This is a genomic window from Coprothermobacter proteolyticus DSM 5265 (assembly GCF_000020945.1).
Lineage (GTDB): Bacteria > Coprothermobacterota > Coprothermobacteria > Coprothermobacterales > Coprothermobacteraceae > Coprothermobacter > Coprothermobacter proteolyticus.
The window spans coordinates 568,576-682,127 of the sequence record NC_011295.1; the positions used below are offsets into that span (position 1 = coordinate 568,576).

122 protein-coding genes and 7 tRNA genes (2 of these 129 only partly in view) are annotated in these 113,552 nt (G+C 44.9%); 121 read left to right on the forward strand and 8 right to left on the reverse strand.

Annotated features, from left to right (window positions below; genetic code table 11):
* From leuS to COPRO5265_RS02970, 20 genes are all read left to right on the forward strand, one after another.
* Positions 1 to 337, forward strand: partial view of a leucine--tRNA ligase gene (gene leuS / locus COPRO5265_RS02875; protein WP_012543639.1) — the final stretch only. 2,180 nt of this gene lie to the left of the window's left edge; 337 of the gene's 2,517 nt are visible here — the last part of the coding sequence; the start codon falls outside the window, past its left edge; it ends in the stop codon at positions 335 to 337.
* 29 nt (positions 338 to 366) lie between these two features.
* Positions 367 to 1,008: a helix-hairpin-helix domain-containing protein gene (locus COPRO5265_RS02880; RefSeq protein ID WP_041736049.1), complete on the forward strand. Its 642-nt coding sequence runs from the start codon at positions 367 to 369 to the stop codon at positions 1,006 to 1,008.
* 5 nt (positions 1,009 to 1,013) lie between these two features.
* Positions 1,014 to 2,768, forward strand: a complete 1,755-nt coding sequence (locus tag COPRO5265_RS02885; protein ID WP_012544617.1) for a ComEC/Rec2 family competence protein — start codon at positions 1,014 to 1,016, stop codon at positions 2,766 to 2,768.
* A 99-nt stretch (positions 2,769 to 2,867) separates the two neighbouring features.
* Complete coding sequence (locus tag COPRO5265_RS02890; RefSeq protein WP_012544552.1) at positions 2,868 to 4,331, forward strand: LCP family protein; 1,464 nt, start codon at positions 2,868 to 2,870, stop codon at positions 4,329 to 4,331.
* 55 nt (positions 4,332 to 4,386) lie between these two features.
* The gene (locus tag COPRO5265_RS02895; protein ID WP_012544008.1) at positions 4,387 to 4,833 is read left to right on the forward strand and encodes a hypothetical protein; all 447 of its coding nucleotides are present in this window, start codon (positions 4,387 to 4,389) and stop codon (positions 4,831 to 4,833) included.
* Entirely contained in the window at positions 4,818 to 6,731 is a 1,914-nt protein-coding gene (gene gyrB / locus COPRO5265_RS02900; protein WP_012543945.1) for a DNA topoisomerase (ATP-hydrolyzing) subunit B, read from the forward strand. The genes COPRO5265_RS02895 and gyrB overlap by 16 nt, the downstream gene beginning before the upstream one ends.
* A 14-nt stretch (positions 6,732 to 6,745) precedes the next feature.
* Positions 6,746 to 9,022: a DNA gyrase/topoisomerase IV subunit A gene (locus tag COPRO5265_RS02905; RefSeq protein WP_012544627.1), complete on the forward strand. Its 2,277-nt coding sequence runs from the start codon at positions 6,746 to 6,748 to the stop codon at positions 9,020 to 9,022.
* 19 nt (positions 9,023 to 9,041) lie between these two features.
* A complete protein-coding gene (locus tag COPRO5265_RS02910) occupies positions 9,042 to 9,425 on the forward strand; it encodes an archease (RefSeq protein WP_012543707.1) in 384 nt (127 codons plus the stop codon).
* A gap of 42 nt (positions 9,426 to 9,467) precedes the next feature.
* A complete protein-coding gene (locus COPRO5265_RS02915) occupies positions 9,468 to 10,901 on the forward strand; it encodes an RtcB family protein (protein ID WP_012544432.1) in 1,434 nt (477 codons plus the stop codon).
* On the forward strand, positions 10,898 to 11,314 hold the full coding sequence (gene tsaE / locus COPRO5265_RS02920) for a tRNA (adenosine(37)-N6)-threonylcarbamoyltransferase complex ATPase subunit type 1 TsaE (RefSeq protein WP_012543618.1): 417 nt from the start codon (positions 10,898 to 10,900) through the stop codon (positions 11,312 to 11,314). The genes COPRO5265_RS02915 and tsaE overlap by 4 nt, the downstream gene beginning before the upstream one ends.
* Positions 11,287 to 11,844 carry a glycoprotease family gene (locus tag COPRO5265_RS02925; RefSeq protein ID WP_012544264.1) on the forward strand — a complete coding sequence of 186 codons (558 nt, stop codon included), beginning with the start codon at positions 11,287 to 11,289 and terminating at the stop codon, positions 11,842 to 11,844. The genes tsaE and COPRO5265_RS02925 overlap by 28 nt, the downstream gene beginning before the upstream one ends.
* Positions 11,835 to 12,308 (forward strand): ribosomal protein S18-alanine N-acetyltransferase, encoded by a 474-nt coding sequence (gene rimI / locus COPRO5265_RS02930; RefSeq protein ID WP_012543717.1) that lies wholly within the window; start codon positions 11,835 to 11,837, stop codon positions 12,306 to 12,308. Before COPRO5265_RS02925 ends, rimI begins: the two co-directional genes overlap by 10 nt.
* Before the next feature lie 15 nt (positions 12,309 to 12,323).
* On the forward strand, positions 12,324 to 13,274 hold the full coding sequence (tsaD, locus tag COPRO5265_RS02935; RefSeq protein ID WP_012544378.1) for a tRNA (adenosine(37)-N6)-threonylcarbamoyltransferase complex transferase subunit TsaD: 951 nt from the start codon (positions 12,324 to 12,326) through the stop codon (positions 13,272 to 13,274).
* A gap of 70 nt (positions 13,275 to 13,344) precedes the next feature.
* The gene (gene groES / locus COPRO5265_RS02940; protein WP_012543612.1) at positions 13,345 to 13,641 is read left to right on the forward strand and encodes a co-chaperone GroES; all 297 of its coding nucleotides are present in this window, start codon (positions 13,345 to 13,347) and stop codon (positions 13,639 to 13,641) included.
* A 17-nt stretch (positions 13,642 to 13,658) separates the two neighbouring features.
* Complete coding sequence (gene groL / locus COPRO5265_RS02945; RefSeq protein ID WP_012544191.1) at positions 13,659 to 15,272, forward strand: chaperonin GroEL; 1,614 nt, start codon at positions 13,659 to 13,661, stop codon at positions 15,270 to 15,272.
* 147 nt (positions 15,273 to 15,419) lie between these two features.
* Positions 15,420 to 16,382, forward strand: a complete 963-nt coding sequence (locus COPRO5265_RS02950; RefSeq protein ID WP_012544811.1) for an ABC transporter permease — start codon at positions 15,420 to 15,422, stop codon at positions 16,380 to 16,382.
* Between the two features lie 13 nt (positions 16,383 to 16,395).
* A complete protein-coding gene (locus COPRO5265_RS02955; protein ID WP_012544136.1) occupies positions 16,396 to 17,682 on the forward strand; it encodes an ABC transporter permease in 1,287 nt (428 codons plus the stop codon).
* A gap of 10 nt (positions 17,683 to 17,692) precedes the next feature.
* Positions 17,693 to 18,712 (forward strand): ABC transporter ATP-binding protein, encoded by a 1,020-nt coding sequence (locus tag COPRO5265_RS02960; RefSeq protein WP_012544624.1) that lies wholly within the window; start codon positions 17,693 to 17,695, stop codon positions 18,710 to 18,712.
* Positions 18,705 to 19,676: an ABC transporter ATP-binding protein gene (locus COPRO5265_RS02965; protein WP_012543938.1), complete on the forward strand. Its 972-nt coding sequence runs from the start codon at positions 18,705 to 18,707 to the stop codon at positions 19,674 to 19,676. The genes COPRO5265_RS02960 and COPRO5265_RS02965 overlap by 8 nt, the downstream gene beginning before the upstream one ends.
* 167 nt (positions 19,677 to 19,843) lie before the next feature.
* Positions 19,844 to 20,368, forward strand: coding sequence for a hypothetical protein (locus COPRO5265_RS02970; protein WP_143708093.1), 525 nt, complete (start codon positions 19,844 to 19,846; stop codon positions 20,366 to 20,368).
* Here the strand turns inward: COPRO5265_RS02970 and lipA are convergent.
* Positions 20,329 to 21,204 (reverse strand): lipoyl synthase, encoded by an 876-nt coding sequence (gene lipA / locus COPRO5265_RS02975; RefSeq protein ID WP_012544345.1) that lies wholly within the window; start codon positions 21,202 to 21,204, stop codon positions 20,329 to 20,331. The two genes, COPRO5265_RS02970 and lipA, sit on opposite strands and share 40 nt — an antisense overlap.
* Positions 21,205 to 21,256: 52 nt before the next feature.
* On the opposite strand from lipA, the gene COPRO5265_RS02980 reads away from it, so the two are divergent.
* The 24 genes from COPRO5265_RS02980 to COPRO5265_RS03095 all read left to right on the forward strand — a co-directional run bounded on the left by COPRO5265_RS02980 (position 21,257) and on the right by COPRO5265_RS03095 (position 39,948).
* Entirely contained in the window at positions 21,257 to 21,838 is a 582-nt protein-coding gene (locus COPRO5265_RS02980; RefSeq protein ID WP_012544588.1) for a ComF family protein, read from the forward strand.
* Positions 21,839 to 21,858: 20 nt separating this feature from the next.
* Positions 21,859 to 21,950 (forward strand) — tRNA-Ser (locus tag COPRO5265_RS02985).
* 223 nt (positions 21,951 to 22,173) lie between these two features.
* Positions 22,174 to 22,248 (forward strand) — tRNA-Val (locus tag COPRO5265_RS02990).
* Positions 22,249 to 22,255: 7 nt separating this feature from the next.
* A tRNA-Gly gene (locus COPRO5265_RS02995) sits at positions 22,256 to 22,330 on the forward strand.
* Positions 22,331 to 22,364: 34 nt separating this feature from the next.
* Positions 22,365 to 22,439, forward strand: a tRNA-Thr gene (locus tag COPRO5265_RS03000).
* A 155-nt stretch (positions 22,440 to 22,594) separates the two neighbouring features.
* Complete coding sequence (gene argS, locus COPRO5265_RS03005; protein WP_012543983.1) at positions 22,595 to 24,175, forward strand: arginine--tRNA ligase; 1,581 nt, start codon at positions 22,595 to 22,597, stop codon at positions 24,173 to 24,175.
* A 4-nt stretch (positions 24,176 to 24,179) separates the two neighbouring features.
* Positions 24,180 to 25,793, forward strand: a complete 1,614-nt coding sequence (locus COPRO5265_RS03010) for a CTP synthase (protein ID WP_012544547.1) — start codon at positions 24,180 to 24,182, stop codon at positions 25,791 to 25,793.
* Between the two features lie 9 nt (positions 25,794 to 25,802).
* Positions 25,803 to 25,877, forward strand: a tRNA-Pro gene (locus COPRO5265_RS03015).
* Between the two features lie 25 nt (positions 25,878 to 25,902).
* Positions 25,903 to 27,144 (forward strand): aspartate aminotransferase family protein, encoded by a 1,242-nt coding sequence (locus tag COPRO5265_RS03020; protein ID WP_012544885.1) that lies wholly within the window; start codon positions 25,903 to 25,905, stop codon positions 27,142 to 27,144.
* A 6-nt stretch (positions 27,145 to 27,150) separates the two neighbouring features.
* Entirely contained in the window at positions 27,151 to 27,588 is a 438-nt protein-coding gene (locus tag COPRO5265_RS03025) for a type II toxin-antitoxin system RatA family toxin (RefSeq protein WP_012543998.1), read from the forward strand.
* Between the two features lies 1 nt (position 27,589).
* On the forward strand, positions 27,590 to 28,969 hold the full coding sequence (locus COPRO5265_RS03030) for an NAD(P)/FAD-dependent oxidoreductase (RefSeq protein ID WP_012543959.1): 1,380 nt from the start codon (positions 27,590 to 27,592) through the stop codon (positions 28,967 to 28,969).
* Complete coding sequence (locus COPRO5265_RS03035; protein ID WP_012544600.1) at positions 28,960 to 30,180, forward strand: adenylosuccinate synthase; 1,221 nt, start codon at positions 28,960 to 28,962, stop codon at positions 30,178 to 30,180. The genes COPRO5265_RS03030 and COPRO5265_RS03035 overlap by 10 nt, the downstream gene beginning before the upstream one ends.
* A gap of 18 nt (positions 30,181 to 30,198) precedes the next feature.
* Positions 30,199 to 30,275, forward strand: a tRNA-Pro gene (locus tag COPRO5265_RS03040).
* Between the two features lie 24 nt (positions 30,276 to 30,299).
* Positions 30,300 to 31,757, forward strand: coding sequence for an aminotransferase class I/II-fold pyridoxal phosphate-dependent enzyme (locus tag COPRO5265_RS03045; protein ID WP_012543982.1), 1,458 nt, complete (start codon positions 30,300 to 30,302; stop codon positions 31,755 to 31,757).
* Positions 31,758 to 31,857: 100 nt separating this feature from the next.
* Entirely contained in the window at positions 31,858 to 32,169 is a 312-nt protein-coding gene (locus COPRO5265_RS03050; protein WP_012543689.1) for a hypothetical protein, read from the forward strand.
* 6 nt (positions 32,170 to 32,175) lie between these two features.
* A complete protein-coding gene (locus COPRO5265_RS03055; protein WP_143708094.1) occupies positions 32,176 to 34,023 on the forward strand; it encodes a V-type ATP synthase subunit I in 1,848 nt (615 codons plus the stop codon).
* Complete coding sequence (locus COPRO5265_RS03060) at positions 34,020 to 34,484, forward strand: V-type ATP synthase subunit K (RefSeq protein WP_012544230.1); 465 nt, start codon at positions 34,020 to 34,022, stop codon at positions 34,482 to 34,484. Before COPRO5265_RS03055 ends, COPRO5265_RS03060 begins: the two co-directional genes overlap by 4 nt.
* On the forward strand, positions 34,484 to 35,029 hold the full coding sequence (locus tag COPRO5265_RS03065; protein WP_012544026.1) for a hypothetical protein: 546 nt from the start codon (positions 34,484 to 34,486) through the stop codon (positions 35,027 to 35,029). Before COPRO5265_RS03060 ends, COPRO5265_RS03065 begins: the two co-directional genes overlap by 1 nt.
* Complete coding sequence (locus tag COPRO5265_RS03070) at positions 35,026 to 35,544, forward strand: hypothetical protein (protein WP_012544675.1); 519 nt, start codon at positions 35,026 to 35,028, stop codon at positions 35,542 to 35,544. The genes COPRO5265_RS03065 and COPRO5265_RS03070 overlap by 4 nt, the downstream gene beginning before the upstream one ends.
* 18 nt (positions 35,545 to 35,562) lie before the next feature.
* Positions 35,563 to 35,850 carry a hypothetical protein gene (locus COPRO5265_RS03075; protein WP_012544096.1) on the forward strand — a complete coding sequence of 96 codons (288 nt, stop codon included), beginning with the start codon at positions 35,563 to 35,565 and terminating at the stop codon, positions 35,848 to 35,850.
* Between the two features lie 13 nt (positions 35,851 to 35,863).
* Entirely contained in the window at positions 35,864 to 37,633 is a 1,770-nt protein-coding gene (locus tag COPRO5265_RS03080; protein WP_012543906.1) for a V-type ATP synthase subunit A, read from the forward strand.
* The gene (locus COPRO5265_RS03085) at positions 37,626 to 39,002 is read left to right on the forward strand and encodes a V-type ATP synthase subunit B (protein ID WP_012544568.1); all 1,377 of its coding nucleotides are present in this window, start codon (positions 37,626 to 37,628) and stop codon (positions 39,000 to 39,002) included. Before COPRO5265_RS03080 ends, COPRO5265_RS03085 begins: the two co-directional genes overlap by 8 nt.
* Positions 39,002 to 39,634: a V-type ATP synthase subunit D gene (locus tag COPRO5265_RS03090; protein ID WP_012544458.1), complete on the forward strand. Its 633-nt coding sequence runs from the start codon at positions 39,002 to 39,004 to the stop codon at positions 39,632 to 39,634. The genes COPRO5265_RS03085 and COPRO5265_RS03090 overlap by 1 nt, the downstream gene beginning before the upstream one ends.
* Positions 39,634 to 39,948 carry a hypothetical protein gene (locus COPRO5265_RS03095; RefSeq protein WP_012544729.1) on the forward strand — a complete coding sequence of 105 codons (315 nt, stop codon included), beginning with the start codon at positions 39,634 to 39,636 and terminating at the stop codon, positions 39,946 to 39,948. Before COPRO5265_RS03090 ends, COPRO5265_RS03095 begins: the two co-directional genes overlap by 1 nt.
* A gap of 110 nt (positions 39,949 to 40,058) precedes the next feature.
* On the opposite strand, the gene COPRO5265_RS03100 is transcribed toward COPRO5265_RS03095, so the two are convergent.
* Positions 40,059 to 41,036 (reverse strand): 6-phosphofructokinase, encoded by a 978-nt coding sequence (locus COPRO5265_RS03100; protein ID WP_012544272.1) that lies wholly within the window; start codon positions 41,034 to 41,036, stop codon positions 40,059 to 40,061.
* 120 nt (positions 41,037 to 41,156) lie between these two features.
* On the opposite strand from COPRO5265_RS03100, the gene mraZ reads away from it, so the two are divergent.
* From mraZ to serS, 19 genes are all read left to right on the forward strand, one after another.
* The gene (mraZ, locus tag COPRO5265_RS03105) at positions 41,157 to 41,594 is read left to right on the forward strand and encodes a division/cell wall cluster transcriptional repressor MraZ (protein ID WP_012543781.1); all 438 of its coding nucleotides are present in this window, start codon (positions 41,157 to 41,159) and stop codon (positions 41,592 to 41,594) included.
* A complete protein-coding gene (gene rsmH / locus COPRO5265_RS03110) occupies positions 41,591 to 42,490 on the forward strand; it encodes a 16S rRNA (cytosine(1402)-N(4))-methyltransferase RsmH (RefSeq protein WP_012544475.1) in 900 nt (299 codons plus the stop codon). Before mraZ ends, rsmH begins: the two co-directional genes overlap by 4 nt.
* On the forward strand, positions 42,480 to 42,818 hold the full coding sequence (locus tag COPRO5265_RS03115) for a hypothetical protein (RefSeq protein ID WP_012543975.1): 339 nt from the start codon (positions 42,480 to 42,482) through the stop codon (positions 42,816 to 42,818). The genes rsmH and COPRO5265_RS03115 overlap by 11 nt, the downstream gene beginning before the upstream one ends.
* Positions 42,819 to 42,820: 2 nt before the next feature.
* Positions 42,821 to 44,143, forward strand: a complete 1,323-nt coding sequence (locus COPRO5265_RS03120) for a glutamate ligase domain-containing protein (protein ID WP_012544614.1) — start codon at positions 42,821 to 42,823, stop codon at positions 44,141 to 44,143.
* Positions 44,133 to 44,987, forward strand: coding sequence for an MraY family glycosyltransferase (locus tag COPRO5265_RS03125; RefSeq protein WP_012544708.1), 855 nt, complete (start codon positions 44,133 to 44,135; stop codon positions 44,985 to 44,987). Before COPRO5265_RS03120 ends, COPRO5265_RS03125 begins: the two co-directional genes overlap by 11 nt.
* A complete protein-coding gene (murD, locus tag COPRO5265_RS03130) occupies positions 44,981 to 46,306 on the forward strand; it encodes a UDP-N-acetylmuramoyl-L-alanine--D-glutamate ligase (protein ID WP_012543887.1) in 1,326 nt (441 codons plus the stop codon). Before COPRO5265_RS03125 ends, murD begins: the two co-directional genes overlap by 7 nt.
* A complete protein-coding gene (locus COPRO5265_RS03135; protein WP_012544340.1) occupies positions 46,303 to 47,331 on the forward strand; it encodes an FtsW/RodA/SpoVE family cell cycle protein in 1,029 nt (342 codons plus the stop codon). The genes murD and COPRO5265_RS03135 overlap by 4 nt, the downstream gene beginning before the upstream one ends.
* Before the next feature lies 1 nt (position 47,332).
* Complete coding sequence (locus COPRO5265_RS03140) at positions 47,333 to 48,217, forward strand: UDP-N-acetylglucosamine--N-acetylmuramyl-(pentapeptide) pyrophosphoryl-undecaprenol N-acetylglucosamine transferase (RefSeq protein ID WP_012544071.1); 885 nt, start codon at positions 47,333 to 47,335, stop codon at positions 48,215 to 48,217.
* Positions 48,214 to 49,128 (forward strand): D-alanine--D-alanine ligase family protein, encoded by a 915-nt coding sequence (locus tag COPRO5265_RS03145; RefSeq protein ID WP_012544524.1) that lies wholly within the window; start codon positions 48,214 to 48,216, stop codon positions 49,126 to 49,128. Before COPRO5265_RS03140 ends, COPRO5265_RS03145 begins: the two co-directional genes overlap by 4 nt.
* On the forward strand, positions 49,118 to 49,711 hold the full coding sequence (locus COPRO5265_RS03150) for a hypothetical protein (protein ID WP_012543512.1): 594 nt from the start codon (positions 49,118 to 49,120) through the stop codon (positions 49,709 to 49,711). The genes COPRO5265_RS03145 and COPRO5265_RS03150 overlap by 11 nt, the downstream gene beginning before the upstream one ends.
* Complete coding sequence (locus COPRO5265_RS03155) at positions 49,708 to 50,397, forward strand: DUF881 domain-containing protein (protein ID WP_012544359.1); 690 nt, start codon at positions 49,708 to 49,710, stop codon at positions 50,395 to 50,397. The genes COPRO5265_RS03150 and COPRO5265_RS03155 overlap by 4 nt, the downstream gene beginning before the upstream one ends.
* Positions 50,387 to 51,031 (forward strand): DUF881 domain-containing protein, encoded by a 645-nt coding sequence (locus COPRO5265_RS03160; protein ID WP_012543562.1) that lies wholly within the window; start codon positions 50,387 to 50,389, stop codon positions 51,029 to 51,031. Before COPRO5265_RS03155 ends, COPRO5265_RS03160 begins: the two co-directional genes overlap by 11 nt.
* The gene (locus tag COPRO5265_RS03165; protein ID WP_012543833.1) at positions 50,988 to 51,395 is read left to right on the forward strand and encodes a small basic family protein; all 408 of its coding nucleotides are present in this window, start codon (positions 50,988 to 50,990) and stop codon (positions 51,393 to 51,395) included. The genes COPRO5265_RS03160 and COPRO5265_RS03165 overlap by 44 nt, the downstream gene beginning before the upstream one ends.
* Positions 51,395 to 52,453 (forward strand): cell division protein FtsZ, encoded by a 1,059-nt coding sequence (gene ftsZ / locus COPRO5265_RS03170; protein ID WP_012543731.1) that lies wholly within the window; start codon positions 51,395 to 51,397, stop codon positions 52,451 to 52,453. The genes COPRO5265_RS03165 and ftsZ overlap by 1 nt, the downstream gene beginning before the upstream one ends.
* On the forward strand, positions 52,450 to 53,790 hold the full coding sequence (locus tag COPRO5265_RS03175; protein WP_012543784.1) for a B12-binding domain-containing radical SAM protein: 1,341 nt from the start codon (positions 52,450 to 52,452) through the stop codon (positions 53,788 to 53,790). Before ftsZ ends, COPRO5265_RS03175 begins: the two co-directional genes overlap by 4 nt.
* A gap of 132 nt (positions 53,791 to 53,922) precedes the next feature.
* Complete coding sequence (gene ileS / locus COPRO5265_RS03180) at positions 53,923 to 56,643, forward strand: isoleucine--tRNA ligase (protein WP_012544464.1); 2,721 nt, start codon at positions 53,923 to 53,925, stop codon at positions 56,641 to 56,643.
* Positions 56,610 to 56,996, forward strand: coding sequence for a signal peptidase II (locus COPRO5265_RS03185; RefSeq protein WP_012543450.1), 387 nt, complete (start codon positions 56,610 to 56,612; stop codon positions 56,994 to 56,996). The genes ileS and COPRO5265_RS03185 overlap by 34 nt, the downstream gene beginning before the upstream one ends.
* Positions 56,960 to 57,907: an RluA family pseudouridine synthase gene (locus COPRO5265_RS03190; protein WP_012544445.1), complete on the forward strand. Its 948-nt coding sequence runs from the start codon at positions 56,960 to 56,962 to the stop codon at positions 57,905 to 57,907. Before COPRO5265_RS03185 ends, COPRO5265_RS03190 begins: the two co-directional genes overlap by 37 nt.
* The gene (gene serS, locus COPRO5265_RS03195; RefSeq protein WP_012544326.1) at positions 57,882 to 59,138 is read left to right on the forward strand and encodes a serine--tRNA ligase; all 1,257 of its coding nucleotides are present in this window, start codon (positions 57,882 to 57,884) and stop codon (positions 59,136 to 59,138) included. Before COPRO5265_RS03190 ends, serS begins: the two co-directional genes overlap by 26 nt.
* 21 nt (positions 59,139 to 59,159) lie before the next feature.
* Here the strand turns inward: serS and COPRO5265_RS03200 are convergent, their stop codons facing one another.
* Positions 59,160 to 60,623, reverse strand: a complete 1,464-nt coding sequence (locus COPRO5265_RS03200) for a penicillin-binding transpeptidase domain-containing protein (protein WP_236608242.1) — start codon at positions 60,621 to 60,623, stop codon at positions 59,160 to 59,162.
* A gap of 50 nt (positions 60,624 to 60,673) precedes the next feature.
* Between COPRO5265_RS03200 and COPRO5265_RS03205 the strand changes: the two genes are divergently transcribed.
* Positions 60,674 to 61,609 (forward strand): 1-phosphofructokinase family hexose kinase, encoded by a 936-nt coding sequence (locus tag COPRO5265_RS03205; RefSeq protein ID WP_012544898.1) that lies wholly within the window; start codon positions 60,674 to 60,676, stop codon positions 61,607 to 61,609.
* Between the two features lie 38 nt (positions 61,610 to 61,647).
* On the opposite strand, the gene COPRO5265_RS03210 is transcribed toward COPRO5265_RS03205, so the two are convergent.
* Positions 61,648 to 62,682 (reverse strand): bis-aminopropyl spermidine synthase family protein, encoded by a 1,035-nt coding sequence (locus COPRO5265_RS03210; protein ID WP_012543473.1) that lies wholly within the window; start codon positions 62,680 to 62,682, stop codon positions 61,648 to 61,650.
* A 99-nt stretch (positions 62,683 to 62,781) separates the two neighbouring features.
* Here COPRO5265_RS03210 and COPRO5265_RS03215 point away from each other — a divergent pair, with 99 nt between their 5' ends.
* The 45 genes from COPRO5265_RS03215 (at position 62,782) to mscL (ending at position 101,870) form a co-directional block, all read left to right on the forward strand.
* On the forward strand, positions 62,782 to 63,111 hold the full coding sequence (locus COPRO5265_RS03215) for a holo-ACP synthase (protein ID WP_236608243.1): 330 nt from the start codon (positions 62,782 to 62,784) through the stop codon (positions 63,109 to 63,111).
* A gap of 1 nt (position 63,112) precedes the next feature.
* Complete coding sequence (locus tag COPRO5265_RS03220; protein WP_143708095.1) at positions 63,113 to 64,489, forward strand: NAD(P)H-hydrate epimerase; 1,377 nt, start codon at positions 63,113 to 63,115, stop codon at positions 64,487 to 64,489.
* The gene (gene dnaG, locus COPRO5265_RS03225; RefSeq protein WP_012544423.1) at positions 64,479 to 66,188 is read left to right on the forward strand and encodes a DNA primase; all 1,710 of its coding nucleotides are present in this window, start codon (positions 64,479 to 64,481) and stop codon (positions 66,186 to 66,188) included. Before COPRO5265_RS03220 ends, dnaG begins: the two co-directional genes overlap by 11 nt.
* Before the next feature lie 80 nt (positions 66,189 to 66,268).
* Positions 66,269 to 67,351 carry a sigma-70 family RNA polymerase sigma factor gene (locus COPRO5265_RS03230; RefSeq protein ID WP_012543716.1) on the forward strand — a complete coding sequence of 361 codons (1,083 nt, stop codon included), beginning with the start codon at positions 66,269 to 66,271 and terminating at the stop codon, positions 67,349 to 67,351.
* Positions 67,351 to 69,306 (forward strand): excinuclease ABC subunit UvrB, encoded by a 1,956-nt coding sequence (gene uvrB / locus COPRO5265_RS03235; RefSeq protein ID WP_012543725.1) that lies wholly within the window; start codon positions 67,351 to 67,353, stop codon positions 69,304 to 69,306. The genes COPRO5265_RS03230 and uvrB overlap by 1 nt, the downstream gene beginning before the upstream one ends.
* A 129-nt stretch (positions 69,307 to 69,435) precedes the next feature.
* Positions 69,436 to 69,735 carry a hypothetical protein gene (locus tag COPRO5265_RS03240; protein WP_012544638.1) on the forward strand — a complete coding sequence of 100 codons (300 nt, stop codon included), beginning with the start codon at positions 69,436 to 69,438 and terminating at the stop codon, positions 69,733 to 69,735.
* A 1-nt stretch (position 69,736) separates the two neighbouring features.
* Positions 69,737 to 71,041 (forward strand): signal recognition particle protein, encoded by a 1,305-nt coding sequence (locus COPRO5265_RS03245; protein WP_012544172.1) that lies wholly within the window; start codon positions 69,737 to 69,739, stop codon positions 71,039 to 71,041.
* A 15-nt stretch (positions 71,042 to 71,056) separates the two neighbouring features.
* A complete protein-coding gene (gene rpsP / locus COPRO5265_RS03250; RefSeq protein ID WP_012543895.1) occupies positions 71,057 to 71,302 on the forward strand; it encodes a 30S ribosomal protein S16 in 246 nt (81 codons plus the stop codon).
* 14 nt (positions 71,303 to 71,316) lie between these two features.
* Complete coding sequence (locus COPRO5265_RS03255) at positions 71,317 to 71,721, forward strand: YlqD family protein (protein WP_012544687.1); 405 nt, start codon at positions 71,317 to 71,319, stop codon at positions 71,719 to 71,721.
* Positions 71,714 to 72,196: a ribosome maturation factor RimM gene (locus COPRO5265_RS03260; RefSeq protein WP_012543667.1), complete on the forward strand. Its 483-nt coding sequence runs from the start codon at positions 71,714 to 71,716 to the stop codon at positions 72,194 to 72,196. The genes COPRO5265_RS03255 and COPRO5265_RS03260 overlap by 8 nt, the downstream gene beginning before the upstream one ends.
* Positions 72,193 to 72,963 (forward strand): tRNA (guanosine(37)-N1)-methyltransferase TrmD, encoded by a 771-nt coding sequence (gene trmD / locus COPRO5265_RS03265; protein ID WP_012544436.1) that lies wholly within the window; start codon positions 72,193 to 72,195, stop codon positions 72,961 to 72,963. Before COPRO5265_RS03260 ends, trmD begins: the two co-directional genes overlap by 4 nt.
* The gene (locus tag COPRO5265_RS03270; protein ID WP_012544457.1) at positions 72,947 to 73,525 is read left to right on the forward strand and encodes an RNA methyltransferase; all 579 of its coding nucleotides are present in this window, start codon (positions 72,947 to 72,949) and stop codon (positions 73,523 to 73,525) included. Before trmD ends, COPRO5265_RS03270 begins: the two co-directional genes overlap by 17 nt.
* Positions 73,526 to 73,542: 17 nt before the next feature.
* Complete coding sequence (gene rplS / locus COPRO5265_RS03275) at positions 73,543 to 73,899, forward strand: 50S ribosomal protein L19 (RefSeq protein ID WP_012544556.1); 357 nt, start codon at positions 73,543 to 73,545, stop codon at positions 73,897 to 73,899.
* Positions 73,900 to 73,901: 2 nt separating this feature from the next.
* Entirely contained in the window at positions 73,902 to 74,429 is a 528-nt protein-coding gene (gene lepB, locus COPRO5265_RS03280) for a signal peptidase I (RefSeq protein WP_012543580.1), read from the forward strand.
* Positions 74,429 to 75,037, forward strand: a complete 609-nt coding sequence (locus tag COPRO5265_RS03285; RefSeq protein WP_012544384.1) for a ribonuclease HII — start codon at positions 74,429 to 74,431, stop codon at positions 75,035 to 75,037. Before lepB ends, COPRO5265_RS03285 begins: the two co-directional genes overlap by 1 nt.
* Entirely contained in the window at positions 75,018 to 75,365 is a 348-nt protein-coding gene (locus COPRO5265_RS03290) for a YraN family protein (RefSeq protein WP_012544123.1), read from the forward strand. Before COPRO5265_RS03285 ends, COPRO5265_RS03290 begins: the two co-directional genes overlap by 20 nt.
* Positions 75,325 to 76,764, forward strand: a complete 1,440-nt coding sequence (locus tag COPRO5265_RS03295; RefSeq protein WP_041735652.1) for a YifB family Mg chelatase-like AAA ATPase — start codon at positions 75,325 to 75,327, stop codon at positions 76,762 to 76,764. Before COPRO5265_RS03290 ends, COPRO5265_RS03295 begins: the two co-directional genes overlap by 41 nt.
* Entirely contained in the window at positions 76,761 to 77,534 is a 774-nt protein-coding gene (locus tag COPRO5265_RS03300; RefSeq protein ID WP_012544810.1) for a DNA-processing protein DprA, read from the forward strand. The genes COPRO5265_RS03295 and COPRO5265_RS03300 overlap by 4 nt, the downstream gene beginning before the upstream one ends.
* Positions 77,535 to 77,617: 83 nt before the next feature.
* Complete coding sequence (gene trmFO, locus COPRO5265_RS03305; RefSeq protein ID WP_012544137.1) at positions 77,618 to 78,916, forward strand: methylenetetrahydrofolate--tRNA-(uracil(54)-C(5))-methyltransferase (FADH(2)-oxidizing) TrmFO; 1,299 nt, start codon at positions 77,618 to 77,620, stop codon at positions 78,914 to 78,916.
* A complete protein-coding gene (locus COPRO5265_RS03310) occupies positions 78,885 to 79,745 on the forward strand; it encodes a tyrosine-type recombinase/integrase (protein ID WP_012543721.1) in 861 nt (286 codons plus the stop codon). Before trmFO ends, COPRO5265_RS03310 begins: the two co-directional genes overlap by 32 nt.
* A complete protein-coding gene (locus COPRO5265_RS03315; protein ID WP_012543965.1) occupies positions 79,742 to 80,998 on the forward strand; it encodes an amidohydrolase family protein in 1,257 nt (418 codons plus the stop codon). Before COPRO5265_RS03310 ends, COPRO5265_RS03315 begins: the two co-directional genes overlap by 4 nt.
* A complete protein-coding gene (locus COPRO5265_RS03320; RefSeq protein WP_012543744.1) occupies positions 80,995 to 81,744 on the forward strand; it encodes an MTAP family purine nucleoside phosphorylase in 750 nt (249 codons plus the stop codon). The genes COPRO5265_RS03315 and COPRO5265_RS03320 overlap by 4 nt, the downstream gene beginning before the upstream one ends.
* A gap of 21 nt (positions 81,745 to 81,765) precedes the next feature.
* Entirely contained in the window at positions 81,766 to 82,227 is a 462-nt protein-coding gene (gene rpiB, locus COPRO5265_RS03325; protein WP_012544546.1) for a ribose 5-phosphate isomerase B, read from the forward strand.
* Positions 82,228 to 83,475, forward strand: a complete 1,248-nt coding sequence (locus COPRO5265_RS03330) for a serine hydroxymethyltransferase (protein ID WP_012544404.1) — start codon at positions 82,228 to 82,230, stop codon at positions 83,473 to 83,475.
* Positions 83,476 to 84,093, forward strand: coding sequence for a uracil phosphoribosyltransferase (gene upp / locus COPRO5265_RS03335; RefSeq protein WP_012543769.1), 618 nt, complete (start codon positions 83,476 to 83,478; stop codon positions 84,091 to 84,093).
* The gene (locus tag COPRO5265_RS03340) at positions 84,062 to 85,033 is read left to right on the forward strand and encodes an MraY family glycosyltransferase (RefSeq protein WP_012544117.1); all 972 of its coding nucleotides are present in this window, start codon (positions 84,062 to 84,064) and stop codon (positions 85,031 to 85,033) included. The genes upp and COPRO5265_RS03340 overlap by 32 nt, the downstream gene beginning before the upstream one ends.
* Positions 85,021 to 86,151 carry a non-hydrolyzing UDP-N-acetylglucosamine 2-epimerase gene (wecB, locus tag COPRO5265_RS03345; RefSeq protein ID WP_012543553.1) on the forward strand — a complete coding sequence of 377 codons (1,131 nt, stop codon included), beginning with the start codon at positions 85,021 to 85,023 and terminating at the stop codon, positions 86,149 to 86,151. Before COPRO5265_RS03340 ends, wecB begins: the two co-directional genes overlap by 13 nt.
* Positions 86,152 to 86,156: 5 nt before the next feature.
* Positions 86,157 to 87,434: a UDP-N-acetylglucosamine 1-carboxyvinyltransferase gene (gene murA, locus COPRO5265_RS03350; RefSeq protein ID WP_012544788.1), complete on the forward strand. Its 1,278-nt coding sequence runs from the start codon at positions 86,157 to 86,159 to the stop codon at positions 87,432 to 87,434.
* Positions 87,409 to 87,738 carry a hypothetical protein gene (locus COPRO5265_RS03355; RefSeq protein ID WP_012543879.1) on the forward strand — a complete coding sequence of 110 codons (330 nt, stop codon included), beginning with the start codon at positions 87,409 to 87,411 and terminating at the stop codon, positions 87,736 to 87,738. The genes murA and COPRO5265_RS03355 overlap by 26 nt, the downstream gene beginning before the upstream one ends.
* The gene (csaB, locus tag COPRO5265_RS03360; protein ID WP_012543463.1) at positions 87,735 to 88,727 is read left to right on the forward strand and encodes a polysaccharide pyruvyl transferase CsaB; all 993 of its coding nucleotides are present in this window, start codon (positions 87,735 to 87,737) and stop codon (positions 88,725 to 88,727) included. Before COPRO5265_RS03355 ends, csaB begins: the two co-directional genes overlap by 4 nt.
* Complete coding sequence (locus tag COPRO5265_RS03365) at positions 88,724 to 89,836, forward strand: 5'-3' exonuclease (RefSeq protein WP_012544116.1); 1,113 nt, start codon at positions 88,724 to 88,726, stop codon at positions 89,834 to 89,836. The genes csaB and COPRO5265_RS03365 overlap by 4 nt, the downstream gene beginning before the upstream one ends.
* Positions 89,837 to 89,841: 5 nt before the next feature.
* Positions 89,842 to 90,396, forward strand: a complete 555-nt coding sequence (locus COPRO5265_RS03370) for a dephospho-CoA kinase (protein ID WP_012543967.1) — start codon at positions 89,842 to 89,844, stop codon at positions 90,394 to 90,396.
* The gene (locus COPRO5265_RS07360) at positions 90,365 to 90,868 is read left to right on the forward strand and encodes a methylated-DNA--[protein]-cysteine S-methyltransferase (protein ID WP_012544626.1); all 504 of its coding nucleotides are present in this window, start codon (positions 90,365 to 90,367) and stop codon (positions 90,866 to 90,868) included. The genes COPRO5265_RS03370 and COPRO5265_RS07360 overlap by 32 nt, the downstream gene beginning before the upstream one ends.
* Complete coding sequence (rapZ, locus tag COPRO5265_RS03380; protein ID WP_012543981.1) at positions 90,825 to 91,694, forward strand: RNase adapter RapZ; 870 nt, start codon at positions 90,825 to 90,827, stop codon at positions 91,692 to 91,694. Before COPRO5265_RS07360 ends, rapZ begins: the two co-directional genes overlap by 44 nt.
* Complete coding sequence (whiA, locus tag COPRO5265_RS03385; RefSeq protein ID WP_083760221.1) at positions 91,684 to 92,514, forward strand: DNA-binding protein WhiA; 831 nt, start codon at positions 91,684 to 91,686, stop codon at positions 92,512 to 92,514. Before rapZ ends, whiA begins: the two co-directional genes overlap by 11 nt.
* A complete protein-coding gene (locus tag COPRO5265_RS03390; RefSeq protein WP_107763609.1) occupies positions 92,507 to 93,505 on the forward strand; it encodes an RNA polymerase factor sigma-54 in 999 nt (332 codons plus the stop codon). The genes whiA and COPRO5265_RS03390 overlap by 8 nt, the downstream gene beginning before the upstream one ends.
* Before the next feature lie 76 nt (positions 93,506 to 93,581).
* Positions 93,582 to 94,592: a type I glyceraldehyde-3-phosphate dehydrogenase gene (gene gap / locus COPRO5265_RS03395; RefSeq protein WP_012544352.1), complete on the forward strand. Its 1,011-nt coding sequence runs from the start codon at positions 93,582 to 93,584 to the stop codon at positions 94,590 to 94,592.
* 1 nt (position 94,593) lies between these two features.
* Positions 94,594 to 95,775, forward strand: a complete 1,182-nt coding sequence (locus tag COPRO5265_RS03400) for a phosphoglycerate kinase (RefSeq protein WP_012543521.1) — start codon at positions 94,594 to 94,596, stop codon at positions 95,773 to 95,775.
* Positions 95,776 to 95,780: 5 nt separating this feature from the next.
* Positions 95,781 to 96,500: a triose-phosphate isomerase gene (tpiA, locus tag COPRO5265_RS03405; RefSeq protein WP_012544357.1), complete on the forward strand. Its 720-nt coding sequence runs from the start codon at positions 95,781 to 95,783 to the stop codon at positions 96,498 to 96,500.
* A gap of 18 nt (positions 96,501 to 96,518) precedes the next feature.
* A complete protein-coding gene (secG, locus tag COPRO5265_RS03410) occupies positions 96,519 to 96,737 on the forward strand; it encodes a preprotein translocase subunit SecG (protein ID WP_012543662.1) in 219 nt (72 codons plus the stop codon).
* A 105-nt stretch (positions 96,738 to 96,842) separates the two neighbouring features.
* Positions 96,843 to 97,106: a 30S ribosomal protein S15 gene (gene rpsO / locus COPRO5265_RS03415; protein ID WP_041735658.1), complete on the forward strand. Its 264-nt coding sequence runs from the start codon at positions 96,843 to 96,845 to the stop codon at positions 97,104 to 97,106.
* A 1-nt stretch (position 97,107) separates the two neighbouring features.
* Positions 97,108 to 99,201, forward strand: coding sequence for a polyribonucleotide nucleotidyltransferase (locus tag COPRO5265_RS03420; protein ID WP_012544163.1), 2,094 nt, complete (start codon positions 97,108 to 97,110; stop codon positions 99,199 to 99,201).
* A 12-nt stretch (positions 99,202 to 99,213) separates the two neighbouring features.
* Positions 99,214 to 99,774 carry a uracil-DNA glycosylase gene (locus tag COPRO5265_RS03425; protein WP_012544802.1) on the forward strand — a complete coding sequence of 187 codons (561 nt, stop codon included), beginning with the start codon at positions 99,214 to 99,216 and terminating at the stop codon, positions 99,772 to 99,774.
* Positions 99,775 to 99,776: 2 nt separating this feature from the next.
* Positions 99,777 to 101,426: a ribonuclease J gene (locus tag COPRO5265_RS03430; protein WP_012543605.1), complete on the forward strand. Its 1,650-nt coding sequence runs from the start codon at positions 99,777 to 99,779 to the stop codon at positions 101,424 to 101,426.
* Positions 101,427 to 101,486: 60 nt separating this feature from the next.
* Positions 101,487 to 101,870: a large conductance mechanosensitive channel protein MscL gene (gene mscL, locus COPRO5265_RS03435; protein WP_012544263.1), complete on the forward strand. Its 384-nt coding sequence runs from the start codon at positions 101,487 to 101,489 to the stop codon at positions 101,868 to 101,870.
* Between the two features lie 26 nt (positions 101,871 to 101,896).
* On the opposite strand, the gene COPRO5265_RS03440 is transcribed toward mscL, so the two are convergent.
* The gene (locus COPRO5265_RS03440) at positions 101,897 to 102,244 is read right to left on the reverse strand and encodes a cupin domain-containing protein (protein ID WP_012543756.1); all 348 of its coding nucleotides are present in this window, start codon (positions 102,242 to 102,244) and stop codon (positions 101,897 to 101,899) included.
* 154 nt (positions 102,245 to 102,398) lie between these two features.
* On the opposite strand from COPRO5265_RS03440, the gene rpsB reads away from it, so the two are divergent.
* Genes rpsB through COPRO5265_RS03490 form a run of 10 tightly spaced genes read left to right on the forward strand, consistent with a single transcriptional unit; the run spans position 102,399 to position 111,343 of the window.
* Positions 102,399 to 103,205, forward strand: coding sequence for a 30S ribosomal protein S2 (rpsB, locus tag COPRO5265_RS03445; protein WP_012544104.1), 807 nt, complete (start codon positions 102,399 to 102,401; stop codon positions 103,203 to 103,205).
* 1 nt (position 103,206) lies between these two features.
* Complete coding sequence (gene tsf / locus COPRO5265_RS03450) at positions 103,207 to 103,800, forward strand: translation elongation factor Ts (protein ID WP_012544594.1); 594 nt, start codon at positions 103,207 to 103,209, stop codon at positions 103,798 to 103,800.
* 29 nt (positions 103,801 to 103,829) lie between these two features.
* Positions 103,830 to 104,537 carry a uridine monophosphate kinase gene (locus COPRO5265_RS03455; protein ID WP_234397832.1) on the forward strand — a complete coding sequence of 236 codons (708 nt, stop codon included), beginning with the start codon at positions 103,830 to 103,832 and terminating at the stop codon, positions 104,535 to 104,537.
* Positions 104,534 to 105,094, forward strand: a complete 561-nt coding sequence (gene frr / locus COPRO5265_RS03460) for a ribosome recycling factor (RefSeq protein ID WP_012544421.1) — start codon at positions 104,534 to 104,536, stop codon at positions 105,092 to 105,094. Before COPRO5265_RS03455 ends, frr begins: the two co-directional genes overlap by 4 nt.
* A 6-nt stretch (positions 105,095 to 105,100) precedes the next feature.
* Entirely contained in the window at positions 105,101 to 105,874 is a 774-nt protein-coding gene (locus COPRO5265_RS03465; protein ID WP_041735660.1) for a phosphatidate cytidylyltransferase, read from the forward strand.
* Positions 105,865 to 106,950, forward strand: coding sequence for a 1-deoxy-D-xylulose-5-phosphate reductoisomerase (locus tag COPRO5265_RS03470; protein ID WP_012544281.1), 1,086 nt, complete (start codon positions 105,865 to 105,867; stop codon positions 106,948 to 106,950). The genes COPRO5265_RS03465 and COPRO5265_RS03470 overlap by 10 nt, the downstream gene beginning before the upstream one ends.
* Positions 106,947 to 107,957 carry a M50 family metallopeptidase gene (locus COPRO5265_RS03475; protein WP_012543984.1) on the forward strand — a complete coding sequence of 337 codons (1,011 nt, stop codon included), beginning with the start codon at positions 106,947 to 106,949 and terminating at the stop codon, positions 107,955 to 107,957. Before COPRO5265_RS03470 ends, COPRO5265_RS03475 begins: the two co-directional genes overlap by 4 nt.
* Before the next feature lie 4 nt (positions 107,958 to 107,961).
* Positions 107,962 to 109,035, forward strand: coding sequence for a flavodoxin-dependent (E)-4-hydroxy-3-methylbut-2-enyl-diphosphate synthase (ispG, locus tag COPRO5265_RS03480; protein WP_012544587.1), 1,074 nt, complete (start codon positions 107,962 to 107,964; stop codon positions 109,033 to 109,035).
* Complete coding sequence (locus COPRO5265_RS03485; RefSeq protein WP_012544161.1) at positions 109,032 to 110,708, forward strand: proline--tRNA ligase; 1,677 nt, start codon at positions 109,032 to 109,034, stop codon at positions 110,706 to 110,708. Before ispG ends, COPRO5265_RS03485 begins: the two co-directional genes overlap by 4 nt.
* A complete protein-coding gene (locus COPRO5265_RS03490) occupies positions 110,705 to 111,343 on the forward strand; it encodes a glycosyltransferase family 2 protein (protein ID WP_012544798.1) in 639 nt (212 codons plus the stop codon). Before COPRO5265_RS03485 ends, COPRO5265_RS03490 begins: the two co-directional genes overlap by 4 nt.
* 59 nt (positions 111,344 to 111,402) lie before the next feature.
* Here COPRO5265_RS03490 and COPRO5265_RS03495 read toward each other — a convergent pair whose 3' ends face one another.
* Both COPRO5265_RS03495 and COPRO5265_RS03500 read right to left on the reverse strand, forming a co-directional pair.
* Positions 111,403 to 111,666: a stage V sporulation protein S gene (locus COPRO5265_RS03495; protein WP_012544244.1), complete on the reverse strand. Its 264-nt coding sequence runs from the start codon at positions 111,664 to 111,666 to the stop codon at positions 111,403 to 111,405.
* A gap of 62 nt (positions 111,667 to 111,728) precedes the next feature.
* Entirely contained in the window at positions 111,729 to 112,190 is a 462-nt protein-coding gene (locus COPRO5265_RS03500) for a hypothetical protein (protein WP_012543477.1), read from the reverse strand.
* A 44-nt stretch (positions 112,191 to 112,234) separates the two neighbouring features.
* On the opposite strand from COPRO5265_RS03500, the gene COPRO5265_RS07365 reads away from it, so the two are divergent.
* Positions 112,235 to 112,819 (forward strand): hypothetical protein, encoded by a 585-nt coding sequence (locus COPRO5265_RS07365; RefSeq protein ID WP_012544322.1) that lies wholly within the window; start codon positions 112,235 to 112,237, stop codon positions 112,817 to 112,819.
* Positions 112,820 to 112,852: 33 nt separating this feature from the next.
* On the opposite strand, the gene lexA is transcribed toward COPRO5265_RS07365, so the two are convergent.
* Positions 112,853 to 113,431, reverse strand: a complete 579-nt coding sequence (gene lexA / locus COPRO5265_RS03510; RefSeq protein ID WP_041735663.1) for a transcriptional repressor LexA — start codon at positions 113,429 to 113,431, stop codon at positions 112,853 to 112,855.
* A 74-nt stretch (positions 113,432 to 113,505) separates the two neighbouring features.
* On the opposite strand from lexA, the gene COPRO5265_RS03515 reads away from it, so the two are divergent.
* Positions 113,506 to 113,552 (forward strand) — tRNA-Leu (locus tag COPRO5265_RS03515); it runs 39 nt beyond the window's last position.

The following is a 113,552-nucleotide window of genomic DNA, read 5'->3' on the forward strand; positions in this document are numbered from 1 at the left end:
TATGAAGACGCTGCTTGAAACCTTTGCGAAGGTACTAGCGCCCTTTGTGCCGTTCTTGGCAGAAGAACTTTGGGCAATGCTGGGTAACGCGCCTTCGGTTCACGAACAATCTTGGCCCCAGTGGGACGAAAGTATGCTTCAGGAAAACACTGTGGAAGTTGCAGTGCAAATAAACGGGAAATTTAGGGGCACAGTGGTGGTTCGCAACGGAGCCAGCGAAGAGGAAGTAAGGGAAGCAGTTATGAGTAGTGGCAATTTTTCTAAGTACTTGTCCAAGGAAGGCGGTTACAAGAAGTGTTTCTACGTTCCGAACAAAATAATAAATTTCATAGTTTAGCAGGTGGATGGAAGAAGGCTGCCACATGGTTGGCAGCCTTCTTTTTAGTTGGGGCAATTTGCTTCGAAATGGGATATCGCTTTGGTGTGTCTAGTTTGCTTAGTTCAAAAGATGCTCAGGCCAGTGTTTCACCATCTGTGGAGACCTCTTCAGCGGCTGCTAATAGCACTTCTACCGCGCTGGAACCTGAGCTGGTCAGTGTTTACATTGTTGGTGCTGTGGACCGACCAGGGGTTTACACTGCTAAGCCAACCCAACGTATAGGGGACGTTATAAGCATGGCGGGTGTAAAAGGTGATGCAGACCTTACAAGACTGAATTTAGCTAGTCATGTTGCTGATGAGATGATGGTTTATGTACCTACTAAGGCGGAGCAGCAGAATGTAGATGGGAGTCAAGGGATACCTTCAAGCACGGCACAAAATTCTGGGGGAGTAGTCATCGGCAGCAGCGAATCTGCGGGGAGTTCTAAAAGTTCCCTGATTAACATAAACACGGCTGATGAGAAACAATTGGATGCACTTCCTGGCATTGGGCCTACGTTGGCGGCTCGCATTGTTGAATACAGGCAAGCCAATGGGCCATTTAAGAGTATTGAAGAAGTGAAAAATGTTTCTGGAATCGGCGAAAAGCGGTTTGCTGACATAAAGGACTTAATTACGGTTCGTTAATAAGGATGATTCTTACCGCCCTTGCAGTGGTTTTTGCCCTGTGGTTTTATCCCTGGGGAGCAGTTCTGTTCGTCCCGTTATTTGTTTTCTTAAAGAAGAAACGCTGGATAGCCATTGTTGGTGTTGTGGTAGTACTGCTTGCATACACAAGCATTTATAGATCCGTAAGCATGGATGGACAGGTTTTCAAAGGCACTGTGGTGGTGGACTCTGATGGTAAAGGGTACTACAGGGGCTTAGTGCCCGTTTGTTCGAGCGATGTTGGTGTGCTTAGCGGTACGTTCCAAATGAATTGGCACAAATACCACTGCGCTGTTCCCGTGAAGGTGAATACTTTAGAGACGCCTTTGTTTCGTGTCAGATCAGCAATGGAAAACAGGTTGGGTAGTCTACAATCGGGTTCATTACTAAATGCACTAGTTTTGGGCAACCCGCTACCTTTGAGAATTCAAGAGCAAGCTATAAAGACAGGTATTTTGCATGTCTTTGCCATATCAGGCCTGCAGACAACTTTACTTATGGGTTACGTTTACAGGTGGAGCAAGAACAAGATTGCAACAATGTTGCTTGGCCTCGTTTTAATCATCTTTTACGGTTTTTCTGCCTCGGTGCTGCGTAGTGTACTCATGTACGGGGTAATGCTGTCCATACCAAAGGGCAGAAAACTTGGATTAGGTGGAGTTGCCGCCGCGGGTTTGGCAGCATCTTGCTTAGATCCGCTATTTTTCACCCGAACGGCATCTTTATTGTCTTTACTGGGTGCAGCTGCCGTGGTTTACTGGGGCGATTCCAAATGGTCAAGCGTGAAAATCAGCTTGACGTTACTACCGGCGAGCCTGCTTTTCTTTCATTCTATTTCTCTGCTAGGTGCTTTTTTTACTGTGCTACTTGTACCAGTGTTCACGTTGTTGTACGCACTTGGCATTTTGTATGTGATTATGCCACTAAGACTACTAAGTTACTTAGTTGACATGGTGGGCATGGCTATTCTGTCGCTACATGAACTGGTGGAACTGTTGCCTGCGTGGGTGTTGCTTAATTTTGGTTCTAGAGAGGTTCTTGTCATCCTTGTTGGTGTTGTCTTAACTGCATTGCTAAGACGTTGGTGGTTGCCGGTGCTCACATGCATAGCATTACTGCTACTCCCTGCTCAAAGCCGTGTCATTTTCCTGGACGTCGGCCAGGGTTCAGCTACCTTGGTACAAAAAGGTTCTTACGGGCTACTTATAGATACCTCGGACAGGGCTGTGGTTTTGCGTGATGTGAGGTGGTATGGCATTAGGCACCTGGGACTCATAATCAGCCATGACGATAAAGACCACAATGGAATGCAGGAACAAGTTATGCTTTCTTTTCACCCCAAGATTATGGACCCATACAAGGGTGATATGATCAGTTTCGGGCCCATAAGAGCTGAAACTGTATGGCCACCACCTGCAATGGTGGGCACTGATAACGAACTGAGTAAAGTGATTTACTTACCAGAGTTTAATGGGCTCATAACAGGGGATGTGCCGGCAGCTTATTTGCCTAATGGTGACTATAGTTTCTTTACTGTGCCTCATCATGGAGCTAAACTTACAGAGCTGAGTTTGACTTCTTCGGTGGCGGTAATTTCTGTGGGTAAGAATGCTTATGGCCACCCAAATAAGGACACACTGAAAGTGCTCGAAAGTAAACATATGAAGGTGTACCGAACAGACTACTGTGGTGACATAATCTATGAACAGGGCAGGGTTTCTTGCCCGTCCAACCGATAACTGTGGCTGCTTGGTTTGTGCCGGATGTTTTCGCCTTGAAAGTCTGGTTTTCGCTGTAGTGATGCTGTTTTTTGAGCATTTTAGTGGTATAATTTAAATATGAAAATGAGCGTGAATGTGAAAAAGGTTCTCATTGCAATCGGTTTCTTACTTATATTTTTGGTGTCTTTCGTAGGTGGTGTTTTTGCTCAGAAGGTGATCATGCCTCAAGGAGAAGGTGTTAATTTGGCCGATCTCGTTTCAAGCGCTGCTGAACGGTTTTCCAGCATAACTGGTTCAAAAGGAGACCAAGTATGGCTGATAGCTGGTTTGGATACGGTGGGAGAAATGAAGGGTGCAGGTTCTGTGGGGCACAACGACACGCTGATTTTGGCGTTTATCCGTGGGAGTACTATTAATCTGCTTTACATACCTAGAGACTCCTTGGTCGCCATACCAGACAAAGGTGTGACAAAGGTGGGGCATACCTTTCTCTATGGTGGTGTGAGGAAACTTGCTGAAACCATTAAGCAAAACTTTGGCGTGGCTGTAGATCATTACGTGGTAGTTAATTTCAGTACGGTGATTGAAATGGTTGACCTTATGGGAGGTCTTAAGGTGGATGTGCCTCAAAGGTATTGCTATCAAGGCGTAGGAGTACCTAGATACACATGCATTGACAAGGGTACTCATACACTTAATGGTACAGAATTCTTGGTTTATTGGCGAATCAGGGATTATGGGAGGACACATGTCTCAGATTTAACAAGGATACAAAGGCAGATCGATTTACTCTTGGGAACCGATTTGAAAGATCAAGTAATATCAAAGCTTTCTCCTAGTTTTGTATCAAGTGCAGTGGATGTGTGGAGCAAGTACGTGCTTTCTGATGTTAGCTTGATGGAGATAGCTAGTTTGGCAAACAAGTGGAAGGATGCCCACATCGAAGCTGATGTGCTAAGCGGAGATTCTTTTATTAGTCGTGTGTTTGACTTGGGTGTTCCTGTTTCAGTGTATCAGTGGGATGCGGATTGGCTTAAGAGCTGGTATATAGAGAAATTCGGTCCTATGGGGCAAACGTTAGCTAACGGAGTCAATCCGCCTAAGCTGAGTGTTCCACGGCCCACCGATTCCAGCTCAAGCAAGGAAACGTCTGGCAACAAAAATAGCACCAGCGGAGGCAAAACGTCCACAGCCAGTAATAGTGGAAGCAACAGTAGTGGCTCCACAGGTGGCACGGCCACGCAATCACCAACGCCATCGTCAACGACAACGACAACAACAACGACAAGTACGACTACTCAGAATTCTTCACAGAGCAATGCAACCACGAATGTGAATGATACAGCTACACAAAGTGTGCCAGAGTTACCACCTGAGGTGGAGAACAATACTACTGTGGCAACAGGGGCTGTGAATGGCGAAATTCCAGGCCCCGTGATTACGCCAACTACTGCAACCCCTCCGGAAGAAAACTATAACGATTCCTGGGAGGGAAGTGGTTATGATTCAAAGAATAATGAGAATGAAACATTGACAGTGACCAACGCATACACTGAAACACCAACTGAGGGTGGACACTAGCATGATTTTTTCGCAGCTGTGAGGTAAGGTGTTTTTGGTGGTGTCAAAGTCTTCCATGAAAAGAGCTTTTGACCTGCTAGGCGGGAACGAGAAGCTTTTTTGGTTTTTGGAAGTTTCAAGAAAGTGGGATTCACTAGATACTTGGCTTAAGGATTTAGTGTTTCCTTCTGCCTTGCAAGGGACAGTGGTTGTTATGGATTACTACAGTCCTGTGGGTAGAATGAAGCTGCTTTACAACAAGGATGATGTATTAACAGAACTGAAGAGGTTCTTGCCTTTTGCAGAGGATGTAAAGGTTGGAAAGGCAAGAAAAAAGGAGAGTTTTTCACACCTAAGTGAAAAGCTTTCACGAAGTAAGAAAATTGAGAAACAGATCTTAGAGCTATCTGATGTGGACGCAGACGGCGTGTGCACGGATGGCATTAAAGATAAAGAGTTAGCCGAACTATTTGGTAAGTTTGTAAAGGTTAGGAGGGCATGGCAGGAATGGAAAAAAGCTTGAAAACGAAAAACTACGGTGCTGAACAGATCAAAGTTTTAGGCGATCTTGAGGGCGTTAGAAAACGCCCTGCCATGTACATAGGAAGTACGGACAAGAATGGTTTGCACCATCTCATTTGGGAGATTGTAGACAATGCCATCGACGAAGCCATGGCGGGCTTCTGCGATCACATAAAAGTTGTGCTTTACAAAGATGGTTCAGTGTTAGTTGAAGACAACGGCCGTGGTATACCGGTGGAGATTCATCCTCAGGAAGGCCGTCCTACCGTAGAAGTGGTGTTAACAAAGTTGCACGCTGGTGGTAAGTTCGGTGGTCAGGCTTACAAAGCTAGCGGCGGTTTGCATGGCGTGGGTTTGTCCGTGGTAAATGCTCTTAGTGAATGGCTTGAAATAACTGTAAAAAGAGATGGAACGGTATATTGGCAACGTTACGAGTTCGGTAAACCTGTAACAGAGGTTAAAGAAATTGGTCAGTACGATGATACTGAAAGCTCAGCCACCATAGTTCAGTTCAAGCCTGACAAATCCATCTTTGCTGATACGCGTTTTGACTACGAAGTTATAAGGCAGCGTTTAAGAGAGCTTGCTTTCCTAAACAGTGAGGTTACCATTGAGCTGCAAAGGGAAGGCAGTGAGCCAGAATTCTTCCACTTTGAATCAGGCTTGGCTGGCTTACTCGAAGAGGTTGCTAACAGTTCAGAAAAAATCATTGATGTGCTTCGTTTTTCAGGCGCACAGCAAGATGTCCAAGTTGAGGTTGCTTTTACTTACGTGGACGATTTTGATGAGAACATTGTGTCTTTTGTGAACTCCGTTAGAACGGTAGATGGAGGAACTCACGTTCAGGGCTTAAGATCGGCAATATCTAAAACGCTGGCTGAAGTGGGTAGGAGAAAAGGGTTGCTCAAGGATAACAATGTCTCCAGTGACGACTTTCGTCAGGGATTAAGAGCAGTGGTGGCAGTTAGGGTACCAGAGCCTGAGTTTGAAGGTCAAACCAAAGGTAAACTGGGCTCCAAATATGTAAGGAACATTGTAGAGGATGTAGTATCCAAGGCTTTTGAAAGTTATTTGGAGACGCAAAACGATGTTACAAAGACCTTGATTCAGAGGGCCTTAGCTTCTGCTGAAATGCGCGAAACCTTCAAACGCACTCGAGAAATGATGAAGAACAGACTCAGAGTGGAATCTACGGTACTGCCAGGAAAGCTGTCAGATTGTTCCAGTCGTGATGTGGAAAAACGTGAACTTCTCATCGTAGAGGGAGAAAGCGCTGGTGGATCAGCGAAGCAAGGCCGTGATAGGACTATTCAAGCAGTACTACCGCTCAGAGGAAAAATACTGAACGTTGAGAAAGCTAGCTGGAAGCGTGTTTTGGATAATGAAGAGATTCAGGCGCTTATAGCTGCTATTGGCACTGGCGTGGGTGAGCATTTTAACTTTGCAAAACTACGTTACGGAAAAATTATTATCATGACTGATGCTGACGTGGACGGTGCTCACATTAGAACGTTGCTTCTCACGTTCTTCTTTAGAATGATGCGTCCTTTGGTGGAAGAGGGACACATCTACATTGCTCAGCCGCCTCTGTACAAGATTGAAAGGAAGAAGAGCAAGGACATTATCTACCTGTATTCTGATGAAGACTTGCAGGCTTTCTTAAGAGAGCATGAGGGCGAGAATTTTGAGATACAGCGTTACAAGGGGTTAGGTGAAATGAACGCTGAGCAGTTGTGGGAAACCACTCTTAACCCCGAAACGCGTAATTTGTACATGGTGACTGTGGAAGACGCTGAAAAAGCAGACGAGCTGTTTTCGGTGCTAATGGGAGAAAAGGTTCAACCCAGAAAAGAGTTCATATTTGCTAATGCGAACTTAGTTAAGAACTTGGATGTGTGAGGTGTTATTGAGTTATGGCAGGTATTCATGAAAGGGAAATTACTGAAGAACTAAAACAGTCTTATATTGATTACGCCATGAGCGTCATCGTAGGAAGAGCTCTTCCTGACGTTCGTGATGGCTTGAAGCCGGTGCAAAGGCGAATCATTTACTCCATGTCGGAGACGGGAAGTACTTACAATAATCCATACAAAAAATCTGCTCGTATTGTGGGTGACGTGCTTGGTAAGTACCATCCACATGGTGACGCTTCTGTTTACGACGCACTGGTGCGTATGGCACAGGACTTTGTTATGCGTTATCCACTGGTGGACGGTCATGGAAACTTTGGATCCATGGACGGAGACCCGCCAGCAGCTATGCGTTACACTGAGGTGAGGTTAACACGACTTTCAGAGTATCTTGTGCAGGATTTAGATAAGGACACGGTAAACTGGGTTCCAAACTTCGATGGCAGTTTAAAGGAGCCCGAAGTTCTTCCCGCTGTGTTTCCTCAGCTCTTGGTTAATGGTTCCAGTGGTATTGCCGTAGGCGTATCGACGTACATCCCACCTCACAACTTGGGTGAAATCATCGATGCCACGTTGCACTTCCTTCACAATCCGGAAGCAACATCTAGGCAACTTATGAGGTTTGTTAAAGGTCCGGATTTTCCAACTGGCGGTCAGATTATTAACCCTCAAGATCTTGTAAAGGTGTATGAAGAAGGGAAGGGCGTAATTCGCGTACGTGGCCGAGCTAAGTTGGAAGAGGGACACGGGCAAAAACGCAGATTAGTTATTTATGAAATACCTTACATGGTCAACAAAGCAGAGCTGGTGTCTCAAATTGCCCAGCTCATTCGAGATAGAAAATTATCTGGTGTTGACGAGGTCAGAGACGAAAGTAACAGGCAGGGCGTCAGAGTGGTATTGGAGCTCAAGAAAGGCGCCAGTTTCCACCACATTCTGAACCAACTGTATGAACAGACCGCTTTGGAAAACAGCTTTGCGATTAACATGGTTGCACTAAAAGACGGGGCTCCTGTTCAACTAACCTTGCGTGATTACATCGCCTCATTCGTGGATTTTAGGAAAGAAACCATTTTAAGAAGAACACGTTATTTGCTGGATAAAGCTTCGAAGCGCCGCGAAGTTGTAGAGGGTATTCTTAAGGCGCTGGATAACATTGATTTGGTTATTGAAATTATCCGGAATGCAGAAACTACAGATCAGGCAAAGAGACGCCTCATGTCACAGATAGGCCTAACAGAGGTGCAAGCAGAGGCTGTGTTGGAGATAAAGCTTAGATCGTTGGTACACATGGAGAAGGAAAAAGTTGAACAAGAGCTGGAATCTCTTCTGAAAGCCATTGCTGAATACACTGAGATACTAAACAGTGAAACCAAGCTACTGGAAGTCATCGCTGAGGAGCTTAAACATGTGAAAAAACTGTTTGCTGATCAAAGAAGAACGCTAATTGGATTCTCGGATCAGCAAACAGAGACGGTACAAGCTGCCGAGGAAACATTCTTCATTGAACTGTTGGAGTACGGCATTATCAGAAGGTCAAAAACGCAGACAAACTTGGTGGACTTTATTGAGGTGCAGGGAAGTGACCCCGTTATGTTCCTGACGAACTTTGGAAAGATATTCTGCATATCTGCTTACGAAATTCCTGAAAGTCAACGTGGTGTGGCTTTGAACGCTCTATTTCCTATGGGGAATGATGAAAAAGTGCTGCTATTAGGGACTCAAAACCAGGAGCTTATTGCCATCAGTGAAAAAGGAAAAGGAAAACGTTTCAGATTGGACGTGGAAAAGATCCCATCTCGAGGTGGCTATTACTTCCTGCTTGACCCAGGTGACATGGTATCAGTCATAGTTCCTGTAACTAGCAAAGAACTTGTTGTTATTAGTGCTCAGGGCAAGGCATTGCGTTTGGATGTGGAGAGTATTCCAGAACGTGGGCTTCGTACAGGCGGAGTTAAGGTTATGAGAACTTACGAAGGGGACCGAGTAGTGGGGGCGACATGCTTAAAACAGAAATACATCGTTACTATGACAGAAAACGCATATGCTAAGCGAACGGACATAGATGAAATACCCAAGAGAAATAGAGGCGCTGCAGGTGTTTTCATACATAAAGCTAATGAAACTACTGGCCCAGTAATAGGGGTTTCTTGTAACGAGAATATGCTTTACCGCTCAGGCAGAGAATGGCTTCCCTTAAGCATGAGTGACATACCGGTTTGTTCCAAGGCTTCCATGGGGAAGAAGGTTCTAAGAACCTTAATCAATCGGTTGGTTTGAGGAAGGCTGTGATTTTTGTATGTCGTACAGGTTTTTGGATCATACTGCAGATTTGGGCGTTGAGGTAAGTGGAGAATCTACTGAGGAGCTCTTTCAATCCTGTTTGGATGCTTTGAGAGAGTGGAGTTTCCATGAAGTTGGTTCTTCTGAAGTTAAACATAATGTAGAACTTTCTGCAGACACGGAAACGGAGCTTTGGTTCAAGTTTTTGAACGAAGTGGTGTTCTACATGGATAAGAACGAAGCTCCATTGACGTTAAGCTTAAGGGAGTACCATTTGGGTTGCAATTGCTATTTAAGAGCAGAGTTAACGATGGCTGAGCAAAGTAAGAGAAAGCAGGCTGTGAAGGCTTTTACATTGCACAATTTTGGGTTTACGGCACAAATGATTTTTGACGTGTGATGAGGATGGGTGATCGGTAACCAAAGAAAGGAGGTGGTCAATATGTGGAAGCAAGTAGATAAGTTCGTGTACGAGATTCCTTTGGGGGCAAAGGAAGGTATGCGAGTACCGGGGCGTGTTTTTGCTTCCGAAACCATATTCAAACAAGCCGAGGCAGATAAGGCGTTGGAGCAGGTAGTGAACGTAGCCACTCTGCCTGGTATACTTAGATACTCTCTTGCCATGCCTGATATTCACTGGGGTTATGGTTTCCCCATTGGAGGTGTGGCGGCTTTTGATGTAGATCATGGTGTGATTACTCCTGGAGGTATTGGTTTTGACATAAACTGCGGTGTCAGACTGCTAGTTACACCACTAACAGAGGAGCAAGTTCGACCTAAACTGGGCGCGCTCCTGGATGTTCTGTACAAAGAAGTCCCCAGTGGGGTAGGGTCTGAAGGCTTCATAAAACTTTCGGTAAGAGAACTGGATAAGGTCTTGGAAATGGGTGCAAAATGGGCAGTAGAACAGGGATATGGAACGTTTGAGGATTTGGAGAGGCTCGAGTCGCAAGGGCAGTTAAAGGGCGCCGATGCGAGCAAGGTGTCCAAGAGAGCTAAAGAACGTGGTCTGGAACAGTTGGGAACATTGGGTTCAGGAAATCACTTCTTGGAAGTTCAGAAGGTAGATGAGATCTTCGATGAAGCTGTTGCTAAGCAAATGGGGCTTTCTTTGGGCCAGGTGACCATAATGCTTCACACGGGTTCTCGAGGATTAGGACACCAAGTAGCCACAGATTACATCGATGTCATGCTCAAAGCTTCAAAGAAGTACGGCATTAAACTTGTTGATAAGCAGCTGGCTGCGGCTCCCTTTAAGAGTGAAGAAGGTCAGGATTACTGGGCAGCGATGCAGTGCGCAGCGAATTTTGCTTGGGCTAACCGCCAAGTGATTACTGACTACATAAGAAAAGCCTTTGCTAAGGTATTTGGCAACGAAATAAAAGACAAGATTACTGTCATTTACGATGTGGCTCATAACATTGCAAAGTTGGAAAAACACATGGTTGATGGCATGGAAAGAGAAGTAGTAGTTCACAGAAAGGGAGCAACTCGGTCGTTCCCTGCGCATCACCCGGAGTTGCCTTCCATTTATGAAAACACTGGTCAACCTGTGATTATCCCTGGTAGTATGGGTTCAAGCTCCTTCTTGCTCGTTGGACTGCCAGGCAGCATGGAACAATCATGGGGTTCCACGTGCCATGGAGCGGGCAGAGTTATGAGTAGGAAAGAAGCCATAAGGAAAGGCAATTATGGAACGCTTATGGACAGTTTGGGTGAAAAAGGCATATTGGTAAGGAGCGCAGAACGGGAAACACTCTTAGAAGAAGCTCCTGAAGCCTATAAAGACGTAGATGAAGTGGTGCATGTGGTAGAAGAATTGGGCTTAAACAGGAAAGTAGCAAGGATGAGACCTATGGGGGTTGTTAAAGGTTGATCAAAGCTTGTACACCTGAGGAAACAGTTGAAGCTGGAAGTACGTTTGCTAATAATCTGAAGAAGGGTGATCTGGTGCTTCTTTTTGGCGTACTGGGAGCAGGCAAAACAACGTTTATTCGTGGTGTGGCTCGCCTTCTTGCTCCGGGTGCAAAGGTTTCCTCGCCGTCTTTTAACTTGCTCAAGATTTACAACATGCCCGATGGCGGACACTTGTATCACTTGGACTTTTACAGGGTATCTAGCACTAAAGAACTGTGGGACATACGTATAGAAGAGTTCTTGGAAGATGGTCTTGTGGTGGTGGAATGGCCTGGCCGTTTTCCCGATTTACTGTCCCTGCCACATTGGAAGGTGATCTTCAAGGTTTTGGAGGATGACTGCAGGTGCATAACATTCACAAAGTGCTCGTAATACAGACTGCGTTTCCTAATGAGGTAGCTGGCATTTACGAGCCTGAGAAGAGATTTCCTTTTAAATGGTTTTTTTTGCAGGGTAAGACTTTGGAAGCCTTGTGCGACATAGAAATTCCAGAAGATCTTGATGCTGTAGCGGTGGCTGTAGGACCTGGACGCTTCACCTCCACCCGGGTTGGTGTGGGCTTCGCACTGGGCTTAGGTATGTCAAGAGAACTGCCTCTAATCCCTTTGAACGTATTCGATCTCATCGATAGCGAAGGCGCTGAAGGTTGGTATTTGATTATGTCTCGAAAAGATGAGTACTATGGAAGCTACCGGGCAAATTTCCGAGAAGTGAAACGCGAGATATTTAGTGACATACCCAAAACAGATGTGGCAAGGGTTCTGGATCAAGATCATCCACTCACCTTTGCGGATTTAGAACAATTCTTGCAGAAACGTGGGCTACCCGACGGTACCAGCTGGGAGACGCTCAAGGTAGAGTACATGAAAGAAGTGGCAGAGGAGTACAAACTGTGGAAATAATAGAATTTGAAATTACAGAAGCCACAGAAGAGGACTTGGATGCCATTTACGATGTGGACAAGAAAGCTTTTAGCTACCCGATGAGCCGCAGTAGCATCGAAAGGGACCTACGCGATAGAAGGCTTTCCAAATACTTTGTTGCCCGCCTTCTTCCCTTTAATGAGGTAGTGGGCTACATTGGCCTTTGGTGTATTTTTCCGGAAGCGCACATCGTTTCCATTGCTGTGGACCCAGACTACCAGGGCAAAGGTATTGGAAATAAACTACTACAGCAAGCTTTAGCATGGCTTGTAAATAGCGGATTTAAACACGTTTTTTTAGAAGTACGCGTTGACAACGAAGTAGCCATAAACCTGTATGACAAACACGGTTTTGAAAAAGTTAGCGTGAGAAAGAACTACTACCAAGATGGATCCGATGCTTTTGTTATGGTTAAAGACCTTACTAAAAAAGAAGAGCAATGAGGAGTATAAAGATTGATGGGATATAGAATCTTAGCCATAGAAACCAGCTGTGATGAGACTGCCGTGGCTTGTCTCAATGGAGATAAGGTTGTGCAAAGTAAGGTGTTTTCGCAGATTGACTTACATGAGGCTTTTGGCGGTGTTCTCCCAGAGGCTGCGGCTCGGCGTCATCTGGAGGTACTCCCGGTTTTGTTAAAGGACGTTGCTAAACCAGATTTAATTGCCGTTACTGCTGGACCTGGATTGTTGCCTGCTTTGCTCACGGGTGTTAGTGTGGCACTAGGATTATCCAGAGGATGGCAAGTACCCGTCATGGGTATAAACCACGTAGTAGCTCATGTTGCGGCAGCGGCACTGGAGCGAAGAATTGAGCTACCCGTTTTGGGATTGGTGGTTTCTGGAGGCCATACTTCCTTTTATCTAATTGAGAAATGGTCTGATCCAAAGGTGCTGGGCTGGACTTATGACGATGCTGCTGGAGAGTGTTTGGACAAAGTTGGCAGGGCACTAGGCATGAAGTATCCTGCAGGTGCAGAAATTGATAACCTGGCTCTAACGATAAAAGAGCGAGTCACCATGCCGCTACCACTTAAAAATGAGGATTCTTTTAATTTCTCGTTTTCCGGACTTAAGACAGCTGCTCTGAAATACAAGGGGAAGATTTCTAATGAAGTATTGGCTGCCTCTCTCATGGAAGCAGTGGTCAACCACTTGTTAGATCGCATAGAAAAGGTACTCAAGAAGTATCCTTATCCACTTGTGGTGGGTGGAGGAGTGTCTGCCTCCAAGTTTCTTCGTCAAAGGATGCACGAACATTTTGGCGAACGTGTTATATTCCCCAGCGCGCAGCTGAGTACAGACAATGCCGATATGGTGGCTGTGTATGCGGCACTGCTTCTACAAGAAGGCATTGTGCCAGGTTCTTGTGTGACACCTGATCCAAACATGGAACAAGGATGGTGTTGAATAACTCCCCTTACCTAATGGTATATTATCAGTTAGCAAGTTCTTAACTAAATTGCTAGGAGGTGTCCTTATGGAGATTAAACCTTTGGGCGACAGAGTGCTTCTGAAACCAATGGAGGAAGAGGAAAAAACAAAGTCCGGTATTGTGATTCCTGACACTGCGAAGGAGAAACCACAAAAAGGAAAAGTCTTGGCAGTGGGCACTGGAAGAACTCTGGACAATGGAACTAGGGTACCCTTAGAGGTTCAGGTTGGTGACATTGTTGTGTTCTCCAAGTACGCTGGTACCGAAGTAAAGGTTGATGGTGAAGAATATCTCATTGTCTCTGAGAGAGATATTTTAGCCGTAGTCGGCCACGAAAACTAAGGAGGGGTGATTGAATCATGGCAGCGAAGTTGATTGCATTCGATGAAGAGGCAAGGAGTAAGTTACTTACTGGAGTATTGAAACTTTCCAAGGCTGTAAAGGCTACCTTAGGCCCAAAGGGCAGATATGTGGTATTGGAAAGGAAGTTTGGTTCACCGCTTATTACCAATGATGGTGTGACCATTGCAAAAGAAATAGATTTGGAAGATCCATATGAGAATTTGGGTGCTCAGTTGGCTAAGGAGGTTGCTTCAAAGACCAATGACGTAGCAGGTGACGGAACAACTACCGCTACTGTTTTGGCGGAAGCCATGGTCAGGGAAGGCATGAAGAACGTTACAGCTGGTGCTAACCCCATTGCTCTGAGAAGGGGAATTGAGAAAGCTGTAGAGGCAGTAACTGAGGAAATTAAGAAGCTATCCAGACCGGTAAGTGGAAAGCGTGACATTACTGAAGTTGCCACCATTTCTGCCAAGGACCAACAAATTGGCAGCATCATCGCTGAAGCCATGGAAAAGGTCGGCAAAGATGGTGTTGTCACAGTCGAAGAAGGCAAATCCTTGGGGATGGAGCTTGAATTTGTTGAAGGTATGCAGTTTGACCGCGGTTATGTGTCTCCCTATTTTGTAACTGACCCTGAGCGCATGGAAACTGTTTTGGAGGATCCTCTGATTGTAATTACCGATAAGAAGATTAGCAATGTACAGGAGTTCCTGCCGCTGTTGGAGAAGATTGTGCAGTATGGAAGGTCCTTCCTACTCATTGCTGACGATGTTGAAGGAGAAGCTCTAGCCACCTTAGTTGTTAATAAACTCAGGGGAACCTTTAACTGCGTAGCTGTAAAGGCACCCGGGTTTGGTGACAGGCGTAAAGAAATGCTTCAAGATATTGCCATCGTAACTGGAGGGCAGGTCATAAGCGAGGAACTGGGTGTCAGCTTCGAGAGTGTGACGCCTGACATGTTCGGACATGCCCGCAGCGTAAAAGTAGATAAAGAGAGCACTACCATTGTGGGCGGAAAAGGCAGCAGTGAAGAAATTGAAAAGCGTATTGCTCAAATCAGGAAGCAGCTGGAGACCACTGAATCCGAATATGAGAAAGAAAAACTGCAGGAACGCTTAGCTAAGTTGGCTGGTGGCGTTGCGGTGATAAAGGTTGGAGCTGCTACTGAAACAGAGATGAAGGAAAAGAAACACAGAGTGGAAGATGCTGTTTCAGCTACCAAAGCTGCCATGGAAGAAGGTATCGTGGCTGGTGGTGGTGTAACCCTCGTGAAGGCTTCCACTGTACTTGACAAGCTTCCACTAGAAAATGACGAACTCATCGGCGCTACCATTGTGAAAAAGGCTCTTATGGAACCTGCTCGGGTCATAGCTGAGAATGCTGGCTTTGCCGGAGAAGTGGTAGTCGAGGAATTAAAGAAGAGAGAATACCCCGTTGGATTCGACGCCGTAAAGGGCGAATACGTTGACATGTTTGAAGCGGGAATCATTGACCCCACAAAGGTCACTCGTTCGGCTTTGCAGAATGCAGCATCCATTGCTGCCATGGTATTGACCACAGAAGCGCTGGTCGTGGAGAAACCGGAACAAGAAAAGGCACAGCCTGGAATGCCACCTGAAGAATATTAATTCTGGACATTAAATTACCCTAAGTCAATAGTTAAACTGTTTTGAAGAAGGGGGCCTCTCAAAGAGAGAGAGGTCCCCTTCGCTGTTTTAAGGTTGTTGCTGTATAATTTATAGAAAATAGTCCCAAGGGAAGGGAGTGTAAGTTAGATGAATTACCTGATCAGGAGAATCTTGCAGTTGATCCCGACGTTCATCATCGCCACAATGATTGCTTTCATACTGTTCTCATTGGTTGGCGACCCATTTGAAGGCATGCGTCAGGATCCTAGATTGGCTTCACAAGTGGAAAGACTGAGAAAGATCTATGGCTATGATAAAGATCCCTTAACACGTTATGTCCTTTGGTTGTACAACTTCTTCACGGGTGAATGGGGTTACTCTATCATGGCAAAAAGGTCGGTGTTCAGTGTAGTCACTGAGCGAATTCCCGTCTCCTTAGCACTGGGCATTGGACAAACGGTGCTTGCTACATTGTTTGGACTACTGCTTGGCATCTACTCTGCTTTGCACTTGTACTCGACAGCAGACTATGTGGCAACAGCGTTAGTATTCTTTGGTATGTCCATGCCATCATTTTTCTTTGGTGTGGTTGCCTTGTTCTTCTTTGTAATAACTTGGCCGCTCTTTAATGTTGGTTTGATGACGCCAGGCTTTCACCCAGAGGCAGCAACCTTATTCGAGAAAACCATTGAGTATGGTAGGCACCTCATGCTTCCTCTAATGTTGCTTGTTATCTTGGGAATGGGAGGATTCGTACGTTACGCTCGCTCTTCCATGCTTGAGGTTCTTAACATGGATTACATTAGAACTGCTAGGGCAAAAGGTTTGCCTGAGTCAGTTGTAGTGAGGAAGCACGCACTCAGAAATGCCTTAATACCCATTGTTACACTTCTTGCACTATCATTGCCTGGTATTCTTGGATCTGCACCAATCACTGAAACCATATTCAGTATTAATGGTCTAGGAAAACTGTACATAGACGCCTTGGGTGCCAACGACCAAATGACATTAATGGCTAACCTCGTGTTAACTATTTCGCTTGTCATAGTAGGCAACCTTCTGGCGGACATACTGTACTCGGTGGTTGATCCCCGAGTCCGCTTAGGATGAGGAGGGAGTAACGATGGCCGATAAGGATCAAGAAAAGAAAGTCAATAACAATACAAATAACAGCGCGACGAACAATGATTACGAGGTAGCACAAGAGAGTTATTCTTTCTGGGGTGCGGTGTGGCGTAGATTCAGGCGCCACAAACTTGCCATTGTGGGGTTGTGGATACTGGTCTTCGTGTTCATCTTTTCCTTTATTGGACCGGTATTCTATACACTGGATCCATCTGAAAACATTTTTGAAGAAGATGTGGCTAACTTCTACATGTATAAGATAAATCAAGCAATTAAGCAAGATCCAGGGCTCAAAGAGTACCTTGGCACCATGCTAACGGATTTTGAACAGACACTGGCAAGAGCAAATGACCTTAAAGCAAAGGCTGCAGCGGGGGACTATCAAGCTTTGAGTGAGCTCTCTTGGAGTAGGAGTGACTTGGCTTCTGCAGGCATGCAGATAATTAGCATGGTAGCTAGCTACACTGACAGTAACGGAAATCAACCTTTCGCGTCCTATATGGATCTGACAAGATATCTGAGCCCACCTGGATTGCCTGTGGGAGCACCTGGGCATCCTCTTGGCACGGATGACCAAGGAAGAGATCTTTTGGCCAGGATCATGTTCGGTGGTAAGGTTTCGTTTGCTATTGGTATTGCATCGGCATTGATAGCGGTCATACTTGGTAGCTTAGTTGGTTTGGTTGCTGGATATGTTGGGGGCATCGTTGATTCGCTGCTCATGAGATTTGTGGATATCATGCTCTCCATACCGACCATGCCACTGCTGCTAGCGTTATCACCGCTTCTTAGGCGTTGGACAAAGAGTTTAACAGAAGGAATGGGATTAGGTGTATTTGGTTCCATTCTACCGATGGTACTTGTGCTCGCTCTGTTTGGCTGGATGGGCCTCTCCAGATTAGTTCGTGGCCAAGTTCTTTCACTCAAGGAGCAGCAGTTCATTGAAGCAGCACAGGCTATTGGCGTTCCCACAAGCAGGGTCTTGAGTAAACACTTATTCCCTAATGTCATTGCTCCCGTGGTTGTTGCTGCATCACTTGCAGTTGCTGGTAACATTTTGTCAGAAGCTAGTTTGTCCTTCTTGGGCTTTGGTATTCAACCACCTGCCACGTCATGGGGACAAATACTAAACGTTGCGGTTAACTTCATAAACAGTCCACAGCAAATTGTGCGCTACTGGAACATGATATTTATCCCGGGTGCATTGCTGTTCTTCACTGTGCTTTCCTTTAACTTTGCAGGCGATGGGTTAAGGGACGCAGTGGACCCCAGAATGAAGCTGTGAGGTGACATTGATGGAAAAGGGTAATATTTTAGAGATAAAGAATCTTCAGGTTACGTTTTACACTGAGGACGGCATCGTACGTGCTCTACAAGGGGTTTCTTACGAAGTGCCTGATAACGAGACTTTGGGGGTCGTGGGGGAGTCCGGTTGTGGGAAATCTGTTACAGCACTGACTGTGATGCGTCTGCTTCCCAAGCCACAAGCTCGTGTAGAAGGTGGCGAAATCTGGTTCAAGGATAAGGAGACTGGACAAGAGATAAACATTCTCGAACAATCTGAAGAACACATGCGGCATATACGTGGTAACAAGATTTCAATGATCTTCCAGGAACCAATGACCGCGTTGAATCCAGTTTACACAGTGGGAGATCAGATCATGGAAGCTATTATGGTACACAATCCAGATATAAGCAAGAAAGAGGCTCGAGAACGCGCCATTGAAATGCTCAAAGTGGTTGGTATACCAGCTCCTGAAAAGAGGGTGGATGACTATCCACACCAAATGTCGGGTGGTATGAGGCAGAGGGTTATGATAGCCATGGCTCTTTCCACTAATCCTGAAATACTCATTGCAGACGAGCCGACAACAGCACTAGACGTTACCATCCAAGCTCAGATTTTGGACCTAATGAATAGACTGCAGGAACAGTTTGGCATGAGCATTATTTTAATTACCCACAACCTGGGCGTGGTAGCTCAGAATGCTGATAGAATTGCTGTGATGTACTTGGGCCGCATAGTGGAAAAGGCAGCAGTTAGAGATATTTTCCACAATCCGAAACATCCTTACACCGAAGGATTGTTGGCCTCGGTTCCTCGTTTGGATAAGGGTGGACTAAAGGAACATCTGCCAGGTATTACGGGTAACCTTCCTTCACCTTATAACCCACCGCCTGGATGTAAGTTCCATCCCAGATGTCCCTATGCGTTTGATAGATGCAGAGTTGAGGAACCACCTGAAGTGGAAGTGAGCCCAGGGCACATCGTTTGCTGCTGGCTCCACACGAAGGAGGAGACAAACCATGAGTAATAATGACATCCTGCTTGAAGTTCATGATCTGGTTAAGTGGTTCCCCATAAGGAGAGGACTGTTTGGTACTGTCCAGGGATACGTTAAGGCTGTGGACGGAGTGAGTTTTAATATTAGGGCACACGAAACACTGGGTTTGGTAGGAGAAACAGGAAGTGGAAAAACAACCATTGGGCGCCTCGTGTTAAGGCTTATACCTCAGACCCGAGGGAAGGTTATTTTTGATGGCGTTGACATAACGGCTTTGGATTACAAGTCGTTTAGGCCCATGAAGAAAGACATGCAGATTATTTTCCAGGACCCTTATTCTTCTTTGAACCCGAGGATGACTATTGGAGAAATCATAGCAGAACCTCTCATCGTACACACGAATATGACAACTCAAGAGAGAGAGAAGAGGGTCTACGAACTCCTTGAGCTTGTTACACTGAGGCCTGAACATGCCAGAAGATATCCTCACGAGTTTAGTGGTGGACAGCGTCAGCGCATCGGTATTGCTCGCGCACTGGCACTGAACCCCAGATTCATTGTCGCCGACGAACCCATAAGTGCACTGGACGTTTCCATTCAAGCACAGATTACAAACTTGTTGATCGATTTGCAGAAAGAACTAGGGCTTTCCTTCTTGTTTATTGCTCACGACTTATCTGTAATTAAGCACATGTGCGACTCAGTGCTTGTTCTTTACTTGGGTAAAGTGATGGAATACGGTAGTAATGCAGACGTTTTCCAGCATTCGCGTCATCCATACACTCAGGCTTTGCTATCTGCGGTTCCTGTTCCCGATCCTGATTACAAACGAGAGCGTATCCTATTGCAGGGAGAAATTCCTTCTCCAATTGATCCACCACCAGGGTGCGTGTTCCACACCCGTTGTCCCTATGCAACGGAAAAGTGCAGAACCGATAAGCCCGAGCTACGCGAGGTCGAGCCCGGGCATATGGTCGCCTGCCACTATGCCTAACTGATAAGGAGTTTTAAGAGGCACGTTCCTGAACGCTGAAAAATGGGGACGTGCCTTTTTGTTTTGGTACGGAGTGTTATTTCATTGGCTTGCGTAGTTACATATATATATGGTCATGAAGAAAGGCAAGGGGTTAAAATGCAAAGTAAGGGAAGTGATTCGATACTGTGATAGTGAACTTCATTGATTATTCCACGGCTTTATGGCCTGCCTTCGGCTGCACAGGGATCGTGCTTAACAATGATTTTCCATGGTGCAGACAGCTAACCTTTGGGCACGAAGTATTAAGTTTGCGGCGTGCAATGAACTTTATTAGAAAGAATGCTGATGCTGTGGGTGGCATAGTGCTGCTGGGGCAGGGAGAAGAGGTTGAACCGCTAACTTCCTTGGCTCGTGACCTTGTAAAGCCTATCCGCTGGGTTCTAGATAGCACTTCTCCATGTTCAGAAATGGCTCTCGGTTTTAACAATGTTCTATTGATGTTCTCTGGAGAGTTGAATCCGGAATGGGAGCCCTTTAGTGGCAGGATAACCTTGGGCATTTGGAAAAGAGAGCATCTGGAAAAGGGGTTGGAAATTGCTTCTCAGCTTCAGCTACCGATGGAAACACCATTTGAAGTAAAAGGGACTAACTACCCCCGTGTGACTACGTTTCAGTGGTTGTGGGGTTCACTTAGCTGTGAGAAATACTGATCAGCAAGGTAAGACGATCTTACCATGGGGCCAGACACTACGGCTGGTATACCAAGGGATTGACCTATTTCTGAAAGCTGTTTAAACTCTTCTGGGGTATAGTACTTGTGTACGGGCCAATGCTTCTTTGATGGCTGCAAGTATTGACCAATAGTGACAATGTCTACACCAGTGTTAAGTAGTTCTTCCAGCATATTCACTATGTCTTCCATGGATTCGCCCACACCAACCATGAAACCTGTTTTTGTTAGAAAGCCTTTACTTTTGAAGTATTTGAGCATGCTCAGTGAAACATCAAGATCTCCAGCGGGTCTGAGTTTTGGGAACAAAGGTCTTACCACTTCAACGTTATGAGCAAAGACATCTAACTGAGGTGTTATGAACGCCTTCCAATGCTCTTCATTTTTCTTGAAGTCAGGCACCAGCGCCTCTACTTTCGTATTTGGGTTAACCTTTTTAACCTCTTCAACCACTTGGCGGAAAAAGGCGCTCCCACCGTCCTCTAGATCGTCTCTGGTTACACTGGTCAACACAACGTATTTTAACCTGAGTCTTTTCACTGCTTCTGCGACACGCTGCGGTTCAGTTTCGTCTACTGGCATTGGCTTACCTGACTGTACATTGCAGTACAGACAGTGTCTTGTGCAAATACTTCCCATGATTAGGAAGGTAGCCGTTCCATGGTTGAAACAAGTGCCAATATTGGGGCAGCGGCCTTCCACACAGATAGTATTTAGGCTCAATCCTTCAAGAGCCTGGCGCACACCTTTTGCGGTTTCACTGTCCTTTAGATTAGTTTTTATCCAAGCTGGTTTTCTTATCTGTTCATAGTCCATAAAGTCATTCTACCACTTGACTATGGTCATATTGAAGCTGTATAGTTAAAAGATGTTTCCTGTGTTTTCATGGTATGCTGACTATGTCGATGAAGTCAGTAAGCCCTGGGTGATCCCTGACCCAGATCCACGGGAGGTCACTTTTGGTAAATACACCGTTCATTATGCGTACTCTTATTACGGCCAAGTAAAATCTTTGGTGAAGCAGTGGAAGTTTCAGGGTGATCATGCTTTGGGTTTTAGGCTCGGCGAACTCATGGGGATTACCTACAATCATCTACTCTGCGGCAAGGTAGTCTCCTACGTTCCCCGTTACGGAGAAAGCTATCCCTATTTTGGCAATCACTTGTTTTCTTTTTTGGCAGGCCTTCAGAAGACTGGGAACTGCGCTGTAGTACCTGCTTACGTAAAAACACGGGCAACCATGCCTCAAAAGACGCTGTCGCGGTCAGCGCGTATGGTAAACTTGCATGACGCATTTGTACCTACAGGAACATGCGCTGACATAGTGGTGGATGATGTTATGACTACGGGGGCTACGAGTCGAGTTTTGTATAAGTGCTCGCCGTTTAAAGTATGGCTGGTGCTGGCTCGAGTGGAGCTGGATTTGTCTTCAGATTTTCGTAAGGCATGATATACTTAGTTAGGAAAAGCGGAGAGGTGGCCGAGTGGCCGAAGGCACCCGCCTGCTAAGCGGGGGTACGATGTGAGTCGTACCGAGGGTTCGAATCCCTCCCTCTCCGCCATTTTTTTGTTTTCTATGCAAACTCTTGAAATTCCCACTTCTTCACCAAGGCTACGTACTGTGGAGTATTCTAGTATAGGATGGCGTTGTACTTTGGTGCCGTAAGCACTCATAGATCAGCCATGTTGTATAATTCATAAGTAGGTCATGTGAATGATCGTGGTGTTTTATCATCACGATCTTGACAAGGCTCATACCGCTGGGCTAAAATAGTAGAGGCTAACGGGCGGTTAGCTCAGTGGTAGAGCGCTTGTTTCACACACAAGAGGTCAGAGGTTCGAATCCTCTACCGCCCACCAAGAAAGTGCGGGAGTAGCTCAGTGGTAGAGCATCTGCTTGCCATGCAGAGGGTCGCGGGTTCGAATCCCGTCTCCCGCTCCATTGTTTTTGTTCCCCAGTTGCACAGGGTGGATAGGCCGGCGTAGCTCAACGGCAGAGCAGCTGATTCGTAATCAGCAGGTTCCCAGTTCAAGTCTGGGCGCCGGCTCCATTTTCTTCTTTTTAACAAAAAAGCTTTTAAGGATGTGCAGGTTTTCCTCATTTTTCAAAGCTCGATTCATGAGTATGTTCATGAGTATGTGTTTTTCTTTTGCGTTTGCCTTTTTGTATATAATTGATTTGTTGTGGTAGGAGTGTGATGCTTACGTGACAGATGTTATCAGAACGGCTATTACTGAGAGTACTCAAAAAGTCTTTGGTTTGTCTACGGAAGACATGCCTGCACTGGATATACAATTTACGCCTGACATTACCATGGGTGATTATGCTGTGCCCATAGGTTTCGTGCTGGCAAAGAAGCTAAGAACTGCTCCTGAGAAAATTGCACAGACTATTGCGGAAAACCTCCAGGGTCCATTTCGGGCTGAAGCAGTTAAAGGCTATGTAAACGTGACCATGGACGATGATTGGTGGTTGGATCGCCTTTCGCAGGGATTCATTTCCTATCCACAGTATTCGGGTAAAGTGCTGGTGGAGTATGTTTCCGCAAACCCCACTGGTCCTATTCACATTGGACATGGCAGAGGAGCAGTAGTCGGTTCAGTACTTGCAAATTTGCTTGACCGAGTATATGACTTTGCTGACTCTGAATTCTACGTAAACGACGCTGGTGAGCAAATAAGAAAGTTCTGCAAAAGTGTGGAAATCAGGATAAGAGAGCTAAAGGGCGAAGATGTGGAACTGCCAGAAGATGCATACCATGGTGACTACGTTGTGGATATTGCAAAAAGCATTTTGGACCGTTACAACTGGGATGCATTGAGTGAGGACGAACAGTGGAATGTGCTGTGGAATGATGCTGTGGACATGATGCGTAAGTGGCACAAGGAAACCTTGGAAAAGTTGGGTGTAACCATGAAGGTGTGGACCAGTGAAAGGCTCATAAGACAGGAAGGATGGCCAGAAAGGGTCATTCAGTTGCTGCAGGACAAAGGCTACGCTTACGAACAAGATGGAGCCTTGTGGTTCAAGTCCACCATCTTTGGTGATGACAAAGACAGAGTGCTTGTGAAGAGTAATGGGGAGTACACCTACTACTTGGTGGACATTGCCTATCACATGGAAAAAATCCACCGGGGCTACAATGTACTCATAAACGTTTGGGGAGCCGATCACATAGGACACGTGCCACGCATGAACGCTGCTCTTACTGCTTTGGGGTTTCCTGATTGTTTAACGGTAGTACTGGTTCAGACGGTGAGGTTCTGGAGACAAGGCGTAGCTGTGGCTATGTCGAAGCGTAAGGGCGAGTTTCTTACTCTGGATGAACTCATAGATGAGATAGGGAAAGATGCAGCTCGAATCATGTTTATTACCAGATCAGTGGATGCCACTATTGACTTTGATATTGAGGTGGCCAAACAGAAAGCCATGGATAATCCAGTGTACTACATTCAATACGCTTATGTTCGTGCTAAAAACATATTGACGCGAACTGAGGAACGGCAATTCGGTAGCTCGGTTGGTTTTGACCCTCACGAAAGAACACTGCTTAGGCTTCTAAATGCTTTTCAAGAACGCATGGTTTTAGCAGTGAGAAAACTTGATCCATTTGTCATAGAAAGCTATGCTTGGGAATTGTCAGATGCTTTTCATAAGTTTTACCAGTTTGATAGAGTAATAGGCTCGGAATATGAGAATGCACGTTGGAAGCTGGTGGAACGATTCACGGAGGTCATGGAGGAATTGTTTACCTTGTTGGGTATTGAGAAGTTGGAGAGGATGTAAAGTGATGACAAACACGAAGTTTGTTTTTGTTACAGGTGGAGTTTTGAGTTCTGTGGGAAAGGGTATAGCTGCTGCGTCCATGGGCATGTTGTTTAAGGCGCGCGGCTACAAAGTCACGGCCATAAAAATGGATCCTTACTTGAATGTGGATGCTGGGACCATGAGCCCTTATCAGCACGGTGAAGTTTTCGTGACTGAGGACGGAGCGGAGACCGATTTGGATCTGGGACACTATGAACGATTTCTGGACGAGAATCTGTCTGGCAAGAACAACATTACATCGGGCAAAATTTACTCGCAGGTAATTACCAAGGAGCGGAAAGGCGATTACCTTGGTTCTACGGTGCAGGTTATCCCGCATGTCACTGATGCCATAAAAGAGAGTATCCTTTATGGTGCTCAGGGTGCTGATTTAGCTGTGGTGGAGATTGGAGGAACGGTGGGCGACATTGAAAGCTTACCTTTCTTGGAAGCAGTGCGTCAGTTAAGGAGAGAGCTTGGGCCAAATGGAAGCGTGGTTGTCCATGTAACATATGTTCCCATTCTGGAGACCACGCATGAAGCTAAAACAAAACCTACACAGCATAGCGTGAAAGAGCTAAGATCAATTGGTCTTCAGCCTGATGCCATTGTTCTAAGGTCTCATACCCCGTTAGAGAAGCATGTCCTGGAGAAAACCTCGCTGTTTTGCGACGTACCCCTTGAAGGCGTGATAAACAGCTATGATGTGGAATCAGTGTACGACGTACCTTTACTCCTTGAGCAAGAAAAACTAATTAGTGTGTTAGAAGAAAGGCTGTTCGGTACTACAACAGAGGCGGATTTGAAAAAGTGGAAGGAAATGTTGTCTAGGCAATCTGAAAGGACACTAAAAGTGGCACTTGTAGGGAAGTATGTGGTACTTCCTGATGCTTACTTATCGGTTATAGAGGCAATAAGGCATGCTGCTATGAAACTGGGAGTAGCGGCTCACGTATCTCTGATGTCTTCAGACGAACTGGAGAAATGTGATGATGAGCAATTAAGCGAAAAACTCAGCAACATGGATGCTCTTGTAGTTCCTGGAGGGTTTGGGGCTAGGGGCATTGAAGGCATGGTTAAGGTGCTGCGGTACGCTAGGGAGAACAAGATGCCCACTTTGGGTCTGTGCTTGGGAATGCAGGTCATGTCAATTGAGTTTGCTCGCAACGTTTTGGGGCTAAAGGATGCTAACAGCACTGAATTTGATCCAAATACTACATATCCTGTAATCAGTTTGCTTCCTGAACAGATGCAAGTAAGAGATTTGGGAGGAAGTATGAGGCTCGGAGCTTACCCATGTACATTGGTTGAAGGGACACGAGTTCACGCCCTTTACAACAAACCGGTGGTATTTGAAAGACACAGGCATCGGTTCGAATTCAACAATGAATTTAGAGAAGCATTTGAAAATAACGGTTTCCAGGTTTCAGGTCTGTATGAACCGAAAGATTTGGTAGAAGTTCTGGAGCTGAAAGATCATCCGTTTTATGTGGGGGTACAGTACCACCCCGAGTTTAAATCCAGACCCATGGTACCTCATCCACTCTTCTTGGGTTTACTAAGCGAAGCCGTGGCGAAGGCTTCGCCTGTGCTATAATAACAGCTGCGGGGCGTAGCGCAGTGGTAGCGCACTCGTTTGGGGTGCGAGTGGTCGGCGGTTCGAGTCCGCCCGCCCCGACCATTTGTTTTTTGGAGGTGGCTTCACCTTGAATCCGGACGAAATTCTCCAGAAATATCACGATCACATAAATCCTGGGTTAGCTGACTTATTGCAGCTGGGTGGTTTAGCTGCTGTGGATGACAAAGCTGAGGGTGCCTATGTTTGGGATGCTGACGGAAATAAGTACTTAGATGCGGTAGGTGGATACGGTGTTTTTGGTTTAGGGCATAGACCCCCCAAAGTCATCGAAAAAGTCAAAGAAACACTAGATAAAATGCCACTGGCTTCGAAAATATTCATTAACAGCTGCGAAGCTGAGCTTGGGGAAAAGCTTTCTGAGGCAACAGGCTACCAGTACTTTATGTTTCTTAATTCGGGTTCTGAGGCTGTCGAGACAGCCTTGAAACTGGCTAGGTTGACGACGGGTAAAACAAACTTTATTGGGATGACTAATGCTTACCACGGTGTAACGTTCGGTGCCCTTTCTGTTTCTGGAAGAGATGTTTACAAAGAACCTTTTAAACCTTTGCTTCCCGGAGTAAAAATCGTTCCTTTTGGCGATGCAGAGGCTTTAGCAAATGCTTTGGACGATACAGTGGCTGCTGTTATCGTTGAACCGATACAGGGTGAAGGTGGGGTGAATGTGCCTCCACCTGGTTACCTTAAGAAGGTAAGGCAACTCTGTGACGAGGCAGGCTGCTTCCTTATCTTAGATGAGATTCAAACAGGCATGGGTAGAACAGGTAAGTTGTTGGCTGAAGAATGGGAAGATGTAAAGGCTGATATTGTCTGCTTAGGTAAGGCATTGGGTGGTGGAGTTGTGCCCATTGGTGCAGTAGGCGCTACGGAGACAGCATGGCAGGGCTTTATTGACAATCCGCTCATTCATGAGAGCACTTTTGGGGGAAATCCTCTTGCTACCAGTGCGGGCATAGCAGCCGTGGATGAAATAGTTGGTAAACAAATTTGGAATAACGCGCATAGCACGGGAGATAAGTTGCTTTCCGCTCTACGGAGCGAAGCTGAGAAATACCCGCATCTTATAAAGGAAGTACGTGGACGTGGACTACTCATCGGTGTGGAAATGATGGAGGAAGGTTACGGACTGCCCATGATGGGTTTTATGCTGGAAGAAAAGACTTTGGTAGCTTACACCTTGAATAATCCAAGGGTTATTCGCATAGAGCCACCTCTTATCATTGGTGACGAAGAAATTCAGTGGCTTGTGAATGCTTTTCAGAAAGCTTTGGCCAAACTCGACAAACTGGCCAAGGATTTGGAGGTGTAAATAGACATGTTAGTGGAGGAAGAGATAATCATAAATGCTCCTGCTGACAAGGTTTACCAGATTGTGAAGGATATGGGACGCTATCCTGAATTCATACCTTCTCTAAAAGAAGTAACAGTTTTGGAAAATGGACCAGGTTATACGGTGACTAAATGGGTATCAAAAGTGCAGTCATTTACGCTGCAATGGACTGAACGTGACACGTTTTTCGACGAAGAGAGAAGAGTGGAATACAAATTAGTGGAAGGAGCCATGAAAAAGTTTGAAGGGAAATGGATTGTAGAACCTCAAACGGATGGTACGACTAAAGTGCATCTGGATGTGGATTTTGAGCTCGCTATGCCAGCCTTGAGAGATTTCTTAGGACCCATGGCAAAGAAGATTATGCGAGATTCTTTGAAGTCCTTATTGCAAGGGATAAAAGCAGAAAGCGAAAGAGTGTGAAATGAGCAAGGTAGTAATCATTGGGGCTGGCCCTGCTGGTATTTTTTGTGGACTTCGCCTTTCGGAAGTACTTAGCGGTGAAGACATAACTATTATTGAAAAGGGTAAACCCATTGATAAACGTCACTGCCCACTACTTCTTAACGGCAAGTGCGTAAGCTGTGAGCCATGTTCCATGATAAGTGGTTGGGGCGGTGCAGGTGCTTACAGTGATGGGAAGCTGAATATTACAGGCGAAATTGGCGGTTTCCTTAATGAAATTTTGGGAGAACGACGTTTTGGAAGCTTTGTTCCAGAAGTACTTAAGTACTTTTACGACCACGGTGCTCCAAAAGATCTTGATAATGTGGCTGAGAGGCCTGAGGTAGATGATTGGCGTAAAAGAGCTCGCCTTCTGGGAATGAAGCTTATCACTTTCCCAATTATTCATTTGGGTACCGATAAGACTAAAGAAGTACTTGCAAACATGTATGACACTCTGCGGAACCGGGGCGTGAATATTATCTTTGACACTGAAGTGGAAGACATACTCACCGAAGACAAAAAGGTTGTCGGTGTGAGAACCAGTAGCGGCGACTTTCTTAAAGCTGATTACGTGGTGGTAGCTGTTGGAAGGAGCGGAGCTGATGATTTGACACGCTGGGTGAATGGATTGGGCCTGCATTTCGGCACTAACCCAGTGGACTTGGGAGTACGGGTGGAGGTTCCTGCCGAGGTGCTTTTGCCCATGACAGACGTACTTTATGAGGTGAAACTGGAATACTACTCCAAGGCTTTTGAAGATAAAGTAAGGACGTTTTGCATGAATCCGGGTGGTGAAGTGGTTAAGGAACATCTGGATGACGTCATTACTGTTAATGGGCATTCCTATAAAGAGAAGTTCCTACCAAATACGAATTTCGCTGTATTGGTCAGCACCTATTTCACAGAGCCTTTCAAAGATCCAGTTGCTTACGGAAAACACGTGGCGAAGCTGGCTAACTTACTAAGTGACGGCATCATCGTGCAGCGTTTTGGCGACCTAGTAAATGGTCATCGCTCCACACCTGAACGTATTAAACGTAGTATTGTTAAACCGTCACTGGAGGATTCTATTCCTGGTGATCTAAACGCTGTACTTCCCAGAAGACACTTAGAAAGCATCATCGAGTTCTTACAGGTTCTCGACCAGTTTGCTCCAGGTGTTGGTAGCCGAGATACGCTGTTATATGGTGTGGAAGTAAAGTTTTACTCCATGAGGCCTGAGATTTCCAACGTGCTAGAATCAGAGATTTCTAACCTTTTCATGGCAGGTGACGGCGCGGGAATAACCAGAGGATTATTCCAAGCTGCCATGGCAGGCCTAGTAGTTGCTGATACGATAAAGGAGAGATGCATGTGAGTGCGGACTTAGTTTGTGGACTTCAGTGGGGAGATGAAGGAAAAGGAAAAGCTGTGGATTACATCTCCAAGAACTACGATGTAGTAGCTCGGTTCAACGGTGGTGATAACGCTGGACATACCGTTGTTCACCAAGGGAGTACCTATAAATTTCATGTGATCCCCAGCGGAGTACTAAGGGGATGCTTGGGAGTTATTGGAAGTGGGGTAGTACTTAATCCATCTTCGTTAGAAGAAGAGCTGCGCCAGTTGAGTGGCGATGAAAAGATCGTTATCTCGAAGAGAGCGCATCTCATACTTCCTTCATACAAACTGCTGGACCAGAAGTTGGAAAGTCTTAAGGGTGACAAAGTTGGGACTACTGGTCGCGGTATTGGTCCGGCATACGGCTTTAAGGCTTTTAGATTCGGAGTGCGAGTGGGAGACCTTTTTCAAGACGGTCTAGAAGAAAAGCTAAGTGAGATTCGAAGGTTGGTAGAAAGCTTGAATGTGGAGTGGATTCAACCCGATGTGAAACATTGGAAGGAAGTGCTTGCCCCGTATGTGGGTGATGATTATAAGGTACTCCATGAAGCGTATTTGGAAGGACGTCGAATACTGTTTGAAGCTGCTCAGGGCGTTCTGCTGGATTTGGATTTTGGGACCTATCCGTTTGTCACGTCCAGCTACACTTTCACGAACGGTGTTCACGCTGGTTCGGGTTTTAACGCAAAAGAGCTTGGTGACATAATAGGCGTTAGTAAGGCTTATACAACGCGTGTCGGTAATGGTGCCTTCCCTTCGGAAGTTTTTGGAGAGACCGCAGATCATATCAGAGAACAAGGAGCAGAGTTTGGAACGACCACAGGAAGGCCACGTAGAGTAGGTTGGCTGGATTTAGTTGCACTGCGGTATGCTGTACGAGTTTCGGGATGCAACAAGGTTTTCTTGACTAAGGTAGACGTGCTGTCAGGTTTGGATAAAGTGGGATTGATAACGTCCTATGAAGTAGATGGTCAAAGATACAGCGACTGGTTTGATTTTAGCCAAGGGGCTCTGGAGCTGGTAAAGCCTATTGTGGAATGGTGTAATGGATGGGGAAGCGTGTTGAACGAGGGTAAACTTAATGCAAATTTGTTAGCCTTTATGGAGGCCGTTGAAGGCGCTGCGGGTGCAAAAATACAGTGGGTTTCTTATGGTCCCAGTGACCACGAAACGTTGTGCATGCTATAATTGGTCAGGATATTGCGGCGGGGCGTAGCGCAGCTTGGTAGCGCACCTGGTTCGGGACCAGGGAGTCGGCGGTTCGAATCCGCCCGCCCCGACCATTAAAGGGAGGAAATTCACAGGAGATGAATGATCAATACAGAACTCCTTATTACAGCGGTTTGCTGGCTTATATTGCAAAGCACCGTGCCAGTTTTCACATGCCGGGTCACAAACGAGGCAGGGGTGTACATCCCGACTTCAAAGCTTTTTTAGGTGAGAATGTGTTTTTACTTGACCTCACTGAAGTGCAGGGGGTTGACTACTTGCATAAGCCCACTGGCATTCTCAGAGAAGCTATGGACTTATTGGCAGATGCCTACGGTGCAAAAGAATCGTTCTTTTTAGTAAACGGTAGCACAGTGGGAAACCAAGCTGCTCTCATGGCTGTTGGTGGTCCAGGAAAGAAAATTCTTATTGCACGTAACAGCCACAGGTCAGTGGTTGGTGGGCTCATACTGAATGGTTCCATACCCGTTTATCTCCCTGTAAACGTGGACCCGGAGCTGGGAATAACAACAAGCGTTTCACCGGAAGTTCTAAGAGAGTATTTAGACAAGCATGACGTAGATGCCGTGTTCTTAACTAATCCAAATTACTACGGAGTTTCAGGTAACATAAGGGAACTAGTGGATATTGTTCATGAACATGGTCTGCCCATTGTAGTAGATGAGGCTCATGGTGCTCACTTCCACTTCCATCAAGCTCTTCCACTTTCGGCTGTGGATGCGGGTGCGGATCTAGTGGTGCAATCCACTCACAAAACACTCTCCTCCATGACACAGAGCTCTTGGATGCATATGAATGGAGATCTTGTGGATGTTGAGCTGTTGAAGGCTGCACTTAGGACACTTCAGAGCAGTTCTCCAAACTACGTTCTCATGGCCAGTTTAGACGTAGCAAGGATGCAGATGGCAACGGAGGGAGCTGAACTACTTAGCTCAGCGCTTAATGTGGCTCAGTACTTGCGGGAAGCCATAAACGAGATTCCCGGACTGCAATGCTTCGGCAGAGAAAGGGTAGGAAAGTACGGTATTTTCGATGTTGACCTGACGAAAATAACCATAACTGTGCTTGGTTTGGGCCTCACGGGTTACAAAGTGGAGCAACTGCTTAATGACGAGCTGGGTGTGGAAGTGGAGCTATCAGATCCGAACAACATACTTGCTTTTGTTACCATTGGTGATGATTACGACAATGCTGACAAACTCATAAAAGCCATGTCGAACCTCTCTGAACGCTTCTTCGGCAAGCTTCCACCTTTGGAGACTGCTGCTGTTCACACATTTCCTGTGCTGCCCGAAGTCGTGCTTACACCTCGAGAAGCATTCTTCGCTGAAAAGAAAGTCGTTCCGTTTAGAGAAGCTGTTGGTGCTATTAGTGCTGAGTCGGTGGTGCTTTATCCTCCTGGAATTCCCGTTATTGCTCCCGGGGAAAGAATCACGGAAGAGAGCTTTGACTACGTTATGAAAAGGAAGGAAGAAGGAGCGGAAGTACAGGGTACCGCTGATCCGGAACTGGAGTTCATACAAGTTCTTAAATGAGCTCAAATGTGGCCTTAAACAGAAGTTTTCTCTTATAATATTAAGGTGTGTGTAGCTGGAAAACTAAACGCGATTTGCGAAATTAAAAGGCGGTGGCAACGTGGAAGAGTTCTTCGAGGCACTTAAGTCTTTGGAACAAGAAGCGTCAGACATAGTGTCCACTTCTTCTGTCCAGGCGCGACAGAGGGTGGAGGTTGCTAGAGAGCGTTTTGCAGAGGAATTTCATGAATTGGAAGAGAACTGCCGTCAGGAGTTAGAAAGGGAGCTCGAAAGACTTTCTCAAGAATGGGAACAGAGGAGACAAGAGGAACTGGAGTCCTACAGCAAGCAACTAAGTAAACTTGGTACAGAATTAGACCAGCGTGCCGGTCACCTTGCGAAGGAACTTCTGGAGTCATTCCTGGGGGAGTGAAAGAGCTTGCCAATCGCAGAGCTGGAGAAAGTATGCTTCTACGTTCCAAAGCACAACGTGGGGGCTTTGAGAAAATACATTTTTAAGTTATCCGATTTTCATCCGCTGGAGCTTAACCACAACACGTTGGGGGACTTTGCCACCCTGAAGGATCGCCTTGAGCGAGTAGTTTCCCTTGGGAGTAAGAGAAAGCCTGACATTTATGCTACGTCTGTGTTAAGTGAAAAAGAAACTATATCCACTGGTTATATTGAGATTGGGCCAGTGCTCTCTGAAATTGAAAGGCTCATAGACGAGCATCAGCTACTAACGAATGAACTTAACAACCTAAACAAACAGATTTTGGGTTTGGAGCCTTTCCAGTGGGTTAGTGCCCCATGGGAAGACTCCCATAACTGGCACTGGATTAAGGTTGTCTTAGTTAAAAAAAGCAAAGCCGTATTGAAGATTCTTTCTGATCTTCCTGTAGCTTTCGCTGAGGGAGACAACGCCATCGTTGTGGCTTATTACAAAGACGATGATGAAACAGCAGAAGTCATTAGAGAGTATGCTTTGGATGACAGGCTGCTAACAGATATTGGGCGTGAGCTAAATGAGCTCAAGATAAAGAAAGAACAACTCACAAAACACTTAGCTGACGTGGAAAGTCAGTTAGATACTCTTCTTGAGGAAAACGGTACGCAGATAAGAAAGGCTTTTGATTACTACTCGGTTTCGTTGGAATATGCCAGATTGGTAAATGGCTCTGTTGATACGCAGTTTTTGGGGGTAGTGGTAGGTTACCTGCCAAAGGAGCATTTAAACGATGCTTTGAAAGAGGTTAGAGCGTTGGGTGGCGATGTTTTACAACTGCCGCCAGAGGAAGATGAAATGTATCCTACAAAATTGGAGAACTCAAGCTTTTTTGAGCCTTATGAGTCTATTACTCTGATGTATGGGCCACCCCGTTATGACACTTACGATCCAACACCTGCTGTAGCTCTTTGGTGGAACCTGTTTTTTGCTTTCATGCTGGGTGATGCCGGATTTGGTCTCGTAATAACACTTGTGAGTTTATACGGACTCAAGAAGATTAAGAGCATGGAAAAGATTCTAAGGCTTTGTTTGAACGTGGGCGTTGGAACCATGATAGTCGGCATAATTACGTGGAGTTGGTTTTCTACGCAACCACTTATGATCAATGGGAAAGCATTGGGGCTTTTCTACCCCGTGAACGGTAGTGATGTGAACACCATGCTTGTAATTTCCTTGGTTATTGGTGTTATGGCGCAGTTCTATGCCATGGGCATAAAGGGGTGGTGGATGCTAAGGAACAAGGACTATCTGGGGTTTTGGTCGGATGTTTTCTGTTGGTGGGGTTTCTTGAGTTCTTTGATTTGGCTACTATTGGGTGGAGGCTCCATGTCAACGTACCTTGCGCTATTCTTTGCAATTAACCTTATCTTGTTTCAGGGGCGTGAGTCAAAGAACTGGATTTCCAGACTGGGTATGGGGCTCATTGGACTTTATGGCATCATAAGTCCCTATGGTGTTGCTTCCTTTTTGGGTGATGTGCTTTCCTATTCACGTTTGATGGCACTTAACTTGACGGGGGCACTCATGGGGCAGGTATTTAATTCATTGTCATTTGGTGTGATGAAAAGTGGCTTAATGGGAATCGTTTTTGGGGTTCTCATGTTTGTGGTTTTTCAAGTGTTTAACTTTGCTATTTCAGCATTAGGTGCGTTTGTGCACAGTATTAGGTTGGTATTCTTAGAAATGTATGGGCGGTTCTACGAAGGAAACGGTGAACTTTTTAAACCGCTCAAAAGAGTCGGAAGGTACTACAGATTTGAGGAGGTTGATTATGAATGACGATTGATGGGACATCCGTAGCTCTGATTGGCGCGGGTTTAACGGCAGGGCTAAGTGCAGTGGGTTCCGCATGGGGTGTTGGTTTAGCGGGGAAAGCAACCAGTGCAGTGCTATCAGAGAAGCCAAATCTTTTCGGACAGATGCTTGTGCTTCAGGCTTTGCCAGGTACCCAGGGTTTTTACGGTTTTATAGCTATGTTTCTGGCGCTAGGAAGAATTAATGCTGCTACATCAATTTCTATTGCTCAGGCATTGCAACTTATAGGCGCTTTACTTCCTGTTATGTTTGGAGAGCTTATAAGTGCTTACTGGCAAGGAGTGGCGTCAGCTGGTGCTGCGCAAATGGTGGCAAAACAACCGGAATCCTTCGGTAGAGCCGTGATCATACCCGCATTGGTGGAAACTTACGCTATTCTATCCTTGTTAGCTACGATTATTTTGCTTGGAGGAGTGACGCTTTAGTGGACATTGACAAGCTCCGCAGTGTGGTTTTTGCGGAAGCCCAGCGGAAAGCTGAAGAGATCCTATCCTCTGCGGAAGAAGAGATAGCAAAACTAAAGCAAGAACATGAGAAACGCGTGGAAGAGCTAAAGTTAGCCACTGCTCAGCAAAAGAAAAAACTCATTGAGACAGAAACTGAGCGATGGAAGCGGCAGATTGAATATGAAAAGCGTATGCTCGTTGAGCAGGTCATCGTTCAAGCCATACAGGGCTTGAAAGGTAGAATTGAAGACGAAATCGCTTCTGGTGTTTATGCTCCAAGCTATGTTGATTGGCTAAAGAAACAAGTCCCAGAGGCTGATGAGTGGACAGTTGGTAGGGAATATGGTGAGCTGCAGAGGGCATTTTCAAAGAAGGGAATAAAGTTCACGGTTGATGACAGCAAAAAAGTAAAAGCTCGTAAGGGTGATACTGTTTTCGATTTATCGCCTGACGTGGTGGCTAATGCCATATTGGAAAGATTTTCACATGAAATCTACGAAGAGTTTAAGGGGCTGCTAAAGTGAGAGAAGTGTCTGACATCGCAGCCTTGGTGGCAGCTAGGCAAGATAGAGTTTTACCCTTGGAGACAATAGATAAGCTAAGAGTAAACCCTTACTTACTCAATCAGGTTGCATTAAACCCTGATATGCGACAACAGATTACAGAAAAACCTCCCGACGAGGCAGCGAATGCATTGTGGAAGGATTTCTTAGAAGAGCTCGATGAGCTGCTTGGTTTACTCGGAGAGAGTGGATATGCGGAAATGGAAGAATTCTACAGGGCGCGCTTTTTCGGTGAAGCTTTTGAAACCGAAAAACTCAAAACGTTACCCTTTGGAGAGTTTCTTTATGAAGCTTTTATGAGCTCTGTGGAATCCTTAAAACGTGGTGAGCAAGGAAGTGACTGGCGTTTAGAATGGCTTAAGTTCCTGGAATACAACTATTTTTCAGGGTCTTTCTTGGCGGGGGTTTTACGTTATGTGGAACTACGGTTTCAGACTATTGCAGGAATCAGCTATGCTTTACTCAGAACGGGGTAGTTTGTTGGGGGTTGTCGGATGGCTGAAATAGTTGCCTGTGGGAAAAGCGGATTATATGACTTCCTTAGCTTTTCAGGTATACGTGTGGTGGAAGCTGAGGAAATTGACCATATTTTGGCTAGTGCCACTGACACAGTGGTATTGGTTACAGATGGCATCTCTTGTAGTACGGAGCTGATAAGCGATTTGGAGGAAAAATACGGAACGAAGTTTGTGCCCGTTGTGCTTGACCCGAAACAGGGCGTAGATGTGAGCTCAGCGAGAAGGTTTGTGGAAAGAGCTCTGGGTGTAAAACTTGACAGGTAGGTGGTGATAGTTGGTGCACGGACAAGGATATGTTGTGCGCGTGGCGGGGCCTCTGGTTACAGCGAAGGGCTTGGAGAAGCCCATGATGTATGAAGTAGTGAGGGTGGGCGAACTTAAGCTCTTTGGAGAAATAATCGGAATCGAGAAGGATTTGGTATATATACAGGTCTATGAAGATACCAATGGTCTTCGCCCTGGTGAAACAGTTGAGCCCACTGGCCAGCTACTCAGTGTAGAACTGGGCCCTGGGTTAACAAATAACATTTTTGATGGCATACAAAGACCTCTGGAACGCTTAAGGGAAGAAAGCGGAGAGTTCTTAGCTAGAGGCTTTAGTGTGAACGCTTTGGATCGCCAGCGTAAGTGGCATTTTGTACCGTTAGCTGAGGCTGGTGTGGAAGTTGAAGGTGGTAGTTTCTTAGGCGAAGTAATTGAATCGTCAACAGTGGTTCACAAGATCATGGTACCACCTAATGTGAAAGGTACTCTACAATGGATCGCTGGAGAAGGTGAATACACGGTTGAGGAATGCATTGCAAAGGTTGAACTACCTAACGGGACTTTACAAGAACTTCAACTGATGCAGCGTTGGCCTGTGAGAATTCCAAGGCCAGTGAAAGAGAAAGTGTTCACTGACGTGCCCATGCTAACAGGACAGCGCATACTGGATGTGTTTTTCCCAGTGATAAAGGGAGGTACTGCTTGCGTTCCAGGTCCCTTTGGTTCTGGAAAGACTGTGATTCAGCACCAACTTGCCAAATGGTCTGATGTGGACGTGGTGGTCTATGTGGGCTGTGGAGAACGTGGTAACGAAATGACCGAAGTTCTCATAGAATTCCCAGAGCTTAAGGATCCACGAACAGGTGGTCCACTCATGGATAGAACCATTTTGGTTGCCAATACGTCAAATATGCCTGTCGCAGCACGTGAGGCTTCTGTTTTTACAGGTATTGCCATAGCGGAGTACTACCGCGATATGGGTTACGATGTGGCACTCATGGCTGATTCCACTTCTCGTTGGGCCGAGGCCATGAGGGAGATATCTACTCGTTTGGAGGAAATGCCTGGTGAAGAGGGTTACCCAGCTTATCTTGCATCAAGAATATCAGCTTTTTACGAACGTTCAGGTTTTGTGAAGTGTTTAGGTAGCCCAGAGCGGACAGGGTCGGTAACAGTAATAGGAGCTGTTTCGCCGCCAGGTGGAGATTTGTCAGACCCTGTGGTCCAAGCCACGCTTAGATCCGTACAAGTATTCTGGGGTTTGGATCAGGATTTGGCTTTTGCACGTCACTTTCCAGCTATTAACTGGCTTAACAGCTATTCTTTGTATTTGGACAGAATCGGAGAATATTACAACAAGAGTTTTGCCCCCGATTGGTTGAAGAAACGCAATGAAGCCATGGTAATTCTGCAGCGAGAATCTGAGCTACTGGAACTGGTTAGACTGGTAGGGTACGATGCTTTGTCCACGGAGGAGCAATTGTTCTTGGAAACGGCTCGTTCTTTGAGAGAAGACTTTCTGCAGCAAGATGCCTTTGACGATGTAGACAGTTACTGTTCACTAAGAAAGCAATATGTCATACTTTCATCAATTCTGCTTGTTCATGAGATTATTCTGGACCGCATAAGAAAGGGAGAGGACTACGGTTCGCTCATAGCGAATCCCATAAGGGAGCATATTTCTCAACTTAGGTGGCTCAAAGAAGAGGAAGTTCCAGATTGGAAACAGATGCAAGATAGTATTTTAAAGAGTTTCTCAGAGGAAGTGAAGGCTCATGATTAGAGAATTTCGCAGTATTTCTGAGGTAAACGGTCCGTTGGTTTTTGTAGAAGGCGTGTCAGATGCTGCCTACGGTGAACTGGTGGAGTTTCAGCTTAACGGAGAAATACGTCATGGTCAAGTACTAGAGACCACTGATCGTTTTTCTTTGGTCCAAGTTTTTGAAGGGACTCAGGGTTTAACTCCCAAGACAACCACTGCCAGATTCTTAGGAAGAGGCCTCACTTTCGGTGTCAGCGAAGGTATCCTTGGTAGGGTGTTTGATGGTTTAGGCGAGCCGCTAGATGGTAAACCGCAACCTTTTGTGGATAAATACGTGGACATAAACGGTGCTCCAATGAACCCGGTGAGTCGTGAGTACCCAGCAGAATTCATTCAGACTGGCATTTCAGCCATTGATGGTATGAACACACTGGTACGTGGGCAAAAGCTGCCCATTTTTAGTGGTAGCGGCTTGCCCCACGCTCGCTTGGCAGCACAAATAGCAAGTCAAGCCAAAGTGCTCTCTTCTGAAGAGAAATTTGCCGTGGTATTTGCTGCCATGGGAATCACATTTGAAGAGGCGAACTTTTTCATTCAGTCTTTTCAGAAAACCGGTGCCATTGAGCGTTCAGTTCTATTTTTAAACTTGGCTGACGACCCGACTATTGAACGCATAGCTACGCCTCGATTTGCATTGGCTGCAGCCGAGTACTTGGCTTTCGAAAAGGACATGCATGTACTTGCCATCCTTACCGACATGACGAACTACTGTGAGGCTCTCAGAGAGATTTCTGCGGCACGTAGAGAAGTCCCCGGAAGGCGAGGATATCCTGGTTACATGTATACTGATTTGGCCAGTATTTACGAACGTGCAGGTAGGATTAAGGGGAAAAAAGGCAGTATAACGCAAATACCCATACTAACCATGCCAGAGGATGATAGGACCCACCCCATACCAGACTTGACGGGTTACATAACTGAGGGTCAAATATTCCTGTCGAGAGATTTACAGCATAAGAATATTTATCCACCTATTGATGTATTGCAATCACTTTCTAGACTCATGCAAAGAGGTATTGGTGAAGGACACACCAGAGAGGATCACTCTGCGGTTTCTAACCAGTTGTACGCTGCTTATGCACGCGGAAAGGAAGCAAGAGAGTTGGAAATAGTTTTGGGAGAAGCAGCCTTGACAGACCTGGATCGATTGTATGTCAAGTTTGCTGACCGCCTAGAGTCAGAGTTTATTGCTCAAGGTGAAGACGAGAACCGTACAATTGAAGAAACTTTGGCTATTGGATGGCGACTTCTTAGGATGCTTCCTAGAAGCGAGCTTAAGAGGATCAGAGATGAATACATAAACAAATACTTACCAAAGGTGGAGAGCTAATGGCATCAACGGTTAGTCCAAACCGTATGACCCTTCTTGCTCTTAAACGCAGGTACACCATAAGCAAAAGGGGTCTTAAACTGCTAAAAGACAAGCTTGAGGCAATGGTAAAAGCTTTCCGAGATCTGTACACGGAGTTTGATAGGGAAAGACGTTACATTGAAGAGCTCATGGAGGCCTTTGTTGAGCTACTTAACCAGTACGAGTCAGAGACTTCGCCTGCGGTAAGAGACAGGATAAGGAGTATGCAGCTATTTCAGGTAGAGTATGAACTCTCTACTAGAATGGTGTTCAATATTAAAGTGCCTTTCCTAGATGTCTCGCTAAAGAGGATGGATATACCAGACTTGTATTTGCAGACAGGTCCTGCCTTCTATAAGGCTCTTAGTGTTTATGAAGAACTTCTTCCTCATCTGTTGAAGTTGGCTTCTCTGAGGAATGCACTGCATATGATGAGCGTGGAGATTGAGAAAACTAGAAGACGAAGTAATGCCTTGGAGTACAATGTAGTTCCGGAACTCGAAAGAACTATTAAGTGGGTACAGCAGTACTTAGATGAAATGGAAAGGAGCCAGACTGTGAGAATAATGAAGGTTAAAAGCATGTTGGAAAAAGAAAGGGGGAATGCATAATGGGATTGGAGGATGCCATCGCGGCAGTGAAGAGGCTGAAAGCCTTGGCCAAGGCAGAAGTGCTAGAATCCGAGGCTTTCGGCCTAAGTGAACAGCAGATTACCTTCGCCAAAGAAAGACATCGCTACTACTCAACCTTGCTTAACAGACTAGAGTCAGAATCTCTTGAAGACGTTATTTCCTCGGTAGAAGAGGAAGCTAAAGAGCTTTGGCATAAGCAAACAAAAACTATTACTGACAAAGCTCGCTTGGTAGCCGCTGAGAGTTTTCTCAGAGCCATAGGTCTCGAGCTGGAATACGAAGAGACGCAATAAATACTAAGACCTACGACTCATAAGAAAACGCTACTTTGACACAAACAAGAACCTTCCGTTTTATTTAGTACGTCCTCATTTATGTTGTTGTCAATTTACTCTGTGTATTATTAATAGAAAAGTTCTGCCAGGTTGTACAATTCCTTGTCGGCCATTTTTACTTGAGCCGCGAGGTCAAAGTTAACTAACTCGAACTTACCACCTGTGAGTGCCACCATTTTTCCTGTAATGCCTTGTTTAACAGCGTTAACTAGTTCCATGCCCATTCGTGTAGCTAGTAGTCGATCCTGCACAGTTGGGCTGCCTCCTCTTTGCTGATGTCCAAGAACGGTTATACGTGTTTCCATGCCTGTGGCATCTTGTATTTCCTGCGCTAAAGCGTGTCCAACGCCACCTTCAGTGTTGGAAAGCCATGGCAGTTTTGCTCCTTCAGCAATGACAACGATGGAGAAGCCTCTCCCTGATTCCCTTCTCCTGTAGATATGGTTCACGATCTTATCTTTTTCCACTGTTACTTCTGGAATTACTATGAAGTCGGCGCCTCCTGCAATGCCACCGTAAAGTGCCAGCCAACCAGTTGCGCCTCCCATGGTTTCTACGACCATGACACGGTGATGTGCTTCTGCGGTAGTGTGTAACTTATCGAGTGCCTCAGCAATTGTTGTCACAGCCGTATCAAAACCAATGGTTTCGTCGGTGCCATTAATGTCATTATCGATGGTAAGAGGTAAAGCCAAAACAGGAACGTCGTGTTGCGTGAGTAGATCACAGGATGCCATTGTCTCTCTGTCTCCGAGAACAGCGAGAACGGTAATACGATACCGATCCATGACTTCCCTTATTGTTTGAACTTGAGCTTCATCAATGCGTGTTCTGGACGTGCCAAGTATGGTTCCACCCCTAGGCAAAATACCAGAGACGGATTTTGATGTTAGTATGATCACGTCGTCACTTAGAAGACCGGCAAAACCGCCCCTTACGCCCAAAACTTCCATGTCCATGTGATACGCACTTCTCACAATACTCCTGATAGCTGCATTGGCGCCTGGTGCGTCTGCGCCCGCAGTCAAAATAGCAATACGCTTCACCTGCATCTCTCCTTTCCTGTAACAAGTTTACAACAAATTTAGCGAAAAAGGACAGTATGCGTAAATGGTATATAAATAACCACTATTGACAAAGTGGTAAAAGGTGGTAATTTATGGTTAATGGGTACTATGGACGTACTTACAGGGGAGTATGAGTACACTTTGGACAGCAAGAGCCGTTTTTTGATGCCTGCTGAATTCAGGGCTTATTTGGGGGATCCAATGTATTTTGTTCGTGGTTTTGAAAACTGCATCTACGTGTACAGTGAGGAAAAGTGGCAGAAGATGGCTGAGGACATACGAAATCTTCCTTGGTCGTCCGATGCGGCTAGGTGGGTAAAGAGAATCTGGTTCAGCTCCTCGCTTAAGGTTAGAACGGATCCCCAAGGTCGCGTACTCATACCTCAGGTCTACAGAGAACATGTCTTGAAGTCGGGAAAAGTTGTAGTTTTGGGATGTTTTGACTACGTGGAAATATGGGACGAAGAACGCTGGAGGACGGAAGCCTCAGAAAAGATAGGCTTGTTAAGCCAGTTCCTTCAGGAGGCGAACCAATGACTAACTACATAGAGCACAAACCTGTCATGGCTAAGCAGGTCGCTGAGCTACTTGTTAGTAACGAAGAGGGCATTTACGTTGATGCAACTGCCGGTTCTGGCGGGCACCTAGGCCTTTTAGCGAATACTTATCCAGAGGCATCCTTTATCGGTATAGACATTGATCCTGAAGCGGTGAAGTTTCTTACTGAGAAGTTCGCAGGCGTGAGTAACGTAAGAATAATACGTGGAAACTACGCAGATCTACCAGACATACTTCATTCCATGGAGATTGGTCAAGTCGACGGTATACTGTTGGATTTAGGTATCTCTATGCATCAAGCACTGTCTGCCCAGCGGGGTTTTAGCATAAAGAATCCTGGCCCGTTGGACATGCGGTTTAGCATTGATCAAAAAGTAACTGCTTATGAGTTGGTTAACAGCCTAAGCGAAGAGCAGCTGGCAGACATCATTTATCGATATGGTGAAGAGAGAAGAGCAAGAAAGATCGCTAAGGCGGTGGTCGAAGCTCGCAAGGTAAAACCACTGGAAACCACTGATGAACTGGCTGATCTTGTGGCCCGGACTGTTGGTTACAGGGGAAGAATACATCCTGCCACACGGGTTTTTCAAGCTTTAAGAATCGCCACCAATCGAGAACTGGACAACTTGCAAGTAGCATTACCTCGGATTTTCCAGGTGCTAAAAGAGGGTGGAAGGCTTGCTGTAATTTCATACCACTCTTTGGAAGATCGCATCGTGAAGCAGTTCTTCAAAACGTGGGAAGAAGAGGGCAAAGGCTTGCGTCTGACAAAGAAAGTGGTAAAGCCTTCTCTAGAAGAAATTAATGAGAATCCCAGCAGCAGAAGTGCAAAATTGAGGGTTTTCAAGAAAGGGGTTGGGGGAAATGAAAACTAAGCAGTCTGCTTTGGCTGAGAGGCTGGAGTATGTACCGGAGCGCCCAGTGCAGAGACGCGCGGAAGCATCTAAATCGTACCCCCTTGAGAAGTTCCTGTCTCTTCTTATTTTAGTTAATGTTTTGTTAACTATGGGAGCAGTTTTCCTTTGTTACAGGCTATCCAGCAGTGTTTTTACTGTAGAATATTTAAGAAGAACAATGCTGGAAACTCAACAGGAGATATGGAAATTGAATACAGACTTAGAAATGGCAACAAACGAAAAAATGCAAGAGCTATTGGGCAATGCTAACTATTCTTATTCCTTAAGCGATATTGGGCAGCGTTAGTCATGTTGGCTTCTCAGTTAGCAAAAATAGTTAACGGGCAATTAGTGGGCGACGACTTTGAATTCGATCATGTTGCTTTCAGTAGTAATGACTGCAATCCTGGAACGCTCTTCATAGCACTGCCTGGTTCAAAGACTCATGGTGCTAAGTTTGCTACTCAAGCCATGCAAAATGGCGCCTCAGGATTATTAACTGATGTAGAGCCAGAGGCAAGTAACTATGTACTGGTGACGGACGCATTTGAAGCAGTAAAAAAATTAGGGGAAACTCTAGTTCGGAGCTACAGTGGCAAGATCGTAGTTGTTCTTGGGGCTAGCGGCAAAACCACATTAAAGGAGTTGGCTAGAAGCCTAGCACCTGTTAGGGTTTGGAGTAGCTACGGTAACAGAAATACCATCATTTCTCTGGTTACTGACCTTTTCAACGAGAGAGAAAGTGCTTTGAATGCGCCCTACTGGATACTGGAATTTGGCATTCACGACAAGAAAGACGCAGATGACTTCCTGCAGGTTTTCAATCCCTATGCGGCTTTGTTTACTTCATTAGGTGCTGAACATTTAGAGTTCCTTGAAAACGTGGATGTGGCGGTACGCACGAATTTGAAAGTGGGAATGGCAGCCACGAAGCGTTTTGCTCTTGTATCAGATGAATACTCTGTTGAAGATGCTATTCTATTCGGGTCACCTCAGACAAGCGCATGGTTTGACATTAGCAGTTTTACCTGTGATGGCTGTACACTGGGGAAGCTAATGTGCCATGGTGAAGAAAAAGACGTGGTGCTTCCATTTTGGGGAAAGCGTTCAGCGCAAAGCGTGGCGGGAGCAGCGGCTTTCTGGGTTTCTGAAGGATTTGGCTTGGATGAGCTACCCTGGGAAAACCTTGACACAATAAACATTTGGGGGCGGCAACAGCTTACCCGTTGGGGTGACTTATTGATCTTCTTTGATGCCTATAATGCAAATCCTGAAAGCATGAAAGAGTTCTTGGAAGTAGTTAGTGAAGTACCTTATGGTAAAAAAGGTTTAGTCATTGGTGATATGCTTGAGCTTGGCGAATACTCACATTACTGGCATCGAAAGCTTGCTCATTGGCTAAAGAAGTCTGGAATTCAGTACTTAATCTTGGTGGGTAATGAAGTGAAATATACATTGCGCGAACTAGAGAAAGTTGACGGACATGCCATGTACGTTGAATGGTACAGAGATGTCGAAACAGCGAGGTCTTTTTTCATGATTCCTGAGGATATTGAGCTCTTGGGTCTAAAGGGGTCGAGAAGAATAGCTTTGGAAAAACTCATTCAGGAGGTTTCCGAAGTTGAGTTCTGAGTTTGTACTTTTTTTTGGTTTTAGCGTCATACTTGGTTACTTTGTATTCTGGAGTTGCCTGCATCTTGGACTGCGTTGGGGATTTTATCCGAAGCGAATAAGAGAGTTTTATGATGATCAGTGGAAAGCACATGTGCCGCTGAGTGGCGGCCTGGGTTTTTTACTAATTGGTTTGCTACTTTACCTACGCTTTCGTCATCCTGCTTTGCTAATCGCACTGCTATCAGGGTTGGTAGGCCTTGCTGACGATGTGACAAAAACTCTACGTCAAGGACATGGCATGAAGGCTCGCTATAAGATTCTGTTACTTGTGTTGGTTTCACTGTGCTTTTTTTCTTTTGGCTATGGTGCAACAAGAGTGGCTTGGAGTTTCATTGTACTGTTGGCGACGACTTCAGCTACTAACTTTACCGATGGAGCAGATGGCCTCCTTGGTAGTGTTTTAGTTCCCGTTTTTTTGGTTCTACCCCAGAGTGGGGTTACGGGTGCTTTGTTGGGATCTTTAATTTCTTACTTGTTTTTTAATGCTTCCCCAGCAAGACTTTTTATGGGAGACACTGGTTCGCTTTTTTTTGGTGGTTTTTTGGCTTCGTTTATGCTTTTGCGAGGACAGGAATGGTGGCTTATACTCTTGTGCCTCATTGGTGTAATAGAGGTAGCTTCAGTGGTAATGCAGGTTGTCTATTTTAGACTAACGGGCGGTAAGCGCATATTCAGAATGACCCCAATACATCATCATTTCCAAAAACTAGGCTGGAGCGATCCACGTATTGTAACCTTGTTTACAGGTATGCAAGCTGTTGCGTGCACATTGTGTTGGGTGGGGTGGAACTGGCCATGGTAAATATTAAACCTGGTTTCTCTCAGGAACTTATGGGCAAGAACGTGCTCATTCTGGGTTACGGTGTATCTGGTCAAAGTGCGGAGCTGTTTATTTCACAGCGTGGTGGAAAAGTGTTTATTTACGATGAGAAACCCATAAAGCCGAAATTGGGTTGCGCTGTTAGTGATGTTCTAAATGAGCACTTCGACTTTTGCGTAACCTCACCTGGCTTTTCATTGGATCATCCAGTACTTAGGAGTTTAAAAGACCGAGGAGTTCCTGTGGTAGGCGAGTTGGAACTATCGTTTGACGCAAGCCGCTGGAACTACTGGATAGCGGTCACGGGAACGAATGGAAAGACTACCACCACGTCCTTTATTGGCCATCTACTGAGGACAGCGGGGTTCAACGTCGTAGTTGGTGGGAATATTGGCGTTCCCGTAACCTCGTTTCTAAATGAACCCATAAGTGAGACGATTATCGTTGCTGAAGTCAGTTCGTTCCAATTAGAAACTGTGCATACTTTCAGGCCACAGGTAGCAGTTTTTTTAAATCTCACACCAGATCACTTGGACAGACACGGCAGTATGGAAAACTACTTTCAAACTAAAGCTAGAATATTCAAATTACAACAGCCTCAGGATTTAGGAGTACTGAATGCAGAAGACAGATGGGCAAGTTCTCTAATAGGAAGCCTTAAAAGCCGTACTTTGGCTTTCGGTATCGAAAAAGGCGATGTGCACTGGTCTGAGGGTTTCCTGAATGTATTGGGCACAACTGTTGCTAGTGTCTCTGATGTGAAGCTAAGGGGTCGACATAATTTAGCAAACATAGCGGCAGGTGTAGCTGCTTGTTACCACTTGTTACCTGATGGTTTCGACTTTGGAAGTGCCATTTCGCAATTTTGTGCACCAGAACATCGTATTGAGTTCGTGCGTTCGGTGGGCGGTGTGAGTTTTTACGACGATTCGAAAGCTACAAACCCTGATTCCACCATTGTGGCGTTGGAAGCCTTTCAAGAGCCGGTGGTAGTTATTTTAGGCGGCAGGAATAAGGGTATGGATTTTGCGGCTTTGGCAGAGTTCATAAAGCGAAAGTCCACGGTCAAGTGGGCTGTAGTTATGGGTGAAGCCAAAGAATCCATAAAGGAGTCTCTGCTGGCAAATGGTTTCGAAAACATAAGCGAAGCTGATAGTTTGGAAGAAGCAGTGCATTTGGCTTATGAGATTGCTGCTCCTGGCGATGTGGTTTTGCTATCACCTGCTTGCGCATCTTTTGACATGTTTAAGAATTTTGAAGAGCGTGGTGACCGGTTTAAGGAGATCGTAAGAAAGCTATGACAAGGTTTTTGCGCGCACTGTTCGGTTTTGCACTCATAATCGTTGTTTTCATGATAGGGTTATTAACTTGGCAGCCTGGCAGTGTGGCGTACAAGGATGTAGTTTTGTACGTTGTAGTAATTGGCGCTGCTTATTGGCTTTCATATGTCTTTTTTTTCCTTCTTGGGAAGGGAGAGCTGCTGAGTAGCTTACAGTGGGTGGTAAGTGTTGTTCTGTTTGTTACACTTGTGCTTACTCTTTATGTTGGAGAGACGCGATACGGTTCCAAGAGATGGCTTAACGGTGTACAGGTTTCTGAGTTTTCAAAATTGCTCCTTTTACCAGGTTTGTTTAAAAGTTCTGGAACGTATTTGCTGGTTGGGCTAATAAGTGCATTTTTGGTCATTTTGGAGCCTGATTTGGGTACTGGATTGATCATTGCGGCATCAGTTATTATTGGTTCACTTGTCAAGATGCTAAAAGGGAGAAATACGAACATGATCTGGACTGTTATCATAGCAGCTATTGTTGTTTTGCCTGTTGTTTTCTCTTACTCGTTGGAGCTGCGGCAGGGTGTGGTTGCTAGAATAGCTGAAATGCCAACGTTCCACGAGCACTGGGAAGATCGATTTCAAAACTGGGCAGATCCACTCAGGGATCCATTTGGAGAAAGTTATCAGACTCTGTCGGCTTTGAATTCTCTAGGACAATCTGCTGGATTTGGTAAAGGTATAGGGATGTTGACTACATTACCTGTGTCTTGGGCAGATTATGCTTTTGCTGAGCTTGTTAGAAAATTCGGATTGCTTTCTGGCCTGTTGGTTCTGATGTTACTGGGCCTTTTGGTTCAGCTCATCCTTAATTGGGGCGGTCGGAGTAAATACTACGTTGCTGCAGTGCTCATGCTGCATGTGATTGTTAATCTTTACACGGTGGCAAATGTGCTTCCTGCTACTGGTATTCCTTTGCCTTTTGTTGGCAGAGCACTTCAGAACTCTGTAGTACTGTCGGCTCTTACGGGAGCAGCTTTGGGAGAGGCAACTTAACATGGTACTTGTGGTGGGTGGAGCCAGCGCTGGGCACAACATACCTGCTCAGATAATGGGGAATCTTTTAAAAGAAGCAGGTGTTGATGTAACCTTCTACAAGCCAAATGAGAAAGTTCCCTGGAATGATGTAAAGGCTGTACTAGCGACAGGTAGTAGAAAGAGTTTGCCTACGGCTCTGCAGGCAAAACTTCGGGGAAAGAAACTCATTCTTCACGAGCAAAATGTGATTCCCGGAAGAGCCAATCGTTTTATGGCCGGTATGGCGGATTTAATTTTTCTTGCTTTTGAAGAGTCAAGGGTATTCTTCCACAGCCACGACTGGAACAAGCTGGTGTTTGTGGGTATGCCAGTAAGAGAGCCTACAACTGATGCTGAAGAGCTTAAGAAAAAGATGCGCGTTCAAAAGCCATTGCTTTTGGTGACTGGAGGAAGTCAAGGTTCGGCATTCTTAAATTTTCTTACGAAAGAAGTACTTATGGGATTACGAGATAAGTACTTCATCGTGCACCAGTGTGGTTCACTTGAAGATGAGCGTTTCATGCAAGGTTACATCAGAGCGCAATCATTGCCTGATTTGCAGAATTATGTAGCTGCTGCGGATGTGGTCATTGCTAGGTCTGGTTCATCAACACTTCATGAGTGTTTGCACTTTGGCACACAAGCTATTTTCTTTCCTATGGCGTATTCCACTGACCGTCATCAATGGGCAAACGCGGAAGTGTTCAAACAGAAATACGGTTATCCTTTTTTCTGGGAACATGTGGTAAAACCCAGTGAACTGCTCTCTCAAGTGGAAGAACTCTTGGGTAAAGGTCGTAGGAATCCAGTAGAGGTCTTTAATTCAAGCGATTTTGTGGAAGCAGTTAGGAGGGTGGTCTCATGAACATAGTTGTACTTTTCGGAGGTACTTCGCCTGAGAGAGAGATTTCTTTAAAGAGTGGCGAGAACATAGCAGCGACGCTTCGTGCTCGTGGACACCAAGTTGAAACACTGGACACTGCAGTTCCTAACTTTGTAGAACAACTTATGCAGCTAAAACCAGATTGTGTTTTTCCCGCTCTACATGGTGCCGATGGTGAGGACGGCAAGATTCAAGGCCTGCTGAGTATACTACACATTCCCTATGTTGGTTCTGATGTGCGAGCATCAGTAATTACCATGGATAAGTATTTGACAAAACTGGTAGCGTTGCAGAGCGGAATCCCTACACCATCTTTCATATATGTGTATGATCCACACTTAGTTCCCGATTATTGGGACGTTGAACGTAAGCTGGGTTCACCGTTCATAGTTAAGCCCTGTGATGTTGGATCCACCATTGGGCTCAGCTTGGTTCGCAGTGCGAGCGAGTACGAGGTAGCATTGGAAGAAGCCTTTCGCTTCAGTGACAGGCTTCTACTAGAGGAGTTCATTGATGGTTTTGAAGTAACGGTTGGTTTGTTCAGACTAGGGGGCGATTTTTTGGTGCTTCCGCCCATATATGTGGTAAAGCCTGATAGGATTTTTGACTATGATACGAAGTATAAACCAGGTGGTGCCAAGCACGTGTATGACTTACCTATTTCAGTGGAAGCCCGTGAAAGGTTGACTTCTTACTCGAAGCGAATATGCAAGATTGTAGGTATTGGTGGAGTAGCACGTTTGGACTACATTGTAAAAGATGAAACGCCATATCTCTTGGAAATTAACAGCATCCCGGGCATGACTGCAGAAAGTTTAGTACCTGACGAGGTGCGTCATGCCGGCAGGGATTTTGGTGAGTTTCTGGAAGATTTGATAAAAGATGCGCTATAGCATGGTTGTAGTGGGTATCATAATATTAGTGGCATTTGTTGGATTTGCTTACTTTGTGACTTACAAACCCTGGACATTTGTTTTCAATGTTCCTGAGTATAGTAAGTACGAGAAATCTTGGTCAGACCAAAAGAGTTTGAAGGAAATAGTAGGTTTTTATGTTCCTGGTATGTCAACTGTACAGTTCGATTTACGCAAAAGACAGATCAGTATGAATCTGGTTTTACCAAAACCCGAAGGATGCGTAGTAGTAAACGGTGACACGTTGGTGGTTGTTGGAGCTAAGACCATTGAAGGAGATCTGTACTCAGCAAAGGTACTGAAAGGATGCGTTACCGTGGACACATGGGATGAAAGCAGAAGGAAAGTTACAAATGCACTAAAAGCTCAAGGCATAACGCCCATTGCTATTAAGTTTAGCGATGGTTTCTTTGAAGTTACTGGTAAGCGGCAATGCGGTAATGGCGTTATAAAGGTAACCATGGAGAACTTGGATAAACTGGGTTTCATAAAACAGTTTTGGGGTGATTGCCAATATCATGAGTACAGGCTTTTGTATGATAGTGGGGCGGTTTTGAAATGAAACGGGCAAGTTATTGGATAATTTTGCTTCTTACGTTGTTCATTTGCTTTATTCTGGGTTATCAGCGTAGCGTCGTTGCACGGAGTTCTTATGTGTTGACTAGCAGAAAAGGACAGCTTATTGCACAAATTGAGCAGAAGGAAAATGATCTGAACCGCCTTAAAGAAGAAGTACAAAGCTTGACAGAAGAAGTAGCTTCTTTCCCTCAGGTTACACCAAGTACGGAGCTGGAGGTAAAGTTGGCTGAGCAAGAGGAGAAACTCGGGTTTTCTGAACTTAAGGGACCAGGGATCATAATAACTTTGGCAGACTCAAAGCAAAAGCCAAAACCTGATGATGATCCTAACTACTACATCGTGCATGATTGGCAGATAAGGAATTTGGTACGTTTTCTTCTCGGGGTTGGCGCCGATGGCGTTGCAGTTAACGATCAGCGGATTGTGTTTAATTCAGAGATTGTCTGTGCTGGTCCTATTATCATAGTGAACGGTCAAAGGTTGTCGCCTCCTTATCGCATTTTTGTTGTAGGCGATCCTAAGTTGCTTCAGGAAAAGCTAGAGAGTTTTCCTGACCTGGAGCTGTTAAAGGCCCTTCGCGATACCTATGGTTTGGTTTTCCAGCTTGAGACTTCGCCAAGTGTTTCTCTGCCAGGTCGACCTGTGGAGGTGCTAATGAGTGCGAAATAAGTGGCTTCTCTTTTTGGCTTTAGCGATAATGGTATTTGTTTCGGCTTTTGGTATGGGTTTCTCCAGAAGTGGGCAACAAGTTGACTTGAATTCGCTTTCGGAAAGTGATTTGGCCATGCTTTATGCAAAATCATTGGATGAAATTAATAGGTTGGAATCTGCAAAAGAAGTCCTGCTTGAAAAACTTAGGGAGCTAAAAAGCACGAGCCATGATATCGATTCACTGAATCGTCAACAAAGGGAGCTTGTGGCTCGTTTGGAGTCTTTGTCTTGCGATGCAGCTTTAACCGGTTCAGGCATAACCATCACGGTCGATGTTCCTGAAGGTGCGTTCTTAAGTTGGGATTGGGCCATAACGCTCGTAAACAATGCCTATAGCGCTGGTGCGCTAGGTGTGTCTGTGAACAATGTAAGACTTAGTCCTAAGTGGTATGTCTATTATGAAAGTGGGCAGTTGTTTGTTGAGGGTAAAGCGTTGACTTCGCCATTTGTTTTTGATATTGTGGGAGAACCAGAATCCATATTGTCAGCTATGTACTTGCCCAGCGGCGTATTTGACACACTACAGGTATGGGGGGTTAGAATAGAACATGAGCTCGAACCAGAACTCACAATCCAGAAATGCGATCGCTAGAAATCTAGTACTAGCTGTTTCGGTTATTGTAGTAGCAATTATAGGCTTTTATTTTGGTATGAAGTACGGTCAGCGTAGTTCTTTTTCAGCCTCACAGGTTCGTTACATAGGAGTTCTGGTACTTGTCGTGTTAGATGCCATATTTGGTGGTATAAGGGCGGAGATACAAGACATGTTTGACATTGTCATATTCACGTCAGGTATTGCCGTGGGTGGTTTGATGGCCGTTTGGCTTTTGTTTTTGGGCGATTTGTTTGGTATTGATTTAAGTTTGGCGGCTGTGGTAACGTTTGGGGGTCGCATATTCCAAAATGTGTCTATTATCAGAAGAATATTAATTGAGAAGATAAGGAGGGCAAGGTGATGGAGGAACGTATTCCAGATTTGTGGGAGGGTATCCAGGCTCAAATAAAAGTAGTAGGCATCGGAAGTGCTGGAAACAATGCTCTAAATCGCATGATACTTGGAGGTATTGATGGTGTGGAGTTTATTGCCATGAATACCGATGTTCAGGCTTTGTCGAAGTGCTTGGCACCGCAGAAACTGAATTTGGGGCCAAAACTGACGCGTGGTTTGGGAGCTGGTCTAGATCCTGAAAAGGGGAAAGCAGCTGCAGAAGAAAGCGTTGAAGAAATTAAGAAACTCCTTGAAGGCGCTGACTTAGTTTTCATTACAGCTGGCTTGGGTGGTGGCACTGGTACTGGAGCGTCACCAATTGTGGCCAGGGTGGCGAAAGATTTAGGTGCTCTTGTGGTCGCTGTGGTCTCAAAGCCTCATGCGTTTATCGAGGGGACGACACGTTACAAGATTGCAGAAGAAGGACTTCGACAACTGGCTGAGCATGTGGACGCTCTAATTCCCATATCCAATGAAAACATTTTCAAAATGGGTAACTCTGAAATGACTTTGGATGAAGCATTTGGTTTAGGAGACCAGGTGCTTATGCAGGGTGTTAGAGGCATTTCAGAAATCATATTAAAGCCAGGGTTCATAAACGTTGATTTTGCGGATGTGCGTATGGTACTGGAGAACGCAGGCACGGCTGTCATGGGCATAGGTAGCGGTACAGGAGATAATAGAGCTGAGAAGGCAGCACAACAGGCTATTTCTTCGCCCCTATTGGAGTTTAGGCCAACTGGTGCTAGCAGACTGCTATATAACATAACTGTGAAGCCTGGAAATATCACTACCAAGGACATATCCAGTATTGCGGAAATATTCCAACAAATTGTCAGTGACGATGCGCTCATTAAGTTCGGTGTGGTGTACGATGAACAGTTGGAGGACAACAAGATCGAAGTAACACTCATCGCTAGTGAATTTAAGAACGAAACCACTAGAACAGCCACTTTAGGTGCTTCCAAAGAGCAGCCCGTAAAAGAGGTTAAGCGAGTTACCATACCAGAAATCTTTGGTAGATGACTTGGAAGGAGCAGCAAGAGCTTAAACGTATTAAAGCCAGTGAGCGTTGGCTTTGGCAACCTCGTTTTTATGGGGCTGATACCGAACTTGTAGTGTTTCCAGGCCCTTACAATGTTGGCATTGCGAACCTGGGGTACCAGTTTCTGTTAAGTAGATTATTGCAGCTCAATAAGTCTTTTGACCGTTTCTTCATTGATCCTCGCTTACCCTCGGCAACAAGTCTTGATACGGAAAGGTCTCTTCTGGACTATGGTCGATGGGATATAACACTACCTTTTGAAGAAAATCTTTTAGAGCTCATAAAACTCCTCATGAAGCTTGATATTCCACTGGAAGCATCGGCTAGGGATTATCCTGTGCTAAATGCGGGTGGCGCCATGGCTCTTATTAACCCAGAGCTGGTATCTTTTATTGCTGACGAAGTATTCGTGGGTGAGGCTGACGAAGAATGGCCTGAGAAAAGAAATAGAGCAGAACGTAAGGTGGCAAAAAACTTTGGTGTGCATTCAGTGGTTACAAGTTCGCAGAGTGTGTTTAGAGACACCATGCTGATTGAGATTGCACGTGGGTGTATGTGGTCTTGTAAGTTCTGTTTCTACAGGCAAGCTTACGGTGCTATCAGGTTCGTACCAAAAGAAAGAGTGCTGAACACCATGGCAACGCTTAAAGAACAAGGTTTTGAAAAAGTTGGATTCGTTGCTGCCAACGTAAGCGATGTTCCTTGGCTTAAAGACATTTTGAACTATGGAAAGGATCTTGGTATGAGAGTTAGTGTCTCTTCATTGGCTGTAGAAACACTATCGCAGGAGGTCATGAGGCTTTTGAGGACGCTTGGCGTACAGCAACTCACTCTGGCTGTGGAACACGGTGATGAAAAGGTAAGAAAGCAACTTGGGAAACCCTTCTCCGATGAGGATCTAATAAACACGTTAAAGGCAGCAGAGGCTTTGGGATACAGAGGTGTCAAACTTTACTTCATAAACGGAATCACACCTGATTGGAGATTCAATGCGGAAAGCGCAAGTAAACTTCTAAATGATATTAGAAAAGCTGTGAAAATGTCCATTAAAGTATCAGCGTCCGTCTTTGTGCCAAAACCAGGTACTGCCATGAAGGATGAGGCGTTTCCATCAGAACAGCTAATCGATATGGAAAGAAAGATGCTTTTAAGCAACTCTGCTGGAATTTCCTTTGCCTTTGAGCCTTACTGGGAGGCTCAAAAGGAATTTGTTATGAGCCGTCTAAGCCCGGAAGATTTACCCACGTTTGTTTCAATTTTAAATGAAAAGGGTGAACGGAAGGCAATTCAGTTTTTTTCTGAAAAATACAGCAATTAGGCGGTTCTCAAGTGTTATCATATATTTACAACTGGCGCACAGATTATTTTGCTTTTCAGAAGGAGCGGTAAGCATTGGATAAGCTAGTAAACAATTTTGTGGTAAATTTGGGAAGTGTTCAGGAGGATGGCCATGGCTAAGGAAAATGAGAAATACAACGGTACTATTAATCTGCCGAAACCTTTATTACCCATGAAAGCAAACTTGCCACAAACTGAAGAAACGTGGCTAAAGTTTTGGGAAGATGATAATGTTTTTGAAAAAGCGCTTGAGAAGCGTAAGAATTCTCCGCTGTTTATTTTACATGATGGTCCTCCTTATGCAAATGGGGATATTCACTTAGGGACTGCTCTTAATAAGGTTCTAAAGGACGCAGTCAATAAATACAAACTGCTTCGCGGTTTTAAGACTCCTTATGTTCCTGGGTGGGATACCCATGGTTTGCCCATCGAGCAGCAGGTGACCAAACAAACAAAAATAAACCCTGAGGATTTCGCCGTAACTGAGTGGCGTGACAAATGCAAAGATTTTGCACTTTCATATATTGATAAGCAAATGAAAAGCTTCAAGCGGCTAGGGGTCTTGGGACTTTGGAAGGACTACTACGCCACCTTTAAGCCTGAGTATGAAGGGAAAGAACTAGAGATCCTCGCTGACCTAGTTGAGAAGGGGTTCGTGATAAGAAAGAGACGTCCTGTTTATTGGTGTCCCCACTGTAAGACAACGCTTGCGGAAGCAGAAATTGAATACCGTGAGAAGGTTTCACCTTCCATTTTTGTAGCGTTTCCGGCTAAGGGCGGTTCTTACAAGACCATCGCATGGACTACGACGCCTTGGACGTTGCCAGACAATGTGGCATTGGCTTTTCACCCTGAAGAAAGCTATGTGTTTGTAAATACGGGCGAGGATACATTTGTGGTTGCCGAAAAACGTTTGCAGGACGTTGCTAAGGAGCTCAGTTGGTTTGATTACGAAGTTGTGGCATCAAAGCCAGGTGCTGCTTTTGAAGATGAACGATTTGAACATCCCGTTTATGATGACAAAGAGACTGTGGCCATTTTAGCTGATTTCGTATCCATGGAAGATGGAACTGGCATTGTACACATTGCTCCAGGTCATGGAGAGGAAGACTACCTCGTTTGGGAGGAAAAAGGGCTAGACTTCCCTATGATGATAGATGATAGCGGCCGGTTTACGGAGCAAGCAGGGTTCTTGGCTGGTGTTTTCTATGCTGATGCCAATGATATGGTTCTTGACCTTCTTACTAGAAAAGGCAAACTCCTGCATAAAGGTATGGTAACGCACTCATATCCACACTGTTGGCGGTGTCATAATCCGGTAATATTCAGAGCCTTGAGCCAGTGGTTTATCGATGTTGATCTTTACCGCAATGAAGCATTGGAAGCCTTGAAAGAAGTTCAGTGGATACCCATGGGTTCCGATGTTCGCATTGGAGATATGGTGAAGAGCAGACCAGACTGGTGTTTGAGCCGCCAAAGAATCTGGGGCGTCCCAATACCGTCAATAAAATGTAGTCATTGTGGGCGCTCTATTCTGGATCCTCGTGTGGTGCGGAACGTGGCTGCAGTTGTGAGGAAAGAAGGATCTAACATTTGGTATTCAGAGCCGTTGGAAGCGTTCTTACCCGCAAAAATGGAATGTCCTGATTGCGGTTCAAAAGACTTTGAGAAAGAATACGACATTTTGGATGTGTGGTTTGATAGCGGCGTAAGTCACTATGCGGTTCTGGAGCAGTATGACGGAATGCGGTGGCCAGCAGACCTTTATTTGGAAGGTTATGACCAGCACCGTGGCTGGTTTCAGACCAGCCTCCTAACGGCTGTACCTCTTAAAGGGCAAGCCCCTTATAAGACAGTTTTGTCTCATGGTTTTGTCTTGGACGAGTCCGGAAGAGCCATGTCCAAGAGCTTAGGCAATGTGATTGATCCCTCTGATGTTGTCGCCAATGTGGGAGCAGACGTTCTAAGATTGGCGCTTCTCATGAGTGACTACACTGCCGACATTCAAGTGGGGCAAAACATCTTCAATCAAGCTTCTGAAATTTACAAGAAGATAAGGAATACGTTCCGATTCATGGAAGGGAACTTGTTTGATTTTCAAAGTTCTGACGAGGTTCCTTTTGCCGAGATGAAACCTCTGGACAGATGGATTCTGGGCCGATGGACTGACATGAAAAGAAAACTTTCTTCAGCCTTTGACAATTATGAATTCTACAGCTTTGTAAGTATTTTCCATAGTTTTTGTGTGAAAGAACTGAGTTCTACATACTTAGATGCCATTAAGAGCAGATTGTACCTTAAAAAACCTGACAGCGAAGAGAGGAGAAGTGCACAGACAGCCTTGAAAATAATGGCTACAGAATTCCCTGTGCTCATAGCGCCCATTCTTACGTTTACTGCTGAGGAAATGTGGCAGGCTTTACTGAGCAGGGGCTTGGTTACGGAAAAGTCGGTATACTTCTCGGACTGGCCCGATTCTGCTTTCTCTTTAACTGAGGAAGAATCAAGCTTCTGGGAAAATGCTTTACGTCTTAGAGAAAAAGCAAATGAGCAAATGGAAAAACTGAGGAAAGAAAAATCCATTGGTCATTCGTTGGATGCTTCAGTAGTTGTTTATGGAAGCGGGACCGAATTCTTATCCCATTCTGAGTGGGCGGAGTTTCTTGTGGTTTCCTCAGCTCAGATTAAGAATGAAGGTAAAGAGTGGGATATAGAGGTAGAAAAGGCCTTGGGAGTAAAATGCGCACGATGCTGGAGGGTTAGGGAGGACGTTGGCCTGGATGCTGAGTACCCTGACATATGTGGAGAGTGCTTGGACGATATAACTGGATAGTACTAGGTATTTACGGCTTCCTAACGGACAGGATTTGTAAATATGTGGTCCTAAAGGGAGGAACCTACATTATCAATGAAGGTGTCTCTTTCGGGGTCAGTTTAGGGAAAAACACTGACTACATAGTGGTTGTTGCCATGTTCTTGCTTCTGTGGGCGACTTTAGGTGAAAAAAGATACTTGTGGCTTTCTTTTTTTGGTGCTCTTGGGAACGTTCTTGATAGGTGGCTCTACGGTGGTGTTGTTGATTACATAAAGATAGGAAACTTCCCTTGGTTCAACGTTGCTGACTTTCTCATTGTGTTGGGGCTTTGCCTATGGGCAATGAAGCAGATAGGGTTATTACCGGAATAGTCCAGCAAGAAGCTAGGTTGGATTTAGCTCTAATGGAGATTATAGATGATGAGGGAATATCTCGGACGTGGATACAGAATAACATTAAGGCCGGCCTGGTTAGGTGCAACGGTGACGTGGTAACAAAGCCTTCTTTAAGGGTAAAAAAAGGCGATCTCTTAGAAATTAGGTTGCGGTCAAGAATAAGCGAACTCCAACCTGCTGATGTGGAGTACTCAGTGGTTTATTACGATGAACATTTGGCAGTTATTGATAAGCCTCCAAACTTGGTGGTGCATCCTGCTCCAAGTGTTAAAGGGCTAACTCTTTGCCATGGGTTACTCAAGGATTTTCCGCAAGTGAAGAATGTGGGTAGTGCTGAGCGTCCAGGTATTGTGCACCGGCTGGATAAAGACACTTCTGGACTAATGCTTGTAGCTCTTTCTGAAAAGGGCTATGCAGGTTTGACAAAGATGATCAGTGAAAAAAGTGTTAGCAGGAAGTATTTAGTGGCGGTTTACGGTGTTGCAAACAGGCCTTTCGAAGTGGACGCTCCCATTGGTAGGGATCCGAGAAACCCAACACGTATGGCTGTGGTTCCGCATGGAAAGAATGCCTATACGCGGTTCCGACCTGTACAATGTTTGGAAAAGGTTAGTCTGTTGGAGGCTGAGCTTTTCACTGGTAGAACTCATCAAATTAGAGTCCATTTGAGCCATGCCGGCTTTTATGTTCTTGGAGATCCCGTTTATGGAAACGTGGAGAGCCGTTTGCTGGCGCCAAGGGTGTTTCTTCACAGTTACTATTTGGAACTGGAACACCCTATTACTGGTGAGCGTCTGTTTTTTGTCAGTCCTCTGCCTGAGGATTTAGATGAATGTTGGCATATTTTAGGAGGCGGTGACGTTGTATACCCTACGATTTGTGCGTGAGAATGAGAATCTTATGAGAGAGGCATTAAGGAAAAGACAATACGATGAATCCATTGTTGACCAGCTATTGGCTGTAGATGAACAGCGTAGAAAGGAAGTTACTTCTCTGCAGGAACTGAACACGAGAAGAAATGAATTAACGTCCGTGGTTTCCAAGAAAAAGAAAGATGGAACTGACGCGTCCCAGGAAATAGAGCTACTTAAAAAACTCAAGGAAGAAGTTTCAGTGAAAGAAACCATCGTGTCGGAGCTTGAATCGAAAATTCAAGAAATACTAAAACAGTTGCCGAACATTCCACATGAGTCGGTACCTACTGGAAAAGACTCGTCCGAGAATGTGGAAGTGCGGCGATGGGGAGAGCCAAGGACCTTTGCGTTTGAACCTAAACCTCACTGGGAAATAGGGGAAAACATGAACATATTGGATTTTCAAAGAGCTGCGAAAATATCTGGTTCACGCTTCGTAGCGTATCAAGGATTGGGTGCGCTGTTGGAATTAACGCTCATAAACTTCATGGTGTGGACTCATGTAAAGGATCATGGTTACACATTTGTTATTCCCCCTTACCTGGTAAAAAGCGATACAGCCTTTGGTACAGGTCACTTGCCGAAGTTTAAGGATGAGATGTATTACTGTCCCGAGGACGATCTTTACCTTATACCAACAGCAGAACTTCCCATGGTGGCGTATCACAGTGGAGAGGTTCTTGTTGAGGCAGAGTTACCTAAGCGGTATGTGGCTTATTCTGCTTGTTTCAGGAGAGAAGCAGGAGCGGCAGGAAGAGACACCAGGGGTCTGATTAGAAGGCATCAGTTTAATAAAGTGGAGCTAATAAAGATAACAAAACCTGAAGACTCCTATAATGAATTGGAGTCCATGGTGAGTGATGCTGAGTCCATATTGCAACTTCTTGAGCTTCCTTACAGAGTTGTTTTACTGTGTACTGGTGATATGGGCTTTGCCGCTGCTAAGACTTATGACATTGAAGTGTGGATGCCTTCTTACGGCCGCTATGTTGAAATCTCCTCATGTTCGAATACTGAAGGTTTTCAGGCTCGCAGAGCTAACGTGAGAATGCGTCGACCTGATGGTTCTAATGACTATCCACATATGCTCAACGGATCTGGGTTGGCTGTAGGTAGAACTTTAGCGGCGATTATGGAGAATTACCAAAGAGAAGATGGAACTTTCGACATTCCTCAAGCGCTGCGGGCTTTCATGTTCGCTTAACTCAGTGACGTTGTCTGCTGTTTATGGAGTAAAACCTTTGAAGAGCATGACGTCGCGCACTACCTGTCTGAACCAAGGCGCTGCAACGTAAACGGCTAAAGAAGGACTTATCTTCTGTGGTCTGTCAATGCTGATAAGGAGAATCATTTCTGGGTTATCACCTGGTAGGAGCCCCACGTAAGAATAAAGTCTGTCGGTTTGGTTGTATTGCCCGTTTACGGGGACCTGTGCAGTTCCTGATTTCGCTGCCACATTGAAATATTTGCCTTTATAGGGAACAGCAGCTGCGGATACGGTGGGAGTTGCAATAGTCTTCATAATATTCCGTACAATGTTGGCGGATTCAGGACTAACAACTCTGGTAGGCGTTGCAGTGGGAAATTCGATGTGCTGATCTCCCACTGTGATGCTCTTAACTAACCTTAAGTTATAAAGCAGTCCATTATTAGCAATGGCAGTATAGGCTCTGACAAACTGCAGAGGCGTGAGAGCCACTCCCTGGCCAAAACCCGCGTTGAGTAGACTGGCTTGTGTATTTTGAGGCAAAATGGACTTAGCTTCGCCAGGGAAGTGCAGTACGGGATCATCCATGCCATAGCGTTTCAGGCCAGCTATCAGCCTGTCGTAGCCAGTCTTCTTTGCTACTGTGGCCATGTAAATGTTGCTGGACTGTTGGAGAGCCTTAGTTAGATCTACGGTTCCAAGGAATTTCCAATCTCTTATGGTTATCCCATCTATTTGGGTAACTCCAGGTGAATAGACCGTAAAAGAAGTATCTATGGCGCCTACATCGAGCGCCCATGCCATGACTAAAGGTTTGAAGATGGACCCGGGCTCAAATAACTCTTGGTATAGCGGTGAACTACCTGCTTTGTTTTTTGTAAAAGCCGATCCTGCCAGAATGTCCCCTTTGTTTGATATGATCACTATCCATGCTCTTTCTGGCCCCAACTGATCTGCAATTTGCGAAACGTAATCATCGGTGATTTTTTGTAAACCTGCATCAATGGTTGTCTCCACCGTGGGTTGAGTGGAGGTCTTGGAGAAAACGAATCTGGTGCTCAGAACCAGGTCTAGAGCAGCCTCGAGCCCTGTGTTGCCTCCGGGAGTATGTGTTCCCACCAGGAATCGGGTGCTGTCTGCTTGCTGACGTTGTTCACGAAGTTCTACCCAGGCATAGGGAGTATCCACGTTTACGTGTGGCAGAGACTGTATTTCCTCGCACTTGAGCTGCACAATCTTTTCCAATTCTTCGTTACAGGAACTCTCGAGAAGTGCTTTAGGTCCCCATAGACGCTTTGTTATGCTCGAACTATTATAGGCGATGGCGCCTCCGCTTGAGGTTATGGATCCTCTTAGAACCAAAGAAGGCGACAAAGGTTTTTCTGCCTGATCATGGATGTATTCGATGGATGTAAACACTGATATGAACATGATTACAAAAGCTGTAAACAGTAGCAGTGGTATCATTACGTAGCGTTTCACGCTTATAATGTTAGCATGCATGTTGCAGAAACCGAGAAAGGAGGGATGTCATGATAATAACTGTTACATTGAACCCTGCAATTGACATGTGGCTGACGGTTCCAGCTTTGGAGAAAGGAAAGTTTGTTAGATCGGAAAAAGAGCGTTTGAATGCAGGGGGGAAAGGTGTCATCATTGCAAGGATTTTGCAGAAGCTAAACATGGGACCTGTGGTAGCATCAGGCATTTTAGCTGGTAGAACTGGGCTAACGCTGGAGGATTATCTTTCCAGGGAGAAAGTGCCTGCAAACTTTGTGTTTTTACCAGGCTTTGACACCAGACTGAACATTGAAATTGTCGATAGCACCGACAATTCTGTTACTCAGATAAACACAACTGGTCCTTCCGTGTCTGAGGAACATGTCCAGCAGCTCATAAACAACATTCTGCGCATAAGTCATGCTGACGATCTGGCAGTGCTGGCAGGTCACGTGCCTGTGGGTCTATCAGAGGACGTGTATGTGCAAATATCAGACACATTAATGAAAAAAGGTCTGAAAGTGGTGGTTAACGCAGGTGCGCAGTTTGTGAAGCCTGTGTTGGAATCCAGTAGTGATGTTGGAGTAGTTCTGGATCCCAAAGGGCCCAACGGATTCCAGATAACTTCGCTGGATGACGAGGTTGAATTGGTAAAAAAGTACCTAAAAGAGAGACCTGTTTTGAGTTTCTCGTGGTCAAACACCGAAAATGTCATTGGTATGAATGGAAAGATTTATCATGCCAGAATTGTAAACCCTAACATTAGAACGCTTTGGGGAGCTAACTCTGCGCTGACCGCTGGTTTGGTGTATGGTGTTCACGAAGGACTAGCTCCTGAGGAAACAATTTCTTTGGCCATGGCCATGGCTTATTATGTGGCACGAGATCCGTGGGCGTTATTTGATAATCCAAATCCTTTTGATGAGATCACAAAGTTAAGAGATTCCATTGAGGTAAGGTTAATCTAGGCTCCTTACCTCAATGGAATCCGTCTTTTTTCAGGATCTCAACGTTCAGCTGTTACAAAAGCTTCGTCGTCGTAATAAAGCTCATCGGATAATACTACTGTTCCGGTGATGAGAGGTTTCAACTCCTGTACAGCATACACTCTGTAATAGTCGGAAGTATAGAAGTAAGTATCAGGTGCTCCAACGTTTACGGGCGCCTCGGTAACAACTCTGAAGCCTTGCGTGAGTAAGTCCTCGGCATCGAGATCGTACTCGTGAAAGTCTCTGATGATATCGGTGATTACGAAACCCATTTCTAAAAGGCGCTTCTGTATGGCGTACCATTTTTTCCTACTGCTTTCCAAGTGGGTCAAGCCGAAATAGCCCGTAGAATCTTCTCCGCGAAGCCCTTCTACACATCTTGACAGGAAAAGAGTAATTCCATCAATGGTCTCTACAGGATCTGTGATAAAAACATCGAAAGATCTACGCAGTTCTTCTCTGAAAGGATTTTGCACATCGTAAAGTTCAGCACTTATGTTCTTAAAGCCCAAGCTCTCAGCCTTTTTGTTGATGTATTCAACAAGCCTTTTATCTACTTCCAACACCTTTACTTTTCTTGGAAGACCTGTGATACCAAGAGCTAAGGATGTTAAATCATCATCTCCCACAATTAATATGTCTTTATTTTCTAAATCACCGAAACGATGTATGAGCGTTACACGTCTTATGGTGTCTTCGGTGATCACATAACCTTGGTCATAATCCTTTATCGCTTTGGGACGGTCCTTTGTTATTTCTTGGAACTGTTTTGACCAGTTCTCATAGGGCCCCTTTAAGAGGATCGTCTTTCCATGGCATGCGTCGCAAACAGGTGAAACATAGGGGGACAAGTGTTCCTCGGCGGCAATGGCTATTCCTTTGTCAGTAAGGCTGAAGTGATGATCATGGGTGCTCACAAGTCCTTCGTTTAATAAGTTACTTAGCTCTTCTTCAAATTTCGGTAGACTATCATCCTGAAATCTGATAAGTTCCCAGTAGGACTTATCGCCGGACAACAACGCTCTTATAAGGTTTCTCCTAATTCTGGTCATGGGGTCACCTCCGTCAAAAATAAGTTTCACAAAATCTTATTAACTCAAAACTGTTGCGTTTGAGCAGCCAGAATGGTGCTTATATAGTATAAATTATACATGATGGTCATAAGAGGCGTGGGAATCGACATAGTTTCCATGAGTCGGTTTGAAAAAGTTTATGCAAAACACGGTCAAAGGTTTATTGCTGAGTTTTTTGCTGAAGAAGAACAGTCTATGCCACTAGCTTCTTTAGCAGCTCGCTTTGCTGCCAAGGAAGCCGTTAAAAAGGCACTGAATACTCCAAGCATTCTTTTCAAGAATATTGTAATCGGCTCTCCCGCACGCGAGGCTAAAATAGTCGGCCAAGAAATTCAAGGCAGGGTGTGGGTATCCATAAGCCACGAGAAAGATAATGCCGTAGCCATAGCCATTTGGGAGGCGGATTAATGTGATTCCTCTGGTTGGAAATAACATGAAGAGTATTGAGAGTATTCTTTTCGAGGATTACCAAGTAGAACCTGCTGCGTTAATGGAGGTTGCAGGCAGAAGCGTAGCCGAGCAGGTTGTTAGTCTAGCGAATCCAAAAACAGTGGGCGTGGTAGCTGGCAAAGGTAACAACGGTGGGGATGCGCTTACCTGTGCACGTTTTCTACTGGATAGAGGAATAAACGTTAAGGTGTTCTCTTTAGAGAGTTCTGTTCGCTTGACTTACTTGTTGGATGAAGGAGCTGTGGTTTGCAAAGACATAAAACAGCTGCAGGATTGTGATGTGCTGGTAGACGGTCTGTTTGGCTATGGTTTTAGACCGCCCGCGGGAGAGGCATATGCCACTTTAATCAATGAAATGAATGCTTTGTCACTTCCCGTGGTTAGCATTGACATGCCTTCTGGACTTCCTGCTGAAGGCATGGTGGAAGAACCCATCGTACAGGCGGAACTCACAGTTTTTTTGGGTTTACCGAAGGTTAATGCTGTGACTGGATTGGGTTTAATGAGGAGCGGCAGGTTTGTCTTGGATGGTCTTGGGTATGGTAGGTTCTTAGAAAGCCATGCTGAAAGTTTAGCGTATTCGATTGAATCTACCGATGCAGAAAAAATAATGGCAAGTGGGATAGCGATGCCTTACCATAAAAGAGAGGCAGGACTAGTAAGTGTAGTGGCTGGGTCAGAACATTTTCCTGGAGCAGCTCTTTTAGTAGTAAAAACACTTTTACTAATGGGGGCAGGACTTGTTTATATAAAAAGTGATCAGCACGTGGAAGAGCTTGTTATAAGTGAATTTCCTCAAGTAGTCAGAGGTGATGGACCAGGTGCAAAAGTTATTGGTCCGGGTCTTGAAGATGTATCTTTGGCTTTATCTATGGCTGCCACAGATTTTCCAAAAGTCATTGATGCTGGTGGTTTGCGTTCAGAGGTGCTTGAGCACGCCAAAAATGCAGTGATAACGCCCCACGAAGGTGAGGCTGCGCGTCTTCTCAATACGAGCGTGGAAGAGGTAAGGAGGAATCGATACAATGCAGCGAAACGCCTCTATGAACGATTTGGACACGTAGTTTTGTTAAAAGGCCCGGGAACCATTATCTATGATGGCCAAAGGTGGCTCGTCATCCCCATTAACGAACCAAGGTTAGCTACCGGGGGTACAGGAGACGTTTTATCCGGTCTAATCGGCTTCTTTTTGAGCAGAGGAATGACTTTGGCTGATGCAGCCGTATCGGCTGCTTATTTACATGCAAAGTGTGCTTCGGAGTTTTCTACGGGTTTGAATTTGAATAAGTTCATAGAAAGGATTGCTGAATCCTGGTGGGCCCATTATGACCGTTGACGAAGCTGCTGTTTACATAAGGAACAACGTGGACATAGTAGAAGTAGTTTCACGCTATGTGAGTCTAAAAAAAGTTGGCAGAAACTACTTTGGTTTGTGCCCTTTCCACAGCGAGAAAACGCCTTCATTTAGTGTTAATCCTGGTAAGGGTATTTTTAAGTGCTTTGGCTGTGGGGAAGGTGGTGACGTTATTAAGTTTCTTTCAAAGATTGAGAATGTAAGTTATCGTGAAGCTGTAAAAATGCTTGCTACGGAGGTTGGTATCTCTGTAGACGAGAATTCAGAGACAGAAAAAATTTTGCAAGTTTTGGAAGAGGCACGCAGATTGATGAATGGTGTACTGCTTACCAGAAGTGGGGCTTTGGCACTGAGCTACCTTAGTAACAGAGGAGTGAAGGCGGAAACAATAGGTATCTTTGGTTTGGGATACGACCCCACTCGCGATTTTTTGCAGAAAGCATTGATTAGAAAGGGTTTTACCGCTGATCTAGTGAGAAAAGCTGGGCTTACAAATAGCATCGGTAATGACTTCTTTGGCCGAAGAGTCGTCTTTCCCATTGAGAACCTAAGTAGGAGAACCATCGGATTTGGAGCAAGATCTTTGGATGAGACTAACCCTGTTAAGTACTTAAACACGGGCGAGACGGCAACGTTCAAGAAGTCTCGAGTGCTTTACGGCATTAGTCAAGCTTTGCCTAGCATTGATAAGACCAAGTCTGTGATATTGGTGGAGGGCTATTTCGATGCTGTGGTGCTTAGTCAAGAGGGTTTCTCAAATGTGGTAGCTATTCTGGGTACAACAGTAACGCCCGAGCAGTCTCGTTTGCTCAGCCGCAAAGTTAGGAGGGCTACTTTTCTTCTAGATTCAGACGATGCCGGGATTATGGCCGCTTTGAAGGGCTGTTTTGTTCTGCTGTCGCAAAATATTGAACCCTCTGTGGCTTTGCTGCCAGAGGGAGTGGATCCTGACGAAATGGCATTAAGATCCAGGAACAAACTTAGTGAAATCCTTTCAGCACCTATAAACTTGTTCAAATTTCTGGAACTGTGTGCTGCAAGATACTTCGGTGGCATGCGTTCTCCAGAGTTTTTGGAAGCACTGTCGCAAAACCTGAGGGGTTTAACTACATCGCCGTTACTTGAGATGGCTCTAAATGAGCTTGGAGAGAAGATGGGTTTAGAAACCAAAACCCTTCAGTCTTTTTTGTCTTCTCGGGGAGCCAAATTGGAGCGCAGTGAAGAAGATATATATAACGCTGTGAGTAAGAAAAAACCTGTTGATGTTGAAAGTATTGAGGAACAGATGGCTAAGCTTCTCATAAACACCCCCGAGCTGAGCACCATTCTTGTAGAAGACGAGTATTTTTACCCTTATACGCCCGGACTCAGAGAAGTTCTGGATGCAATAAAGGACTGGGATCCTGAAAGGGATACGGCTGAAAAGTATGTTGAACTGTTTCCACCTTATCTAAGGGACTTAGTGGAAGAATCGATGTCGGAGAATTTTGGTACATATCAGCAAAAGGAGAAAATGCTAAAGGAACTTTTGGGACGCTGGAGGGTTAAAGACCTGGACAATTACATTAACAAACTTAGTTCGCAGCTGGCGGAATCTCATGATGAGGGTTTGCTTGAACAATTGCAGGAGGTTCTTAGTGAACGTGATGAAATAAGCAGGCAGCTACAGGGGTTAGAATAGTATAAGTGCGTTTAAGTGCGCTGTTTTTTGGGTATACCTTTAAAGAGAAGTCCGCTTACAGAGGTGGTGTGTCGAATAATATGGCAAGTAGAGGGAAAAAAGCAAAGAAGGATCTGACTGAAGAGTTAGAAAACCTCTACAACAAAAAATTTGGTTTGATGGAAGAGGATGTCGACCTCCTCATCAATAGTCTGAACCCTGAAGATCTTGATGTGGATGAGATTGACATGTTCCTCGAGGAAAAAGGGATAAGTATTATCCCTGAGGAGCCCAGAATTTATGGGGAAAATGTCTCATATGAACAGGGTCTTCCTGAGGAAGAAGAGCAAGTAAGAGAGCTCATGCAGGTTTACCTGCATGATGTGGGTCAATATGATTTGCTTACTGCTGAGCAAGAACGTATATTGGCCCAGAGAATTGAGAAAAACGATGCTGCAGCACGTGAGGAGCTTATTAAAAGAAACCTGCGTCTGGTAATCTCCATTGCAAAGAAATACACTAATAAGGGTCTTAGTTTTATGGAGCTAATCCAAGAAGGTAACATCGGGCTCATAAAAGCCGTGGAGAAATTTGACTGGCGAAAGGGTTACAAGTTTTCCACTTATGCCACGTGGTGGATCAAACAAGCTATAACTCGTGCTTTAGCTGATCAATCGAGATTGATCAGACGTCCTGTACATATGGTGGAAGCTTACCACCAATTTCAGAAGAAACTAAATGAGCTGTACAATCAGCTGGGTAGGGAACCTACTGTTCAGGAATTAGCCGAAGCTTTGGGCTTCAGTGAGGATAAAGTGCTTGCGCTTAAGCAGATGTCAAATCCGGAGCCGCAGTCACTAGATGCCACCATTGGTGATCAAGATGACAGCAGGGTACAAGATTTTGTACCCGATACGGGTGAAGGAGCAGCCGATAAGTATTTCTGGGAAGAAGAACGTAGGCGCGTTTTGGAGGAAGTCCTCAGCACGCTGAACAAACGTGAAAGAGAGATCATTGAAATGCGATATGGTCTAGTGGATGGTGTGGAACACACTTTGGAAGAGGTTGGAGCAAGCTTCAACATTACTCGTGAAAGGGTGAGACAGATCGAGACTAAAGCATTAAGAAAGCTACGCCATCCTACCAGGATCAGGAAGCTGAGGGAATACTTGGATATTGAGTAATGAAAGAGCGCTTTAAAGTTGAAGCTCCATTTGAGCCCAGTGGTGACCAACCTGAGGCCATAGAGAAACTCTGCGATGGTATAAACAAAGGTTTTAAGTTTCAGACACTGCTCGGAGTAACTGGTTCCGGCAAAACTTTCACCATGGCTAAGATCATCGAAGCTTTAAACTTGCCAACGCTGGTCATTTCGCCAAATAAGACACTGGCAGTGCAGCTTTACTCGGAGTTCAGAGAATTCTTTCCCCATAATGCTGTGGAGCTTTTCATGAGCTACTACGACTACTACAGACCAGAAGCATATATCCCTGAGACTGACACGTATTTGCCTAAAGATGCAGCCATAAACGAAGACATCGATAAGATGCGATTATCTGCTATTTCTTCTTTGCTATCTAGGCGAGATGTGGTAGTAGTGGCTTCTGTTTCCTGCATTTATTCCTTGGAAAATCCTGAAGTGTTTGCAGGTTCCGCTTTCTCCATAACCGAGGGCATGAAAATGAACACGAAGTTTTTTATGAGAAGGCTTTCCCAAATCAGTTATGAAAGAAACGACATCGAACTTCGACCTGGTAATTTTAGATCAAGGGGTTTCAAGGTGGATGTTTTTCCTCCTCATGCGCAGGGCATTATTTCTGTGGTTTTTGATGATGATGTTATCGAAAGTATTTATGAAAGTGACCCGCTGACTGGGGAAAGGATGTTTTCTTATCATTCCTACACATTCTTCCCTTCCAAGTACTTTGTTACCTCGGAACAGCTAATTAGGAATGTGGTAGACCAGGTGATGGTGGAACTGGACAAACAAGTTAGGCAGTTCAAAGAAGAAGGCAAGTACATAGAAGCACAGCGCATTGAAGAACGAACCAAGTACGATATGGAAATGCTGTTATCCACTGGTTATTGTAGTGGTATTGAGAATTATTCACGCTATTTCAGTGGGCGCAGGGAAGGACAGAGACCGTATACCCTGTTGGACTATTTCCGACGCCCTTATCTAATGTTCATTGACGAAAGCCACCTAACCATTCCTCAAATCAGAGCCATGTTCCATGGCGAGATGCAAAGAAAAGAGACACTGGTGCGTTTCGGATTTCGTTTGCCTTCTGCTAAGGATAATCGTCCACTAAATTTCGATGAATTCTTATCTTTGGTTGATAAAGTAATCTTTGTTAGTGCAACGCCAGGCCCCTATGAACTGGAAGTCTCCAAGCAAGTGGTGGAGCAGATTGTCCGTCCCACGGGTCTAGTTGATCCGGAAGTTGTGGTCAAGCCAGCAAAGAATCAAGTGGATGACTTGGTTAGAGAGCTCACTCGGGTAGTACAGCATGGGGAAAGAGCATTAGTCTTGACATTAACTAAACAAATGGCAGAAAAGCTTTCCACATACCTGAGCTCACTGAAATTCAAAGTCAGATACCTGCATTCAGAGATTGATGTCATAGAACGATCACAGGTGTTAAAAGAGCTAAGGACTGGTGTCATTGACATTATAGTTGGTATAAACCTCCTTAGGGAAGGTCTCGATTTGCCTGAAGTTTCTTTAGTAGCAGTTTTAGACGCTGATAAGGAAGGTTTTCTCAGAAGTGAGCGTTCGCTAATACAAATGATTGGTAGAGCTTCAAGAAACGTAAATGGTCGGGTTATTCTATATGCTGACCAACTTACTGACTCACTCAGGTCTGCAGTGGATGAAACAAACAGGCGCAGAGAAAAACAGTTGGCATACAATAAAGAGCACGGTATAACTCCTCAAACAGTGCGTAAGCGTGTTGTGGATTACCTCGATTTCATAAGCGGTGCAGCGTCAGGAAGTCGCATGACAAAAGAAGAGGCAAATGCTATGCTGCTCCAGCTTGAACAAGAGATGTATGAGGCTGCTGAAGCACTAGAATTTGAAAAAGCCATCGTTATCAGGGATAAGATAAAAGAACTCAAACTCGCCTATAAGGTTTAGTAAGAGTAGTCTCCCACATTTAAAAAATCCCAAAGTTCTTTGTTGTTTCGGCATCGTAGTTTGCTACGGCCCTTATTGTAAAGCAATCTTGTAACGTATTTCAATAATGTGGTATAATGTCAACCTGAAATGGTTGACAAGGAAAAAGTAGATCGCTATGTACGGCTTTTAGATCTTTACGGAAAATTACTTGGTAAAACTGAGTATGAGGTAGCTCAAGCTTACCTTTACTACGGACTTTCTGTGATTGAAATCGCTTCGCAAAGAGGAACGTCACGTCAAGCAGTGGCTAAACAATTGGATAGCGCAGTTAGAAAACTAGAGCAAATTGAAGAAAATGTGGGTTTCTTGAGGTTTGTAGATCGTATAGTTGATGAACTACCTGAGTCGGAAAGACAAAGGGTTATGAGAATTTTGGAGGAGAACTGATATGTTTGAGGGTTTGGCAAAAAGAATACAAAACGTGTTCGCTCCTTTTGGTTCAAAGGGTTTACTAAAACAAGAGGACATTGACCAGTTTTTGAAGGACTTGCGATGGCTTCTTATCGAGGCTGATGTTAGTTTACCGGTGGTCAATGAACTTGTAGAGCGACTACGTGAAAAACTAAAACCTCAAACTGGCATCGTTTCGCCTCAGGATTACCTTCTAAAGACTGTTTATGAGGAACTTACTGCTCTTTTAGGGTCTTACAGGCCTTTGAAAGTGAATCCGAGAGGGATTTCACTTTACGTTCTGGCAGGATTGCAAGGATCTGGTAAGACAACTACTGCTGCCAAGTTGGGTTATTTCTTGAAACGTAACGGTAAGTCGGTGGTTTTGGGAGCCGCAGACCCTTATCGCCCTGCCGGAGCAGAGCAGCTACGGGTGTTGGCCAGTGAAAACGGTCTTTATTTTGAGTCGTTTGTGGAAAATGGTAAAGTCGACATTGCGAAGATTCAAAGTTTCATGAAAAAAAGTCTGCACGATGTGCTCATTTTGGACACTGCAGGCCGGCTTCATGTAGAAACGGACATGCTTCAAGAACTGAGTATGATAAACAAACAGCTAAACCCGCAAGAAGTGCTTTTGGTGGTCGACGCCATGCTTGGTCAAGAGGCAGCGAACATTGCTAAATCTTTTAAAGAAGCTGCTCCGGTTAGTGGTGTGATTTTAGCCAAGGCTGACGGTGACGAATTAGGCGGTGCTGCCTTGTCGGTGGCTTATGTTTCTGGGGTTCCCATATTATTTATGGGCACTGGGGAGCATATAAGAGACTTTGAGCCTTTTGATCCGAATGAAACTGCTGCCATGATTTTGGGCATAGGCAACCCGAAGGCTTTCTTAAGAAAGATTATGGATATGCAGCGCGAAATGGAAGAATTAAAACCCGCTGCTAAAGGTAAGGATGAGAAATTCGATATGAACATGCTCCTAGAAGCTTTTGAATCCATTAGCAAGGAATCATTAATAGATTACATGGCTAGAGCCTTGCCTGTGAATGCTAATGTTGATCCGGAGATGCTGGAGCAAGGAAAGAACCGAATAAAGCGTATGAAAGCCATAATTCAATCTATGACTCCTTATGAGAGAAAGCACCCAGAAGTACTCAATGCATCAAGGAAAAGAAGAATAGCTGCTGGTAGTGGGACTACAGTACAAGAGGTTAACTTGTTACTAAAGCAGTATGGAAGCATGAAGAAATTCGCTAAAAACCCCGCTCAGCTCAAGAAAATGCTGAGGGGCGGTCTAATATAAGAGGAGGTGCAACAAGTGGCAGTAAAGATGAGATTACTCCGAGTTGGAGCGAAAGGACAACCTTCTTACCGAGTGGTAGTGGCTGATGAGCGTTCACCACGTGATGGACGTTTCATTGAGATCGTCGGATTCTACAATCCCAGGACAGAACCAGAGACGATTCAGCTCAAGGAAGATCGTGTGAAGTACTGGCTCAGTGTTGGTGTTAAGCCTACCGACTCAGTAAGGATTTTGCTGCGTAAGGCGAACATGCTTAGTTAGGAGAGTGATTTGTTGTGCAAGTAAAAAGGAACGTTGTGGTAAAAGGTATAGTCACACCTTGGCTTAAGGAAGATTTGAAGTCAAAGGCTAATGCGTTAATTAAACAGACAGAGATTGAGATGCAGACACTGGAGCGCCAGCTTAGACAGTTATCAGTAATGGTACCTGGACAAAACGATGCTCAAAAGAACCTCGTACGACAGCAACTTCAGATGGAACTGAACGATAGAGAGACATTGGTGAGGCAGTTAAGATCTGATATGGCCAACATTGACAAGCTGGAAGATGGCGAAGAAGTTGTATATGCAGTTTTAGAAGGCTATGTTGACCTACAGCCTGGAGACAGGTTTGAAGAGAAAGTGAACAAAGCCGAAATAGTTATCAAAGACGGAGAAGTCGTTGAACTTAGAAATGCCTAAGGATAGAATCTGTTTGGGCCGGTTTGGCAAAGTTTTCGGTCTCAAGGGTGAGATTTACTTCAACCTTTACGGTTCCGAAGATATTCTTCGTACTACTGATGAGTTCTACTTGGAAAACGGTACCTTACTAAAGGTTGAAAGGCTGGGAGTGGGCCCTGATGGAAGGTTCGTGGTCAAACTACTTGGCTATGATACACCGGAGTCGGTGGAAACGTTTGTTAATCAAAAAGTTTATGTAAAAGGTCGTTCTGGCAAAGGTGACACATACACTACAAGCGAGCTTTTGGAAATGGACGTGATTGTCAATGGGCAAGTAGTAGGCAGGGTTCTGGACCTTCAGGGAACGGACGAGGCTCCTTTCTTGCTACTGGATATAAACGGTGAGCTACGGCGTGCTCCCTTTACCAGAGAGGCTTTGAGCATCGATCGGGTTAAGAAAACAATAACTGTTTCCAGCGAGGGTTTCCTGGTATGAAAAGGTTCGCAGTGGTAACATTGTTTCCTGACGCCATAGATTGTTGGCTCCAAGCTAGCGTAGTAGGTAGGGCCCGGGGTCGAGCATTTGATGTGCTTTATGTTAATCCGCGAGACTTTGCCAAGGACAGATATCGCTCAGTAGACGATTATATGTTCGGTGGCGGACCCGGTATGCTGATGAGGTATGACGTCCTAAAACCAGCCTTAGATCATGCAAAGATCTTGGTACAAAATCCGTTGGTTTTGGCGTTGAGCGCTGGAGGTAAGGTTCTTAACCAAGAGATGTGCACAATACTAAGCTCTTATGAAGGTGACATAGTGCTGCTTTGTGGCCATTATGAAGGTATGGACGATCGCATATTTGACCATGTGGATTTAGAGGTTTCTGTGGGTGATTATGTGCTAAGTGGGGGAGAACTAGGAGCAGCTGTGATCATGGAAACAGTCATTCGACTGCTACCCGGGTTTGTTGAAAAAAGTGACAATGTGAGAAAAGAAAGCTTTACCAATAATCTTTTGGAAGAACCTCAGTTTACTAGACCTAGGGAGTACGAAGGAAAAGAAGTGCCAGAGGTGCTCCTTAGCGGACATCACCAGCGTATTGAGCTTTGGAAGAAAGAGCAGCGAATTAAGAGAACTTTGGTGCAAAGACCAGATTTGCTGACATCTGCCAAACTGGAGCCCATGGATTTACAGATTCTTAGGCGTGTACTAACTGATATGGAAAAGGTGAAGAGGGCGATATTTGGTGAACAGTCCAACTAACGTGAACAGTTTATCTATTGCTTTGATGCACTATCCCATGTATGACAGGGAATACAAGATTGTCACAACGTCTGTGACTAATTTGGATATTCACGATATCGCTAGACTAAGCAGGACATACAACCTTTCTGATTTTTGGGTTGTTACCCCTGTGAAAGCCCAGCAGGAGCTTGTTAAACGTATTATTCAATATTGGGCGTCAGATGAAGGTAGAATTTACAACCCTCACCGGCATGAGGCGTTGTCTTTGGTACGTGTTGTGGACGACATCGAATCAGTGGTTAAGTGCCTTGAGGAGCGTGAGGGTAAGGTCCCTAAGCTTGTGGCCACCGACGCTAGACCATATCCCAATATGGTAAACTATGATTTTGTTAGGGATCTGGTAAGAGCTAGAGAACCTGTGGTCCTGGTTTTGGGAACAGGTCATGGAATTGCGTACGAGATGATCAGGAAAATGGATTATTTCCTTGCGCCCATAAGACCAAACGGAGATTTCAATCACCTATCCGTTAGATCAGCGGCGTCAATTTTGGTGGATAGGATCATTGGAGATAGCTTTTAAGCAAGGAGGGTAAAGAAATGGATATCATCAGAAGAATCGAACAAACTATGATGAGGGAGGATGTACCCCCAGTTGAAGTTGGAGACACGGTAAGAGTTAAGTGGAGATTCACAGAAAGAGACAGGAGTGGAGAGGATAAGAGCCGCGTCCAAGCATATGAAGGTATCGTCATTGCTAAGAAAGGTACCGGTATAAGCGAATCCATTGTGGTAAGGAAGATTTCTTCAGGTGTTGGTGTGGAAAAGACCTTCCCTCTTCACAGTCCCAACTTGGTGGATTTAGAAGTGGTTACTCGCGGAAAAGTAAGGCGTGCAAAACTCTACTACTTGCGTGAAAAGAAGCACTTAGTTGTAAAGAAGAAGAGTAGATTCTAAGTATGTCTAGGAAGGTTGTAAACGAGCTTTTCCAATGGCTCGTGGCTCTGGTATTGGCTGCAGCCATCGTTATTCCCATAAGGGTATATGTGCTGCAGCCATACCGGGTTTACATGACATCTATGGTTCCGACGTTGGAGCCCGGAGACATTGTGATCGGTTTGAAGAGCACTATTGTTGGTAACGGCATAGAGCGCGGGGACATCGTCATAGTAGGTGGTGCTTTTAGCAATGGTGAACTTTATGTGAAACGTGTCATAGGGCTTCCTGGCGAAACCATTTCCATAAACGATGGTGAAGTTTACATAAATGGTCAAAAACTTGAAGAACCGTGGTTACCTGCAGATGAAGGATTTAACTCTTCCGGTGAACTGTCTGAGGTTAAACTAGGAGAGAATCAGTATTTCGTTTTAGGAGATAACAGATTCGCTAGTCGGGATAGCAGGTCATTCGGTCCTGTGACAAAACAGGACATAAAGGCAAAAGTTGTTTTACGTATTTTTCCTCTTGATAAGATTAGGAGCTTCTAATGAGACCTTATCCCAGTTGGGAACTGGAGAAGGGCCTTTTTGGAAAACCGGTGGTGGGCGTAGATGAGGTGGGCAGAGGTGCCGTAGCAGGTCCTCTGTTAGTCTGTGCTGTTCGGTTCCATAGTTCTCCTGAGGTTAAATGGCGTGATTCAAAGCAGATGAGCCCTTTACAGCGAAAGTCAGTGTTTGCAAACATCGTTGAGAGCAGCTGTTTTGGCATTGGACTTGCCGCCCCTTGGGATATTGACCGGTTTGGAATAAGTTTCTGCCTTAAGCAAGCCGCTGAAGAGGCGCTTGCTGAAATTCCGCTTGACGATGCCATTGTTGTCTTTGATGGGAAAAGACCGTTGACGACTGAGGTTCCTGATTATCAATGTATGGTGAAAGGCGACGTTTTATTGCCCTCTGTGGCTGCTGCGAGCGTTGTTGCCAAGGTTATCCGCGATGAACTCATGGTGTGTTTGGACTCCCTGTTACCAGGGTATGAGTTTTCAGCACATAAAGGGTATGGGACTAAAACACATTTAGAAGCCATTAGGTGTTTTGGCATTACAGCCCAGCACAGACGTTCTTTTCTGAGGAGAGTGCTTGAGCAGGCACTTTTCTGAAGACCGTGTAGCATCTTTTTTGGTTTCACAGAAATACCGCATATTGGATCAAAATGTGGTATTCCCTACTGGTGAGATTGACATTGTAGCGTTAAAGGGTAGAACACTGGTCTTTGTTGAAGTTCGCTACCGAAAGAACTTTGACGCTGCAGAAACAGTTGACTCAAGAAAGTTAGAAAGAATTATGCAATGTGCTTATTTATATACTGGTGGCGAGCAGAGTTACAGGATCGATGTTTTCGCTTGCGGTCCCCAAGGTTGCCATTGGTACAAAGGGGTGAGGCTTGATGGATGTTGTGAAAGTGTGGAGTGGGTTAACCTTTGGTGACCGTTTTGTTCCCGTTGAAATTCAAATAACCTACGGTGCTGGGCTTCCTGCTTTTCACATGGTAGGTATGGTCTCTGAAAGCGTTGAAGAATCAAAAGAGCGTGTCCGTTACGCATTGAAGTCTGTTGGAAAATCCATACCACAAGGAAGAGTTATGGTTGCTTTTTTGCCCAGCGAAGTAACAAAAAGTGGTGCACACTTTGATTTAGCACTTTTGTATGGTTTTTTAAAAGGTAGTTCCGAACGTTTGATCGTTGGAGAAGTGGCGTTGGATGGTACAGTTAGAGCAACAGCGCAAAGTGTTCGCGTTATTGCTGCTGCTTACAATAGTGGTATAAAGCAGTTCATATGCCCACGCCTTACTTGTGAAGTACTTAAGCTGATGCCTGATGGTGATTTTTTCATGGTAGAGCATGTTGCTCAACTTCTTAACGGCGAGTCATCAAATCCCATTGAAGACAATTCAAATGCGCATATCCAAAACAGACTTGGGCTAAACGATGTGAAGGGATCTGGCATAAAGCGTGTTGCCATGATAGCGGCTGCTGGTTGGCACCATGTTCTGCTGATGGGGAACCCCGGAGTGGGGAAAAGCATGGTCGCTGAACGGATGGTTGGAATCATGCCTGCTATGAATAACTCGGAAAAACTTGATCTGTTGTCAAGCACGGGAGCCTTACCTGAGCATCGACCTGCACGCTTTACCAGCTGGAACAGCACGCCTGCTGGGTTCTTTGGATCAGCGAAAGGTACACCTGGTGAAGTTACTTACGCTCACCGAGGCGTACTCATCATGGATGAATTCCCACAGTACCGAAAAGACATTTTAGAGGGCTTGAGAACGGTTTTGGATTCCCGAACGGTACTGGCTTCTTATGGAAGCCAACGTCTTACTTGGCCAGCCGATTTTCTCTTGGTTGCAACGTCTAACCCATGTCCTTGCGGTTATTTGGGGCATCCCAAGAAGGTTTGTAAAGATTCTCCTGCAAGTGTTACCAGGTATTTAGGGCGCCTCAGCGGACCTGTGGCTGATCGTATTGACCTGCATTACTGGGTCAAAGCTGATGAGCCCAACGAAGACATGACCATGGTAGAGGAAAGAATACAAAAAGTATGGAGTATTCAAAAGGAGCGTTGGGAGTCAGAAGGTTTCGTTCATGCTGGTCACATTACGGGTGAACGAGTGGATGAACTTATTGAAATAAGCAGTTCTGTTAGGAAACTATTGGACGATTCAGTGGAAAAAGCAGGGCTTTCACGTAGAGAAAGGCACAAGATTCTGCGACTAAGTAGAACCATAGCAGACTTGCAAGGGGATCGTGACATAGGTATTAACCACCTTACTGAAGCCATTTCTTATCGTCAGGTAATTCCATGGCTTAGGAGCCTTGTTCCGTGACCACTGAAAGCCGTGTGCTAAAACCCGATGATCACATCTTCTGTGGAAGGCTCGTGCAGCAAGGGTTAGAGCGTCCCGTGTATGTTAGAGGCAACTCCATTCCTCCTCTTGAAAAAACTGTTGGTATAGTGGGGACTAGGCATGCTTCAAGCTACGGCTTAAGAGTGGCTTATGAGCTAGGTAAGTACTACGCGAGCGAAGGGTATGTTGTTGTTAGCGGGCTCGCCTACGGCATTGACCAGAAAGCCCACGAAGGTGCTTTGGAAAGAGGAACCACAGTTGGTGTGTTGGGGCATGGACTTGATTTTCACTATCCCAAATCCACGCTTTTGCTAAGGAAAAGAATAGAAGAGAAAGGCTTCGTTATTACTTGGTACAAACCTGACCAAGGGCCTAGAAAGGCATTCTTTAGAGAAAGAAATTGGCTAATAGCCGCTCTAAGCGACTTTATCGTAGTTGTGGAAGCGCCTGCAAAGAGTGGAGCTTTGATTACTGCAAGTTTTGCTCTGCAGATGGGTAAGGAGGTTAAAGCGGTACCTGGCGATATAGATAGGGATAGCGCTATGGGCAGCAACATGCTAATCTTCGATGGAGCAGAGCCCATACTGGCTATTCCCAAGGACACTGATCAACAATTCAGGTCCTGTAGAACTGTTCAAGATTTAGTTGCAACCGTAGGAAGCTTGGTGGAGGCAGGTCAACTCTTGGCAAAGTGGCAGTCCACTGGCAAAGTCATACTTGAGGGAGAAACCATACACTGGATTTCATGATATCCATTTAGGACTGGCAGTTTTGGGGAACAAAGCTAATTCTTGTTAACCTCATTCCAGGTAGTGTCTTGTAGAATATTATTATGGATGTTTGGGTTATCGGTGGCGGGCTGGCAGGCTCTGAGGCGGCCTTAACATTAGCCGACTTAGGCTTTCCAGTTACCCTTTTTGAAATGCGCCCCGCTGTTATGACTCCGGCTCACAAAACATCTAAATTGGCTGAATTGGTGTGTAGTAATTCCTTAGGGTCATTATCTACAGACAATGCGAAAGGTGAACTTCTCTTTGAGCTGAAAGTACTGGGATCATCTTTGGTTAATCTCGCATTTGAAGCCCAGATAGGCGGTGATAAGGCTCTGGTGGTGGATCGGGAGCTGTTCTCTACGCTAGTAGAGGATGCAGTGCGGAGCCATCGGAATATTACTGTTGTACGCGCGGAGATAACCGAAATTCCTAAGGACGTACCCTGCATAATTGCCCCTGGGCCTTTAATAAAGGGAGATCTTTTGCATTTTTTAGAGGAACGCGAAGGCAGATGCGAGGCTCAATATTACGATGCCACTAGTCCTAGCATTCTTTCTGAAACCATTGACATGGATTACGCTTTTTGGGGAAATAGGTTTGGAGAAGGCAGTGACTACCTAAACGTGCCATTGTCCAAAGAGGAATACTATTGGTTTGTTGAGCAGCTTCTGAATGCCCGCGAAGCTCACAGACATGATTTTGACAAGCCCGATGCGTTTTTCGAGCGGTGCCTGCCTGTTGAGGAAATAGCACGAAGAGGTAAGGAAAGTTTGGCTTTTGGTCCCATGCGCCCAACAGGGTTAGCCATTCCAGAAAAGTTCCGTGATGTGCATGCAGTTATCCAGTTACGGAAGGAAAACGCTTCTGGGACCATTCTGAACATGGTAGGGTTTCAGACAGGAATTTCTCACACAGAGCAAATAAGCATCTTCAAGCAGTTACCTGCATTTAAGAATGCAGTTTTTGTTAGGTTAGGGCAAATTCATCAAAACAGATTCTTACCTGGAGTAGTAAACAAGTTTTTCCAGAGCAGGACAAACAGACTTTGGTTTTATGCAGGTCAGTTTACTGGAACTGAAGGGTATCTGGAAGCAATCGCAGGAGGACTTTGGGCTGGCATTAACGTGGCTCGCTTGCTCGGAGGTGAGAAGTTGATACCTTTACCAGAGGAGTCCATGCTTGGTGGGCTGGTTACCTATATTGAACAATCTTTACCCGAAGTCAAACAGCCAATGGGGGTGAACTGGGGACTTGTCCCGCCGGTTGAAGGAAAGAAAAGTGAGAGAAAACAAAAACGTGTTGACCGTGCAAGGATAGCTATCGAATATGCAGCTAGAGAATTGGGCAGAGTTACTTAATCAATTCTTAAATACTTTAGAAGCGTCAGGATATTCCGAGCACACGCTGAAAGCGTATTACGTGGATTTGAAGCAGTATTTCATGTTTACCACAAGTTTGGATCAGAAGACTGTGGACGATTACTTGATGCATTTGTCAAGAAAAGGCATGGCACCCACATCACTAAATCGATTTTTATCTTCACTTAGAAAATTCTGCAGTTTCCTAAAAAAGCAAGGTTACGAAATGCCAATCATGGAGCTTAGCGGTTTTAAGACAGGACTTAAAGTCCCGCGGGTTGTTTTAAGGGACGACATCTCAAAGCTTTTGGAGTTACCAGAGAATACTCCCATTGAACTCAGGGATAAAGCCTTAGTGTGGTTTTTGCTGGGTACGGGTACCAGAATAAGTGAGGCGCTCTCGCTAAAAGTGGAGGACATAGATTTTAGGACAGCCAGTTGTCAAGTGTTGGGAAAGGGTAATAAAAAACGTACTGTTTACATTCCCTCAAAGGCGTTAAAATTGCTTAAAAGGTATATCGAAGTTTTTAATTTGACGGAGGGTCCACTTTTCTTGAATATGCAAGGACAGGGATTGACAGACAGAGGCGCCAGATACATCTTGCATAAAATTAGTAAAAAATATGGCTTGCGTGATTTGGTGCACCCTCACACACTTAGGCACACGTTTGCTACCAATCTACTTGAAGAAGGCGCAAACCTTAGAGAAATACAGGAGCTTTTGGGACACAGCAGTCTTCGTTCTACTCAGATTTACACGCATGTTTCACCCGTAATGGTCAAAGAAGCTATTGAGGCCATGCGAAAGGAGGCCAAAAACAAACCATGAATGTGTGTTTCAGAAATGTTTGGTATCCTGATTACGAAAACAAAACTCTAGTACGTGGAACGTTTTATGTGGATGGACAAAGGATAACATTTAAAGAACCAGAACACATAGATGCCATGTTTGCAGACACCCTGGTTACACCAGGGTTTTTTAATGCTCACAGTCATGTTGCCATGAGCTTGTTTAGAGGCATTGGTGATGATGTTGACTTAGACCGATGGCTTAATGAGTACATATGGCCACTTGAGGCAAGGTTGAACGATGATTACGTTTATTGGTCCTCAATGCTTGCTTGCATGGAACTTGTGCGCAGCGGAGCTACCACATTTCTTGACATGTACTTTTGGGAAAAAGCTACCCTGGAGGCAGCTGAAAAGGTGGGAATCAGACCCATTTTCACCCCCGGCATCATCGAAAGGCCTGGATGGGAAAAAGCTCTGCAGCGGACAGAGGAATTAAGGGATTTAGGCGCCTTAGTGGGAGTAGGACCGCATGCGCTTTATACGGTTTCTATGAACATTTTGCCTGATGTGGTAAAATTCGCAGAGGAAAACGACTTATTCATACACATGCATCTTATGGAAACAGCTTCTGAAGAGGCATACATACATAACGTTTTAGGCGAAGAGTATCTTTATCGGCTAGAAGACATTGGTTTTTTCGAAGTGCCTGTGGTTTTTGCGCATGGGGTTCACTTTTCAGAGAAAGATTTGTCTTTCTTGGGGACCAAGAATGTTGTTGTGGCTCATTGCCCTCAAAGTAACATGAAACTCTCTTCTGGATTATTTCGCTGGGATTTGGCTAGAGATAGCGGAGTGCCTGTGGGCATAGGCACGGACGGTGCGGCTTCTAATAACAACTTGGATTACATAGAGGAAATGAGAACAGCAGTTCTTTTAGCGCGAGGCGTCTCAGGAAAACCTGATGTACTGTCCCCCATGGATGTTCTCGAGGCTGCTACTTCTGTACCGGCTAGGCGGCTTGGACTGGAATTAGGCGAAATAAGGGATGGCTACCTTGCAGATCTGGTTGTCTGGGACGTGGAGGATTTATCTATGGTCCCTGCAGATGACCCACAGGATTGGATATCTCACGTAGTGTATTCAGCTGGAACTCAAGCAGTAAGCGATGTTTTTGTCCAAGGGCGTTGGGTGGTGCGCAATAAGTCGTTCGTGGGTGTCAACCCATCAGAAGTCGTGGAAGAAGTGAGTAAAAGACGTCGTGCAATAAGAAAGGAGGACTTAATACGGTGAAGATTGGAGTCATCGGAGGTTCTGGTATCTATCAAATTGAAGGGGTTCCTTCAACAGAAATTAGTGTGAATACGGAATACGGTGAAGTAAAGGTGTTCTTAGCACAGGTTGATGATAGGGAAGTATATTTTCTCCCTCGACATGGCTTGGGTCATTCAGTTCCACCGCATTTGGTGAATTACAGAGCTAATATTCGTGCTCTTCAAGGTCTTGGAGCTCAAAGAATCATAGCTACGAATGCTGTGGGTAGTTTGAACCCTGAAATAAAACCAGGAACAGTGGTGCTGGTTGACCAGTTCCTAGATTTTACAAAAGGGAGAAAATCCACTTTCTTCGAGGAAGGAAAAGTGGTGCACACCGATATGACTAACCCTTATTGTCCTGAAATGATAGAAGTGGCCTCAAAGATTACTACTCCTTTTCCACTTCGGAAAGGAGGGGTTATGGTGGTAACTGAAGGGCCACGATTTGAGACCGCGGCTGAGGTTAAAGCTTTTGCTATGCTGGGTGGCGATGTGGTTGGTATGACTTCTGTGCCTGAGGTAGTGCTCTCTAGGGAAGCTGGAATGTGCTATTTGTCTTTGGCCATTGTAAGCAACTTTGCTGCAGGCTTACAAGAACAAGTAAGCCATGAAGAAGTTCTAAACATAATGGACAAGCTCAACAATCAGGTGCAAATGTTCATACTGGACCTCATAAAGGCCATGCCAGAGGAAAAACATTGCACATGCCCCCGCGGGGCGTAACGTTTTGAGGAGGTGTTTAGAATGCGAATTGTCATGGGTGCAGATCACGCCGGTTATCAACTAAAGGAAAGGCTAAAAGAAAACCTCATAGAACTTGGGCATGAAGTGGTGGATAAGGGGACAAATTCCATTGAATCGGTTGACTATCCCGACTATGCAGCTGAAGTTTGCACTGATATTACGAAGAATGGTGGCTTTGGCATACTCATCTGTGGAACTGGTATCGGTATGAGCATAACTGCCAATAAGTTTCCCGGAATACGAGCGGCACTTGCCTATGACCTTTATGCAGCAAAGAAAGCTCGCCAGCACAACGATGCGAACGTGTTATGTTTGGGCGGTAGGGTCTTAGGTCCAGACTTAGCTATGGAAATTGTGCAGACCTTCTTGAATACCTCTTTCGAGGGAGGTAGACACTTAAGAAGGATAAGGAAAATAGAAAAAATCGAGGAGAGAAACCTGAATAAAGGATGTGAGGCCTAAATGAGATATGACCACATTGAGGAGGGAGATCCAGAAATCTTCGAGCTTATGAGGCGTGAGTCTTTGCGTCAGAATAGGACGCTGGATCTCATAGCCTCAGAAAACTTGGCTTCTGAGGCAGTTTTAGAGGCTACAGGTTCCATCTTCACAAATAAGTATGCAGAGGGTTATCCGAATGCGCGCTACTACGGTGGGTGCGAGGTGGCAGATCAGGTTGAGATATTAGCCATAGAAAGAGCTAAGAAGCTTTTTGATGCTGATCACGCCAATGTGCAGCCACACTCTGGGTCCCAAGCAAATCAAGCTGTTTATTTGGCTTTTCTCAAACCTGGGGATACAATACTCTCCATGTCACTGGCTGCTGGAGGTCACCTTTCTCACGGTGCACCTGTTTCCATGACAGGTAAGTGGTTTAATATTGTTCATTACGGGGTTGACCCAAAAACAGAAACTATTGATCTCAATGAGGTAGAAAAACTAGCTTTGGAGCATAAGCCAAAGCTTATCATTGCAGGAGCTTCAGCCTACCCCAGGTTCATCGATTTCCAGGGTTTTAGAGAGATAGCGGACAAAGTAGGCGCGATTTTTATGGTAGATATGGCACACATAGCTGGCTTGGTAGCTGCAGGGGTACACCCGAGCCCTGTACCATTTGCTGACGTGGTTACTACTACAACCCACAAAACGCTTAGGGGCCCTCGGGGTGGACTCATACTATGCAAGGCAGAACATGCGAAAGCCATTGATAAGGCGGTTTTCCCCGGGGTGCAGGGAGGGCCTTTGGTTCACATTATTGCGGCGAAGGCGGTGGCATTTAAAGAAGACTCTGAGCCTTCTTTTAAAGAGTATTCTGCTCAAGTAGTAAAGAACGCCAAGACCATGGCCGAGACTTTTGCTTCTAAGGGTGTAAGGGTAGTAACAGGTGGAACAGATAATCATCTCATGCTTTTGGATGTCACATCAGTAGGGCTGACCGGTAAAGAAGCAGAGGAGCTGCTAGCAGAGGTTGGTATCGTCGTCAACAAAAACGCTATTCCTTTCGACAAACTTCCTCCACGAGTAGCTAGCGGCATCAGGATTGGCACGCCTAATATTACTACGAGGGGATTAAGGGATGAAGAATGCAAACTTCTTGCTGAGCAGATGAGCGAGCTCTTCATCACTAAGAGCGAAAAAGTGAAGGCTGAGATCAAAGGCTTGGTGCAGGAACTTACAGAGCGTTACCCAGCATACAAGGGGTGGTCATAAGTGCTTAGTGTGGTCGATCATCCCCTAATTAAATACAAGGTTTCCTTGCTTCGGGATAAGAATACAGGACCTAAGGAATTCAGAGAGCTGGTGCAGGAACTGGCAATGTTTCTCACTTACGAGGCGACTAAAAACTTAGAACTCACCGAGCAAGTAGTGGAAACCCCGTTGGCTACGACAACGGGGTTTGTTCTGTGTAGGAAGATTGCCATCATACCCATCTTAAGAGCGGGGCTTACCATGGCTGAAGGAGTGCTTAAGGTCATTCCGAATGCAAAGGTAGGACATATCGGTTTGTACAGGGATCACAAAACCTTAATGCCTGTGGAGTATTATGCAAAACTCCCCATAGGTATTGAGGATATGGTTTGCATCATAGTGGATCCCATGCTCGCTACTGGCAATTCCATTCGATACACCATAGATCTTCTTAGACAGCAGGGTGTTTCTCAAATAAAAGTGCTTTCCATAATCGCGGCGCCTGAGGGTATAGATAATGTACTTTCTTGTGGCGACATTGAGCTTTACCTTGCCGCAAAGGACGAGAGACTGAACGACGAAGGTTACATCCTTCCCGGATTGGGTGATGCCGGTGATAGACTTTTCGGCACAAAGTGAACTTTACGTTCTTGGTCTCTTAGCAGGAGTGGGTAGCTTCTTTTTAAGCTGGGTGCTTACTCCTTTAAGTATTAAATTTGCATGGAAATATGGCTTTTTGGATTATCCCAGTGAGCGAAAAGTTCACCAGGATGCTACACCCAGGGTTGGAGGACTGGCAGTAGTACTGGCCTTCACCTTGGGTGAACTTTTGTTTTGGCACGCTGCGCCGCCTTTGGGCTACGGTGTACTCATCACAGTGGTGTTGTTTTTCTTTGCCATGCTCCTCGATGATAAATATGACCTTCCTGCTTGGGTGAAGTTTTTGGTCCAAGTAGGATGCTCGGCTGCTGTGGTATTCATGGGTGTGAAGATAGGTGTAGTCACTTTGTGGGGCGGCCGGTATGCGGTTTTCCCAGACTGGTTGTCGATCGCCATATCTGTTTTGTGGCTGGTACTTCTCTCAAATGCTATAAACCTTATAGACGGGTTAAATGGTCTTTCTTCTGGGATTAGTGCCATAGTTCTGATTTTTGCGAGCATCATAACGTTCAAGAAAGGAATTTTTACTGTGGGCTTAGATGCATTGATATTAGCAGGTGCGGTTTTAGGATTTCTACCCTATAACTTTCCTGAAGCAAAGACCTTTATCGGTGATTGTGGTGCTCAAACGTTGGGTTTTATACTGGGCATATTGTCCATTGTTGGCACGTTCAAGAGCACTGCTGGAATTATCTTTTTTGGTTTTTTGCTACTTCTCTTTTTGCCTGTGGAAGATACGCTTTCTGCATGGTTTAGGCGCCTTGCAGCTGGGCAACATCCATTTACCGCAGACAGGAAGCACTTACATCACAAGTTGCTGGATTGGGGACTAACGCCTAAGCAAGTTGTGCTCTTAATGTACTGTGCTACAATTGTTCTTGGTATAATCGCACTTTTATTGATGGGGTGGGTAAGCTGAAGAAAAAGATTGGTTTGGTTGTAGGGACACGTCCCGAAGCCATAAAAATGGCTCCTGTTTACTTGACTTTAAGAGAGTTTTTCGAAGTGGACTTCATAGCCACCGGACAACACAGAGAAATGTTTTACCAAGGTCTTAGTCCATTTGGGATAAAACCAACAGTTGACTTGATGATCATGGAGGAAAGTCAGTCGCTGGAATCAGTTTTGTCGAAAAGCGTTACAGGATTGTCAACCTTGTTTAAGGAGCAAAAATACGATTTGGTATTGGTGCACGGTGATACCACAACTACGCTTGGCGGTGCTTTGGCAAGCTTCTATAACAGAATTCCATGCGCACATGTGGAAGCCGGGTTACGCACTGGTGACCTGAGCTACCCCTACCCAGAGGAAGCTAATAGAGTTCTTACAGACGACCTATGTGATATTCTTTATCCACCTACTCAGCTTTCGTGGGAGAACCTTGAGCGTGAGGGCTTAGGTAGTAAAGACTGTTTGGTTACAGGTAACACGGTTATTGATGCCCTCATGATAATTCAAAACAAATGGGGTATAGAAACTACAAAGAAGGAGAATCTGGTAGTAGTAACGGCACACCGCAGGGAAAACTGGGGGTCACCTTTGGAAGAGATTTGCCATGCTATTAAGGATCTAGCGTTAGAATTCACCGATTACAGGTTTGTATTCCCAGTTCACTTAAACCCTGCTGTTAGAAAGACTGTTTTTGGTATTTTGCAAGATGTGGACAACGTGGAACTTACAGATCCTTTGGAATACGATGAGTTTTTAAGACTGTTGTCTAGGGCGAAAGTGGCTTTAAGCGACAGCGGCGGCATACAAGAAGAAGGGCCTCATTTTGGTGTGCCAGTAGTTCTTCTGCGGCATGTGACCGAGCGACCCGAAGGTATACCGAGAAAGATGGTATTCCTTGCTGGTCCTGACGAAGAAAAAATAAAAGAATACTTTCATTTTGTGGTTCAGAATAGGTGGTGGGAATACGTTATGAATCAATCCAACCCCTATGGAGACGGTAGAGCATCTGAAAGGATTGCATGTCATCTGGCTAGCCGTTTTGGTTTGAGTAATGTTGTTATTCCCCGATTTGAGGAGGTGTTTTGAAGATTATGAGTGTTTTAATTATAGACGGTGGAATTCCCTTAAAGGGAAAGGTAACGGCTCAAGGTTGTAAGAACAGTGCATTAGCCATTCTAGCTGCAGCGGCCCTGTGCGAAGATAGGGTGTATTTGACAAATGTTCCGGACATTGGCGATGTGAAAACAATGATGTCTATTCTAAGATCTTTGGGATACAAAGTAACGTGGGGCAGTGGCCTTACCATAAAACCAGGTGTTATTAAGAATTATGACCTTACCCACACGGGAGCAGGGTCCATAAGAGGGTCTCTGCTTTTCTTAGGAGCATTACTTGGCCGCCTGGGGAAAGTGGTCCTCCCTATGCCGGGAGGCTGCAACATTGGAACAAGGCCAATTGACCTTCATTTGAAAGGTCTCAGCCTGATGGGTGCAAGTCTGGATATTCAAGGTGGAAACATTGTAGGAGAAGCTCCCAGTGGGCTGAAAGGAGCATATGTTTACCTGGATTTCCCCAGTGTGGGCGCTACCGAGAATATCATGATTGCTGGTGCTTTAGCCAGTGGAGAAACCACAATTGAGAACGCAGCTCAGGATCAGCAAGTTGTTGAGCTAGGTAAGTTTTTAATGGCTTGTGGCGTGAAAATCCATGGGCTTGGAACCAAGGTTATACGTATTAAAGGGAAGAAAGAGATAGGTGGCGTCACCTTTAGAATATCAGGAGACAGCATTGAAGCTGGTACTTATGCCATAGCAGCTGCGGCGACAAGAGGTTCCATAACAGTGGATGGCGTAGACGTTACGTTTCTCAGGCCACTACTTTTCAAACTGCAAGAAGCAGGCATAGAAGTAGTCGTAACAAATGGCCATGAGGTCACGGTACTGCCCAGCCCTCGTCCCAAGGGAATAACGATTAAGACTATGCCTTTTCCGGGTTTCCCCACTGATTTGCAACCTCTAATGATGTCACTTCTGGCCACAGCTGAAGGTAGATCAGTAATTACAGAAACTGTGTACGATGGAAGAATGGGGCATGTCAGTGAACTTTGGAAAATGGGAGCAAACATCGAAGTAGAAGGCAATACCGCCATCATTACTGGCGTGGAAAAACTTACTGGTGCACCTGTTGTTGCTAACAATCTTAGGGCAGGTGCGGCTTTGGTGGTAGCAGGCTTGTCTGCGGAAGGTAGAAGCGTTGTTTACGGCATGGAGCACGTAATGCGTGGTTATTCCAACATTCATCAAAAACTAAGAGCTTTAGATGCCAAAGTTGAACTCGTAAGCGATGAAGAAGCAGTCAATATTGCTTGAAATTGATAAAAGTGCAGCTCCTGTAATTGCTGTAAAAGGACCACTACGGGAATGGCTGCACGAACTTAAAGTTTCTCTCAGGGTAGGTAAACTTAGGAGAAAGAATTGCGATGTTTATTATTGGGATAGAGGAAAGATCGTCTACCGTGATAAGGCGATTCTCATAGTTCCAGAAGAGCTTCGTGATGCTGCTTTGGAAGCTGGTTATAAGCCTTGGCAAATATACACGCTACCTAGCTCTGAGTCTGACATACTTTTCATGCTAAAGCAAGTAAGTTGGAGGAAAAAGCAGGGCTACAGATGAAAAAAGTGCTCATGGTAGGATACTGGGGCGGTTTCAATGTAGGTGATGAAGGTTTCTTAGAAATAGTGTTGCCCAGACTGAAGCACAAAGCTCATATAACGGTTGCATCTAAGAATCCTGAGAACACCACGAAGAGCTTCAATGTGAGATCTGTAAAGGCTGAACCACTTACATTAGTTCGAGAATTGCTTAGAAATGACATTGTTTTAGAGGGTCCAGGAGGCTTATTCCAAGACGCTACCAGTTTTAAAAGTTTGTTTTATTATTTTCTGCCTCCGTTTTTGGGCAAACTTTTCGGTAAAAAGGTCTATCTCTATGGCATTGGCATAGGTCCCATAAATCGAAGCATAAGTGAAAGGCTTACCTTAAAAGCATTTCGCATGGCGGACGGTAAGTACGTTAGGGACGCGTATTCGTATGATTGGTTGCAGAGTCGTGGAGTGTCTTGCGATTTGGCTGCAGATGTAGTTTTTACGGTGGCAGGTGAACATTATTATGGATATAACCCAATGTTTGATTCAGTTCTTTATATTCCGAGTCACAAATGGGAAAACTTGGACGTAGACCAAGTAGATGGTAACATGGTCATATTCTTCCCTGGTAAAGATCTGCCAATGACAGCTGCAGCACGTGGCACCTACATAGATGGCTTAGAGCTGGGCGTATTGGAAATTGTGAGCTTATTTAAGCAATACAAAGGAGCCGTAGTAGGCAGGCTTCATGCGGGCATACTGGCCACCATTGCAGGCCTTCCTTTTGTTGCCATACCCTATGACGTAAAGTTGACCGAATATGCAAGAGAATTAGCTGCGACCTTAGGTGTACCTCAGGATGCTTTATTAGCAAAGAATATAACAGAGGCAAAAGCGAAACTGGCCGCGCTACTCAAGGACTCTGAGAAAATCAGCAATGAATTGGTGCGTTTTTCCATTGAACAAAAGAAAAGAGCCGAGGAAATGATGGCTGAAATTGAGAGGGCCGTGGAATGAAAAAGGTCATTTTAGTCGATAGCAATTCCCTGCTTTACAGATCTTACTACGCTTTGCCCAATCTTAGTACAAAGGATGGATTCCCAACTGGCGGGATCTATGGTTTTTTGCGCATTGTGTCAAAACTACTCACTGAAGCTCACAGCCATTTTATCATTGTGGGCGACGCCAAAGGGGTCTTGGCTCGCAGCTTGGTTTTTAAAGAATACAAGACCAATAGACCGAAGGCTCCTGATGAGCTTTCACTGCAAAGAGAAAAGTTACCTGACATATTGGGCGCACTCTCTTTACCATACATTGTGTATGAAGGGAAAGAAGCTGATGATACCATCTCCGCACTGACGCACTTTTTCGAGCGGTGGGGTTTTCAAGTGGAAATCTATACTTCAGACACTGATATGATGCAGTTAATCTCTCAAAATACAACTGTGGTTACGTTTAAGAAGGGTATTACACAAGTAAAGCGTTACGATTATTCCACGTTTGTTGAAGAGTTCGGATTTACTCCAGAACGCTTTGTGGACTACAAATCTTTGGTGGGAGACAGTGCTGATAATATACCTGGGGTAAATGGAATCGGACCTAAGACAGCCAGTAGCTTGATAAAGGACTTTAGTAGAGAGGAACTACTTAGCAAATTTGGTACCGTGCTTGAAAGAAATTTGCAGCTAATCACTTTGGAGGATTTTCCTATACCGTATAGCGTTCTACTATTAAGGGTCAAGCCTTCTGCTGAGTTGAAGGTTCTTGAAGAGTTTGAATTCAACTCCTTAATTACGCCCTTCTTGAAGGTTCTAGGTACCCGAAAAGTACAGGTGAGTTTGTTCGGTCTTGAAGACATAGACAGGTTGCCCTGGCAATGCCTTTCTGATCCTACTGCTGTGGAAGAACCTTTTCCCTTCGCCTTCGTAGAAGGAGAAGACCCTATTAGAAGCGCTAATATGCTCTACGCTCAAAGGTTTTTGAAGAGGAATGATCTCGGGGAATCTCCGATAAAAGTTTTTCTAGATGGCGAAGTAAGAGATATTGCTGTCGATGAAGTTTTAGCTCTGTTGAACGCCGCTACCAATGTAAGCTTAGAAGGTGATCTTTTACGGCTGGAGCAATAGTTACGTTGGGCATTGGTGGTTGGATTGGTGTTGGCAAGAGCACTATTTGTTCCTTCTTTAAGGAAGAACTGTGTGCAGATGTGTTAAGTTTGGACTCTATAAGCCATGAGCTCTATGAAGTACCCGAGGTTTCTTCGGCTTTGAGAAACGCTTTTGGGACGTCGGTGCGTAGTGAAATTGCCATGAAGCTAACAGAAGATCCTTCTTTATGGGAGGATTTGGACAACATTTTTAAACCTTATCTTATCAAGGAAACGTTAAGACGGCACCAAACATCTGCTTCATCTTTACGTATCATTGAGGGTAGTTTGGTGCTAAAACTGGGTTTACAAGAAATATGTAATTTAGTAGCTTGGGTAACTTTCCACCCGCTGGAAGAGGCTATTAAACGTAGCTCCATACGAATGGGTAAACCTTTTTCTTATTCTTTAAGCATTTTGCAGAGGCAAATTGAAACAAACATTTTTGATCCTTCAAAAGTAGATGTACTCTTGGTGGGGAGTTCGGAGAAAAACTCCAGGAAGCTGTATGAAGAGCTCAGAACGCATCTGCACTTATGAGTTACCTTTTGGCCTATGGCTCCTTCTACTTACTGATGAGGAGCGTTTAGTTCGTACGTGGTTGCAGGACAGTAAACCTAACGCTGAGGAAATTCGCAGTGGCGTATTAAAGGATTTTTTGGATAAGTATTCTTCTGGCCTATGGGAACCCTCATTTGTTCTGAACTTGGTTGACTGGAACATGTTCACAGAGAAACGAGCTGAGGTGTACCGCACTTTAACCACCGCAGTTCCTATGGGGAGCACTATTACCTACGGACGTTTGGGAAACATTTGCAACTGTTCTCCTCGAGCTGTTGGATCTTACATGAGAACGAACAAGTTTCCCATAATCATACCTTGTCATCGAGTAGTGGGACAAAAAAGCTTGGGTGGATACTCACCTGAGGTACAATGGAAGAGGGTCATATTGGAGTGGGAATTAAATAATGCAAAAAGTAATAGTGGTAACCGGACTTTCTGGAGCTGGTAAATCTACAGTTTCTAAGGCGTTAGAAGACTTAGGCTACGTAGTAGTGGATAACGTGCCTGTGGATTTGCTACACAATCTGCTGGAGCTTTACGAGGCAAAGAATCAAGAGCAGTTAGTGGCTGTGGTTGTTGACAGTCGTAGTTTGCGACACCAAGGAGAGGTTTCGAAGTTTGTTGCTGATCTGAAAGACTTAAAGAATAGGATGCCATTAGATGTCATTTTCTTGGAAGCTAGTACCGATACGTTGCTTTCCAGATTTAACTTAACTAGACACTTGCACCCGTTGGTTCATGCCACAGGTAGTCGTATAGCGCTCATAGAAGCTATTGAAAGGGAAAAAGAGCTTATGTCGGAACTTCGTGACGTGAGCGATGTAGTTTTGGACACGACAGGGATGAAAGAACGGGATTTGGTTTATCAGGTTGAGAACTTCATAGGGAAAGACAGGGGACCAGAGTTTTACTTAATCAGTTTTAGTTATCAACGAGGACTTCCTACTAACGCTGACATGATTTATGACGCAAGGGTATTTCAAAACCCCTATTATGTGGATGAACTTAGAACATTAACTGGTCTTGATGACTCTGTTGCTGAATATGTTAGGGCAGACCATAACTACGGGCGTTTTTTAGACCTTTGGGTTGAACTAGCTGAAAGAAGTTACAATGAACACATAAAAATGGGTAAACCCTATTTGGTTATAGGTGTGGGCTGCACTGGAGGACAACACCGAAGTGTTTTGGTGGTTAGGGACTTGAGCGACCAGCTTACAAAAAATGGCCACAAGGTCATCACGTGGCACCGCGAGTTAGGTAGTGTCAATTAGTGAAAATTTCTGGAACGAAATCTCTACTTTAGAAATTACTGACCCATTGTCCGAATTAACAGGTTTTTTGTTGGGTTCAGGGGAAATAGACTTTCAGGGTAATGTATTCGTAAGTTTTAGGCGGGCACAGCCTGTGAGAAGAGCTATTGAGATTATGGAAATGTTACAGGGCACATATGAAGTTCAGTTTCATAGAAGACGGTCCACCTCTTCACGCCAAACTTATGTGGTAAAAAGTCATCTTCCTAAAGAAGTTTTTGGCTCAGTTTCTTGTTTGGTCACTGGTAATCTTAACTGGCATGTCATAAGGGGCATAATGTTAAGTACTGGTTATCTGTCCGATCTTAACCCGTGGTACCACGCTACTTTGGATGTGGAAGTCCTTGAACAGGCTCGAAGGGTGGAACAATGGCTTTCGAAACGTGTGGGAAGAGTTTATCTCCTTACTAAACAGAGTACTAACACTATTCATTTGAGATCTTTTGAAGCGCTTTACAGGTTTGTTGACGGCTTAGGTGCTGTGAAAACCAGAGAAGAGATATATGCACACCATTTTATGCGGGAGAAGAAAATCTCGGCTCAACGGTTGGCGAACTGCGACAACGCTAACCTGAAACGTCAAGTAACAAAGTATGAATACCACAAGAAGCTCTTTGAAACCGGTGATTTGACCAAGCTCACTGACGTTGAGTTTTCTATTCTGAAGCTTCGTGCTGAACACCCAGAATTCTCCTATGGAGACATTGCTGAAAAGCTTGGTGTGTCCAAGAGCAAAGTGGCTCGAACCTTAAGGAAGATTGAGGAAAAGCTAAGTGGCTAGTAGGGGTAAGGGAAAGCAGAAGCCAAAGGCGAAACAACGTCTCACTTTGAAAGGGAAACAAACGCTCAGGCCTTACCTTTCCGAGGGACTTGAACTTCCTTTTACGGAATTCTTAGTACGTTATGGTGACTTTGGTCCCGAAGAGTTAGTTGAGGAGAATATTTCTTCAAGACAGGGTGAGACAATCGATTGGGATATGGTAGAAGCACAAGTTGACATGCTATTTGATGACGAAGAACTCAACATCGCAAATGAATTACTCGGTTCGCTGGATCACCTCGGTTACCTAGGCATTGACCTAAGCGACCTAGCTAAGCAGCTTAAAGTGAACGAAGAATATGTAGATCAGGTTAGAAAGAAACTGATGAGAGAAGTAGAGCCATTTGGACTCGGTTCAGTAAGCCAACGAGAATTTAAGCAACTGCTAAAGGAGTTGAACCTGGATTCGCGTGATCATCCTATCGACTTACCAGAGGAGCGACTTAGAGTTACTACTCCTGATTTTGCTTTAGAACTTGTTGATGGCAAGCTCGAAGTTAATGTTAGTGAAAAATATGAATATCTCATACAGAATACACAAGGTATTCCCAGAATGGTTGCTGAATACAGAAAAGACTTAATAATGAGGCTTGCTAACTTCCTTGTGCAGCATTGCGGAGAGAAGATTCTTGAGCATAAACCTTGCTTTGTGACACTTGATCATGCGGCTCAAGAGCTAGGGGTTTCCAAATCCACAGTATCGCGTTTAGTGAGAAGTAAGGCATTTACTTTTGGAGGCAGAGTCTATCCCGTGGAACACTTCTTTGGCAGAAGTGTGAAGGGCGTACCACAGGAAGAACTCATGCTGGAAATAATTGACATATTAAAATCAATGCCCACTGCTACTGATGCACAGGTGTCCCAACTTCTAAGGCTTCGTAGAGGATGGAAGTTTTCTCGGCGTACGGTGAATAAATACAGACACATGGTTGCGGAATATTTACAGGATTAAAAAGAAGAATCGCATAAAAGTAGCTTAACTCATGTTTTTGTGATTTATAATACGATTTACTATGGAGGTGACAGAAATGGCAAAAGTTGGTATAAACGGTTTCGGGCGTATCGGTAGGCAAGTATTTAAGTCCTTATTCGAAAGGTATCCTGAAATTGAAGTAGTAGCAGTCAATGACATCACAGATACGAAGACATTGGCTTTCCTGCTTAAGTACGACTCCACATATGGCCAGTTCAATGCAGAAATTGGCTACGATACTGACCATATAACAGTGGACGGGCATCAAATAAAGGTATTTGCTGAGAAGGATCCTGCTAACATACCATGGAAGGATCTGGGCGTTGAAGTGGTTATCGAATCCACAGGATTGTTCACTAAGGCAGAGAAAGCTAGAGTTCACATTGATGCAGGTGGAGCCAAAAAAGTGATTATATCGGCGCCTGCAGAGGGAGAAGATATTACCATAGTACTGGGGGTAAATGAAGACAAGTACGATCCGGCAAAGCACAACATCATAAGCAACGCGTCATGCACTACCAACAGTTTGGCCCCAGTAGCTAAAGTCATAAATGACAAATTCGGCATTGAAAAAGCTCTAATGACAACCGTACACAGTTACACCAACGACCAAAGAATCTTGGATCTTCCTCATAAAGACCTCAGGAGAGCTAGAGCGGCTGCTCTTAATATAATTCCAACTTCAACGGGTGCTGCAAAGGCCATAGGCAGGGTTATTCCCGAACTCAACGGTAAGATGCATGGTATCGCACTAAGGGTGCCAACGCCTACAGTGAGTATTACAGACCTTACAGCTGTTCTTAGCCGTGAAGTTACTACGGAAGAGGTTAATAATGCATTTAAGGAATATGCCGAAGGACGAATGAAAGGGATTTTGGGTTATACAGAAGAGCCGCTTGTCTCCATGGACTTCAAGGGAACAACGTTCTCCACAGTTGTTGATGGACTTAGCACGTTTGTCATCGGTGGCAACCTAGTAAAGGTTTTGGCCTGGTATGACAACGAGTGGGGTTATGCCACCAGATTAGCCGATTTGACGAACTTCGTCATTGAAAGAGGTCTATAAGATGAAGCTAAGAAGCATCCGAGATGCAGAGGTCAGAAATAAGCGCGTCATTGTTCGAGTGGACTTCAATGTACCTTTGGATGCCGAAGGCAACGTGGTAGATGATTTCCGCATAAGAGCGGCTTTGCCTACCATTGAATATCTTGTGGAAAATGGAGCAAAAGTCATCCTCATTTCGCACTTAGGCAGACCTAAAGGAAAAAGAGATAAGAAATACAGCTTGGTGGGTGTTGCAAAAAGACTTGCTGAGCTTCTTCACAAAGAGATTCTTTTTGCTCCTGACGTGGTAGGCGAGGAAGTTGAATTGGCTGTGAACGGCTTAAGATCTGGCGATATTCTGCTCTGCGAGAATGTAAGATTCCACGAAGAAGAAGAAAAGAACGATGCTGAGTTTGCAAAGAATATAGCAAGCTTGGGTGAGATTTTCGTAAACGATGCCTTCTCAGCTAGCCACCGTGCTCATGCCACTGTAGAAGGCATAACTAAGTTCCTTCCATCCTATGCGGGCTTTCTCATGGAAAAAGAAGTTAACTATTTATCCATGCTTACAGAGAATCCCCAGCGGCCCTACTACCTCGTGCTAGGAGGTGCGAAAGTAAGCGACAAAGTGGCACTTTTGCAGAATCTATTACCGAAAGTTGACGGTATGGTCATAGGTGGAGCCATGGTATTCACTTTCTGGAAAGCTCAAGGAAAGGAAATTGGCAAATCGATAGTGGAAGATGATTTGGTCGGATTCGCCAAGGAACTATTGGAGCAGGCTACTACTCAGAACAAAGAAATAGTCCTTGCGAAAGACTTTGTGGTCGCTGATGAAAACAAAGAACACGTGGAAATTAAAGCCATTAGCGATTTCGGGCCAGCTGATATCGGCTACGACATAGGTCCTGAAAGCATCAAAGAGTTTAAGAATGCATTGGTCAAAGCCAGAACAGTCTTTTGGAACGGCCCTTTGGGGCTTTTTGAGGACGCAAAGTTTGCTGAGGGTACAAAGCAAGTAGGCGCATTCCTTGCAGATTTCCCTGGTACCGTGGTAGTGGGCGGTGGAGATACTGCCAATGCTGTTAGGGAGATGGAGCTTTTCGAGAAATTCGCTCATGTGAGCACTGGTGGAGGAGCATCATTGGAATTCCTTGAAGGAAAAGTGCTCCCCGGTATTGCGCCACTTGTAGTGGAGGGTTGATCACTTTGAGATACGTTTTTGGCAACTGGAAGATGAACGGTACCTTGGCTTTTGCCGAGGAGTACGTAAACAAACTTTTGGGAGAAGTGCGGCCTGCGTCAGTGCAGGTCGCACTCTTTCCTCCTTTTACTGCTCTAAGCAGTTTTCAATATCTTGTTAAAGATAGCTTTTTGAAATTCGGTGCTCAAAACATGTATTACGAGGATTCCGGCGCCTTCACAGGAGAAGTGTCACCTGTTATGTTAAAGGAGATTGGTGTGGACTATGTACTCATCGGTCACTCCGAGAGGCGTCACATTTTTCTTGAGAATGATGAGATGCTAATGAAGAAAGTTGAAGCAGCTCACAGGCATGATATACCGGTAGTGTTTTGCGTCGGCGAAACACTTGAGGAAAGGCGCACTGGAGCCACTAAAGATGTTTTGAAGCGTCAACTTATCTTGGTACAGGACATTCTAAGCAGAGGAGACATTGTTGCCTATGAGCCTGTATGGGCCATAGGAACGGGCGTGACCCCGACCATGGACGAAATTAGGGAAAGTATCTCCTGGGTGAAGGAATTATTAAAAGCAGACTTACCTGTTCTTTACGGGGGCAGTGTTAACAAAGGCAATGCTGTTGATATTTCCGAAGTGTCTGGGGTGGATGGAGTTTTGGTAGGTGGAGCTAGCCTAAAAGTTGAAGAATTTGCTATTATAATAAAAGCGTTCGACCAGAATATTTAGCTGCGAGGTGTTTAGCTGATGAAACAAGTGATCATGATTGTGTTAGGAATAGTGTCCTTTGTGCTTTTGCTGCTTATAACCCTACAAGAGCCAAAGGAGGAAGGTTTGGGAGCAATTGGTGGCTCTGCCTCAATGTTTCACGGTGCTTCACCAAGAAGTAAGTTGTTCGACAAACTTATCATAGGTTTTGGTGTTGCCTATGTGCTGCTAGTTATTTTAGCGGTAGTGCTAAAATAGTAGTTGTCAGCAATATGTAACTGGCGAAGCATCAACAAAAAAGAAGTTAATAGCACGCTTGTTTAGTCATGCTGGCTAGGCAATGCGCAAGTAGGAGGTATGGAAATGGATAAAGAGATTAAGCGTAAAATTATTGAAGAGTATGCAACGCATTCTGGAGACACCGGATCACCTGAAGTGCAGGTGGCATTGCTTACGTACAGGATTCAAAACCTGACAGAGCACTTGAAGAAAAACCCGAAGGATGTGCATTCCAGAAGAGGTCTAATTCTCATGGTAAGTAAACGTAGAAAGTTGCTTAACTACCTAAAAGAGAAGTCTCCAGAACGTTACCAGACTTTGATTCAGCGCTTAGGGTTGAGACGTTAGTATGATAGAACGTAAGAAAATAGAAGTTACTGGTACAGTAGCTGGAAAGAAAGTTATTTTCCAATCGGGCTTTTTGGCATTGCAAGCAAACGGGGCTGTCCTAGCTCGTTTTGGGGATACAGTGGCGTTATCCACTGTGTTAATGAGCTCAGAACCCAAATTGGATATAGACTTCTTTCCTCTTACTGTGGATTATGAAGAAAAGTCATATGCTGTGGGAAAGATTCCTGGAGGCTTTTTTAAGAAGGAAGGACGTCCCACTGATATGGAGATACTAAAGGCAAGGCTTATTGACAGATCTATTCGCCCAATGTTTCCTGATGGCATGAGAAACGAAGTTCAAGTGTTAAACATGATTCTTGCCGCCGACATGGAGAATCCGCCTGACATTGTGGCTTTAAACGGAACTGCTGCCGCTCTGGCTGTATCGGATATACCGATTCCGGAGTTAATTGCAGGGGTTAGGGTAGGATATATTGATGGTGAATACGTGCTTAATCCCACTTTTGCTGAAATGAGTGAGAGCCAGCTGGATCTGGTAGTAGCTGGAACCAGAGACAGCATTGTAATGATTGAAGCAGGTGCCGCTGAGGTTGATAAAAGCATTCTTATTGGCGGCTTGAAATTTGCTCAAGAGGGTATTCGCCAAATTATCGATCTGATTGCAGAATTAAAGGAAAAAGTTGGACGACCTAAAGCAGAAATTACCGTGGTATCATTCCCGCAAGAGCAATTGGATTTCATGCGAAATCATGAAGACAGGTTTAGGGCGGCACTCATTACCCCTATAAAGCAAGAACGCGAAAGGGCTGTGAGTGAACTAAAGAAAGCGCTTTTCCAGGAAATGCTGGAAGTATTCCCCGATTTGGACGAAGCCATGTTTAATCTCATGTTTGGTGAGGTTGAAAAGGAAGTTGTGCGAGCCTATATGAAATCCACAAGAAAACGGGTGGATGGAAGGGCTTTTGATGAAATAAGGCCTTTGTACGCCGAAAGTAGTGTGCTACCCAAGGTTCATGGGTCAGGCCTGTTTATTAGGGGGCAGACTCAGGTTCTTTCAACAGTGACGCTTGGAAGCTTCAGCGACGTACAGTTCATTGATGCCATTGGTTTGGAAGAGTTCAAGCGGTTCATGCACCAATACGATTTTCCGCCGTTTAGCACTGGTGAGGTAAAACCACGCCGTGGTCCTTCAAGGAGAGAAATAGGTCACGGTGCTCTGGTAGAGAGAGCTCTTTCTTACCTTATTCCCTCTGAGGAGGTATTTCCATATACCATAAGGGTGGTTAGTGAGGTACTTGAAAGTAATGGCTCTACCTCTATGGCAAGCACGTGCGCTAGTTCCATTGCGCTTATGAGTGCTGGCGTCCCCATGGCTCGGCATGTGGGTGGTATTGCCATGGGTTTGATAGAATACAACGACGAGAACGTCGTGCTAACGGATATCCAAGGTCTTGAGGACCATCTGGGTGATATGGACTTTAAAGTAGCTGGAACCCGAGAGGGTATAACCGCTTTGCAGCTTGATGTAAAAGTTAAAGGCATAAGTGTCGAGACACTGGATAAGGCCATTGATCAAGCAGAAGTAGCTAGAAGTAAGATATTGGATGTGCTTTACGATGCCATACCCTCACCTAGACCATTGTCTGAGACAGCTCCTAGAATTGTTAAGATAGAAATACCTGTGGACAAGATTGGTGAAGTCATTGGCCCCGGCGGTAGAAATGTAAAAAGGATTACGCAGGAAACGGGTGCTACCATTGACATAAGGGAAGATGGCGTTGCTTTTGTCAAAGGCTTGACAGACGAATCGGTCAATATGGCAAAGCAGCAGGTGGAAATGATAGTTAAAGATCCCGAAGTGGGTGAAGAACTTACCGCTCGGGTGGTACGTGTTACCCCGTCCTATGCCATAGTGGAGATAGCTCCTGGCAAAACGGGCTTGCTTCATGTATCTGAGGTATCGGAGACACGTATAAGGTCTTTAGAGGACGTTTTGTCTGTTGGTCAGACCATAAAGGTTTGGGTAAAAGAGAAAGATGGAGAAGGACGTCTGAGGTTCTCGGCAAAGGAGAAGAAGAGCGAGGCACATTAGCAGGAACAGTTGATGAACCAGGAATTGTGGAAAGAACTAGAACAATTTGCTTTGAACTGCAAGGCTTGCGAACTTTGTAAAACGAGAAGAAATGTAGTATTCGGTTCAGGTGACCCTAACTCAAGGTTGTGGCTAGTAGGGGAGGCGCCTGGATCGAATGAAGATGAGCAAGGATTACCTTTTGTAGGTCAAGCTGGAGCCATCTTGGACACGTTTCTAGAAAAGAATGGGTTCAAGAGGCACAGCTTGTTTATCACAAATGTTATAAAGTGTAGACCTCCAAACAATGCAGATCCCACAGAAGACCAAAAGAGCAATTGCTTTCCAATTTTAGCAGCGCAGCTTGCCATTGGTAAGCCAAAATACATTTTGGCACTGGGAAGGCATGCTGCCGAGGCATTTGTTCCAAAACCTTTTAGGAGTATTAAGGAAATTAGGGGTCAAGTTGTTTTGTCAGGTGAAACTAAAGTTGTGGTGACATATCATCCTGCTGCTGTTCTTAGAAATCCTCGACTTGGTGAGATTGTTGAGCACGACATACAAATGATGTCAAGATTAATTGCTGGAGAGTGAATATGATAAGGTTTTATGCGCTTGGTGGTTTAGGAGAGATTGGAAAGAATCTATATGTATTGGAAAAAGATGGGAAGATTTTGGTACTCGATTGTGGTCTAAAGTTTTCTGATGTGCCCGGTGTGGACTTTTTGTTACCAGATTTTTCTTACCTTGAGAAAAGGTCGAAAGACATACTTGGCCTTTTTTTAAGTCACGGGCATGAAGATCACATAGGAGGAGTACCTTTTTTCCTTCAAAAGGTGAAAGTGCCCGTGTTTGGCTCAAGGCTTAGTTTGGAACTAGTCAAGGCTAACTTAGGATCTAGGGCTGCCGAGTATGAATTTGTTGAAGTTAAGGCAGGAGAGTCGCAAAAGCTGGGCCCCTTCAAACTCGATTTCGTGGAAATGAGGCACTCTATTCCAGAAGCGCTGGGGTTGTACGTGGAAACAGATGAAGCTAACATTTTCTTCACTGGAGATTACAAAATTGAGGTCGCTCCTGTTTCGGGTAAGCCCACAGACTTCAAGGCTTTAGCAAGTATTGGAGAAAGAGGCGTAGATTTCTTGCTTGCTGATTCCACTAATGCTGAACCTGCCATGATGTGGAATGGCGGCGCAAGCGCTGGAGATTGCCTAACAGAACAACAGGTCTACGAGCTACTTGCAAAGGAAATCAGTGAGTCCAGTGGACGAGTCATTGTAAGCACGTTTGCTTCGCACATTGACCGTATTCAGCAAATACTAAAAATAGCAGAAAAGGAAGAGCGAAGCGTCGCTATTGAAGGTCGTAGCTTGATTAGAAATCTGAAAATTGCTGAGAAGTTGGGATATTTGGACGGACTGGGCCACCGCATAGTGACGTCCCAGACGCTGGAGTCCTTACCCAGGGAGAAGCAAATGATTATAGCTAGTGGTAGTCAGGGAGAGCCTCTGTCGGCGTTAGTCAGGATTTCTTCAGGTATTCACAAGCGAGTCAGATTAGAAAGAGGCGACAAGGTAATCATAGCTGCATATCCCATTCCCGGTAATGAGCGGGCGGTGACTGATGTAATCAATAGTTTGCTTTACAAAGGTGCTGAGGTCCGTTTCATCCACAGCTCAGGGCACCCTTGCACTGGGAAGGACCATCAGCTCATAATGCTGAATTTGATTAAACCAAAGTATTTAGTGCCCATTCATGGTGAATGGCAGCACTTGGTTGGCCACGCTGAGATAGGAAAGCGAGCTGGACTCCCTGGTGAAAATATTTTCCTTTTGGAAAATGGAGATGTGCTCGTCTACGAAAAAGAAAAAGGCCAGCCTCGAGTCAAGAAACACGGCATTGAAAATGTGGGAGCTCTGATTGTGGACGGCATACTTAGTAAGGTTGAGGCTGCTGTAGCAATAAAGGAAAGGATGAAAATAGGTTCTGAGGGCGTCGTTATTGTGGAGGCAATCTTTGACGAAAAGCAAAGCGCTTGGTTGGTCGACACCGTGATGTTGGGTGTGGTCACGGATTCCTCCCAGAGTAGTGTTAGTCAGACTCTCAATGGTCTTATTGCACGCATGCTAAACGAGAATACTGCCTCAGATCAGAAAGAAATCGAACAGAGCATTGCTTCCACAGTAAAAGATTATCTAAAAAGCATGAACCAATACCCTGAGGTTGTAGTTAGACTGAACTCGATTTAAGAAGTTTACATTTGGGCTGTTAGTTTTTGAAGTTTCAATGAAAACAAGGGGGTGAGTGTGATGCTTAAGGGGTTTAAAGCTTTTCTGTCTAGGGGCAATGTATTGGATTTGGCTATCGCAGTCATCATAGGAGCCGCTTTCAACAGTGTAGTCAAATCTCTTGTGGAGGACATCTTTACACCTTTGTTGGGAATGTTGGGTGGTCTGCCCGATTTTAGCAGCTGGAAAGTTGGGCCGTTGATGCTTGGCTCCTTTGTTAACAGCCTTCTTTCGTTTTTGTTTACCGCCGCAGTAATTTATTTTGTGCTGGTGGCGCCAGCTGAAGCCTTGAAAAATGCTGCGAAAGAAAAACAAAGAGCTGAAACTTTGGACAAAGCTACAGAGACGCCACCTGAAGAAATCCAGTTACTTCGACGCATTGTGGAACTGCTTGAAAAGAAATGAGGTTCGCTAGAGCACTTCCATAGAAACTAATCTCGTTTTGGAATGACGCAGATGAATTTCCACACGCTGTTTCCTGTATTTTCATAGCCATGTATGATATCGGGTGCCACATAGAGAGCATCTCCTGGCTGTACGTCAATTGGCTCCTCACCAACAGTAATCCTTCCCTGTCCTTCCAATGTATATATCTCGTGCTCCCATGAATGCCTATGCGGATACATTTTTGCACCTACTGGGAACTCGAATAAGCGCATCTCAAAATGGGGTACGCCAATGTCTTTATGAAGTAGCCACCGTATGGTGACACCCCCCTCTGTTCCAGCCACTTCTTCTGGTTCCACATCTCTGTAATTCACTTTGTAATGTGTTGACATTTAGGTTTCACCTCCGTTACTCCTATTCTAACATTCATGCTGTGATATAATAAGTAAGCTGAGAGCAAGCACGCTCCGTGTTGCCATGGTTCCCACATGCTCTATTTGCATGGGTGCAGGAGCGGAAGACTAAAAACCATATGGAGGTGTTTTTGTGGCAGTAGTAACTTTGAAGCAACTATTAGAGGCTGGTGTGCACTTTGGCCACCAGACGAGACGCTGGAATCCGAAAATGAAGCCTTTCATCTACGCGGAAAGGAACGGTATTTACATTATCGATTTACAGAAGACTTATGAGCAATTGGAAGCTGCTTACTCGTTTGTTAGAGATGCCAGCAAGGAAGGTAAAACAGTGCTCTTCGTTGGGACGAAGAGACAGGCTCAAGAACCCATTCGTGAAGAGGCTGAAAGAGCTGGGATGCCTTATGTAAATCAACGCTGGATAGGTGGATTCCTGACAAATTTCAGGACTATTAGGACGCGTATAAAGAAGTATAAAGAGCTTTTAGCTTTGAGAGAACAGGGATACATTGAATCCTTGGACTACAAAGAACAGAAGAGAGTCATGAGAGAATTGGAGAAACTTGATAAATACTACTCCGGGGTAAAAGATATGGATACCCTGCCGGATATTCTTTTTGTAGTAGATACCAAGAAGGAAGAGGCTGCCATAAGGGAAGCTAAGAAAATAGGTATACCTGTAGTGGCAATGATAGATACTAACTGTGATCCTGATTTGGTTGACTACCCCATACCTGCCAATGATGATGCTGTTAGAGCTATCAAACTTATCACTTCAAAAATTGCCGATGCCATCTTAGAAGGTCGCGAAGGACGTCAGGGCATTGTGAGTTCGGAAGGGCAGCAGGCTAGCATGGAAGAGATTGCAGAAGAGCTGGAAGCTATCGATGAGACCGAGAAATACTTGGATCTCATTGATGAAGAGAAGGAGGAAGAATAACATGGAGATATCTGCATCACTGGTTAAACAGCTAAGAGACGAAACTGGCGCAGGGTTCATGGAATGCAAAAAGGCCTTGGAAGAGACTGGTGGAGACCTAGAAAAGGCAAAGCTTGTTTTGAAGGAGAAAGGATTGGCTCGCGCAGAAAAGAAGATAGGTCGAGCTGCTTCTCAAGGACTCATTCACGCCTACATTCACGGTGAGGGAAAACTAGGTGTATTGGTGGAAGTCAACTGTGAGACAGACTTTGTTGCCCGAACGGATGACTTTAAGGAGCTGGTGCACGAAATTGCTTTGCAGATTGCAGGTATGGCACCAGAGTATGTAGCCGTGGAAGATGTTCCTGAAGAAGTCATTGAACAGGAAAAGGAAATTTATAGAAAACAGGCGGAAAATGAGGGAAAACCTGCAGAGATAATTGATAAAATTGTTGAGGGCAAGCTGCAGAACTTTTACAAATCCAAAGTACTGCTTGAGCAGCCTTATGTAAGGGATGACTCAAAAACAATTAAGGATCTGATCAAGGAAAAAATAGCCCTTTTAGGAGAGAACATCGTAGTCCGCAGGTTCGTCAGGTGGACGTTGGGCGAGTGATGGCCTTGCAGCCGTTTAAAAGGTTGCTAGTGAAATTAAGTGGTGAGTTACTAAGCGGAGAAAATGGTGTTTTCTCCGCTTCTTATTTAAACGAGCTATCTGAAGCTGTTCTACGCCTAAGGAATGAAGGTAAGCAGATTGCATTTGTGGTTGGCGGAGGGAACATTTGGAGAGGTAGAGATGCTGACCTACTTGGTATAAACGGAACTGACGCTGACTATATCGGCATGCTTTCTACGGCAGTCAATGGCCTCATGCTTAAGAGCTGTTTTGAATCCAGAGGGCTAAAAGCGGAGCTCGTTTCCAGTTTTCTAATAGAAGGGACTGCCTATAGGCGCCATCCTTCGGAAATCAGAAACCTTCTGGAAAATCAAGTCACCGTAATATTCGTTGGCGGTACGGGAATGCCGCATTTGACCACTGACACTTTGGCGGCCATCCGTGCCGTTGAAATATCAGCTGATTTGCTGGTAAAGTTAACGAAAGTAGATGGCGTGTATGATAAGGATCCGATCAAGTACGTGGATGCTTGTAAATATGATGTGCTTACGTTTGATGAAGCAGTACAGAAGAGTCTAGGTGTCATGGACTTGGCAGCTTTTGCACTACTTAGAGATAAGAACATTCCTGTGGCTGTTATAAAGGGCACCGACCCTATGGAATTAATTGCATTCCTGCATGACCCTAGCAAAGGCACGCTAGTCGTACCTAATTTAGAGGAGGTGCATGGGGAGTGAAGGAGCATGAGATCACTCGGCAAGCAAGGGAGCATTTTCAAAAGACCATCAACACTATGAGCGATCAGTTAAGTACGGTTCGCGCTTCCAGGGTAAGCCCTGCCATCTTGGAACCGGTGACTGTGGAGTATGAAGGGGCAAAATACAAGTTAAGTGAACTCGCCATGGTAGTGGCTCAGGATGCCAGGACACTGATTATTGAACCATGGGATGTTTCCATGATCCCAGCCATATCTCGCTCGTTGCAAAAGGCGAACGTGGGTGCTAACCCAAGCGATGATGGTAAGAGGATAAAGTTGGTGTTTCCGAGCTTGTCTCAAGAGAGAAGAGAAGAGCTAGCGCGGTTAGTTGACAAGTATCTCGAAGAGGCACGAATCGCCTTGCGAAACATAAGGCGAGAATACATCGACGAAGTGAAATCGAAGGAAAAGAAAAAAGAACTTTCAGAAGATGAAAGTAGGCGTATCCAGAACGAATTACAGAAGGCATTTGAAGAGTACGAAAAACAGATGGAGCAGATTTGTCAGAGAAAACGAAAAGAAATCATGGAAGAGTGACATTTATTGCAAAGAACGCAAGTGTTTAAAGAAATTGTCTTCCGAACACTATGGGGCATATTGGTTGTTGGAACCGTACTTGTAAGCTGCCTGTGGCGAGAGAGTTATTTGTTGCTTAGTATAGGGATAGGAGTTCTTTCTAGTTTAGAGCTCGCTGCCATGTACAAAGAACCTTGGTGGAGTGTTGTTCCTTTGTCTGCTGTTGTCTATGTTGTTACATTGCTGCGGGGCATCGATAGTGGACTAATCGTGGCCCTGGTGCTTACGGTTTTAACCACGCTAAAACTGAACCCAAATCAGTCCAAAGATAGGTTTTCAGTCTTAGTTAGGCTTTTTGCTTGTTACATCGGATTAAGTGCGGGCTCGTTTCCCACGCTTCAGATTCAGCTTGGATCTGTTGAACCATTGATTGTGTTCTGGTTGGCTATTTGGATTTTTGATTCCACAGCCTATCTATGGGGCAGGTTCTTAGGGCAAGAAAAATTCGCACCATTCATAAGCCCTGGCAAAAACTTGGAAGGTTTTGTTTTCGGCTACATAACCACCGTGCTTGGCTGTGTATTGCTTAGTGTTTGGCTAAGGGAACCACTATTTAACGTTTTTGGCATCGTAATACCTTTAGCCGGAATCAGTGGAGATCTGCTGGAATCTTGGGCAAAAAGGGTGGTCGGAGTTAAAGACTCTGGTAAACTGATTCCTTACCATGGCGGTGTGTGGGATCGCTTTGATAGCTCCTTATTGGCCTCTTTGGCTGTTTTGGTGACAGTAAAATGGCTTTGAAAGTAGCTGTTATTGGAGCCACAGGCTCTGTTGGCAAGCAAACATTGGAAGTAATCGATAGGTTTCCTGATAAGTTTGTGCCGACCTTGCTAGTGGGCGGTAAGAACGTCGAACTTTTGCAGATTTTGGGAAAGAAATATGGTTGTTCAGTCTTCAGTCCATGGCTTCATGGTCCTGCAGAATTACCATTGGACAAATTAGAGAGTTCAGACATTATGGTCTACGCTGCATCTACGGTGGATTATTTAAACTACATGAGCCATTTCTTGGGCTTGGGGAAGCCTGTGTGCCTTTCAACAAAAGAAATCATAGTAGAGGCTTGGCCATTAATTGAAAGCTTTAGTGGATTGATAAGACCAGTGGATTCTGAGCACAGTGCTCTATGGCGCATAGGGGCAAAAGAACCTGGTGTCAAGAGCATTTATGTAGTTGGATCAGGAGGTTCATTACGTGACAGGAAGAGGGAAGAGATAGAAAACGCAACCTTGGATCAGGTGCTCAGTCATCCTGTGTGGAATATGGGACCCAAGGTCACGTTCGATTCTGCTTTTCTCATTAACAAATCCATGGAGGTTATCGAAGCGTCTCACCTGTTCAACTTGAGGGGCGAACAAATTAGCATTGTCATAGAAAGGACTGGATCTATTCATGCTTTAGTAGACTTCGTGGATGGCTCACGAAACGTCTTTTTTTCAAAGCCGACCATGCTAATCCCTATTGCTTACGCTTTATCATACCCAAGTATTCTCCCCCTTGATGAGGAGACAGTAAGGCAGCCCGGCGATGCCCTTGGTTACCGACTAGATAAGCCTGACTTTGACAGGTTCCCTTGGGGCAAGTTAGGCCACTATGCTTTAGAACTTGGGTATACGTCCAGGATGGCGTTTTCTGTGGCTGATGAAATTGCTTTTGAGTGTTTCAAAGACAAGATTATGAAACCTTCTGATATATATGATTTCTTAGTCAAAGCCATAGAAGATTACAGAGCAATATCTTACCCCGAGTCTATAACTGAATATTTCTCATTACGCCATGATATGATTGAAAAAATGTGGAAGGAGGTTCGAGCTATTTGAGTGCTTTATACGTAGTACTGGCAATTATTGCTTTGTCAGTGCTTATGATTTTCCACGAGTACGGCCATTACTTAGCAGCCAAGAGGCTACACTACCCAGTGACGGCTTTTGGTATAGGCTTCGGCCCAAACATCATAAAGAAACAGATCGGTGAAACCGAATTTCGTGTAGGCATACTTCTCTTTGGAGCCTATGTAGAAGTTCCTGCCATGGATGGTGAAGGAAACGAAACTATAAAACCACTTCATAAAGTTGCCATTGCCCTAGCCGGTCCGCTGATGAACTTCATACTAGCTTTCTTAGTTGTGTTTGTTGTTCTTGTGAGTGGCAACCCCTTGGAGCCAAGCGCAGTTGTGGGCTCTATTGTTCCTAACTCTTCAGCTGCTGAAGTGCTGCAGGTTGGTGACAAGATTCTTCAAGTGGATGGTAAGTCTATTAATAGCTTTGAGGATTTTCAGCGTATAGTGGCTAGTAAGAAAGTTGGGGATGAAGTTTCACTAGTCATAGAGCGAGACGACAATCAACTTACTGTTGAAGTGGAGGTAAGGGAACTTAGCTATGAAGGGGAAACTTTCGTGGGTGTTGGAATTTCAGGAGCTCCAACTAAGTATTCTCCTTTAGCTGCTTTAGGAAAGTCTTTTCAAGAACTTTGGACCATGATAAAGGAGCTCTGGAAGGCTTTAGTACTGATAATCTCCAGACCGAAGAATGTGGAAGTGATGGGAATAATTGGCATAACTGCTACCATGGCAAGTTTTGCCAAGGCTAATCTTATGTTGTTCCTTTACCTGGTAGCGTTTATAAGTGCTAACTTAGGGTTTATAAACTTGGTTCCATTTCCGGCTCTTGACGGGAGTTTGATTTTAGTTGGTCTTATTGAGAGTGCTATAAGAAGACCATTACCCAAAAGCTGGGTAAACACGGTGAACATAATTGGTTTTGTGTGCTTGATGGGTTTGATGATCTATGTATCGCTACTTGATATAGGGAGGCTTATGGGATTCTAAGAAAATGGACGTGCAAAGACGAAAGACTAAGGCAGTAAGTGTAGGTAACCTTGTAATCGGTGGCGGAGCCCCTGTAGTAGTACAAACCATGCTTAAAACGAACATAATCGATCTAAATGCTGCATTAGAAGAGCTTAGGCAGGACGTTGCTGCTGGAGCTCAACTAATCCGTTTTGCGGTGCCCGATGAGCGCGCAGCGCGGAACATTGGTATACTTGTAAGACAGAGCCCTGTTCCTTTGGTAGCTGATATACATTTTGACCCAAACTTGGCGCTGATCGCTTTGGAAAGTGGTGTGTCTAAGTTGAGGCTTAATCCAGGGACCATAAAGGATAAGGTGGCCAGACGTGAGATTGTGTTACTCGCGAAAGAGAAGAACATACCCATCCGCATAGGTCTTAACACTGGTAGTTTACCCTTGGAAAGAAGGAGAAACAGCGAAAGCTTGGTAGATTTTGCTGTCCGTGTAATGACGGAGGAAGTAGACATGCTTCGTGAACTTTCTTTTGAAAACATTGTGCTTTCTATAAAAAGTTCGGACCCTGTCGAAAACATCGCCATAAACCGCAAACTTGCACAGTGTTTCGACTATCCTATACATCTTGGGGTCACTGAAGCTGGACAGGGAACAGAAGGTTTGATTTATTCGGTTACAGGCATGGCTCCATTGCTCCTTGAAGGTATTGGGGACACAATCAGGGTTTCCCTGAATGGTCCTTCTGTAGACGAAGTAGAAGCGGCGTACCACCTTTTAAGGGCTTGTGGTGTTCTGAAGAGGGGAGTCCATGTGGTAGCCTGTCCGACCTGCGGTCGCTTGGAAAGAAAAACTTGGGATGTAGTAGCCAACTTGAGGGAGAGATTGAAGGATGTTGAGGAGCCTTTAGTCATAGCGGTGATGGGATGCATGGTGAACGGACCGCAAGAGGCTTCTCGTGCTGATATTGGTGTGGCTTTGGGTAAAGTCGGTGCTGTTCTTTTTAAAAAGGGACAAGTGGTGCGAGTAATAAAACCCAATGAAGATATTGCAGAAGTGATATTGTCTGAGTTAAAAACTGGGGAGGTCGAAAAAAAATTATGAGGGCTAGTAAGTTTTTTTACAAGACGCTCAGAGAAGATCCTAAGGATGCGGAAGCTACTTCTCACAAGCTTCTTATTAGGGCTTCCATGATAAAACAAATCGCATCAGGTGTATACGCATTTTTACCTTTTGGCCACAAGGTTCTTAAGAAAATTGAGACTGTGGTTCGAGAAGAAATGGACAGAATTGGTGGCCAAGAGATGACCATGTCCATCATGATGCCGGCAGAAATGTGGAAGAAAACTGGACGATGGGAGCTCTACGGTGACGACATGATTAAGTTTAAAGATAGAAAAGAACAAGATTTTTGTTTAGGACCTACTCATGAGGAACAGATTACTACCTTGGCTGGGCAACTGATTTCCTCCTACAAACAACTTCCTCAGCTGGTTTATCAAATTCAGACAAAATTTCGTGACGAGCCTCGTCCACGATTTGGCCTTATAAGACTTAGAGAATTTGTAATGAAGGATGCTTATTCGTTCCATGACAGCGAGGAAAGTCTTAAAACAACCTATGACCAAGTTTTGAACGCCTATAAGAGAATACTTGAACGAATTGGGCTTAACTATGAAGTTGTAGCTGCAGATCCGGGCCAAATTGGTGGAACCCTTTCGCACGAGTTCATTGTTCCAGCTGAAGTAGGTGAAAGTACTGTGTTCAAGTGTGATAGCTGCGGTTACGTTGCAACTTCCGAAGTAGCCACTTCTGTTTTGCCAGCTCCGGCCTTCTTGGAAAAACCTGCTTTAGAAAAGGTTCACACGCCTGACACTTCTTCCATTGAAGATGTAGCAGAATTTCTGCAACTGTCCAAAGAACGAATCATAAAAGCGGTCATGGTCATTGGCGATAGTCGTCCTTATATGATCTTGGTTCGTGGTGACAGAGAACTAGATGAATCGAAAATGAATAGACGTTTTACACAGTGGCGTATGATGACCGATGAGGAAATTCTCTCCATGGGCTTTATCCCAGGTTTTGTGGGTCCCAGAGAAGGCATAAATGAAATTACCATTCTTAAAGATAAGTCACTGGAGTCATTGGACTGGGGTGTTATCGGAGCCAATGAACGTGATTATCACATTGTTGGCGTGGAAGTATCAGAGTTGCCCTTCCATGAAATTGTTGATCTAGCGGAAGTGGCTGAGGGAGATTTGTGCCCTCAGTGCGGTAGTCCTCTTCGGAGCTTTACAGGTTTGGAAGTAGGCCACATCTTCAGACTAGGCACCCGTTATTCCGAGCCCCTGGAAGCTTTCTATCATTCCGAAGATGGTGAGAGGAAGCCCTTTATTATGGGTTGCTACGGAATCGGTGTTACACGTTTGGTTAGTGCAGTCATAGAACAGCATCATGATGATTTTGGAATTGTATGGCCTTGGTCAGTAGCGCCGTACCACGTGGTCATAATCCCCATAGGAGATGTGGAAGCACAAGTTCAAGAGCTGGAAAATACTCTGTCCTCAGCTGGATTAGATGTCTTTGTTGACGACAGAGACGAACGGCCCGGTGTTAAATTCGTAGATGCCGATCTTATCGGCTTCCCTGTTCGCCTTGTTGTAAACGCGAAAAAAGAAGGCAAAGTGGAGATTAAGTTCAGGAAAACTGGAGAGACTCTGTTGGTCGGGCAAGAAGATGTCTTGGACACGGTTTTGAGAGGTGCAGTCAACCTGTGAGAACAGACAGCTTCTTAGTAATAATTCCAGCTTTCAATGAAGAGAAGAACATTGGCAGAGTACTAAAGCCTTTAAGAGAAGAGAATTTACCCGTATTGGTAGTAGATGATGGTTCTACTGATAGAACAGCATGGGTTGCATCTGATGAGAGGGTTTTGTTAATTGTATTTCCACGCAATCGCGGTAAAAGTGCCGCTGTGAAGGAAGCCTTGAGGTTCAATGTGGACAAAGTAGTCCTTTTGGACGCCGACTTAACAGGGTTAACTCGTAACCATGCACTGCAAATAAAACAGTGGATTAGCACTTACAATTGCGCCAGAATTATTCTAAAGGGTGGTAGGGCGGCCACTACATGGTCGCATATGATTAGCCCTGTATTAGCCGGTCAGCGTATTTTGCCTATGGCGGTGCTTAGGAAATTTTATGAGAGTTCAAGCGTTACTGGTTTTCAGCTGGAGGTTGCACTGGAAGATTTTTTGAAGAAGGAAGGAATAAGACAAGAGGAACTTGTTTTGGAAGGCGTAGGCCAAATCATGAAAGAAGAGAAGCGAGGGTTTTGGCCGGGGTTAAAAGCACGCCTTAGAATGTATCTGGACATTTTGGCTTATAAACTTAGAGGGAGACCCACCATATAACACATCGGTTGGGTCTCCCTGTTTTTCTCATTGATTGGTTAATTGCCTCTTTTTACCTTTTACTCCCTGGGTTCGATGATAAACTTGATAGCAGTTCTGTCTTCTTCTCCAATCTTTACATCGGTAAATCCTGGAATGCAAACAATGTCGATACCGTTTGGAGCTAGAAAACCTCTTGCAATAGCGATTGCCTTTGTGGCCTGGTTTACTGCACCGGCCCCAATAGCCTGTAATTCTGCTTCTCCGTGCTTTCTAATTACTTCCGCAAGCGCACCAGCGGCTTTCTTCGGATCAGTCTTCGCCGAAATCTTCAGTACTTCCATGCTAGAACCCTCCTTGTATCAAAGGTTATTCTAATTATACCCCATTAGAGATTATTTCAAACTTACCCTTTGCGCTTCTTGTAAGCTTGAGGAGCCCACCATGGTTCGTCCCACATTTCGGCGGCAGAACCGCCCCATGGGGCAGACACCAAGGAGGTAAACACGCCCAAACTTCCACCAATTACTGCCCCAACGACACCCAGTATGTGGGAGCCAACCCAAGCTAAGAAAATGGCTGCACCCAGTACTTGGAAAAGTTTTGGCATAGTTTGTTTTCTTATCCTCACTGTAAGAATAGCTACCAACATGGCAAGTGTCATCACTCCAAGAATAGCTGGAAATGTTATCATGTAAACGAAATCATAAAGTTCCATGACAAGAACCAGCGCTAGTAGCCAGTACGATTTTGATTTTGTTTTTGGAGTCTGGGTGGGGCTGCTAAAGTACTGAACGAACCCACCCCAGAAGAACCAAAAGAGGTAAAGGACAATAAAGGTGATGAATATTGCAGCTACTACTTGCATGTTTCTATTATAACCGAAGCTCTTCAGTGAGGTGATATGAAATCATGAAAATCGGTTGGGACACGTCGCATCTGGAATTCACTATAGCGGACTATTACTACTTTGGGAAGCTTAGTGATCTGCTTTTGAATAGCGGTTTTTTGGTAGATGAAGTTAAGGATTTTGATACTTTAAATCGCTATGATACTATCGTTTTCAACTATCCAGAGAAACCTTTCAATGATGCCGAAGTAAATAAGATAGATAGTTGGGTTAGGCAAGGCAAAGTAGTGATCTTTGCAGGCTACTACAAAAACGAGGACGGAGTTGGGGAGAACATAAACGGGATAACGAAGCATTTCGGTCTTACCTTGAATTTAAGCGAGGCGCTTGACCAGTCTAGCGAAGATCCGTACTTTGTAAACGTTGTAAGCCGAACCGGCCTAAGGGGAGTGTTTCCGTGCACAGATACTGTGTCAGGTGGTGAAGCTATATTGACTTCTAAGGTAGGAAACGTAGGCTGTCAGATCAAACTGGGAATGGGGAAATTGGTCTTACTTGGTAGCTGTGTATTCTGGGATTCTTTTAGTCTTCACTTAGCAGATAACGCAACCATTGCCACGAAGCTCCTAGCAGGCGAAGAAATCTAGTTTGTGTAGTGAAAGGCTTAACGTCTTCTAATATCAAGAGTACTTCCTAATGACGGCTACAACTTTGCCAACAATCTGTACTTCTTCATTAAGGGGAAGAGGCTCGTATTTTGGGTTGTCGGGTTCTAGCCACCAATTACCATATTTGTCCTGTTTCACACGCTTGACAGTAGCCATTTCGTCTATGATTGCGACTATGATGTCGCCGTTGATCCATTCGGCATCAGAGTTAACTATGACAACGTCTCCTTCCAAAATACCTGCTCCCTGCATGGAGTCGCCTTTGACTTTTAGCCCAAACTGATTAGGATTAGCGAAGATATCTTCCATTGAAAGATAACCTTCAAGCTCTTCTACAGCTAGCGTTTTCAAACCTGCCGTTACTTTTCCTATTAAGGGTACTTCCATAGGAAGCACCAGTGAACGATGACCTGAAGTGCGTTTTATGTATCCTTTTTTTTCCAAAGCTTCTAAGTGTTTGGAAACGCCTCTTGGTGAAGATATCCCTAGAATAGTGCACAATTCTCTAACTGTAGGAGGATAATGGTTTTGGGCGATAAATGTTCTTATAGCATCCAATACTTCTTTTTGCCGAGCTGTCAGTTCTTTCATACAACAAAAGTATACCATAAGTACTAACCTTCTTTACAGCAGTATGGCTTTCGTGTATAATTAGTTTTGATTGTGGGGGCGTGGCGGAATGGCAGACGCAGCGGACTTAAAATCCGCTGAG

What these genes read in the sequence shown, in the direction of transcription:
- COPRO5265_RS02885 (WP_012544617.1), top strand. Translation starts at nt 1,014, where the DNA reads ATGATTCTTACCGCCCTTGCAGTGGTTTTTGCCCTGTGGTTTTATCCC.
- COPRO5265_RS02890 (WP_012544552.1), top strand. Translation starts at nt 2,868, where the DNA reads ATGAAAATGAGCGTGAATGTGAAAAAGGTTCTCATTGCAATCGGTTTC.
- COPRO5265_RS02895 (WP_012544008.1), top strand. Translation starts at nt 4,387, where the DNA reads ATGAAAAGAGCTTTTGACCTGCTAGGCGGGAACGAGAAGCTTTTTTGG.
- gyrB (WP_012543945.1), top strand. Translation starts at nt 4,818, where the DNA reads ATGGAAAAAAGCTTGAAAACGAAAAACTACGGTGCTGAACAGATCAAA.
- COPRO5265_RS02905 (WP_012544627.1), top strand. Translation starts at nt 6,746, where the DNA reads ATGGCAGGTATTCATGAAAGGGAAATTACTGAAGAACTAAAACAGTCT.
- COPRO5265_RS02910 (WP_012543707.1), top strand. Translation starts at nt 9,042, where the DNA reads ATGTCGTACAGGTTTTTGGATCATACTGCAGATTTGGGCGTTGAGGTA.
- COPRO5265_RS02915 (WP_012544432.1), top strand. Translation starts at nt 9,468, where the DNA reads ATGTGGAAGCAAGTAGATAAGTTCGTGTACGAGATTCCTTTGGGGGCA.
- tsaD (WP_012544378.1), top strand. Translation starts at nt 12,324, where the DNA reads ATGGGATATAGAATCTTAGCCATAGAAACCAGCTGTGATGAGACTGCC.
- groES (WP_012543612.1), top strand. Translation starts at nt 13,345, where the DNA reads ATGGAGATTAAACCTTTGGGCGACAGAGTGCTTCTGAAACCAATGGAG.
- groL (WP_012544191.1), top strand. Translation starts at nt 13,659, where the DNA reads ATGGCAGCGAAGTTGATTGCATTCGATGAAGAGGCAAGGAGTAAGTTA.
- COPRO5265_RS02950 (WP_012544811.1), top strand. Translation starts at nt 15,420, where the DNA reads ATGAATTACCTGATCAGGAGAATCTTGCAGTTGATCCCGACGTTCATC.
- COPRO5265_RS02955 (WP_012544136.1), top strand. Translation starts at nt 16,396, where the DNA reads ATGGCCGATAAGGATCAAGAAAAGAAAGTCAATAACAATACAAATAAC.
- COPRO5265_RS02960 (WP_012544624.1), top strand. Translation starts at nt 17,693, where the DNA reads ATGGAAAAGGGTAATATTTTAGAGATAAAGAATCTTCAGGTTACGTTT.
- COPRO5265_RS02965 (WP_012543938.1), top strand. Translation starts at nt 18,705, where the DNA reads ATGAGTAATAATGACATCCTGCTTGAAGTTCATGATCTGGTTAAGTGG.
- lipA (WP_012544345.1), bottom strand. Translation starts at nt 21,204, where the DNA reads ATGGACTATGAACAGATAAGAAAACCAGCTTGGATAAAAACTAATCTA.
- COPRO5265_RS02980 (WP_012544588.1), top strand. Translation starts at nt 21,257, where the DNA reads ATGTTTCCTGTGTTTTCATGGTATGCTGACTATGTCGATGAAGTCAGT.
- COPRO5265_RS03010 (WP_012544547.1), top strand. Translation starts at nt 24,180, where the DNA reads ATGACAAACACGAAGTTTGTTTTTGTTACAGGTGGAGTTTTGAGTTCT.
- COPRO5265_RS03025 (WP_012543998.1), top strand. Translation starts at nt 27,151, where the DNA reads ATGTTAGTGGAGGAAGAGATAATCATAAATGCTCCTGCTGACAAGGTT.
- COPRO5265_RS03030 (WP_012543959.1), top strand. Translation starts at nt 27,590, where the DNA reads ATGAGCAAGGTAGTAATCATTGGGGCTGGCCCTGCTGGTATTTTTTGT.
- COPRO5265_RS03035 (WP_012544600.1), top strand. Translation starts at nt 28,960, where the DNA reads ATGCATGTGAGTGCGGACTTAGTTTGTGGACTTCAGTGGGGAGATGAA.
- COPRO5265_RS03045 (WP_012543982.1), top strand. Translation starts at nt 30,300, where the DNA reads ATGAATGATCAATACAGAACTCCTTATTACAGCGGTTTGCTGGCTTAT.
- COPRO5265_RS03060 (WP_012544230.1), top strand. Translation starts at nt 34,020, where the DNA reads ATGACGATTGATGGGACATCCGTAGCTCTGATTGGCGCGGGTTTAACG.
- COPRO5265_RS03075 (WP_012544096.1), top strand. Translation starts at nt 35,563, where the DNA reads ATGGCTGAAATAGTTGCCTGTGGGAAAAGCGGATTATATGACTTCCTT.
- COPRO5265_RS03085 (WP_012544568.1), top strand. Translation starts at nt 37,626, where the DNA reads ATGATTAGAGAATTTCGCAGTATTTCTGAGGTAAACGGTCCGTTGGTT.
- COPRO5265_RS03090 (WP_012544458.1), top strand. Translation starts at nt 39,002, where the DNA reads ATGGCATCAACGGTTAGTCCAAACCGTATGACCCTTCTTGCTCTTAAA.
- COPRO5265_RS03095 (WP_012544729.1), top strand. Translation starts at nt 39,634, where the DNA reads ATGGGATTGGAGGATGCCATCGCGGCAGTGAAGAGGCTGAAAGCCTTG.
- mraZ (WP_012543781.1), top strand. Translation starts at nt 41,157, where the DNA reads ATGGGTACTATGGACGTACTTACAGGGGAGTATGAGTACACTTTGGAC.
- rsmH (WP_012544475.1), top strand. Translation starts at nt 41,591, where the DNA reads ATGACTAACTACATAGAGCACAAACCTGTCATGGCTAAGCAGGTCGCT.
- COPRO5265_RS03115 (WP_012543975.1), top strand. Translation starts at nt 42,480, where the DNA reads ATGAAAACTAAGCAGTCTGCTTTGGCTGAGAGGCTGGAGTATGTACCG.
- COPRO5265_RS03120 (WP_012544614.1), top strand. Translation starts at nt 42,821, where the DNA reads ATGTTGGCTTCTCAGTTAGCAAAAATAGTTAACGGGCAATTAGTGGGC.
- murD (WP_012543887.1), top strand. Translation starts at nt 44,981, where the DNA reads ATGGTAAATATTAAACCTGGTTTCTCTCAGGAACTTATGGGCAAGAAC.
- COPRO5265_RS03135 (WP_012544340.1), top strand. Translation starts at nt 46,303, where the DNA reads ATGACAAGGTTTTTGCGCGCACTGTTCGGTTTTGCACTCATAATCGTT.
- COPRO5265_RS03140 (WP_012544071.1), top strand. Translation starts at nt 47,333, where the DNA reads ATGGTACTTGTGGTGGGTGGAGCCAGCGCTGGGCACAACATACCTGCT.
- COPRO5265_RS03145 (WP_012544524.1), top strand. Translation starts at nt 48,214, where the DNA reads ATGAACATAGTTGTACTTTTCGGAGGTACTTCGCCTGAGAGAGAGATT.
- COPRO5265_RS03150 (WP_012543512.1), top strand. Translation starts at nt 49,118, where the DNA reads ATGCGCTATAGCATGGTTGTAGTGGGTATCATAATATTAGTGGCATTT.
- COPRO5265_RS03155 (WP_012544359.1), top strand. Translation starts at nt 49,708, where the DNA reads ATGAAACGGGCAAGTTATTGGATAATTTTGCTTCTTACGTTGTTCATT.
- COPRO5265_RS03165 (WP_012543833.1), top strand. Translation starts at nt 50,988, where the DNA reads ATGAGCTCGAACCAGAACTCACAATCCAGAAATGCGATCGCTAGAAAT.
- ftsZ (WP_012543731.1), top strand. Translation starts at nt 51,395, where the DNA reads ATGGAGGAACGTATTCCAGATTTGTGGGAGGGTATCCAGGCTCAAATA.
- COPRO5265_RS03175 (WP_012543784.1), top strand. Translation starts at nt 52,450, where the DNA reads ATGACTTGGAAGGAGCAGCAAGAGCTTAAACGTATTAAAGCCAGTGAG.
- ileS (WP_012544464.1), top strand. Translation starts at nt 53,923, where the DNA reads ATGGCTAAGGAAAATGAGAAATACAACGGTACTATTAATCTGCCGAAA.
- COPRO5265_RS03185 (WP_012543450.1), top strand. Translation starts at nt 56,610, where the DNA reads ATGTGGAGAGTGCTTGGACGATATAACTGGATAGTACTAGGTATTTAC.
- COPRO5265_RS03190 (WP_012544445.1), top strand. Translation starts at nt 56,960, where the DNA reads ATGGGCAATGAAGCAGATAGGGTTATTACCGGAATAGTCCAGCAAGAA.
- COPRO5265_RS03205 (WP_012544898.1), top strand. Translation starts at nt 60,674, where the DNA reads ATGATAATAACTGTTACATTGAACCCTGCAATTGACATGTGGCTGACG.
- COPRO5265_RS03210 (WP_012543473.1), bottom strand. Translation starts at nt 62,682, where the DNA reads ATGACCAGAATTAGGAGAAACCTTATAAGAGCGTTGTTGTCCGGCGAT.
- COPRO5265_RS03215 (WP_236608243.1), top strand. Translation starts at nt 62,782, where the DNA reads ATGATGGTCATAAGAGGCGTGGGAATCGACATAGTTTCCATGAGTCGG.
- dnaG (WP_012544423.1), top strand. Translation starts at nt 64,479, where the DNA reads ATGACCGTTGACGAAGCTGCTGTTTACATAAGGAACAACGTGGACATA.
- COPRO5265_RS03230 (WP_012543716.1), top strand. Translation starts at nt 66,269, where the DNA reads ATGGCAAGTAGAGGGAAAAAAGCAAAGAAGGATCTGACTGAAGAGTTA.
- uvrB (WP_012543725.1), top strand. Translation starts at nt 67,351, where the DNA reads ATGAAAGAGCGCTTTAAAGTTGAAGCTCCATTTGAGCCCAGTGGTGAC.
- COPRO5265_RS03240 (WP_012544638.1), top strand. Translation starts at nt 69,436, where the DNA reads ATGGTTGACAAGGAAAAAGTAGATCGCTATGTACGGCTTTTAGATCTT.
- COPRO5265_RS03245 (WP_012544172.1), top strand. Translation starts at nt 69,737, where the DNA reads ATGTTTGAGGGTTTGGCAAAAAGAATACAAAACGTGTTCGCTCCTTTT.
- COPRO5265_RS03260 (WP_012543667.1), top strand. Translation starts at nt 71,714, where the DNA reads ATGCCTAAGGATAGAATCTGTTTGGGCCGGTTTGGCAAAGTTTTCGGT.
- trmD (WP_012544436.1), top strand. Translation starts at nt 72,193, where the DNA reads ATGAAAAGGTTCGCAGTGGTAACATTGTTTCCTGACGCCATAGATTGT.
- rplS (WP_012544556.1), top strand. Translation starts at nt 73,543, where the DNA reads ATGGATATCATCAGAAGAATCGAACAAACTATGATGAGGGAGGATGTA.
- lepB (WP_012543580.1), top strand. Translation starts at nt 73,902, where the DNA reads ATGTCTAGGAAGGTTGTAAACGAGCTTTTCCAATGGCTCGTGGCTCTG.
- COPRO5265_RS03285 (WP_012544384.1), top strand. Translation starts at nt 74,429, where the DNA reads ATGAGACCTTATCCCAGTTGGGAACTGGAGAAGGGCCTTTTTGGAAAA.
- COPRO5265_RS03295 (WP_041735652.1), top strand. Translation starts at nt 75,325, where the DNA reads ATGGATGTTGTGAAAGTGTGGAGTGGGTTAACCTTTGGTGACCGTTTT.
- trmFO (WP_012544137.1), top strand. Translation starts at nt 77,618, where the DNA reads ATGGATGTTTGGGTTATCGGTGGCGGGCTGGCAGGCTCTGAGGCGGCC.
- COPRO5265_RS03310 (WP_012543721.1), top strand. Translation starts at nt 78,885, where the DNA reads ATGCAGCTAGAGAATTGGGCAGAGTTACTTAATCAATTCTTAAATACT.
- COPRO5265_RS03315 (WP_012543965.1), top strand. Translation starts at nt 79,742, where the DNA reads ATGAATGTGTGTTTCAGAAATGTTTGGTATCCTGATTACGAAAACAAA.
- rpiB (WP_012544546.1), top strand. Translation starts at nt 81,766, where the DNA reads ATGCGAATTGTCATGGGTGCAGATCACGCCGGTTATCAACTAAAGGAA.
- COPRO5265_RS03330 (WP_012544404.1), top strand. Translation starts at nt 82,228, where the DNA reads ATGAGATATGACCACATTGAGGAGGGAGATCCAGAAATCTTCGAGCTT.
- COPRO5265_RS03340 (WP_012544117.1), top strand. Translation starts at nt 84,062, where the DNA reads ATGCCGGTGATAGACTTTTCGGCACAAAGTGAACTTTACGTTCTTGGT.
- murA (WP_012544788.1), top strand. Translation starts at nt 86,157, where the DNA reads ATGAGTGTTTTAATTATAGACGGTGGAATTCCCTTAAAGGGAAAGGTA.
- COPRO5265_RS03355 (WP_012543879.1), top strand. Translation starts at nt 87,409, where the DNA reads ATGAAGAAGCAGTCAATATTGCTTGAAATTGATAAAAGTGCAGCTCCT.
- csaB (WP_012543463.1), top strand. Translation starts at nt 87,735, where the DNA reads ATGAAAAAAGTGCTCATGGTAGGATACTGGGGCGGTTTCAATGTAGGT.
- COPRO5265_RS03365 (WP_012544116.1), top strand. Translation starts at nt 88,724, where the DNA reads ATGAAAAAGGTCATTTTAGTCGATAGCAATTCCCTGCTTTACAGATCT.
- COPRO5265_RS07360 (WP_012544626.1), top strand. Translation starts at nt 90,365, where the DNA reads ATGAAGAGCTCAGAACGCATCTGCACTTATGAGTTACCTTTTGGCCTA.
- rapZ (WP_012543981.1), top strand. Translation starts at nt 90,825, where the DNA reads ATGCAAAAAGTAATAGTGGTAACCGGACTTTCTGGAGCTGGTAAATCT.
- gap (WP_012544352.1), top strand. Translation starts at nt 93,582, where the DNA reads ATGGCAAAAGTTGGTATAAACGGTTTCGGGCGTATCGGTAGGCAAGTA.
- COPRO5265_RS03400 (WP_012543521.1), top strand. Translation starts at nt 94,594, where the DNA reads ATGAAGCTAAGAAGCATCCGAGATGCAGAGGTCAGAAATAAGCGCGTC.
- secG (WP_012543662.1), top strand. Translation starts at nt 96,519, where the DNA reads ATGAAACAAGTGATCATGATTGTGTTAGGAATAGTGTCCTTTGTGCTT.
- rpsO (WP_041735658.1), top strand. Translation starts at nt 96,843, where the DNA reads ATGGATAAAGAGATTAAGCGTAAAATTATTGAAGAGTATGCAACGCAT.
- COPRO5265_RS03420 (WP_012544163.1), top strand. Translation starts at nt 97,108, where the DNA reads ATGATAGAACGTAAGAAAATAGAAGTTACTGGTACAGTAGCTGGAAAG.
- COPRO5265_RS03425 (WP_012544802.1), top strand. Translation starts at nt 99,214, where the DNA reads ATGAACCAGGAATTGTGGAAAGAACTAGAACAATTTGCTTTGAACTGC.
- COPRO5265_RS03430 (WP_012543605.1), top strand. Translation starts at nt 99,777, where the DNA reads ATGATAAGGTTTTATGCGCTTGGTGGTTTAGGAGAGATTGGAAAGAAT.
- mscL (WP_012544263.1), top strand. Translation starts at nt 101,487, where the DNA reads ATGCTTAAGGGGTTTAAAGCTTTTCTGTCTAGGGGCAATGTATTGGAT.
- COPRO5265_RS03440 (WP_012543756.1), bottom strand. Translation starts at nt 102,244, where the DNA reads ATGTCAACACATTACAAAGTGAATTACAGAGATGTGGAACCAGAAGAA.
- tsf (WP_012544594.1), top strand. Translation starts at nt 103,207, where the DNA reads ATGGAGATATCTGCATCACTGGTTAAACAGCTAAGAGACGAAACTGGC.
- COPRO5265_RS03470 (WP_012544281.1), top strand. Translation starts at nt 105,865, where the DNA reads ATGGCTTTGAAAGTAGCTGTTATTGGAGCCACAGGCTCTGTTGGCAAG.
- ispG (WP_012544587.1), top strand. Translation starts at nt 107,962, where the DNA reads ATGGACGTGCAAAGACGAAAGACTAAGGCAGTAAGTGTAGGTAACCTT.
- COPRO5265_RS03485 (WP_012544161.1), top strand. Translation starts at nt 109,032, where the DNA reads ATGAGGGCTAGTAAGTTTTTTTACAAGACGCTCAGAGAAGATCCTAAG.
- COPRO5265_RS03495 (WP_012544244.1), bottom strand. Translation starts at nt 111,666, where the DNA reads ATGGAAGTACTGAAGATTTCGGCGAAGACTGATCCGAAGAAAGCCGCT.
- COPRO5265_RS03500 (WP_012543477.1), bottom strand. Translation starts at nt 112,190, where the DNA reads ATGCAAGTAGTAGCTGCAATATTCATCACCTTTATTGTCCTTTACCTC.
- COPRO5265_RS07365 (WP_012544322.1), top strand. Translation starts at nt 112,235, where the DNA reads ATGAAAATCGGTTGGGACACGTCGCATCTGGAATTCACTATAGCGGAC.
- lexA (WP_041735663.1), bottom strand. Translation starts at nt 113,431, where the DNA reads ATGAAAGAACTGACAGCTCGGCAAAAAGAAGTATTGGATGCTATAAGA.